This window comes from Betaproteobacteria bacterium, from assembly GCA_016194905.1.
Classification (GTDB): Bacteria; Pseudomonadota; Gammaproteobacteria; order Burkholderiales; family JACQAP01; genus JACQAP01.
Genome location: JACQAP010000019.1, coordinates 346,028 through 435,290, shown reverse-complemented (window position 1 = coordinate 435,290; position 89,263 = coordinate 346,028). Strand labels below are relative to the sequence as shown.

Below are 89,263 nucleotides of genomic sequence, written 5' to 3'. Positions count from 1 at the left end.
AGTATTTTCTAATCGTAAGATGAGGCTGAAACTGTCGAGGTCAGGCGGCGGATTTGGATCGACGGTTTATGGACTGGAACAGTAGTTTTCGAGCCTGCTGGACTTGTTTTGCGGCTTCATTATCGCTCATGGTGTTGGCTTGGTGTTCGAGCGCCGGGGAAGTGATGCCGGGTTTGAGGTAAGTCTGGTAATCCGGGATGGATTTCAGTCGCTCCCAGGGCATCATGATCTGGTCGCGCGGATAGGTTTTTCGGATCTTTCCCTTGGCGTCGATTTTGTCCACTGCGAAGTAACAAGGGCGGTGGAAATTGAGGTAGGAATTGAGTGTTTCGGTATAGAAGCGATTGATGGCCGTCGCATGTTTTTGCGGGATGTGGCTGTATCCCATGAGCTTGCGGATGACGGCGCCGTTCTTGCATTCGGCTAGCGCGTTATCGTTGGTTTGGCGCGGGCGCGACTTGGTGAATTCGACGCGCAGTTTCTCCAGAAGTTTGGCGATTTCGTGGTTGACGTACTCGGATCCTGAGCCCGAGTGGAAGCCGCGAATGTCGAACGGGAAGCCGTCGAGCAGCAGTGCGATCACGGGCAGCAGATAGGCTTCGCTAATGCGTTCCACCGAGGCCACCAGTTCCCACTGGGTGACGATATCGACGGCGTTGATAGGGTAGACACCCTTCATCCCGTCCTGATCGCCCTGGTGCACGGTATCAATGCGAATATAGCCGGGCAATCCCTGCGGGGCCGGCATTTTACGAATGCCAATGGCCACCGGCGATGGTCGGGTGCGTTGCCAGGCCACGCGCTGCTTTCGATAGAGCTCGGCTCTGCGCAGGTTGTAGAGATGCGAGACCGAGATCTGAGACAACTGGGCAAAGCGGTGATCGCCGAAATGCTCAAAGGCCCGGATCAACAACACCTTGGTCGCCGGGCCCGAGAGCGTATCGTGCAGGCTGTCGGTCTGCGCCAGTAACACCACGTCCGCGGGGCCATATTGGCGGGCAAAGCTGGTGCGGCTGGCCCGATCCAACGGCTTGAGAGACTGGGTGTCGCGATATTGCGCGATCAGTCTGGATAGATGCTGTCGCGAATACCCCGTCAAGCGCCGCATGTACGCAAACAGAATCCCGCGCTGACCCTTGGCTAACCTGAAATAGCGCAATCGCCTGATCACGGATGTAACAAAGGCGCGAAGAGTGGATTCATCGGTAGGAATCGAGAAGGCGACGTCGGCGGTACCTTGCGATTTGCTCGATCGTCTCGAGCCTTGATTCGTTCATATCGATCACCATCGGTAGATGATCGATCCAAAATCCTTATTTCAGCCTCCTATGCCGTTGGAAATACGGACCCCGTTTCAGCCTCCTATGCCATTGGAAGAGGCTCTGCCTTGACAATGCGGGGGGTCGTCAGTAATCTTCCGCACCCTGTTGCAGGGGTGCGGAAAGTCTCGCAAGGAACGAACATTCAAGCTTCCGGTGATATAGCTCAGTTGGTTAGAGCACAGCACTCATAATGCTGGGGTCGGTGGTTCAAGTCCACCTATCACCACCACGCAAACGCGGGCAGAAGAGAAGAGGGATTTGCGGCAATGCAAACCCTCTTTTTTGTCGGCGCGATACAATGCGTGCAACCACTTTCCAGCATTCGTTCGGCCCGACGTCGTCAAGCCGCCGGCGTATTCCGGAGTGACGTCCATGAGAAAAATTCAGTTCGCCTGCTTCGCCGCCATTCTTGTCCTGGCTGGTGCAACTCAGGCCCTTGCCGAACGCACTTTCCCGGAACAGGCGAAGCGTGGCGACCTGAAAGCTTACGAATACCCGTCGATGAAAATCGGAGACAATGTTTACAGGCTGTCACCGGGCAGCCGCATCTTCAACCAGCAGAATCTGATCATCATGCCGGCATCGCTGCAGGTACAGACAGCGCCGGTCATGTACATTCTCGACACGAGCGGCGACCTTTCCAGAATATGGTTGCTGACCGGCGAAGAAGCCGCAAGGCTCCCGTTGTCCAGATAATCGCGCTGCATGAAAAAGCTCTACATTCGCACCTACGGCTGCCAAATGAACGAGTACGACTCGGACAAGATGGCTGACGTGCTGAATGCGTCCGAAGCATTCGAAAAGACCGACGACCCAGCCGAGGCCGATGTCATCCTGTTCAATACCTGCTCGGTGCGCGAAAACGCACAGGAGCGCGTGTTTCACGCGCTTGGTCGCCTGCGTCCGTTGAAGCGGGCGCGGCCGGATCTCATCATCGGCGTCGGCGGCTGCGTAGCCAGCCAGGAGGGAGCGGTCATCGTCGACCGCGCACCTTACGTCGATGTGGTGTTCGGTCCGCAGACCCTGCACCGCTTGCCGCAGTTGATCGAAGCGCGGCGGCGCAGCGGCCGGTCGCAGGTCGATATCTCCTTTCCCGAAATCGAGAAGTTCGATGCCCTGCCTCCGGCGAAAGTCGAAGGCTGCACCGCCTTCGTCTCGATCATGGAAGGATGCAGCAAATATTGCAGTTTTTGCGTCGTGCCCTACACCAGGGGCGAGGAAGTCTCCCGGCCATTCGACGATGTGCTCACGGAAATCGCGGGCCTCGCGGACCAGGGCGTGAAGGAAATCACGCTGTTGGGTCAGAACGTGAACGCCTATCGTGGCACGATGAGCGACGGCGAGACCGCGGATTTCGCACTGCTGCTGGAGTATCTCGCGGAGATGCCCGGCATCGAGCGGCTGCGGTATACGACGTCGCACCCGCGGGAGTTCACCCAGCGCCTGATCGACTCGTACCGGCGCCTGCCGCAACTGGTCGATCATGTCCATCTTCCCGTGCAATCGGGGTCCGACCGGATACTGTCGGCGATGAAGCGCGGCTACACCTCGCTGGAATACAAGTCCATCATCCGGCGACTGCGCGCAGCACGGCCGGGCGTATCGATTGCAACGGATTTCATCGTCGGTTTCCCGGGAGAGACGGAACAGGACTTCGAGCAAACCATGAAACTGGTCGAAGATGTCGGCTTCGACGACAGCTATAGTTTCATGTACAGCCCGCGCCCTGGCACACCGGCGGCGGACTTCGCCGAGCAGGTGCCGCTGGTAACCAAGCAGGCGCGGCTGGCGCGGTTGCAGGCGGCGCTCGGCGCGAGCGCGAAGGCCATTAGCGAGCGCATGGTCGGCAGCGTCGAACGCATTCTGATCGAAGGGGCTTCGCGCAAGAATCCCCGGGAACTGGCCGGCCGCACCAGCAACAATCGTGTCGTGAACTTCTCCGGATCCAGCCGTCTGATCGGCAATCTGATCGACGTGCACATTACTGCCGCGTTGGCGCATACGTTGCGTGGCGAAGCGCGGCTGACAGAATCCGTTTGAATCCCCTGGAACTTTCTTTTACTCCGGTCGACAACCAGCGCCTCGCCAATTTGTGCGGCGCCTTGGACGAAAACCTCAAGCAGATAGAGAGCGCATTGGACGTATCGATTGCGCGACGGGGCGAACATTTCAGTATTTCCGGCGCGCCGGATCCGGCACAGCTGGCGGCTGAAGCATTGCAGCGCTTCTATCAACAAGCCGGCCGCAACGTGAGCCTGGAGGAAATCCAGCTCGGATTGATTGAAATCTCCGGCGCCGCCGCCCGGGCTTCTGGCAACGACGCACTGGTGCTGCAAACACGGCGTCGCGATCTGCATGGCCGCACACCGCGACAGGTGCAGTACATCCGGCAGATCCGGGAACACGACATTACCTTCGGCATCGGCCCGGCGGGCACCGGCAAGACTTACCTCGCCGTCGCCTGTGCCGTCGATGCTTTCGAACGCGACGCGGTGAAACGCATCGTGCTCGTGCGTCCGGCAGTCGAAGCCGGTGAGCGGCTCGGGTTTCTGCCGGGGGATCTGGCGCAGAAAGTCGACCCTTACCTGCGACCGCTCTACGACGCGCTCTACGACCTGATGGGCTTCGAGAAAGTCGGCAAACTGTTCGAGCGCGGCGCGATCGAAATTGCGCCTCTGGCGTTCATGCGCGGCCGCACGCTGAACCATTCCTTCGTCATTCTCGACGAGGCGCAGAACACCACGCCCGAACAGATGAAGATGTTTCTTACGCGCATAGGCTTCGGCAGCCGGGCAGTCGTGACCGGCGACGTGACCCAGATCGATCTGGCGAAAAGCCAGAAAAGCGGCCTGGTGGAAGCCGCCATGATCCTCGGAGAGGTACGCGGCATCGCCTTCACCCAGTTTCTTGCCGACGATGTAGTCCGTCACCCGCTGGTCCAGCGCATCGTCCAGGCCTATGAACAGCACCAAATCCGTCAGGCAGATTGATCCGATTGTCGCGCGCAGACCGCAAACTCGTGAGCAAGCCGCCGCCCGTACTCACCCTTTCGGTTCAGTATGGAATTGCGAACGACCGCCTGCCGTCGCGGCAGCGGTTAAGGTCCTGGGCGAAAGCGGCCTTGCTGACCGGCGCGGAAATCACGCTCAGGCTGGTCGGCGGCAGGGAAGGCCGGGCCCTTAATCGCGATTTTCGCGGCAAGGATTATGCAACCAACGTTTTGACGTTCGCCTACCCCGACATCGAGCCGCTGTCCGGCGACATCGTTCTGTGCGCACCGGTGATCGCGAAAGAGGCGCGCGCGCAGCACAAGCCGATCGAAGCCCACTACGCGCATCTGGTCGTGCACGGCATGCTGCATCTGCAGGGATACGACCACGAAAACAACGACGATGCCAGGGTGATGGAAACGCGGGAGGCAGAAATTGTCGCAAAGCTCGGGTATGCTGATCCCTACAAGACTTGAGTGAGCGGTGAATAGCGAACAGCGAACGGTGAAAACCTGGCGGCGTTGCGATTTCGCGGTTCACTGTTAACTGTTCATCGTTTACGCCCTTTTAATTCATGGAAGACGAACCGCATAAACCATCACTGCTCGAACGGCTGGGCGCGCTGCTGATGCGCGAGCCGGAAGATCGCGAGCAACTGATCGAGTTACTGCAGCGTTCCTACGAACGCAATCTGCTGGATGCCGACGCGCTGGCAATGATCGAAGGCGTCATGCAGGTTTCCGAGATGCAGGCGCGCGACATCATGATTCCGCGCGCGCAGATGGATGTGATCGACATCGGCAACACGCCGGAAAAATTCATTCCGTGGGTCATCGAAACCGGCCATTCGCGTTTCCCCGTCATCGGCGAAAACAAGGATGACGTCATCGGCATTCTGCTCGCCAAGGATTTGCTGAGCTATTACGCGGGCGAAGAATTCAATGTGCGGGACAGGCTGCGGCCGGCGGTGTTCATCCCCGAGTCGAAGCGTCTGAACGTCCTGCTCAAGGATTTCCGCAGCAACCACAACCACATTGCGATCGTGGTGGACGAATATGGCGGCGTCGCCGGCCTGGTCACGATCGAGGACGTGCTCGAGCAGATCGTCGGCGAAATCGAGGACGAATTCGACTTCGACGAGACCGAGGCGAATATCATCCTCGACCGCAACGGCCAGTTCCGCGTCAAGGCACAAACGGAGATCGACGACTTCAACAGGACCTTCGGCACCGATTTCAGCGACGAGGATTTCGATACCGTCGGCGGGCTGGTGCTTTCCCACCTCGGCAGGCTGCCCAAGCGCGGCGAACAGTTCCGCATCGGCGACCTGAACATCAAAGTCGTGCGCGCCGACAGCCGCAGGTTGCACGCGCTGCTGGTCGAGAAAGTCAGGACGGAGAGTGCGGCCTGAGTTTTTCGCAGCCATCCGTCCGGGCCGTCTGTTGACTTTCCTTCGCCTTTTCCTCGCGCCCTTCGCGCTCGGCGCGACGGCCGTACTCGGCTTCGCGCCCTTTCAGTTCTACTGCATCCCTCCCGTCACGCTGGCGGCGCTGCTGTTGATCTCGCTGCGATGCCATACGTTCAGAGCGGCTGCAGCGGTCGGCTTCGCTTTCGGCGCGGGACTGTTTCTCGCGGGCGTGAGCTGGGTTTACGTAAGCCTGCATGTTTACGGCGGCATGGCGATGCCCGTCGCGGCATTTTTCACCCTGCTGTTCTGTCTTATCCTGGCATGTTATCCGGCGCTGGTCTGCGCAATCCTGCTGCGCCCGCGCGCGAACACGCCGGTCAGGTTGATGCTGCTGTTTCCCGCGCTGTGGGCCGCTGCGGAATGGGTGCGCAGCTGGATGTTTTCCGGCTTTCCGTGGCTCGCCATCGGCTACTCGCAGGTTCCCTCGAGCCCGCTCGCGGGCTATGCGCCCTTGCTGGGCGTCTACGGCGTATCCCTGATCACCGCGGCGGTTGCCGGTGCCGCAGCCAGCGCCATCGATGGCTTCTTCCGTCGTCGCTCTGCGTCAGAACCGGGCAAGCAGTCTTCCGGTTTTATTGCGGGCATTTGCGTTGCCGGCATATTCGTAATCGCGGGCGGCGCTCTGAAGACCCATCAATGGACACAACCCGTGCCAGGCGAGCCGACCAGCGTGACTCTGCTGCAGGGAGATATTCCACAGGAATTGAAATGGCGGCCCGAGCGCGCACTGACCACGCTGGAAACCTATCTGGAACTTGCGCGCTCCGCACCCGGCAAACTGATCGTGTTGCCTGAAACCGCGCTGCCGATGCTCAATGTCGACATTCCGCCCGACTATTTGAAGGCGCTCGCCGACCGGGCCGTCCGGAACAGCGGAGACATGTTGTACGGCGTTCCGGAACTCGACCCGTCCGGAAACTATTACAACAGCGTCATGAGCATCGGGACAGGACCGGCGCAGACCTACCGCAAGCACCACCTGGTTCCGTTCGGCGACTATTTTCCGCTGCGGCCGGTCCTCGGCTGGATCATGAATCTGCTGCACATCCCGATGTCGGATTTTTCGCCCGGGGCGCAAGTGCAGAAACCGATGCAGGTGGCCGGGCAGAAAGTCGCGGTAAACATCTGCTACGAAGACGCGTTCGGTGAGGAAATCATCCGTCAGTTGCCGGAAGCCACGATGCTGGCGAACTTCACCAACGACGCCTGGTGGGGCGATACGATAGCGTCGCGGCAGCACCTGCAGATCGCGCAGATGCGGGCGCTGGAAACCGGCCGTCCGATGCTGCGCGCGACCAACACCGGCGTAACGGCGATCATCGATCCTCGTGGGCGGATTGTCGCCTCCGCTCCCGAATTCACCACGACGACGGTCAGTGGCGAAGTGCGTGGCTATCAGGGCAGCACGCCTTACATCGTATTCGGCAATGCCGGGTTCCTCTTGCTGGCGCTGGCAATGCTCCTGATCCCGCCGATCGCCGCCCGGGTTGTGCGCGCCCGCTGAGCGGGCGCCGTCCTCGTCCGGTCACTGCATGTAGGCGAAGCCCTGCTTCTGCAGGTCGATGATTTCCGCATCCGCCATCGGCACCATGGTGACGAAACCGTGAATGTCCGGCGGCTCGAAACCGCGGCGGCGCGCGGCCACCTTGCACATGCGGATGTCGATGATGCCGCCTACTGTAAGACTTTGCGCGCGCAGCATCAGATCCTTGTACTTCGCGTAATTCCGGGTCGCAAAAAAACCGATCTCGTCCCCGTGCAGCACGATGACGATCTTGCTGTCGAAGGGATCGGCATCGTTCAGCGCGGAAAGATAGCTGGCCCGATCCAGCACGTTTTCGAGTTGCGCGACGGTCTTGACCGACACGTCGTACACCACTTTCTGCTTGCTGTAGATTTTCTCCACGGTCTTCGCCTGTCCCCATGGCGCGGAGGAATCCCCGGACGCGGCGACAGCGGGTAACCACAGGGCGAACACCAGTGCGAGCAGTCGGAACATCATTGCTTCATCCTCGTTAAAGCAGGCGGTTTTGAGTACAATTCAGACTTTCCTTCGGGACGCTCAAGTCCTGAATTTTTTGCAGAATTCATTGATGTTGAACTTCCAGGAAGTGATTCTAACGCTGCAGCGCTATTGGGGTGATCGCGGCTGCGCGATTCTGCAACCCTACGACATGGAAGTCGGCGCGGGGACCTCGCACACCGCGACGTTTCTGCGGGCCATCGGACCGGAACCGTGGCGCGCCGCCTACGTGCAACCGTCACGCCGTCCGAAGGACGGACGCTACGGCGAAAATCCGAACCGCATGCAGCACTACTATCAGTTCCAGGTCGTGCTGAAACCCTCGCCGCCCGACATCATCGACCTTTATCTGGATTCGCTGCGCGCACTCGGTATCGACCCCCAAGTGCACGATATCCGCTTCGTCGAGGACGACTGGGAGAATCCGACGCTGGGTGCGTGGGGCCTCGGCTGGGAAGTCTGGCTCGATGGCATGGAAGTCACGCAGTTCACCTACTTCCAGCAAGTCGGCGGGCTCGACTGCAAGCCGATCACCGGCGAGATCACCTATGGCATCGAGCGCCTGGCTATGTATCTGCAAGGCGTGGAAAACGTGTTCGACCTGGTCTGGACACCGGGACTGACCTACCGCGACGTCTATCACCAGAACGAAGTCGAGCAGTCGACTTACAACTTCGAGCAGTCGAATACGGTCGTACTGTTCCAGCATTTCAACGACTACGAGGCGGAAGCCAAACGGCTGATGGCGGCGCAGCTCGCGCTGCCCGCTTACGAAATGGTGTTGAAGGCCGCCCACACGTTCAATTTGCTGGATGCTCGCGGCGCAATTTCGGTCACCGAGCGTGCGGCATACATCGGCCGCATCCGCAATCTTGCGCGCAGCGTCTCCCAGGCCTATTTCGATTCGCGGCTGCGCAACGGCTTCCCGATGAGCAAGTCCGAGCAACTGCAGAAGCTCGGCGTCGACGTCACGGCGATGAAGGCGGCTCTGGCTGAGAAAGAAAAAGCGGCGGCCGCATGAGCGCCAACCTTCTGGTCGAATTGTTCACCGAAGAACTGCCGCCGAAAGCGCTGAAGCGCCTGGGCGACGCTTTTGCAGGAGGCATAGTCGAGGGTCTGAAGAGCAGCGGACTCTTGGACGCCACTTCCAAGTCGAAAGCTTTCGCCACGCCGCGCCGCCTGGCGGTTTACATCTCATCCGTCCTGCCCAAGGGATACGACTGCCCTGTCGAACAAAAACTCATGCCGGTCGCCATTTCGCGCAAGGAGGACGGAAGCTGGAGCGATGCGTTGCGCAAGAAGCTGGCGGGCATGGGCCGTGAAAAACTCGCCGATGTGCCACTCAATTCCAAAGTCGGCACGGATTCGCTGGCGATCAAGCCGGACGGCAAGGCCTACAGCGTCTATCTGCGCACCGTGGCTGTGGGGCAATCGCTCGAGCAGGCATTGTCCAAATCGATCGAGGACACGATCGCGAAGCTGCCGATCCTCAAAGTGATGAGCTATCAGCTTGCCGACGGCGCAACGACGGTGAAGTTCGTCCGTCCGGCCCACGGACTGGTCGCAATGCATGGCGACAAGGTGCTCGCCGTAGCGACGCTCGGCCTCGAAGCCGGATGTGTTACACATGGCCATCGCTTCCAGGGCATGAAGGATATTTCGCTCGTCCGCGCGGATGAATACGAAGCCAGGCTCGAGAACGAAGGTCGGGTCATTGCCGATTTCGACAAACGCAGGACCGAAGTTGCCAGGCAACTCTTCGAAAAAGCCGAAGCGCTCAAGTCTTCCCTCGGCCCCGATGCCGATTACAAGCCGCTGCTCGACGAGGTCACCGCCCTGGTCGAATACCCCTCGGTATATATCGGCGAGTTCGAAGAAGAATTTCTCGGCGTTCCGCAGGAATGCCTGATCCTCACGATGCGCCAGAACCAGAAGTATTTCCCTCTGTTCGATGCGAACGGCAAGCTGACCAACAACTTCCTCATCGTCTCCAACATGCGGCTCGCCAACTCGAAGAACATTGTCGAGGGCAATCAGCGTGTGGTCAGGCCGCGGCTCGCGGACGCGCGTTTTTTCTTCGAGACTGACAAGAAAACGAAGCTGGTAGATCGGGTGGCGGGACTCGCTTCTGTCGTGTACCACAGGGAAATTGGAAGTCAGCTTAATCGTGTTAACAGTTTGCGCATGATAGCCAGGGCCATTGCGCAAGATATCGGATCAGACCCAGAACTCGCCGACCGCGCCGCACATCTTGCGAAAGCAGATCTTCTTACGAATATGGTCGGCGAATTTCCGGAACTCCAAGGCATCATGGGTCGTTACTATGCGCTCGCGGACGGCGAGGACGCGCGCGTCGCCACTGCAATAGAAGATCACTACAAACCGCGCTTCGCTGGAGATGAACTGCCGCGCAATGATGTCGGGTTGGTGATCGCATTGGCGGACAAATTAGACACTCTGATCGGGCTGTTCGGAATCGGTCAGTTGCCAACCGGAGATAAGGATCCGTTCGCACTGCGCCGACATGCGCTTGGCGTGATTCGCATTGTCATCGAGAAGGATCTTCGTGTTGGACTGAATGGGTTGATCGAGCATGCCGTGACTGCGTACAGCGCGAGTCAGTTGGCAAAGTTCCGTGATGCTGAACGCGAACAGAGAATATCCAGGGTAGAGGTTACGCAGGCATTCCCACTGCGCTTCATTGCCCCGGAGACCTTTCGGCCATCTGAAGACGCAATTTCGAAACTGGCGGACTTTGTTTACGAGCGACTCAAGAGCCTGCTTCGTGACCAAGGCTTTACCCCTCAAGAGATTGACGCGGTCGTATCGCTTCGCCCTGACTTACTTGCGGACGTACCCAAACACCTGGCGGCTGTCCGCGCTTTCGCCGGCCTGCCGGAAGCAGAGAGCCTTGCCGCAGCAAACAAGCGCGTGGCCAATATCCTCAAGCAAGCCGAGGCCAAAGGGGAGACGTTCCGTCAATCTCCGGTCGCCGGGAAGGAAAAGGCCGAGCACGACCTCTTCGACGCGCTAAAGCACGCTTCCGGTCAGGCAATGCCGCTGCTGCAGAAAGGTGACTACACCGGATACCTGAAAACATTTGCAGTTCTGAAAGCTCCGGTAGATGCTTTCTTCGATTCCGTGATGGTCATGGTGGACGACAGCGCCGTGCGCCAGAATCGCCTCGCGCTGCTAGCCGATCTGCGCCGGGAAATGAATCGCATCGCGGACATCTCCAAGCTCGCCGCATGATAAGGCGTGAACAGTGATCAGTGAATGGGGAACGGTACAATCATGACAAAGACTGTATCGGTTTTTCCGTTCTCTGTTCACCGTTTACCGTTCACTTGTCCATGAAACTCGTCATCCTCGATCGCGACGGCGTCATCAACCAGGACAGCGATCAGTTCATCAAGAACACCACCGAGTGGAAGCCGATCCCGGGAAGCCTGGAGGCGATTGCGAAGCTCAACCATGCCGGCTACCGTGTCGTTGTCGCGTCCAACCAGTCCGGCATCGGGCGCGGGCTGCTCGACATGGGCGCGCTGAACGCGATCAACGACAAGATGTACCGCGTCCTCGCTCAAGTGGGCGGACGCATCGATGCCTTGTTTTACTGTCCGCACGCGGCGGATGCGAATTGCGATTGCCGCAAACCGAAGCCGGGCATGTTCATCGACATCGCCCAGCGATTCCACGTCGATCTCGCGGGCGTGCCCAGCGTCGGCGATTCGCTGCGCGATCTGCAGGCCGCCGCCACGGCTGGAGCCCAACCGATGCTGGTGCTGACCGGCAAGGGCGCCAAGACCAAGGCCGCCGGCGGGCTGCCTGAAGGCACGCCGGTTTTCGCCGATCTTGCCGAGGCGGTACGCCACGTCGTTGCATGAACGTGGTTGCGGCATTCCTGCGCTCGGTCGTTTACGAAATCCTCCGCTTCGTGATCACGGTGATCTTCGCCGTCATCTCGCTGCTCACTTTCCCCTTCAGGCCGATCACGCGCTATCGCATCATCACGGCGTGGTCGCACCTCGTCATCGGCCTGGCACGGGTAATTTGCGGCGTGCGCTATTGCGTGATCGGGCGCGATAACCTGCCTCAGGGCCCATGCATCGTCCTGTCCAAGCATCAGTCGGCCTGGGAAACGCTGGCGTATCAAATAATACTGGCGCCGCAGGTCTGGGTTCTCAAGCGCGAGTTGTTGCGCGTGCCCTTCTTCGGCTGGGGACTGGCGATGATGAGCCCGATCGCGATCGACCGCGGTTCCGCCTCCCGCGCACTCAAGCAAACGCTGGAGCAGGGCAAGAGCCGGTTGTCCGACGGATGGTGGATCGTCATATTTCCGGAAGGCACGCGCATCGCCTCCGGAAAGCGCGGCCGCTACCATCTTGGCGGCGCGTGGCTGGCCTGCAAGACCGACACGCCGGTCTTGCCGATCGCGCATAATGCGGGAACCGTCTGGGGCAGAAATGCCTTCATAAAATATCCCGGGACCATCACCGTGAGCATCGGCCCGGTGATTCATCCGGCGGGAATGACCCCGGACGCTCTCAACCGGAAAGCTGAAGACTGGATAGAAAACGAAGTCGCCCGCCTCGGGAACGCTCGCTCATAAGCGACCTGTTTCCGGTCACCGCGGTCTCCGAGCCGAAAAGCATCCGGCTGCGCGACCGCGACGTCGCCTACCGCCTGAAGCGCAGCCAACAGCGTCGGACCATCGTACTCACCGTGGACGAATATGGACTCACGGTCAGCGCACCCTGGCGAAGTTCCGAACGACGCATCGTCGGTGTCATCCGCGACGCCGAGGAATGGGTGCTGAAGAAGCTGGATGTCTGGAGTGCATTGCCGGCTCGCTTCCAGTCCTGGATACAAGGCGACAAGGTCAGGTATCTTGGCCGCGACCTGAGTCTGCATCTGACGGCAGATAGAATCGCAACGCTGGCGACTTTGGGGGATGGAGATCGCCTGCATATCGCGCTGGCCGATCCGGCCCACAAGGATTCGGTCAAGGACGCCGTGGTCAAGTGGTACCGCCACCATGCGCAATCGAATTTCTCCGGCCGTATCGGCGAATTTTCACCCAAGCTCGACGTGCCCGCACCCCGCCTCTTCCTTTCCAGTGCCCGGACCCGCTGGGGCAGCTGCAACGCAAAGCGCGAAGTCCGGCTGAACTGGCGGCTGATCCAGGCTGCGCAGTCGACGATCGACTATGTCGTCGTGCACGAGCTGGCCCATCTGATCGAGATGAATCACTCGCGGCGATTCTGGAAACTGGTCGCGTCGGTGTGTCCGCACTATCGCGAGGCCTGCGCCGAACTCAACCGCATGGGTCTTTACTACATGGATATCTGAGCGGCCTGCCGCGTAGTCAACGCGACGGACCCCTATGCTAGACTCAGGTCTCTGCCGGAACACCCCATGCGCCGTCTCTGTATTCTGATCGCCCTCGCCTTCCTCGTATCCGCTTGCGGCCAGAAAGGCCTGCTCTACCTGCCCAAAGACGACGACAAGCCGAAGAAGCACGAACCGAGAAAAACCGAAGAAGGGACCATCGAGAAGTGAGCGTCTTTTCCCTCCGCAACGGCGAGCTCTTCGTCGAAAGCGTCGCGCTGTCGCGGATCGGCGCTCAATTCGGCACGCCTTGCTTTGTCTATTCACGCGCGGCGCTTGAGCAGGCTTTCCGCCGTTATGACCAGGCTTTCGGAACACGTCCGCATCTGATCTGCTATGCGATGAAAGCCAATTCGAATCTCGCCATCCTGGATCTGTTCGCGCGATTGGGCAGCGGTTTCGACATCGTGTCGGGCGGCGAACTGGCGCGGGTGATCGCAGCCGGCGGCGATCCGGCGAAGACCGTCTTCTCCGGCGTGGGCAAGACCCGCGACGACATGCGCCAGGCGCTCGCCGCAGGGGTCATGTGCTTCAACGTCGAATCGGAAAGCGAATTGGAGAGGTTGAACGAGGTTGCGGGGGAGATGAACAAGAGGGCGCCGGTGAGCATCCGCGTCAACCCGGATGTCGACGCCAAAACGCATCCCTATATCTCGACGGGGCTGAAGGAGAACAAATTCGGTGTCGCCTTCGGCGAGGCGCTGCGAATCTATCGCAAGGCCCATGCGCTGGGTAGTTTGAAAGTCGTTGGCATCGACTGCCACATCGGATCGCAACTGACCGAACTGGCGCCTTTCATCGATGCCTTCATGAAGGTGCTGGAACTGGTGGATACGCTGGCGGCCGAGGGCATCGAGTTGAAACACTTGGATCTCGGCGGCGGCCTGGGCATTCGCTACCGCGACGAGATACCTCCGCCGCCCGATTCGTACGTAAAGGCGCTGCTCGATTGCGTCGGCGAACGCCGGCAGGAAATCCTGCTCGAACCCGGCCGCTCGCTGGTCGGCAATGCCGGCTTGCTGCTCACGCGCGTCGAATATCTCAAGCACGGCGATGTACGCAACTTTGCCGTGGTCGATGCCGCAATGAACGACTTGATTCGCCCGGCGCTGTACGACGCCTACCACGAAGTTCGCCAGGTCGTGCCGTCGACCGCCGGCTCCAGACGCTACGAGATTGTCGGGCCGGTATGCGAAACCGGGGATTTCCTGGCGCGCGACCGCGAACTCGCGGTACGTGAAGGCGATCTGCTCGCAGTCATGTCGGCGGGCGCCTACGCGATGAGCATGAGTTCCAACTACAACAGCCGTCCGCGAGCCGCCGAGGTCATGGTGGATGGCGGCAATGTGCATCTGATCCGTGAACGCGAGCATATCGAGCAATTGTTCGCCGGAGAACACCCGCTGTCCTGAGCGTTATGCGAAATACGACTGCCGGTCATCCATTCCGGCTGCCGGATCGTTTAACTACTTGACGTTGGCGGGCGTGATGCTCCGCACCTGGCAATAGTTGCCGGAACTATCGGGCGAGCGCGGCCTCTATCTTTTGCCGCCTCCATAACTTTTTAGACGCTGCGGTTACGGATGTTAAACTTCATGCAGCCGCCTGTTTGCGGCCAGGAATAACATGATCGTTTTCGATCTCGCGTGCGACAACAACCATCCGTTCGAAGGGTGGTTCGGTACGGCGGACGACTTCGCCCTGCAGGCGAAAGCCGGCGATATCGCATGCCCGGTCTGCGGCTCAGTGGAAGTCACGCGCCAACTGTCGGCACCCCATGTCAATACGCGTTCCGGCAGCAAGCCGGCCGACGAATCGCAAATGGTATCCGTTGCGAACGCTGCCCAGGAACTCAGGAAAAAATTCATCGAACATGTGCTGAGCAACACCGAGGATGTCGGCCACCGCTTCCCCGAGGAAGCGCGCAAAATTTTCTACAAGGAAACGCCGGAGCGGGCGATTCGCGGCACGGCCTCCAGTCAGGAAGTCGGCGAACTGAAGGAAGAAGGCATCGACGTAATGGCCATCCCCGGCACGCCGGCTTTACCGGAAAAGCTTCACTGAATCCTTGAGTCACCGGCGGGCGTGATATAACGCGCCATGCCCGCCCGCGTCCTGCCTTTCCTCGTTCTCGGCTTCGGGGTCGTCGTCGTCTCGTTCGCCGCTATCCTGATTCGTTTCGCCCACGCAGAGGGCGCCCCCTCTCTTGCCATTGCCGCGGTTCGATTGACGGTTGCCGCACTTGTACTGGCGCCATTCGCGTGGTTGCGCGCCGGCGGGGAAATGCGTCGGTTACGCCGGCGTGAACTGGGCCTGTGCATGCTTTCCGGCGCCCTGCTGGCCGTGCACTTCTGGACGTGGATCACCTCCCTCGAACACACTTCGGTCGCCAGCAGCACAGCGCTGGTTACGACCAATCCGCTGTGGGTCGCGCTGGCATCGGCGATCCTTTTGCGCGAACGCCCGGGCGGCGCGGCGGTAGCAGGCATCCTGCTCACGCTTGCCGGAAGTGTGCTTGTCTTTGCCGCTGACGCCAGCTGCGCCCCAAGCCTCGACTCGGAGCCGATGCTCGGCAATGTCCTGGCACTCGCAGGCGCGATGTCGGCATCCGGCTATCTGCTGGTGGGACGGGCCTTGCGTGCTCGTGTATCGCTGACTGCGTATATCTGGCTCGCATACTCGACCGCCGCGTTACTGCTGCTGGCCGCAGCAATGGCGACCGGCGTATCGCTCATGTCCCTGCCCGCGGCGGCATGGGTATTCATGGTTGCGCTTGCGCTCGGCCCCCAATTGATCGGACACACCACCTTCAACTGGGCATTGCGACGGCTCACTGCAACTTTTGTCGCGATTGCGATACTAGGTGAACCAGTCGGCGCTGCGATCCTCGCGTGGCTCTTCTTCGACGAAGGGTTCACCCCGCTCCAGTTGATCGGTTTCGTGCTGTTGCTAGCTGGCATCTTCGTGGCTGCCCGTGATGAGAAATCCCGTGAGGCCCAGAACTGAAAGCTTCGCCGCAGGAATTAAATTCTCACCACGACAGCTTCAGCTCCAAGTGTTCCCTTGAGTGTTTTACCTTAAGACACGAAGGAAGGCGAAATAGAAAATCGAGATGCCAGAGTAAATTTACGCAGTCGAAAGTGCGGTTGTCAGGTTTCGACTGGAAAGGCAGTGTCCGAAAGGCAGATTCCGACCCTCATGCGACGTTCGCACGTTTCCATAGCAGACGCTCACAACCACAAAACCGGACGTTCTATCTCGTGCCGCACGCAAGCTCTCAACGAAGTGATCCCGAACGCCGGAATCGATAAAACCTAATGCAAAATACAGCCTCTGTTCGTGGCACTGCCACCTCGGCAGCGAAGTTTATCGAGCCGCATCAGGCCACGGCTTGGGGCACGTGTGCACTGAAGAAGTCCATGAACGCTCGAACCGAAGGCAGCAGGCCCCGGCGGGACGGCAGCAACATGCTCACCGTCGCAATGCCAGCATGCCATTCAGGCAAAACGCGAATAAGCACGCCGCTTTGGACTTCCTTGCGCGCGACATATCCAGGTAGCGCCACGATGCCTTGTCCCTGACAGGCAGCGACTTTGAGCGTGACCATGTCGTCGCTCAGTAGCCGCGGGGAGTAAGTCACGCTAGTCGTTCGATGCGGCTGCTTCTCGCTGGCAAGCGTCCAGACGTGTGATTCCTCACTATGTCGTACGCCGATTCCCTCGTGTTGAGACAGCTGCTCGGGCGTGGTGGGGGTACCTTTGCGTGCCAGGTAGCTGGGAGATGCGAAGAGGCGCCAGGGGATATCGACGAGATGGCGCTGAATCAAGGTGGAAGCGGGCAGCGGAGTCGAATGCGCCCGTAGGCACACATCAAACCCCTCCTGCACGGGATCGACGAATCGATTGGTCGCATGCTGAACAATGCGAACCTGGGGATGAAGCGTCATGAACTGCACGATCACATCGGCAAGGGCCAGTTGCGCCAGTGCGACCGGACAACTGAAGCGGATAGTCCCGCTTGGCTCGGCGGTACGCCGCCGGACAACGTCCTGCGCCGTCTCCGCCTCGATCAGCGTAGCAACCGCATGCCTGTAGAACTCCGCACCGATGTCGGTCACGGCAAAGCTGCGCGTTGTGCGCTGAATCAGGCGCGCCCCTAAGGCAGCCTCGAGGGCGAAGATATGGCGACTGACGCTTGATTTCGGTAAGTCGAGAGCACGTGCGGCAGCGCTGATGCCCTTCTTCTCTACCGCTTGGACGAAATAGTAGAGATCGTCCAAATCCAGCAGCCGCTTCTTTCGGGGGGCCGGCATCGTTCCGCCTTTTGGGACAATCAGTTCCATTTTGCCTAATTGTGCGGGCAATGTCCCAAGAATAACCTACTCCCACGGTCCTCCACATGAACCAGATCTTTAGTCACACGCGCCAGGGAGAGAGAGCGATGAATCGCCGTGAATTTCTCAATCAATCCAGTATGGCCATCGCCCTTGCGACCTTTGCCACGACTACTGTCGGGGCGGCTGCGGCGAGCCCCGAATCTATCCAATCGAAAGGAGCCCCGGACATGAGCCAACCAACCCCACGCCGCCCCGAGCGGCTGACACGTGACAATGCTGTACTACTCTTGGTCGATCACCAGATCGGCTTGTATACCGGCGTGCGCGACATCGACACCCTAAGCCTCAAACACAACATCGTCGGCCTGACCCGATCGATGCTCGCGCTCAAGGTGCCGGTGATCGTTACCACTACGACCGAGAAAATGTGGGGACCGCTCATCCCCGAGCTCACAGAAGCATTGCGAGGTATCAAGCCTATCGAGCGCACTACAGTCAACGCCTGGGATGACAAGCGCGTGGTCGATGCGGTTAAGGCGACGGGCCGCAAGAAACTGGTGGTGACCGGTATCTCCACAGACGTTTGTCTCGCCTTTCCGGCGATGGCGGCATTGGCCGACGGCTTCGAGAGCTATGCCGTGATCGACGCCTCGGGGGGCTTCACGCGCACACAGGTAGACATGGGAGTCCTGCGCATGCAGCAAGCGGGCGTCGTTCCAGTCGGTTACTCCAATGTTGCCGTTGAAATATTGGCTGACAACGCGGCACCCGAGGCCGAGGCAGTCTATACCGCGCTCGACATCCCATTCGGCAGCTTGGTATTCGGTCTGAGGCAATATTACTCACGTACCTGAGTCATGGCTGGAGGGCCGCTATGCAGCCGCCCCCGCGCCTGCGTCCGCTTCGGAGCGATCTAGGGATCGGCGCTCTGCGCCCGCAGTTGGCCGGATTCAGCCGCTGATATTTGCCTGGCTTTTCTTCGCGTCTTCGCGCCTTAAGGTAAAACACTCAAGGGAACACTTGGAGCTGAAGCTATCGTAGTGATGACTCCGGTTTGGCCATTCGCTTCAGCCCCGGCGCATGCCGGCTGCGATCTGCACAGGCGCGGTACCGCCGCTTCACATCTTCAGCCAGGCCGCGATGGGTAACCTGCCCGGCGTGCACCTGCAAGCCGTTCGCCAGCCCCGCGTTTTCAGACAGCGCTTCGAGTCAGTGATCGGCAACTGTAGCGGCCGGGAGGTGCGCCTGCAATCACGCCGCTTGGGAGCGTGCCGCGGTAGAAGGAGGGGACGCCGAACGCTGCTGCTTCAGCAGGTACAGCAACCGGATGATGAACAGCGCGGCGAGCAGCACCGCGAAGGTGAACGGCTCGGTGATATCTTTTTTTACCAGCCACCAGAAATGCGCCACGCCCAGTGCCGACAGGACGTAGGCCAATCGATGCAACCATTGCCAGCGCTTCGCGCCGAGGCGTTTCACCATTGCGTTGGTCGACGTAATCGCCAACGGTATGAGCAGCACGAACGCGGAAAATCCCAGCATGATGAACGGCCGCTTGCCGATGTCCTTGACGATATCCTTCCAGACGAAGAACTGGTCCAGCCAGATGTAGGTGGTGAAGTGCAGGCTGGCGTAGAAGAATGCGAACAACCCGAGCATGCGCCGCAGGCGCAGAAGCCACGGCAGCCCGGAGAGTCTTCTTAGCGGCGTCACGCACAGGGTGATCAGGATAAAGGCCAGGGTCCACCAACCGGTGGAGTGGGTGATGAATTCGACCGGATTGACGCCCAGCCGATTGCGAAATCCCTGCCAGACCAGATGCGCAAGCGGAATCAGGCAGGCCAGGAACACTGCCGCCTTGATCCACTTGATTTGTTCCGGTTTAGGTTGCATTGATTACTGAAAATCTTTCACCGCGGAGGACGCAGAGGACGCGGAGGAATGGCAAGAGCAAAAAGCATTCGAATGTTAAAACCTAGTATCGGTGGTAATTTCGGCACCGGGCCCGCTCTTAACTCCCCTGTTTCCTCGTTTTTGTTTTCCTCCGCGTCCTCTGCGTTCTCTGCGGTGAATGCTTGAGTTCTAGAAATTCTTCTTCAGGTCCATGCCGGCGTAAAGTTGCGCGACCTGGTCACCGTAACCGTTGAACATCAGCGTCTCGCGTTTCTTGTCGAACAGCGAATCGACCACGGAAAGTTTTTCTATCCTGCGCTCCTTCGCCTGACTCCAGCGCGGATGGTCGACATTCGGGTTGACGTTGGAATAGAAGCCGTACTCGTTCGGCCCGGCCAATTCCCAGGAAGTCTTGGGCTGCTGCTCGGTGAAACGGATCTGCACGATCGACTTTGCACTCTTGAATCCGTATTTCCAAGGCACCACCACACGCACCGGCGCACCGTTCTGATTCGGCAACGCTTCGCCGTAAAGACCCAGCGTCAGCAACGTCAACGGGTGCGTGGCTTCGTCCATGCGCAAGCCCTCCACGTAAGGCCACTTGAGCACGCGCACGTTCTGTCCCGGCATTTGCGCGGGGTCGAGCAGCGTGACGAATTCGACGAACTTCGCATTGCCGGTCGGCTCGACGCGCTTGATCAGTTCCGAAAGCGGAAAACCGACCCAGGGAATCACCATCGACCAGCCTTCCACGCAACGCATGCGATAAACGCGTTCTTCCAGGGGCGCGAGCTTGAGCAATTCATCGATGTCGTAGGTCTTCGGCTTCCTGATCTCGCCCTCAACCTTGACCTGCCAGGGCCGGGTCTTGAGTTTGCCGGCGTGTGCGGCAGGATCGTCCTTGTCGGTGCCGAACTCGTAGAAATTGTTGTAATTGGTGATGGCCTCGAGCGGCGTCACCGTTTCGTTCACGCTGTAGGCACTCTTCTTCACGCCCGGAAGTTTGGTCCCCGCGTGCGCTTTGCCGGGCATGAACATGCCGGCGCCGTAGAGGCCGCCGGCCATGCCCAGTCCGGCGGCTGCCCGCATGAATTCGCGCCGGTTGAGAAACAGGTCGCGGTCGGTTATTTCGGAAGACTTGATGCCGGATGAACGTCGAATCAGCATGATCGAACTCCTCGGTAACGGTGCTTGAGTCGTACTCGCCCTCTAAGCCTTACATCAACTATGGACCTTACATTAAGACTGCGGCGTTCCTGAACTGTTTTGAGGCTGCGTGCGTACATACGAGCGCCCGCCGTAAATGGATGTGTCAGATGAGGAAAACGGTGGCGAGGCCGAGAAAGATGAAGAACCCCATGCTGTCCGTGGTGAAGGTCAGCAATACGCTGGAACCGATCGCCGGATCCCGGCCCATTTTCTGCATGACCAGGGGAACGATCATGCCCACCAGCGCGCCGACCAGTAGATTGAGCAGCATCGCGCTCGTCATCACCAGGCCGAGCGGCACGCTGCGATAAAGCAAGTAGGCGAATATTCCCGCCACGCCGCCCCACACCACGCCATTGAGCAGGCTGATTGCCAACTCCTTGCCAATCAATCGACGCGCGTTCTCCGGTGTCACTTGCCCCAGCGCGAGCGAGCGGATGATCAGCGTCGTGGTCTGGTTACCCGAGTTTCCCGCGATACCGGCGACGATGGGCATCAAGGTGGCGAGCGCCACCAGCCTCTCGATCGTTCCTTCGAACGCCCCGATGACCCTCGAGGCGAAGAACGCGGTGCCGAGATTGACCGCGAGCCACAACCAGCGGTTCTTCGCGCTCTTCCACACCGAAGCGAAGATGTCTTCTTCCTCGAGCAGGCCGGCGTGGCTGAGTTGCTCCGCTTCGTTGCGCTGGCGAATGAAGTCGACGACCACGTCCACCGTGACGCGTCCGACGAGCCGGTTGCCCTGGTCGACCACCGGAGCGGATACCAGATCGTAACGCTCGAACGATTGCGCCGCCTGCTGCGCCTTGTCGTCCGGCGACAGGGTGATGAACTCGGTATTCATCACGGCGCCGACCAGCACTTCCGGATCCGTCACGATCAACGTGTTGACCGGCAGGACACCCTTGATGAGGTCGTCGCGATCCACCACAAACACCTGGTCGGTGTGATCGGGCAGTTCATCCATGCGCCGCAAATAGCGCAAGACGACCTCCATGGTGACGTCGTCGCGCACCGAAACCATGTCGAAGTCCATCAACGCGCCGACTGCATCCTCCGGGTAGGACATGGCGGCGCGCAACTGCTCGCGCTCCTCGACGGACAGCGAATGCAGCACGTCGTCGACCACGTCTTGCGGCAGGTCGGGAACCAGGTCGGCGATTTCATCGGTGTCGAGCTGTTCCGCGGCCGCGACCAGCTCATGCGCATCCATGTTCTCGATGAGCGTCTCGCGTACTGAATCCGAGACTTCGAGCAGGATTTCTCCGTCGCGCTCGGCCTTGACCAGATCCCAGACGACCAGGCGCTCTTCGAGCGGCAGTGCTTCAAGAATGTAGGCGACGTCGGCCGGGTGGAGCTTGTCGAGTCTCTTCTGCAGCTCGGCAAGGTTCTGTTTGTGGACAAGCGATTCCACCAGTTCGTGGCGCGGCATGTCCTGCTTGTGAACCATGCCTTCCACGATCCGGTGCTTTTGCAGCAAGGTCCTCACCTGCTCGAGGGCCTCCTGCACGCTTTGCGTTCGCTTCTTTTTCGTCGCGGCCTTGGCCATTGCTCCGTACCGATCAAAGACCGCCAAAGGATACTGCATCTTTGCAACCGCGCGATGAGGCGACGGCAGAAATCAAAGCGGGGCTTGGATGCCAAGCCCCGCTTCAAGCGCGCTACCCGCCGCGCGCTGTTTGATACTGCATCTTACGGCTTGGTCTGCGTGCGGGTCGCCTCCCAGGAAATGAACTGCAGGCCCTTGTCGCGCTTGGCCCAGATGCTGTGGAAACGGATTTCAACCGCCACATCCTGGCCTTTGACGGTCACATCGAAATTACCCAGCCCGGAGATGATCGCCACGCAGCCATAAGTGCGCACGGTGACGTCGCTGCGCTGCATGTTGCGGTATTTGACCGTGCCGGATTTCATGGAGTCGATGTACGTGGCCTTGTTGTCCACGATCGCCGACGAATGAATGTATACCAGATCGTCGCCGTAGAGCTTTTGCATCGCGCCGAAGTCATCGCCCATCTGCGCCGCATAACGCGCGTCTTCCGACGCCAGCGCCTCTTCGGCCGTGACCGGACCGCCGCAGTCCCCCGCCCTTGCCGGACTTGCGGCAGCCAACCCCAGAATTGCCAAACCAAGAAGCAGACCAGACAGCTGTTTCATGATTCCTCCCTTTTATTTATGATTTCGTTCTTCGAAAATACCGGCACCCGGGCGCCGATCCGCACTTAAACGCCAATCCCTGGCGACGGTGCACACCGGAATTCGGCATCCGGACAAAACCCGGGGTTCGTGCTACTGCGGCGTGAGCACGGCAAGCGGCTTGGCGCCGCAAACCACTTTTTTGCCCGCCAGACGTGCCGGATAGACCGATAGTTTGCCGGCCTTCCAGCCGTAGCCGTAGCGCTTTTTGTCGTCAACGCTCTTGTTGTCATTAGCACCCTTGGCCGCGCCTTCGCTCTGCAGATAATCGCAATGGGCACCCGGGTCGTTCAGCGACAACTCGTAATTGAACTTCTGCTCCGGCCAGGTCGCCTCGCCGGATTCGTTGAAGATCCAGGTCCTGCCTTTCTCGTCGCGATAATTTCCGGCAATCACGAGGCGGTTGAGCTGAGGACTCAGTTCGCCGGCGACCGGGACATAGTCCGCCCATTTGCCCTTCATGAAGTCCGGCTCCGCCACGCGCAGTCGTTCTATTTTTCCCTGCGCGTTTTTGGCGGCCTCGAATCGAATGTATTTCACCTCGTTGCTCGACATCGGCTTGTCGTCGGCGCCGACCACCAGACGATAGGCGCCGGGTTTGCCGTCTGGCTCGACATCGAGCACCGCTTGCAGAGAAGCCTTGTTGAAATCGGTCACCACGATCGGGTAGGCGCGGCCTTCACGCCGGATTGCGATGAGCACCGGCGGCGCCTTCTTTGCTGCCGCATGCGGGCTTTTCAGTGCCGCGAGTACGCTCATGTAGGCTTCATTGATCCAGATGCCTTCGACATCCTTCAGAAACACCCGATCCTTGCGCACGGGAGGCGTCTGCCCGGGCGGTGTCTGTGCAACTGAGGAAATGGCCAGGGCTGTGAGAAGGATTATGGCAACGAAGCGTAACGGCAAAGTGGATCTGGAGCGCATGGTTGGTTTCCCGAAAATCATGACTTGTTCTGTGCGACGGCCGGCCGCCGTTTCCAGAAGCCGGTGGCCTGCTCGAAAGCATGGGCGATCTGAAGCACGCCGAAATCATCCCGATGGCGCCCGACGATCTGCAAGCCGACCGGAAGTCCGGCGCGGCTGAATCCGCAGGGTACGGAAAGCGCTGGCGCGCCGGTAACGGTGATGTAGTAGCAGGAGCGCATCCAGTCGATATAAGTGTCGAGCTCGACGTCGTTGATCCTGGTCACGTAGGGCACGTCGACATCGAACGGCAGCACCTGCACCACCGGCGCAACCAAAAAATCGTATTTTTCCATGAACCCGCGCATACGGTGGAACAATTGCGTGCGCTTGACTTCCGCCGCTCCGACTTGCGGACCGGTCAGGCGTGCGCCTTCCTCGATGTTCCAGATCACCGTGTCCTTCATCAACTGGCGTTTGGTTTTCAGAAGATGGCCGAAAGACAGTTCGAAATTCCAGGTGCGCATGACGCTGAAGATTTCATCTGCGTCGCGCAGATCCGGCGTCGCGTCCTCGACGATGCAACCGAGGCTGGTGAAGATCTCGCGCTGGGATCCCATGACCGCCGTCACTTCCGGCTCGACCGGCAGTCCGCCGAGATCGGCACTCCAGGCAATGCGCGCTCCCTCGAAATCCCGCTCCAGCGGACGGGAGAACATCGACCCGGGATCCTGCAGCGAGATGGGCGCACGCGCGTCAGGTCCTGCGATGGCGGACAGCATCAGGGCAACGTCCTGCACCGTGCGCGCCATCGGTCCTACTACAGCCATGTGGAACCAGCCGGAAATGCTCGGCCAGTTCGGGACGCGGCCGGCGGAAGGCCGCAAGCCGACGACATTGCAGAAGCTGGCCGGATTGCGCAGGCTGCCGCCCATGTCCGAGCCGTCGGCGATCGGCAGCAGGCCGCAGGCCAGCGCCGCCGCCGCACCGCCGCTGCTGCCGCCGCAGGTCCTGGCCAGATCGTAAGGATTGCGCGTCGCGCCGAACACCGGATTGAAGGTCTGCGAGCCGGCGCCGAATTCCGGCGTATTGGTTTTTCCGATCGTGATCGCGCCGGCTTTTCTCAGTCGCTCGACGATGATTGCATCGGCATCCGGCACGAAATCCTTGAAAATCGGCGAGCCGAACGTAGTACGTATGCCTTTGGTCGCAACCAGGTCCTTGTGCGCCACCGGCAATCCCGCCAGCGGGCCGGGATCGTCCCCGCGCGCCAGCGATGCGTCTACCGCGCGTGCACCTTCGCGCCCCAGTTCAGGCAGGAAGGTCACGACCGCATTGACCGCCGGATTGACGCGCTCGATCTGCGCGAGGTGCGCGTCCATCACCTCGACGGCAGATAGTTTACGTGCGCGGATGCGGCTTACCAGCTCGCGGGCCGGCAGAAAGCAGATCTCTTCGGGATTCATCGGGATCGATTCGGAAAGGCGCCCATGGTAGCCGAATCGCGCCTGCCGGAAACGTCGTTGTTCAGCGCACGGGTTGCATCAGTGCATCGCGTTCCGCCGCCCATGGCGCGGAGGCGTCGAATTCCACTTGCACGCCATTGACCTTCACGCCGGCGCGCGCCAATACCGCTTCGTAGTCAGGAAAGCCTTCGGCTTCGAACTGGGCGCGCACCAGATCACTGAACACCGTCGTGCCGGTCACTTCGTCGAGCCGGACGATGATTTCCTGCGCGTTCCAGCGCCGCTCCTCGGACGCACAGCAACGCGCCAGTTGCTCCAGTGCCGTGTCAAGCGATTGCCGCCCGCCGGTCCCGCTGCGCAATTGCAGATCGGCGGCGAGCATCAGCGCAGCGCCTGCCCAGTACACCCGCAGATAGATTCCGTTGGAGCCGATGCGCTCGTTAGCCCGGGCAAGACTCAAATCCGATGCCGTGCGCGCACCACGCTGAAACCCCGCCTGCATTCGCTGCCAGGCCTCTTCCACGCTGATCGCCCCGCCGCGCGCCATCAACACATTCTGCAGATAAGTCGGCACGCCCTCGAACAGCCAGGCATCGCGCGACACGACATAAGGCAGGAAAAGATGCGCCATTTCGTGGGTCAGGCTCCAGTCGCGATCGAATTCCCCGGGCGGGCGCGCGGCGTTGATGAACAGGTGCACCGCAGGTCCGCCGCCGCGCGATACGTAAGCCCAGGGAACCGGACCGCGGCCGCGCGGTGTGGGCGCGACCACCACTTGAAGCGATGCGACCGGGAAACGGCCGTACAGCATGGCAACGTGACGTGCCGTATTTCCGATCCACGTTTCCAACTGAGCCTGCTGCGCTGTCGTTGGGGCATCGAGGAGGGCAAGATGCAGGACCGCGCCGGGCACCTGAACATCGCGCTGGACAAAATGCCCGAAGGCCACCACACCCGACCAGTTGGTCGGTGTCGCCCCGACAAGGAATACCGGCCGCCCGTCGCTTCCCGTCTTGCGTTGCCAGGGCGTGGAAACTTCCACGCCGGACGGCAATCGAAAGCTCAGTTCGACGGCTGCTTCCGGCTCCTGCGGGCGCCACAACCAGTCGCCGATCGAGGTGAGCATATCGCGACCGACCCGGCGGGTTTCCGGCCCGCCGGTCTGCACCCGGCTCTGCGCCGGTTGCAGCTTCACCTGATATTCCACGCAGGTGTCTTCGCGCACGGCGCCGAGAATCACCCTGTCGCCTACCGGTTCGAGGAGCCGCTCGCCGAGCCGCATCGACTCGAGATAGAACCTCGCGCCATCGGAGTCCGCGACCAGCGCATCCGGCGCTGTTCCGCCGAAACAGGCGCGCACCGCGAGCTGGTCGAGCGACTCGTTCACGCGGACTTCGTAGCGATGCCGCGACGCTGCCTGTGCCGCCGCGCAAATCAGCATCAAGGACGCTGTCGCGATCACGCCGGCGCGGGTTCGCGACGAGAAGATGGACACAAGTCGCGTCACTGAGCAGCCGTCTGGAGACCGATGCCACGTGCCATCAGCGTCGCCATCAGGGGAATAAGGGCGAACAGGATGAGTTCGATGAGGATATGGCGGCGGACCCTCAGCACCTGGTAATCCGCAGCCACGTTCGCGGCGCCGGAATTCAGGCTGCGTACCCAGCGCAGATATTGCAGCGTCGGCGGAATGGAGATCAGACCGACGGCGAGGAACAGCGCAAGTTTGATGTAGAAGACCGGATTGTGGAGATAGAACGCCGTGCCCTTGCCGAACCAGACGACGCGAGCCGCTCCGCTGCCCAGTGCCAGCAGCGCTACGCCCATGTACAGCAGATCGAGGCGCGCGAGCATACGGATGCGGCTGCCGGTCATGCCGGGCATGCAGACCCTATACTCGACGACCAGCACCACCGCGATCGAGATCATCGCAACGTAATGCAGGTAGGCGATCAACGCGCTGGTCATGGCCATTCAATCCCCCCAGGGATCTCGCTGATGACCAGCGCACCGGTTTCCATGATCGCATCGCGCAAACGCCTTTCCCTGTCCTCGGTCGAGAGTTCGATGCCGCCTGCACCGATCGTGACACCCAGCGCCCGGTAAGTCTGCAAGAGGTCGGGGAAGTTCCTCGACGCCACATGCTGATCGTAGATCTCGCTGAAAACGCCGGTGCCGGTCACCTCGTCGAGCTTGTCGAATAGCTCGCGCGCGCTCCAGGCTCGATCCGTCGCCCCGCAACAGTCATTCAATGCCGCCAGCGCCGTATCAAGGGACTGTTTGCCCGCCGTAAGCTGCCGCAAACGCACGTCAGCTATCAGCAGCATTGCGGCGCCTTCCCAGTACACGCGCATGTAAGTACCGTCGCGATACATGCTCTCGGTCGCCTGCGCGAGCGTCAGTCCGGGCGCGCTTTGCATGCCGCGTACGAAGCCCGCGTGCAGGCGTTGCCATGCCTCTGCGGCAGTCATTCGACCGCCGCGCGCACGCAGTACGTTCTGGTAGTAGGTCGCCACTCCTTCCGACAACCAGATGTCGTCGGCGTTGACGTACGGCAACAGAAGATGCGAAAGCTCATGCACGGCGGTCCAGTCTTCGAAGAACTCCTTGATAGGCCGCCGCTGGTTGATGAAGAAATGCGCGGCGGGACTGCCACCGCGTACCACATAGGCCCACGGCGTCGGCTCGTTGCCGCGCGCCCCGGGCGCGACCAGAATCTGCGCCTGGGATTGCGGAAAGCGGCCATAGAGGTCCGCCACCATTTGCGCGGAGTCCTGGATCCAGGCCTGCATCTGTTCGACGTCCGCCGCCGGCGTTCCGTCCAGCACCGTAAGCCGCAGTCTTGCACCGCCGACGCGGATTTCCCTTTCCCTGAATCGGCCGAACGCCACCGACGCCGGCCAGTCGTAGGGACTGCGTCCGGTCCGGAATACAGCGCGCTCGCCGTTTACCGAAACCGGCCTCCATGGCGCGGATACGGAAATGCCTTCGGGCAGAACAAACGTGATTTCGATGTCTTCGTCCGCCTCGAACGTTTCCGGCCGCCATAGCCAGATGCCGACCGAAGTCAGCAGATCTTTGCCGACGTGATGGATCTTGTCGCCGGTGCGGTCATGCTGCCTGATCGGTTGGGAAACATTCACCCGATAGAGAACACAACCATTTTCCGGTACGGATTTCAGGCTCACCGAGCCGCTGGGCTCGATGGATTTGCGGCTGTTTTCCACGCGAATGTCGATCAGCGCAAGCGTGGCGTCCAGCGACTCGGCGGACAGGGTGGATGGCGCAACACCGTCGAAACAGGCGCGAACGCTCAGGGTCGAAAGTTCAGGGTCGATGGCAACGGTGTACTTGTGCAGGCGCTCAGCCGCCGCCGTGCCTGCGGCCAGCGACAGCGCGACACCTGCCAGCCCGGCAATCCGATGCAATATCGTAAAAGCTGATCGCTGCATTTTTGCCTGCGTTCGCAAGAATTCCACGATGCCATGTTACCCCGGGATTTTGCCCCGGTGGCCGACGCGGGGGGAGATCGCCCCGGTGACTGCTCACGCCGCGAGTTTGGCGTCGGGTTCGTACGAGAGATTGGGCGCCAGCCAGCGTTCGATTTCCTGCAGGCTCACGCCTTTGCGTCGGGCATAGTCCTCGACCTGGTCGCGATCGATTTTCGCCACGGCGAAGTACTGCGACTCGGGGTGAGAGAAGTAAAAGCCGCTCACCGCCGCCGTCGGCAGCATCGCGAATGATTCCGTCAGCGTGATGCCGGCCTCGGCCGGTGCATTCAGCAACGAGAACAGCAAGCCTTTCTCGGTATGTTCCGGGCAGGCGGGATACCCGGGCGCGGGGCGGATGCCGCGATATTTTTCGTCGATGAGTTCCTCGACGCTCAACACCTCGTCGCGCACATAGCCCCAGAACTCCCGGCGCACGCGCTGGTGCATGAGTTCGGCGAAGGCTTCCGCCAGCCGATCGGCCAGCGCCTTGAGCATGATCGCGTTGTAGTCGTCGTGCTTGCGTTCGTAAGCCGCGACGCGCTCGTCGATGCCGATGCCGGCTGTCACCGCAAAGGCACCGACATAGTCGCGCACGCCGGAATCCTTTGGCGCCACTAGATCGGCGAGACACTGGTTCGGCTTGTCCTGTGGCTTGACCATCTGCTGCCTCAGGAAATGGAAAGTCGCGGCGCGTTCCCGGCGCGATTCGTCCGCGTAGACTTCGACGTCGTCGCCGACGCTGTTGGCGGGGAACAGCCCGATCACCGCCGCGGCGCCCAGCCATTTCTCTTCGATGATCCGCGCCAATATGTTCTGCGCATCGTCGAACAGGTTGCGCGCCGCCTCGCCGACGACCTTGTCCTGCAGGATCGCGGGGTAACGTCCGGCGAGCTCCCAGGTCTGGAAGAACGGCGTCCAGTCGATGACTTTCGCGATTTCCGCCAGCGGATAATCGCGGAAGACCTTGACCCCGGTGAGAACCGGCACCGGTGGCACATAGTTCTTCCAATCGGTTTTCAGGCCATGGCGGCGCGCTTCCGCTATCGGGTAATGCGGGCCCTGGCCTTTCTTGCCCTTGTGCTGGCTGCGCGTTTTTTCCGCCTCGTCCTTTATTTTGCGCATGTAGTCGTCGCGCAATTCTCGCGACAGCAGGCTGGTACACACGCCGACGCTGCGTGACGCATCCGGCACCCACACCGTCGGGCCGGAGTAGTGCGGTTCGATTTTCACGGCGGTATGCACGCGCGAAGTCGTCGCGCCGCCGATCAGCAAAGGGACATGAAATCCCTGGCGTTCCATTTCCTTGGCTACGTGCGCCATCTCCTCGAGTGAAGGCGTGATCAGGCCGGACAGGCCGATGATGTCGGCGTTCTCCTCCAGCGCGGTCCTGAGGATTTTCTCCGCGGGAACCATGACGCCGAGATTCACCACGTCGAAATTGTTGCACTGGAGCACGACCGAGACAATGTTTTTGCCGATGTCGTGAACGTCGCCCTTCACCGTGGCGATGACGATCTTGCCTTTGCTCTGACCGACGGTGCCGGAGCGCGCCTTCTCTGCCTCGATGAACGGAATCAGGTGCGCGACCGCCTCTTTCATGACCCGGGCGGATTTCACGACTTGCGGCAGAAACATCTTGCCGGCGCCGAACAGGTCGCCGACGATATTCATGCCTTCCATCAACGGGCCTTCGATGACCTGAATCGGATACGGAAACTGCAGGCGCGCCTGCTCGGTGTCCTCGACGATGTACGTATTGATTCCCCTCACCAGCGCGTGGGCGATGCGCTGGCCCACGCTGCCTTCCCGCCAGGACAGGTCTTCGACCGCGACCCTGGCCTCGCCCTTGTAGCTCTCCGCAAACTCGACCATGCGCTCGGTCGCATCCGGCCGGCGGTTGAACAGCACGTCCTCGACCCGCTCGAGCAGGTCCTGCGGAATTTCCTCGTAGACGCCGAGCTGGCCGGCATTGACGATGCCCATCGTCATGCCCGCCTTGACGGCGTGAAACAGGAAGGCGGTATGAATCGCTTCGCGGATCGGATCATTACCACGGAACGAGAACGAGATGTTCGAGACCCCGCCGCTGATCTTGGCGTGGGGAAGCGACTTGCGGATGGCACGCGTCGCTTCGATGTAGTCGATCGCGTAGTTGTTGTGTTCCTCGATGCCCGTCGCTACCGCGAAGATGTTCGGGTCGAAGATGATGTCTTCCGCTGGGAAGCCAACTTCCTTGACCAACAGGTGATAGGCGCGGGTGCAGATTTCGATGCGGCGAGCGAGCGTATCGGCCTGACCTCTCTCGTCGAATGCCATGACCACCGCCGCGGCGCCATGGCGGCGCACCAGCCGCGCCTGGCGCAGGAACTCGGCTTCGCCTTCCTTCATGCTGATCGAGTTCACCACGCACTTGCCTTGCACGCATTTTAGCCCGGCTTCGATCACCTCCCACTTCGAAGAATCGATCATCACCGGTACGCGCGAGATGTCCGGCTCCGAGCCGATGAGATTGAGGAAGGTCGTCATCGCCTTCTTCGAATCCAGCATCGCCTCGTCCATGTTGACATCGATGATCTGGGCGCCGCTCTCGACCTGACTGCGCGCCACCGCAAGCGCTTCGGTGTAGTTGCCGGCGAGAATCAGGCGCGCAAAAGCCTTGGAGCCGGTGACGTTGGTGCGCTCGCCGACGTTCACGAACAGCGAGTCGTCGCCGATGTTGAGCGGCTCCAGTCCGGAAAGCCGCAGATTTTTTTCGACTATGGGAACCTGGCGTGGCGCTATGCCTTTCAACGCTTCGACCACCGCCTTGATATGCGCGGGCGTGGTGCCGCAGCAGCCACCGGCGATATTCAGGAAGCCGGCTTCGGCGAATTCCTTCAGGAACGATGCGGTGTACTCCGGCGTCTCGTCGTATTCGCCGAACGCGTTCGGCAGGCCGGCGTTCGGGTGCAGGCTGGTTTTTACGTCGGTGACTTTCGACAGTTCCTCGATGTAGGGACGCAGGTCCTTGGCGCCGAGCGCGCAATTCAGTCCGACCGAAAAGGGTCGGGCATGCGAGATCGAATTCCAGAAAGCCTCGGTGGTCTGGCCGGAGAGCGTGCGGCCGCTGGCATCGGTAATCGTGCCGGATACCATGACCGGTACGTACAGGCCATGGCGCCCGAGATAGTCGTCAATGGCAAACAGCGCCGCCTTGCAATTCAGCGTGTCGAATACGGTTTCGACCATGAGCAAATCGGCGCCGCCATCCACCAGCCCACGCACGCACTCGATGTAGCAGGCCACCAGTTCGTCAAAAGACACGTTGCGGAAGCCAGGGTCATTGACGTCCGGGGAAATCGACGCGGTGCGGCTGGTGGGACCCAGCACGCCGGCGACGAATCGCGGCTGGGATGGAGTCCTGCTGGAGAACTCGTCCGTCGCGGAGCGCGCAAGGCGGGCGCCGGCGCTGTTGAGCTCGTACACCAGCTCCGTCATGCCGTAGTCGGCCATCGACACCGCATTCGAGTTGAAAGTATTGGTCTCGATGATGTCGGCGCCGGCGTCCAGATAGGCGGCGTGGATGCCGCGGATGATTTGCGGCTGTGTGAGCGTCAGCAGGTCGTTGTTGCCCTTCTGGTCGCAACCATGAGCGTGGAAACGCTCGCCGTGGTAGTGGCCGGTGTCAAGTCCATGTTCCTGGATCATGGTGCCCATTGCGCCGTCGAGAACAAGGATGCGCTCGCCGAGCAGGCTGTGCAGCAATTGAGTGCGTTGATTGGTCATGCGATAGTCAAAAATAAAAAACCCGTCCGCTTGAGCGGGACGGGTCTGTCACGCTTTAGCGGCATTTATTAAGCGCCCGCAAGCTGAGTGTCAAATCGGCGCAATCAGAAGGTAGCCCGAAGGGCTCGCCGTGTCAATGCGCGGTCTTGCGTCACCGCGGACTCCCGAGTCGAATCAAATCCGCTCGTAGCGCCGGTACTGAACGGCTTCCGCGACGTGCGTCGTGGAAATACCGGAGGCGCCGGTCAGATCCGCAATGGTGCGCGCGACCTTGAGAATGCGGTGGTAGGCACGCGCCGATAACCCAAGCGCGCTGATCGCCTTGCGCGCGAGCTGATCCGCATCCGCCTCGGCAATGCAGTGTTCCCCGATTTCCTTGACCGAAAGGTGAGCATTCGGTTTTCCCTGGCGTGCGAGCTGGCCGGAGCGTGCTGCCGTCACGCGCTCGCGTATGGCGGCGCTCGACTCGCCGGACTGGCGCGAGCCGAGATCCTTTTCGGGTACGGCCGGAACCTCTATGTGCAGGTCGATACGATCGAGCAGCGGGCCGGAGATGCGATTGCGATAGCGCGTGATCTGGTCCGGCGTGCAATGGCATTTGCCGGAATAATGGCCGAGGAAACCGCAGGGGCATGGATTCATCGCCGCCAGCAACTGGAAGCGCGCAGGAAACTCGGCCTGTCGCGCGGCGCGCGAGACGCTGATCTTTCCCGACTCCAGCGGTTCGCGCAGGACTTCCAGCACATCACGATTGAATTCCGGCAATTCGTCAAGGAACAGCACGCCGTGCATCGCCATCGAGATCTCGCCTGGACGCGGATTGCTGCCACCGCCCACCAGCGCGACCGCCGACGCAGTGTGGTGCGGCGAACGATAGGGGCGGCGCTTCCAGTGACGCACGTCGAAACCCGAACTGCCCAGCGACTGCATTGCGGCGGATGCAAGCGCTTCTTCCTCGGTCATTGGCGGCAGGATGCCGGCAAAGCGTTCCGCGAGCATGGTCTTGCCGGTGCCCGGCGGTCCCACCATCAGCATGCTGTGGCCACCCGCCGCGGCAACTTCGAGCGCACGCTTGGCCTGTAGCTGACCTTTCACTTCGGCGAGATCCGCCACTTCACGTTCCGCCGGCAGCGGCGCCTGCGCAGAAGCGGCAAGCGCCTCGCGCCCGGCAAGATGCGCGCAAACCTTTAACAGCGTCGCCGCCGGATACACGCGTGCGTCTCTTACCAGCGCCGCTTCCACGGCACTGTCGACCGGCAATACAAAGGCGCGGCCCGAGCGATGCGCGTTGTAAGTCATGGCCAGCGCACCGCGGATGGGCCGTAGTTCCCCGGTCAACGCAAGCTCGCCGGCGAATTCATACTCGACAAGTTTATCGCCTGGAATCTGCCCGGACGCCGCGAGTATTCCCAGGGCGATCGGCAGGTCGAAACGTCCGCTTTCCTTGGGCAAATCGGCGGGAGCCAGGTTCACCGTGATGCGGCGTGCCGGAAATTCGAAACGGCAATTCAGCAGCGCGGAGCGCACGCGATCCTTGCTTTCCTTCACTTCCGCCTCGGGCAACCCCACGATCGTAAAACTGGGCAAGCCATTCGCGAGGTGGACCTCCACCGTAACCGGGGGCGCTTCCATGCCGGCAAGCGCCCGGCTATATAGAACGGCGAGAGACACAGACCTTTATATCAGCAGTTAGCGCTTCGTCCCATCCGCAAGCAATTTCTCCATCTCGGCAACCCTGGCCTCCATTTGCTGCAACTTTTCACGGGTGCGGCCAAGCATTTCCTGCTGAATGTCGAATTCCTCGCGGGTCACCAGATCGAGCCGGGAAAAGGCACGCGACAAAAGCGCTCGCAGATTCTTTTCGACGTCCTTCGCGGGCGAGGCGGCGATGAGTTCGCTGATCTTGCGGTTCAATTCGTCCAGAAATCGGGTTTCCAAGCGCACCCCTCCTTGCGGGGAGTGTAGCAAAACACGGTTTGCATGCCTCTTCGCACCGCTTGGGTGCAAAAGGTCAGATTGGCGCATTTGTTTGGTGCAGCACCGCACGGACCTTTACCGAGAAGGGTCACAACTCATTAATTTAAAATATTTTTCCGTTTGGCATGCTAAATGCTGACGCCTCTCACCGCTGTTTTGAGCCAATTTATTTCTCGTTTCAATCATCACAAAAGGAAGATCGCCATGCTTGAGAAAAAGCTTCTTGTTACCGCCGTAGTCGGCGCATTCGCGCTGCCGAGTATCGTGTTGGCCGCAGATCCACCCAAGCCCGCCGCACCAACGCTGGATCAGGTATTAGATGCTTCCGGAATTTCGCTTGGTGGTTACATCGATACCGGTTATTCCCACCTTTCAGGTACCGGTCTGTTTACAAGTGGCGTCGCCGACCGGGTGTTCGACACCCAGCCGAACTCTTTTAACTTGCACCAAGCAGCCATCACCGTCGCCAAGCAGCCCAAGGAAGGCTTCGGCGGCGTAGTGAATCTCACCACGGGAGAGGATGCTCAGGTAATTCATGCTTTCGACGGCGGAAGCTCCAGCAACTTCGACGTTACGCAAGCCTATGCCCAGTATGCCAAGGGCCCAGTGACCGTCATCGCAGGCAAGTACGTTACGCTCGCGGGCGCGGAAGTGATCTCTAGTCCGAACGACGTCAACTATTCTCGTTCGATCCTGTTCGGTTACGCCATCCCCTTCACGCACACCGGTTTGCGCGCGACTTACGCTGTGAGCGACATGTTGAGCGTGATCGGTGGCATCAACAACGGCTGGGATGACCTCAAGGACACCAACAAGCAAAAGACTCTGGAGCTGGGGTTGACACTTGCGCCCACTAAGTCCCTCTCATTCGCGGCAGCCGACTACGTGGGTACCGAGCAGGTAGCCGGTCCTCTCGACACGATGCAGGGTAAGCGCAACATTCTCGACCTAGTCGGCACGTGGACCGCAACCGACAAGCTCAGCGTCACTCTGAACTACGACTATGGCTCCCAGGAAAATGCCGTAGGTGGCACAGGCAAGGCCAAGTGGACGGGACTCGCCGCTTACGCGAACTATCAGTTCACCGACACCTGGCGCCTCTCGGTACGCGGCGAGTACTTTAACGACAAAGACGGCTATCGCACCGGCGTCGTGCAGAAGTGGAAGGAAGGTACTATCACCTTGGCATACCTGCCAACCAAGAGCATGGAAATCCGAGGCGAGTTACGCGGCGACAAGTCCGATCAGTCGTCGTTTTTGCTGTCGGACGGATCGACGAGCAAGAGCCAGTCGTCCTACGGGCTTGAAGCCATCTACAAGTTCTAACCGCCTCGGGGAAAGTTACCCAACTCAGGGAGCATATACATGAAATTAGTTACCGCAGTCATCAAGCCGTTCAAGCTTGACGAGGTGCGTGAGGCCTTGTCCGCCATCGGCGTGCAGGGGATCACAGTGACCGAAGTCAAGGGCTTCGGCCGGCAGAAGGGCCATACCGAGCTTTACCGCGGCGCCGAATACGTCGTGGACTTCCTGCCCAAGGTGAAGATCGAAGCTGCGATCAAGACCGAGTTGCTGGATCAGGTGATCGAGGCCATCGAAAAATCCGCCAACACCGGGAAAATCGGCGACGGCAAGATCTTCGTGTTCGACCTCGAACAGGTTGTCCGCATTCGCACCGGCGAGACCGGCGCGGACGCGCTATAGGGAGAATGTCATGCTTAGAAAAATTCTGATGCTTCTGGCTCTGTGCGGAGTGCTGGGGTTTTCCGCGTCGGACTTCGCCGACGAGGCCAAGCCGGCTGACGCGGCCGCAACTGCGCCAGCGGCGGCGGCGCCGGCAGCGCCACCCGCACCCACCGAGCCATTTCTGGTTACCAACGACAAGATCAATTCCGGCGATACGGCGTGGATGCTCACCTCCACCGCTCTGGTACTGCTGATGACTATTCCAGGTTTGGCGCTGTTCTATGGTGGAATGGTACGCAAGAAGAACGTGTTGGCAACATTGATGCAGAGTTTTGCGATCACCTGCCTGGTAACCGTACTGTGGTGGCTGATCGGATACAGTCTTGCCTTTACGCCTGGTGACACCGCCTATCTTGGTGGTTTCGGTCGCGCCTTCATGAATGGGGTCGTTTATCTGAAGGACGCGGGGAAAACCTCGGTCTCGCATCTCGGCCTGACGGTACCCGAGACGGTATACGCGATGTTCCAGCTTACGTTCGCGATCATCACTCCGGCGTTAATTGCCGGCGCTTTCGCCGAACGCATGAAATTTTCGGCGATGCTTTGGTTCATGGGCATCTGGTCGATTGTGGTCTATGCCCCGATCGCGCACTGGGTGTGGGAACCGAGCGGCTGGCTTGCTGCCAAGGGCGTGCTCGATTTCGCCGGCGGCACGGTGGTGCACATAAACGCGGGTATTGCGGGTCTGGCTTGCGCGCTCGCCCTCGGCAAGCGCGTTGGTTACGGCAAGGAAGCAATGGCGCCGCACAACCTCACGCTCACGCTCATTGGTGCATCGCTGCTGTGGGTGGGCTGGTTCGGCTTTAACGCGGGTTCCGCAGTGGCATCCGATGGCCGTGCCGGCATGGCGATGGCGGTAACGCAGATTGCAACAGCCGTAGCGGCGCTCTCCTGGATGTTCTCCGAGTGGTTGGTCAAGGGCAAACCGAGTGTGCTCGGAATCGCCTCCGGAGCGGTGGCAGGACTGGTCGCAATTACCCCGGCATCCGGTTTCGTCGGGCCTAATGCGTCTGTGATCATCGGCGTGGCCGCAGGTGTCATCTGCTTCTATGCTTCCTCATACGTGAAGAAATGGCTCGGCTACGACGACTCGCTCGACGCGTTTGGCGTGCACTGCGTCGGCGGTATCGTCGGCGCTTTGCTGACCGGAGCTTTGGTCAGCAAAGACATCAGTGGCTCCGATGGCAGCGTGCTGATCCAGTTGTGGGGAGTAGGCACGACCCTGATCTACGGTTTCATCGTCTCCTTCATCATCCTCAAGATTATCGATATGACGATCGGGCTGCGTGTGCCGGAAGATCAGGAACGCGAAGGTCTGGACATCACCCTGCATGGCGAAAAAGTCGAATGACAATTGTTACGTCACGTTTCGGGATCTTTATCGGTCCTAGAGCACTTAATCTCCTCCGGTAAGTTCGCTTACCATTCTTCGGGCGCCTTCGGGCGCCCGTTTTTTTGGCAAATCGAACCGTGCTGGCGGGGTGCGCCAGCCGGGAAGATCAGCGATCCTGCAGCGAACGACGCCAGGCCGACAACTGCGTCGGCTGCCAGCCGATATGACGGTAGAAATCCAGCGCGGGTGTGTTCGCGCCGTCTGCCAACAGTTGCGCCCGGGTCGCGCCATGCCGTTGCGCCCAATCGAGCAATTCCCTCAGCAGAAGCCGTGCGAGGCCATGGCCGCGCAACGCCTGCTGCACGATAACGTCCTCGATCCAAGCCGAAGGCGCACCCTCCGCCGTCGAAATGACAAGTTGTGCGCTTGCCATGCCGACCACCCTGCCGTCATTCGAACGCGCGACCAGCAAAACGGCCCGGTCGTCTGGTTGTGCCAGCAGCAACTCGAGTCCGCGGCGTTGTCTTGCGCGATCGGCGGAAAAATCGCTCTCGATCGCGAACAGCGCAGCAAGCAACTCGATCAATGCCGGAACATCACCTTTGCGTGCGCGCTCGATGCGTATTGATTGAACATCTGACACGGCTCGCGCCTCCCGAAAACGAACGCAGAGATTCGACTATTCGTCGCCCCGGCTGCTGTAGATGATGGTGGACAGGAAGTGGATCGGCAGTTCGATCAGCTGTTCAGGTCCGTGCGGAATGTCGCCGCGAAAGGTAAGTGAATCGCCTGGTTCGAGCACGTATGTCTGCCGTCCGTGGCGGTATTCGATCTTGCCTTTCAGCATGTAGATGAACTCGGTACCGGGATGCTCGAAGGTCGGAAAGACTTCCGATGCATCGTCCATGGTAATCAGGAAAGGTTCGAAGGCCTTCCTGGGCCCCTGATCGTAGGCCAGCAAATGATAGGTATGTCCGCGCCTGGTTCCGCGGCGCACCACTTCCATGCCGGCGCCGTTCTTCACCAACTGGGCGCCGCCGGAAGGCATGTTGTAGTGGCGAAACAAGTGGGCCAGCGATACGCCGAGCGCCTGCGCGATCTTCGACAGCGTTTCCAGGCTGGTGGAGACCTGCCCGTTCTCGATCTTGGACACCATGCCGCGCGAGATACCGGCCTGCGCCGCGACTTCCGCGATCGTCAGATTGTCTTTCAACCTCAGTTCGCGAATGACATTGCCGATAAAACGATCAAGCGATTTACCGTTGGCGGCGACGGCACCCGGCCGTTGCTCGGTCTGGAATTGTTCCTTAGGCTCTCCCATCTTCAGAATGCCTTAAATGCCCGTGGTTCCGGGAATCCAGTTGGTGCCGGCCAGCGGCACTTGCGCCATTGCGGCCGCCTCCACAGTCAACGCCACCAGATCTTCGCGTTCGAGATGATGCACGTTCTGTTTGCCGCAGGCGCGTGCGATGGTCGTCAATTCCATGTTCAGCGTCTTGAGATAGTTGCGCACGCGCCTGGCGCCGACCGCCGGCTCCAGCCGCTGTTCGAGCACGGCGTCCTGCGTCGTGACCCCGACCGGGCATCGGCCGGTATGACAGTGATGACAGAATCCGGGCGCGGTTCCCAATTTTTCGTAATCGCCAGCGGCTGAATGATGCGCGCCGTTTTGCACATAGGTGTCGCTGTTGCAACCGAGCGCAAGCAGAATCCCCTGTCCAATCGACACCGCATCCGCGCCCATCGCCAGCGCCTTGGCGACGTCCGCCCCCGTGCGAATGCCGCCGGAGACGACGAGCTGCACCTTGTCCTTCATGTTCAGGTCTTCCAGCGCATCCACCGCCTGGCGCACGGCCGCGAGCGTCGGGATGCCGACATTCTCGATGAACACTGTCTGGGTCGCCGCCGTACCGCCCTGCATGCCGTCCACCACGATCACGTCTGCGCCGGCATGCACCGCGAGCTTCACGTCGTGGAAAGTCCGGGTTGCGCCTACTTTCACGTAGATCGGCTTTTCCCAATCGGTGATTTCGCGCAGTTCCTGGATCTTGATAGTCAGGTCGTCCGGACCGGTCCAGTCGGGGTGCCGGCAAGCGGAGCGTTGATCGACTCCCTCGGGAAGCACGCGCATTTTCGCCACGCGCGGATTGACCTTCTGACCGAGCAGCATGCCGCCGCCGCCGGGTTTGGCGCCCTGGCCGATCACGACTTCAATCGCATTCGCGCGACGCACATCGTCCGGCTTGAAGCCATAGCGGGAAGGCAGGCATTGATAAATCAGCGTCTTCGAAGAGCGGCGTTCCTCCTCCGTCATGCCACCGTCGCCCGTGGTGGTCGAAGTGCCCATTTCACTGGCTGCGCGACCAAGCGCCTCCTTTACGTTGGCGGAGAGCGAACCGAAACTCATGCCAGCGATGGTGATCGGGATGGCGAGTTCCACCGGTTTGCTCGCGAAGCGCGTGCCCAGCACGGTTTTGGTCACACATTTCTCGCGATAGCCTTCCAGCGGATAGCGTGACAGCGACGCGCCGAGGAATACCAGGTCATCGAAATGCGGGACATGGCGCTTCGCACCCATGCCGCGGATTTCGTAAAGACCGGTCGCCGATGCGTGATGAACGTAATCGATGATCTTGCGCTCGAAGCCCGCGCTTTCCTCGAGTTGCATGCGTCTGTGCGATGCGACTGGCTTGTTCATGTATGGCCCCTTCGGGAGGGACTAGGGGCTAGGGGTTAGGGGCTGGTTTCGAGCGCGTTTCGCGCTGGTTTACCTAGTCCCTAGCCCTTAATCCCTAGCCCCTGATTTTCAATACTCCTGGTTCGCATCGGCATTCCAGTGATACAGCTCGCGCTTGGACGCGACGCGCCTGAACTGCTTCGGATCGTGCTTCAGCCCGGCTCTTGTCAGCAAATCCGCCAGCGCTTCGTAGTCCGCCCGGCTCATCGGTTGTTCGTGGGCGTCGGCGCCGAAGGACTTCACTTTGCCGCGCACGTAGATCACCGCTTCATAGAGTGAATCGCCGAGCGCATCGCCGGCGTCGCCGCACACGACCAGCCTGCCGGCCTGGGCCATGAAGGCGGAAAAATCGCCGACCGACCCGCCGACCACGATGTCGATGCCTTTCATCGAAATGCCACAACGCAGCGACGCATCACCGTCGATTACCAGCAATCCGCCGTGCGCCGCCGCACCTGCCGATACGGACGCAAATCCTTTTACGTACACGACACCGGAAGTCATGCCTTCGGCGAGCCCGGGTCCGGCATTGCCGCGGATCAGAACCGTGGCGAGTTGGTTCATCCCCGCCGCGTAGTAGCCGGCGTGTCCATCGACTTCGACTTCCACCGGCGCATTCACGCCGGCGGCAATGTTGTGGGCGCCATCCGGATTGAGCACGCGCACTTTTTTTGTCGCACCGAGTCCATGGTGAAGAAACCGGTTGAGCTCGCGCAGCGGCTGCTTCGCGAGATCGAAGGTGACGACGTCCGCCGCGATGTGCGGTGCCTGTGCTACGCCCGCCATACGTAGATCTCCTCGGGAACAGGTTCGAAAATCGTGGCGTTCTTCACGTCCGGCAGCTTTGCCAGCGACCGGAACTCCGAAGAGATCGCCACGTAGTCGTCGGTCTCCGCCACCACCGCCGGCTTGCAGGCGAAGGCATCGCGCACCAGTGCCAGCTCGTCTCCGGTTCCCATCAGGAAGGTGTAAAAGCCATCCAGTTCCTCGAAGCCCTTGCGGATGGCGGTTTCGAGATCGTCGCCCTCGCGCATGCGCCATTCGAAATAGCGGCAAGCGGCCTCGGTATCGTTGTCGGTATCGAAAGCGATGCCGAGCGGCTCGAGCCGGCGCCGGATCTGATGGGGATTCGACAGCGATCCGTTGTGCACCAGGCAGAAATCCTCGCCGGCCGTGAACGGATGCGCACGGTCCGGCGTGACCGCCGATTCGGTCGCCATGCGCGTGTGCGCGACCAGATGAGACCCGGCGAGCTTCTCGAACTGATAGCGCGCGGCAACATCTGCGGGACTTCCCACGTCCTTGTAGATGTCCATCAGGCGGCCGGCCGCGAGCAGATGCAGTTGGGGAAATGCCTGCTTGACCCAGGGCCGCACTTCGTCCGCCGGCTCGCTGCAGGTGAGCACGGCATGATTGCCCTTGATCGCAATCGCAGCCCCGCTACCGAATTTGCTGATGAACAAGGTTTCGAATCCTGCCCAATCGTATTCCCAATCCGGCGCGTAGAGACTGTACTTGCGCTGGGCGCTTGGCAGCTCTCCGGTGAATATGGCCAGCCCTGCCGAATCCGGTCCGCGCTCGGTCATGCCGATCAGCATCGGCATCGCCAACTGGCCGAGCTGCTCGCGTAGCTCCGGTTTCTTCAGCAGTAATCCTACGATTCCACACATAGCCGTTCTCCAAAAAAACTCTCACCGCAGAAGCTCATCAGAAAAACTCCGCGTAGCGCTCGCGCTCCCAATCGGAAACGTGGCGCGAGTATTCGACCCATTCCATGCGCTTCAGCGTGAGGAATTCCTGGGAGAGGTCCTCGCCGAGGGCGGCTCGCAATACTTTGTCCTTCTCGAATTCGTCCAGCGCTTCCTTCAGGCTTTGCGGCAACAGGCCGATTCCCGCGCGCTTGAGCTTCTCCGGCGACCACTCATAAAGGTTCTCGTTGATCGGCTTGCCGGGATCGAGCTCACGGTCGACGCCATCCATACCCGCCGCAAGGATCGCTGCGCTGGCGAGATAGGGATTGGCGGACCCATCGGGCAGGCGAAGTTCCAACCTGCCGTAAGGCACGCGCACGCATGCGGTACGGTTGTTATTGCCGTAGGTGATATAGGCCGGTGCCCAGGTCGCACCCGACAGCGCGCGCCCCACCACCAGACGCTTGTACGAGTTGATGGTCGGCGCAACGATCGCGGTCAGCGCTTTCGCATGCGCCAGCACGCCGCCCATGAAGTGGTATGCCATCTTTGACAGGCCCAGGCCGTTCTTGTCCTTGTCGTCATGGAATAGGTTCTTGACCTTGCCGTTACCGATCGAGATGTGAAAATGCGCCCCCGTCCCGGTGCGGTCGGAGAACGGCTTCGGCATGAACGTCGCGATCATGCCCATCGATCGGGCGATTTCCGAGGCGGCCATCTTCACCAGCACTAGGCGGTCGGCGGAACTCAGCGCATCGCCGTAGGTGAAATTCACCTCGAACTGGCCGTTGGCGTCTTCGTGATCGATCTGATAGACATCGACGCCGACGGCTCGCAATGCATCTACCATCGCTTCGAGAAAAGGCACGGAGCGTGCGAGGCCTTTATAGTCGTAGCAGGGTTTTTCCAGCAGGTCGGTGTCGTCCGCCGGAGCGAGACTACCGTCGCCGGCGCGTTTGAGCAGCATGAACTCCGGTTCTATGCCGGTGTACATCGTGAGGCCGCGCTTTGCGAGCGCATCGAGCTGGCGCTTCAACACGACGCGCGAACAATATTGATAAGGCGCGCCGTTGACGTGGCCGTAACAGGCCATGCGTGCAAAACCCGGCATCCAGGGAATCACCGACAGCGTGGATGGATCGCCCACGGCCATGTAATCCGGACCGTGCGGCCCCATGCCGAATCCCCATAGCGCGAACCCGGCGAAGCCGGCACCCTCGTTCAGCATCATGTCGAGGTGTTCGACCGGAACGGCTTTGGCCTTGGCAGCGCCGTGAATGTCGACGAATTGCGCAAGGATGTATTTGACCTTGTTGTCCTTCAGGTACTTTCTTGCCGATTGGGGTGACATTGCGCTCGATGCTCCCTTTGATGAGTCGGTTGAAGCCACCTTGCCCGCCTACCCGGGCAAGCTATCCACGCCGATGACGCCACCACCCAGCTCCCCGGCGATTTCTGAAAACGTTTCCCAGAAATAAGGGGCAAAGGTGGGATCGCACCAGAGGCGGTAACACGGCACTTGTTTGTAGTTGATGGGGATTGCGAGAACGGCGACACCGATCATCTGGGTCATCACCGCGATCCGATCCTCCGGGCCGAATTCCTCGAAATTCACATTGCATGTCTGGACCAGCAATTCGTTTACGCGCATGCCCGCGAGCGCGAAGCCCGCATCCTGACGGATCACCGGATAGACACCGGGGGCCCCGGTTCCAAGCGCAGCCCGGATTGCGCCGACCGTATCCGCGGCAGCGCCATCCTCGAGAAAGAATTCGCTCCTCCCCAGCCTTGCAATCACGCCGGCGCCGGACAGCGAAGCCCAGCCATTCACCTTCGCAGGCAGCGCGATGTTCTGACTTTCCAGCCACTGCTCCGCTGCCGGTCCTTTGAGCCCGAACCTGGGCAGGAAACTCAAGTCGGCCAACGCCACTGCGTTCAGCTTCGCCGCATCATCGCCAGTAATGCGGGGCGCGATTCTCATGCCGCGCCGCTCTTCCCACGGCGGCTGCAACGCGGCAAATTGCGCGTGCACCGGACTGGCTCGATTCGCATTCATGCTGCCGCCGACTTCTGCAGGGCGCCCGACGGATCGTAGAAAGGCGTCGGCACTACCCGCGCCTGCACCATGCGTCCGGCGTCGGCGCGAATGAAAAATCGCGTGCCTTCAGCGGCCATGTTCGGCGCAACGAATGCCAGGCCGACATGCCGGCCGAGAGCTGGACTCAAGGCGATGCTGGTCACGCGGCCGGCGATCTGTCCGTCGCGGATCACCAGGTGACATTCCTTGGGAGCAACGCTCTCATCGTCGGAATCAAGCACGAACCCGACCAGCCGCGCCTTGGATTTTTTCCCCCCGATGATTTTCAGGCTGCGCTGCCCAATGAAATAGGGTTTGTCCATCTTGACCGCCCAGCTCATCGCAGCCTCGATCGGCGTCGTCAGGCCGTCGGTATCTTGGCCGATAATGATGTGCGATTTCTCCAGCCGCAGCAGTCGTTGTGCCTCCACACCGAATGGCCGGATACCGTGTGCGTTGCCGGTCTGCATCAGTGCGTCCCACAGGAAGCAAGCGCCATCTGCGGGCACATGAATCTCGTAACCCAGTTCGCCAACGAAGCCCACGCGCATCACGCGCGCTGGCATTCCGGCCACTTCGCCTTCGCGCACTGCAAGATAGGGAAACGCCTCGGCGGAAAGGTCGAGCTTTGTGCTTGCGGCGAGCACGTCCCGCGAGCGCGGACCGGCAAGATTGACGGCGGCATAGCTTCCAGTCGCATTGACGATGCCGACCCGCATCTTCCATAGCGTATTCAGCCGTGTCATCTCCCGATATACGTTGGCCGAGCCCGTTGTCGTCGTGGTGAAATAAAAGCGTTCTTCACCAAGCCGCGCGACCACGCCGTCGTCGACAATCACACCAGCCTCGTCGAGCATCAGCGCGTAGCGCGTCATGCCGGCCTTCATGTTGGTAAAACGTCCCGTGTAGAGGCGCTCCAGGAAGGCACCCGCATCCGGACCGGAGATTTCCATCTTGCCGAGCGTGCCCACGTCGATGATTCCCACCCGGCTGCGTACCGCCGACGCTTCCTCGCGCACGGTCGTGAGCTTGGATCCTCCGCCGGTCGCGTAATACTCGGGACGCAGCCAGACACCGGCCTGCATGAAAACCGCCCCGGCTGACTCGTGCCTGGAATGCAGTGGCGTCAGCCGGTATGGATGAAAGCCGCGACCGGCCAGGTGCGACATCGGCACCGGATGGAAGAACGGCCGCGCTGTGGTACTGCCGACCTCGCCGGGCGTCTTGCACAGCAACTTCGCCAGGATCCGGATCGCATTCATGTTCGAATGCTTGCCCTGGCTCGGACCCATGCCGACAGTGGTATAGCGTTTGAGCAACTCGATGTTATCGAATCCTTCCTGCGCCGCGTTGACGAAGTCCTTGAACTGCAGGTCCTCGTCGAAATCGACGAAATTTTTCGCGCGCGGGTGGTCGAAAATTGGATAAGGATGATTCGGGGAGACTGTGGCACGCGCAACGGCGGCCACGGCCGCAGTCGTGAATCCGAGATGACTGGCTGCTTCCATGCCGGCGCGTGCACCATCGTGCAGGCGATCCTCGAGCGCGTAGATCCCATTTACCCGACCCGCTGCGAATACGCCGGGCGGCAATGTCTCCGCAACAAATTGTTGAATCGCGTCATCGAAGCGCATCTTTGCGCCGGCCTGATAGAGCAGCGCTGCGGCCGGGGCATAGCCGACACTCACCAATACACCGTCGCATCCGATGATTTCCTGTCTGGCAGCGTCGAGCTCGCCGTTGGCGAGCAATGGACAGATCACAGCGGCGCCGACGCGTCCGCCTTTTGTTCTCAATTCATGGAGTCCGTGCCCGCTGTAGATTCGCACGCCGGCCTGCGCCAACTTTGCAGCGGCGGTCGAGAGGCCTGCGTTGCTTCGCAGGTCCACCACGGCATCGACGCTGATATCGTTGGCCCGCAGATCGAGCGCAGCCTCATAGCCGTCGTCGTTGGCCGTCAGCACGACTGCGGATTGCATCGGCTTCACCGCATAACGATAGATCAGGCGCTGCGCCGCCGAAGCCAGCATCACGCCGGGGAGATCGTTGCTGTGAAATACGGCGGGTTGCTCGAACACGCCGCTGGCGACGATCACGGCGCGAGCACGCATCTTGGTCATGCGCTGGTCCTCGATCAGCGGTAGCCAGTGATCTGCGTAATAACCGGCAGCGAGCGTGCCAGGCCGCACGGTAATATCGGGATGTCGGTTGACGCGTTCACCGAGGTCACGCAACAGAGCCAACACCCGATCGCTGCCGCCGCGCTGGTAAGTCAGGCTGCCGCCGATGCGCCGATTCTCGTCGACGACGCACACCTTTGCACCGGCGTCCGCGCAAGCCAAGGCGGCGGATAGACCGGATGGACCGGCTCCGATCACCAGCACATCGCAGAAATCGTAGCGCTTCGGCGTGCGCAGGCGCTGCACCGAGAAGTCCAGTTCACCCAGCCCGGTGATGCGGCGGAAAATGCGTTCCCAGAACGGAAACAGCGATGTCGGCGAGTGGAAGGCCTTGTAATAAAAGCCGACCGGAAACAGGGCCGACAACCGGTCGAGAATGCGTGCGCGATCGTATTTGACGCCACCAAAGGTATTGACTGCCGTAAGCCGCATGCCCTCGCGCAGCGGCGCGACGTCACCGCGCAAATTCGGCCGTCCGCCGTCCTGAAACAACGCATTGACGTCATGATTCGCCATCGACAACACGCCCCGCAGGCGGTGGTATTTGAAACTGCGGCCCAGCGCGCTCACGCCGGCAGCGCACAATGCGCTGCTGACCGTGTCGCCGGCGAATCCCTGGAAACGCTCGGCTTCAAACTCGAAGTCGAGTGGAGTCGAACGGTCTATCCACTCGCCGGCTATCTTCGGCAGCCGTGCACTCATGCCGGCTCCTCGCCGTACAGATAAGTACGCTGCACCTCATCGGTCGCGGTGTTTCGCTCGGCGACGAACCAGATGCCGCTCGCCAGATGCAGCCACCATTCTTTCTTGATGCCGGGCGCGCCGTTGCGGTTGAACACGTAGTCCGTCCACTCGGCGTCCGAACACGCGTCCGGGTCCGGCATCGGCCGAATTTCGCCGGCATACTGGAATTCCGCGACCGGTCGCAGACCGTTGATCGGGCAGCGCAGCAGTTTCATTTCTCAGAAACCCAAATCTTCAACGCTCTTGAATTCAGTGTCCAACTGACGCCGCCCCTTTCTCTCCGGTCAGTTCATATTCCGCGAAGCGGGAAAGCCGGAATCCTTCGATCAATTCGTGATCGCGATCGTTGGCCACGGTGTAAGCCATGGTCTTCCCGGACACCGGCGTAGCCTTGAAGCCCCAGGTTCCCCAGCCCGAATCGAGATAAAAACCTTCGACCGGCGTCTTGCCCATGATCGGAGCGAAGTCCGGCGTCATGTCGGCCATTCCCGCCCACTGGCGATTGATGTTCGCGTGCGAGAGAAAAGGGAACAGGTCCAGCATGTGGCCGGCGAGTCCCTCGACGAAATCGAGCGTCGAGCGGGTGGAGTGCAGCTCATAGGGATCGAGCGACGCGCCCATCACCAGCTCGCCGCGAGCGGATTGACTGACGTAGACGTGCAAGCTGCCGGAAACGAGGATTGGATCCAGCCATGGCTTCATCGGCTCGGACACCATGGCCTGCAGCGGATGGATATAGATAGGCGTGCGGATGCCGACCATGTCGGTGATTCTCGGCGTGGAACCCGCGACCGCGCACAGCACCTTGGCCGTGGCGATGTCGCCACGGCTGGTTCGCACACCCGTTACGCGGCCACCCTCGATGTTGATGCCCAGCACTTCGGTTTTCTGATGAATTTCGACGCCGCGCCCGTCGGCGCCGCGGCCATAACCCCAGGCCACCGCGTCGTGACGCGCGATCGCACCCGGAGCGTGATAGAGCGCACCCAGGATCGGCGCGTGCCCGCCGCATGAAAGGTCCATCTGCGGACAAGCTTTTTCGATTTCCTTGCGCCCCACCAGCTCGCTGTCGACCCCGAGGTGCTTGTTGACCTCCGCACGCCAGCGCATGGTGCGCAAAGCCGAATCGGTATGGGCCAGCGTGAAGTGGCCACGCGTCGAGTAGAAAAGATTCAGGTCGAAATCGGTTGCAAGGTCCTTCCACAGTTGCACCGACGCGTCATAGAAGGCCACGCCCTCCGGGGTCAAATAATTGGAGCGCACGATGGTGGTGTTGCGGCCGGTGTTGCCACCGCCGATATAACCCTTCTCCAGCACCGCTACATTGCTGATCCCGTGGTCTCTTGCAAGATAGTAAGCGGCCGCTAACCCATGTCCGCCGGCGCCGATGATCACCACGTCGTAGCTCGTCCGCAACCTGTCCGGGGTGCGAAACATGCGCGGTTCCGGGTAACGGGCATTCAGAGCAAAGCGAAGCAGCCGGAAGGGCATGAAGCACGCACAGTTCGGATCGGAGCCTGAATGTTGACGAGACGGGATAATTTCGTCAATACCAACAGGAATCTTTTTTTCTTATTGGGAAACTGGTGATCCCGAAGATAGGGAAGGTGCCAGAGGCGCCTCTGCTACAATCCGGCGCTCCCAACCTATTGACGCGCATGAAAATAGCCTTCATCCTCGATCCGCTCGACAGCATCAAGACCTATAAAGATTCCTCGTACGCGATGATGCGTGAGGCTGCGTTGCGCGGTCACGCACTGGCGGTGCTGCAGCAGGAGGATCTGGTGTTGCGCGACGGCAAAGCGCTCGGCTATGCACGAGATCTCGCGCTGATGTCGGACGAAAAACAGTGGTATCGGGTCAGCGAACGCAGAGCCGTGGGCCTGGAAACTTTCGACGCGGTGATGATGCGCAAGGATCCACCGTTCGACATGGAGTATATCTACAGCACCTACCTGCTGGAGCTGGCGCAGCGGCAGGGCGCTCGCGTGATAAACAATCCTCGAGCCGTGCGCGACCACAACGAAAAGCTGGCCATCGCCAGATTTCCGAAATTCACCGTGCCCGCTTTGGTCACGCGCGAAGAAACGTTGATCCGCGACTTCCTTGCCGAATACGGCGACATCATCGTCAAGCCGCTGGACGGAATGGGCGGCACTTCGGTGTTCCGTTTACATCGTCAGGACCACAACATCGGTGTGGTGATAGAAACCGTGACGCATTATGGACGGCGCACGGTCATGGCGCAGAAATTCATCCCGGAGATCACCAAGGGCGACAAGCGCGTGCTGATCATCGACGGCGAGCCGGTTCCCTACTCGTTGGCGCGCATTCCGAAACAGGGTGAAACCCGCGGTAACCTCGCGGCGGGCGGGACGGGCGTGGCGCAACCCCTGTCGGATCGTGACTTTGAGATTGCGCGCGCGCTGGGACCGGAACTCAAGGCGGCGGGCCTGCTGCTCGTCGGGCTGGATGTGATCGGCGACTACCTGACGGAAGTCAACGTCACCAGTCCCACCTGCATGCGCGAAATCGCCGACCAGACCGGATTCAATGCCGCGGGGATGATGATCGATGCATTGGAAAAGATAACGAAGCGCAAGGGCTGAAGAACGCGGCAACGCCTTCCTTCTGTAGCTCCCCTGAGCATAAAAGGCTGTCGCAAAGGTAAAATCCCCGGATTGTCCCCGGTTGACGCCACAGGCATTCATGGTCGGAATTCTCATCATCGCTCACGGTACTCTCGGTGAAAGTCTGATTCACAGTGCGAGTCACGTGATGGGCGGCCGGCCCGCGCAACTGGTGCAGATCGGCGTGAGCATGCATGACGACCCGCAGATACTGCTGCCACAGGCGATCAAATTACTTCGCGGCCTGGATCAGGGCGGCGGTGTCCTGGTGCTATCCGACGTATACGGCGCCACTCCGAGCAATATCGCCTGCAGGCTGCTCATCCCCGGAAAAATCGAGGGCGTGGCAGGCGTGAACCTGCCCATGCTGGTGCGCGCACTGACTTATCGCAACGAGCCGCTGAAAACCGTCGTGGCCAAAGCCACCTCCGGCGGCATCGAAGGCGTCATGCAAATGCCCATTCCGCAGGTGAGAAATGCAGCAACGGGAAATTGAGATCGTAAACAAGCTCGGACTGCACGCCCGCGCGTCCGCCAAGCTCACGCAGTTGGCGGGCCAGTTCACGGCCGAAGTCTGGATATCCAGGGACGGCCGCAAGGTCAACGCCAAGAGCATCATGGGTGTGATGATGCTGGCCGCGGCGAAAGGTTCGGTCGTGGCAATCGAGATCGACGGTCCGGACGAAGCCCAGGCCATGACGGCGCTGGTGGGACTGATCAACGACAAATTCGGGGAAGGGGAATGAGTTTCACCATTCACGGCATCGGCGTGTCGGGCGGCATCGCGATCGGCCATGCGCAGCTGGTATCGCATGCGCAGATCGAGGTCGCACACTACGACATTTCCAGGTCGCGCGTCGCCGAGGAAAAGGCGCGCTTCGACGCCGCCGTCGTCACGGCGCGCGCGGAACTTGCCAGCCTTGGCGAGCACATACCCTCGGGCGCGCCGGCCGAGTTCGAAGCCTTCCTCAACGTGCATTTGATGATTCTCGACGATCCGACACTGTCGGAGATGCCAAAGCAGCTGATCGAATCCCTGCAGTGCAACGCCGAGTGGGCGCTCAAGCTGCAGATGGATGCGCTGATCGATCAGTTCGAGAGCATAGAGGACGGCTATCTCAGGGACCGCAAGACCGACGTCATCCAGGTTGTCGAGCGCATCCTGAAGGTCTTGATGGGACGCCCCGGCCAGGTGCTGGCGCGCAGCGCGCCGGAGGAAAACAGCATTCTCGTCGCACACGACCTGTCCCCCGCCGATGTCATCCAGTTCAAGAGCCATCAGTTCGCAAGCTTCATCACCGATCTCGGCGGCGCCACTTCGCACACCGCGATCATTGCCCGCAGCTTGAACATCCCTTCGGTGGTGGCACTGCATCACGCGCGCACGCTGATCCGCGAGAACGAAGTCCTGATCATCGACGGCAACAATGGCGTGGTCATCGTCAATCCGGACAAGACGGTGCTCGCCGAATACAAGCTGCGCCAGGAGCAGTGGGAACTCGAGCGCCTCAAGCTCAAGCGACTCAAGAAAACCAAGACGACCACGCTCGATGGCACGTCCGTCGAACTGCACGCCAACATCGAGCTGCCCGACGATGTCGCCGACGCGAGGGATAATGGCGCCGATGGCGTCGGCCTGTTCCGCACGGAATTCCTCTACCTGAACCGGGGCGACCTGCCGAGCGAGGACGAGCAGTTCGAAGCCTATCGGCGCGTCGTGCAGGACATGGACGGACGGCCGGTCACCATTCGCACTTTCGATCTCGGTGCCGACAAACATGTCGACGCCACCGAGCGCGTTGCGCCCAACCCAGCGCTGGGACTGCGCGCGATCCGGTTGTGCCTGGTCGAGCCGCAGATGTTTCATCGCCAGTTGCGCGCAATCCTGAAAACATCGCACTATGGCAAGGTGCGCATCCTGATCCCGATGCTGTCCTCGGCGAACGAACTCAACCAGACGCTGCATCACATCGACGAAGCCAAGCGCAGCCTCGACGAGGACGGGATTGACTACGATAAAAAGATCCCGGTCGGCGGCATGATCGAGATTCCGGCCGCCGCGTTGTCGCTTTCCACGTTCACCCGCAGGCTCGACTTCCTGTCGATCGGCACCAACGATCTGATCCAGTACATGCTCGCGATCGACCGCGCCGACGATACCGTGGCGCATCTGTACGATCCGCTGCACCCGGCGGTACTCAATCTGGTGGCGCACATCATCCGCAGCGCCAACCGCGCTGATGTGCCGGTCGCCGTGTGCGGTGAAATGGCCGGCGACGTGCGGCTCACGCGCGTGCTGCTCGGTTTCGGACTGAGGCAATTCTCGATGCATCCCGCGCATCTGTTGTCGGTAAAGCAGCAGGTGCTGAAATCCGACCTGCAGGAAGTCATCGTCTTTACCCAGAAGATGCTGAGGAGCGACGACCCCGAGAAGCTCCAGCAACTGCTGGCGCGGATGAACAACTGAGCACCTGCCGATGCTGCAGAATCCGTCTTAGCTCACCGCGATGCGCATCGACTCGGAACAACTTCCCCAACATCTGTCACGCGGACTGAAGAATCTCTACGTCGTTTATGGCGAAGAGTTGCTGCTCGCCCTGGAAGCTGCCGACCGCATACGCGCAAAGGCCCTGGAGCAGGGCTTCGACGAGCGCCGCGTGCTGATCGCCGAGTCCGGATTCGACTGGGGCGAGCTCGCCATGGTGAGCAACAGCATGTCGCTGTTTGCCCCGAAACGCCTGCTTGACCTGCGTATTCCGTCCGGCAAGCCGGGCAAGGACGGCAGCGAAGCGTTGCAGCAACTGGCCGGCTCCCTGCCTGGAGAGACCGTGACATTGATCACGCTGCCCGGCGTGGATCGCCAGTCGCAAACGTCCAAATGGTTCGAGGCGCTGGACGGCGCCGGGGTTGCGGTCCACACCGCGGCAATCAAGCGCGACCATCTCGGACAATGGCTGGCGGGCCGTCTGGCACAACAGGGGCAGCAGGCCGACTCGCAGACCATCGAGTTCCTGATCGACCGGGTCGAGGGCAATCTGATGGCGGCACATCAGGAGGTGCAGAAGCTGGCATTGCTGTTTCCTGCCGGATCGCTGCCGTTCGATGAAGTGAAGAACGCGGTGGTCGACGTCGCACGTTTCAACGTGTTCGAGATCGGCGCGACGCTGCTGAAGGCCGATCGCGTGCACTTCGTGCGCCTGCTCGACGGCCTGCAAGCCGAGGGCGCAGCCGCGCCGCTGGTGCTGTGGGCAATCGCCGAGGAAGCGCGCGCCATGGCCCGGGTGAAAGCGGCGATGGCCGGTGGCCGGCCGCTTGCGCAAGCCCTGCGCGACGCCCGGGTGTGGGGACCGCGACAGGATCTGATGCCGGCGGCGTTGCGCCGCCTCGCGCAGACCCGACTGATCGCGGCGCTGCGCCGCGCCGCCGAGATAGACCGCATGATCAAGGGACTGGCGAGTGGCGATGTATGGGACGCGCTGCTGCACCTGGGACTGGAGCTGACGACACCCGCGCCGCAAGGCCGCGAGACGGCGAATAAGGGTAAAATCGGCGCCAGTATCCGGGGATAGGAACATGGACATTCAGTCCTACATGCATTCGATCGGCAGAGCGGCGCGCACCGCATCGCGGGCCATGGCGAAAGCCGAGACCGGCGCGAAGAACGACGCGTTGATGACGATGGCGCAGGCCGTCGAGCGCGACATCGCGCGCTTGCTCGATGCCAACCGCAAGGATGTCGAAGCGGCGCGAGCGAAAGGCCTGGAGGCGGTGATGGTGGATCGCCTGACGCTGACGCCGAAGAGCGTGTCGGCGATGGCGGAAGGTCTGCGCCAGATCGCACAGTTGTCCGACCCGGTGGGCGAGATCAGTGGCATGAGCTACCGGCCCAGCGGGATCCAGGTCGGCAGAATGCGCGTGCCGCTGGGCGTGATCGGCATCATCTATGAAGCGCGTCCGAATGTGACGGCGGACGCCGCGGGGTTGTGCCTGAAGTCCGGCAATGCGGCGATACTGAGGGGCGGCTCCGAAGCGATTCACTCCAACCAGGCGGTCGGCGCCTGCGTGCATGAAGGCCTCAAGGCGGCGGGATTGCCCGAAACCGCCGTGCAAGTGATCGAGACCACCGATCGTGCGGCCGTCGGCGAACTGATCACGATGAAGGACTACGTCGACATCATCGTGCCGCGCGGCGGCAAGGGACTCATCGAGCGCATTTCCAGCGAGTCGCGTATCCCGGTGCTCAAGCACCTCGATGGCGTCTGCCACGTCTACATCGATGACAAGGCGGACCTGGACAAGGCGATCCGCATCGCCGACAACGCCAAGACCCAGCGCTACGGCACCTGCAACACCATGGAGACGCTGCTGGTGCACAAGGACATCGCTGCACGGGTGCTGCCGCAGCTGGCAAAGATCTACCTGGACAAGGGCGTCGAGTTGCGCGGCGACGACGCGGCAAGAGCCATTGCAGCACGAATGAACCCGGCCGCGCAGATGAGCCCCGCTACCGAAGAGGACTGGTACACGGAATATCTGGCGCCCATCCTCTCGATACGGATCGTCGACGGCGTCGACCACGCCATCGATCACATCACGGTTTACGGATCGCAGCACACCGATGCGATCGTCACCGAGGATATCACGCGCGCGCGCCGCTTCCTGCGTGAAGTGGATTCGGCTTCGGTCATGGTCAATGCGTCGACGCGTTTCGCCGACGGCTTCGAATTCGGTCTCGGCGCCGAGATCGGCATCTCCACGGACAAGCTGCACGCTCGCGGCCCGGTTGGCCTCGAAGGCCTGACGTCGCTCAAGTTCATCGTCCTCGGCGACGGCCAAATCCGCCAATAGGCGTTCCCCCGGCGCGCGCGCCAGCACGCACCCATAAGAACAAGAGGAGTCTCATGAGCAATCTGATCGAGGTCAAAGTCCCCGACATCGGCGATTTCAAGAACATTCCCGTGATCGAGATACTGGTCAAACCCGGCGACAAGGTCGAAAAGGAAGATTCGCTGATCACGCTGGAATCGGACAAGGCGACGATGGAAGTGCCGTCACCGGTAGCCGGCGTCGTCAGGGAGTTGAGGATCAAACCCGGCGACAAGTTGTCCGAAGGCAGCCTGATCCTCACGCTCGAAAGCGCTGCGTCCATCGCACCGGCGCAGAAAGCACAAATGCCGGCGCAAAAACCGGAAGCGCCGAAATCCTCACCCCCGCCTGCAGCCGCTGTACCCGCCAGGGCGCCTGCGGCTACATCCTCGACGCCAGTCATCAAGGGTGACATCCACGCCGAAGTCGTCGTTTTGGGCTCGGGACCCGGCGGTTATACGGCCGCATTTCGCGCCGCTGACCTCGGCAAGCAGACCGTACTGATCGAACGCTATCCGGTATTGGGCGGCGTGTGCCTCAACGTCGGCTGCATTCCGTCGAAGGCCTTGTTGCATGCGGCACGCGTCGTTGCTGAGGCCGAGGAAATGAGCCACTTCGGCCTGTCGTTCGGCAAGCCGAAAATAGAACTCGACAAGTTGCGCGAATGGAAAAGCGGCGTGGTAGAGAAATCGATTCGCGGACTTGCGGGATTGGCCAAGCAACGCAAGGTCACCGTGGTGCAAGGCGTCGGCACGTTTACGTCACCGCACATGATCGAGGTAAAGTCGCCAGATGGCGTCAAAAAAATTTCGTTCGATCACGCCATCATCGCCGCGGGTTCGCAATCGGCAAAGATTCCCGGATTGCCCTACGACGATCCGCGATTGATGAACTCCACGGCCGCGCTCGAGCTCAAGGACATTCCGAAGCGGTTGCTGGTGATCGGCGGCGGCATCATCGGCCTGGAGATGGCCTGTGTATTCGATGGACTCGGCGCGAAGGTCACTGTGGTGGAAATGCTCGACGGCCTGATTCCCGGCGCCGATCGTGACCTGATACGGCCGTTGCAGAAGCGCATCGAGAAGCGCTACGAAGGCATTTATCTCAAGACCAAGGTAACCAAACTCGAACCACAGAAGGACGGTCTGAAAGCGACGTTCGAAGGAGAGAATGCGCCGGCGCCCCAGATTTACGACCGCGTGCTGCTGGCGGTCGGCCGGCGTCCGAATGGTAAGGCCATCGCCGCGGAAGGCGCCGGCGTGAGCGTCAACGATCGCGGGTTCATTGCAGTGGACAAACAACTGCGCACCAACGTGCCGCATATCTTTGCAATCGGCGACATCGTCGGCGACCCGATGCTGGCGCACAAGGCCAGCTACGAAGGCAAGATCGCGGCGGAAGTCATCGCCGGGCATAAAGCCGCAGTCGACGCACGCACCATTCCGTCCGTGGCCTATACCGACCCCGAGATCTCATGGATGGGCCTGACCGAAACGCAGGCCAAGGCGCAAGGCGTCGAAATCGAGAAGGCGAGCTTCCCCTGGGCTGCGAGCGGCCGCGCGCGCGCAATGGCGCGTGACGAGGGCCTGACCAAACTGATCCTCGACAAGAAAACGCGCCGGCTGCTGGGCGCCGGCATCGTCGGCCCGAACGCCGGTGAACTGATTGCGGAAACGGTTCTCGCCCTGGAAATGGGAGCGGACGCGGAGGACATGGCGCTCACCATCCATTCGCATCCGACCTTGTCGGAGACGGTCATGTTCGCTGCCGAAATCGCCGAAGGCAGCATCACCGACCTGTACATGCCGAAGAAATAGCCATGGTGCTGGCCACGCCCGACCGGTTTACCGCACTGGTCACGCCACCGGCCGACAGGACCGGGCCGGCGTTGTGGTTTGCGTTCCAGGGTGCGCAGATCCTGGTCCGGCGCGACACGCAAAGTGCCAGTGTTCCAAGCGCGCGCGATATGCGCGAACTCGGCGTATCGCCCAAGCGCAGCCAGTACCTCGGCATCCTCGGCGAACAGCATTGTTTCGCCTGCGAGCTCGAAGAAGGCAGCACGCCACCGGAGGGCATGCAATGGTCGGGGTTGCGCGCGTTGTTCGGTTCCATCGACGACTCGCTGTTCGCGTTGGCGGGCCGCGCATTCCAGATCGTGGACTGGGACCGTTCCCATCAGTTCTGTGGACGTTGCGGCACGCCCACGCAGATCAAGAACCACGAGCGGGCGCGCGAATGCCCGAGTTGCGGCCAGGTCCACTATCCCCGCATCGCGCCGGCCATCATGGCGCTGGTGAGGCGCGGGCGCGAATTTCTGCTGGCGCGTTCGCCGCATTTCGCACCCGGCATGTATAGCGCGCTCGCCGGATTCGTCGAACCGGGAGAGACGCTGGAGCAGACGCTGGTACGCGAGGTGCGCGAAGAAGTCGGCATCGAAGTCGCCAACGTGCGCTACTTCGCCAGCCAGCCGTGGCCGTTTCCGCACTCCCTGATGATCGCGTTCAACGCCGATTACGCGGGCGGTGAAATCACGCCGGAACCTGGTGAAATCGAGGCGGCGGACTGGTTCACGCTCGACCGGTTGCCGCAGGCATTGCCTGGCAAGATCAGCATATCGCGCCGCCTCATCGATGCCGCACTGGCGGATCTTGGCGCATCGCACTGACACAATGGATAAACCTGGGAGGCCATCATGCTGAGGATCTGGGGGCGCATCAATTCCGTCAATGTGCAAAAGGCCTTGTGGTGCTGCGAGGAAATGAATCTCCCGTACGAGCGCGTCGACGCCGGCGGCAGCTTCGGCGTGGTGAATACGCAGCAGTATCGCAATCTCAATCCCAACGGCCTGGTGCCGACGATCGAGGAAGACGGCTTCGTGCTGTGGGAGTCGAACGCGATCGTGCGTTACCTCAGCGCCAAGCACAGCGCCGGCAAGCTCTGGCCCGAGGATCTCAATATCCGCGCCGAGGCCGACAAGTGGATGGACTGGCAGAACACGACGTTCTGGCCGAACTTTCGTCCGCTGTTCTGGGATCTGGTGCGCACACCACCCGATCAGCGTGACACAGCCGCCATGGAAGACTCCCGCCTGAAAACCGCCGAGGGGCTCGCCTACCTGGATGCACACCTGAAGAACCGCAGCTACATCGTCGGCGAAACCTTGACCATGGGCGACATTCCCATGGGGTGCGGGATCTGGCGCTGGATGGGATTGCCCATCGAACGCACGGAATTGCCCAACTTGCAGCGCTGGTTCGACAACCTGAGCAGCCGCCCGGCCTACAAGAAACTGGTGATGTTGCCGCTGACCTGATCAGTCGCGGACGTTCTGCGAAGCCACCGAGGGCGTCTATCTAGACGCGTGACTTTTCGTCTCGCGCGGCGCTGAGGATGCGGCGCATCGCCTTGCCCATCTGTTCGGCATCCTGCTCGCTGATGTGATCCTCGAAGTATTTCTTGATGGCGGCCGAGTAGACCGGCCACATCTTTTTTCGCATCGCCTTGCCTTCCGCAGTCAGCACGGCGAAGGCGCCGCGTCGATCTTCCTCCGCCCGCTCGCGCGCAACCAGCCCGACGGCTTCCAACCGATCGACCAGCCGCGTGAGATTGCTGCGCGAGATCACCGTCATCTCCGCCAGCTCATGCATGCGCAAACGATGGCCGGCCGCGCGCTCCAGCCCCCACAGCACGTCGTACCAGCCGAACGGGGGCATGCCGGCGGCGCTGAACTGCTGCTCTATTTTCTCGACCAGCACGGCGTGGGCGGTGAGGAACAGCGCCCACGCCGAGCCTTTGCTGCTTTCAAGAGATTTGCCCATGCCGCCATTTTATTTGCACCTGCAATCATGGGCAATGCCGTCGCAGTATCCGCCACGAACGCCTTCGGTAGAATGCTGTTTACTGCGCAGCCAATCTGCATCGCCGACCCCGACTTCCTGCCTGATATCGAGAAAATGAATGTAACAAGACGAAAGCTCTGTGCCATGTTGTCCGCCCTGCCCTTGTGCGGATCCGTCGCCCACGCGCAGTCGCGCCACGTGTCGCTGGGTCATGTCGACCTTTCCTTCTACGAAGTCACCGCCAGCGTGATCCAGATCGTGCTCGAACGCCTCGGCTACAACGTCGGCGTGCAGAAGGGCAGCCACGCCGAGATCTATCCCCTGCTCGGCAAGGGCGAAGTGGAACTGTTCGTCGCCGCATGGCTGCCGAACGCGCACGCCCCGTACTGGGAGCAGTACAAGGACAGCCTGGAGAAAGTGGCCATGTTGTTCGACGATGCGCGGCTGTTCTGGTCGGTGCCGGACTACGTGCCCGCGTCCGAAGTCAGCAGCGTCGCTGATTTGCGCAAGCCCGGGGTGGCGGCAAGGATGCAGAAGGAGATTCGCGGCACGCGCCCGGATTCGGGCCTGATGATCGGTTCGAAGAAAATCATGCAAGAGTACCGCCTGGAAGAGGCCGGCTATCAACTCGCGCCCGGCAAGCCGGTGGACTGGATTGCCAATTTCGAAGACAACATCGCCGCGCAGCGCTGGTTCGTCATGCCGCTCTGGCAGCCGCAGTATCTCAATCGCGTCGCCAAGATGCGCATACTGGAAGAACCGAAGCAGCTGCTGGGCGGACCCGACAAGGTCTATCTCGTCGCCCATAAGGATTTTCGCGCCCGGGCCGACAAGCGCACCTGGAACGCGCTGCAGCGCATTTCGCTGTCGATCAAGTCCGTGACGGAACTGGACTACCTGGTGAACGTAAAGAAACTTACGCCGCAATATGCCGCGCGTAACTGGATGGCGGCTCACCCGGATACCTTCAATTACTGGCTGCAGCCCGATCCTGAAGAATGATCCATTCCGCGGCCGTTGTCGCCTCTGTTTCCATCCCCCCATTCATTGAATGGTGCTGCATGCACTGCAGCATAAGCGCGCTCGGCTACAACCGCTTGGCCGGTTCAATTGACACGAATTTTCGGCAGGAGTAGCGTCGTCCTGCCAAGGTCAGTATCAACCTCTTCAAGATTTGTGGTGGTCAGTGCAGGCGCCCGAGGATTTTCAGGTTACGTCAGCCGGACGCCTGGAATATCAACAACCATAAAGGGGGAGAACAGCAATGGAGTTCAATATCCTGCAGCACTTCAAGGGCCTTGAGGAGCTACCCAAGGACCCGTTCAACGGTAACGAAGTCGGCACCTCATTGTTCCTTACCGGGGGCATGGGTCCGAAGATCTCCCAGAAGATGGACGGCTACGCCAAGAAGGCGGGCGTATCGCGACGCAATTTCATCACGTCTTCCCTGGGTTTCTCGGCGGCGATGCTCGCTGCCAACGAAGTCACGGGAATGAAGTTCTTCGAAGTCGGCGAGGCCGAAGCTGCCGATGTCGGCGCCAAGAGCGAAGCCATCCAGGTCGCGCGCGCCAGCACCGACTTCATCGTCGACGTTCACACGCACGTCTGTACCCGCCCGGGCCACTATCAACTCGGCGTCAACACCACCGAGCGCGGCATGTGGTTCGTGCAGTTGCTCGACGACCTCGGCAAGGCCTTCGGCCTGCCCAACGGCACGCGCGACATGAACGTGGAGAACTACGGCAAGCTGATCCTGCAGGAAAGCGACACCACGGTCGGCATCTTCAACCCATTCGGCTTCCGCGAGCATTACGGCGGGCAGGACATGATCCCGATGGAGTACCAGGTCGGGGTGCGCAACAACTGGCCGAAGTCCACCCTGATGCTGGCCGGCGGGCTGACGCCGAAACAGGGCCTGAGCGTGACGCTGGATCGTCTGACGCAGTACGTCGAGCAGTACAAGATCTCGGGCCTGAAGCTCTACACCTTCGACGCGACCGCCAAGAAGGGCTGGTGGTTCGACGACGAGAAGCTCGCGTACCCGATCTGGGAGAAGTGCCGCAAGCTGGGCATCAAGAACGTCGGCTGCCACAAGGGCATCCCGTTCGGCCAGTTTTACGCACGCTATGCGCACGCGGAGGACTTCGACGCCGTGGCGGATGACTTCCTCGATCTGAACTTCATCGCCTATCACTCGGCCTGGCCATATCACAATGAACTGGCCGCGCTGAAGACCTTCAAGCCGCAGCGCAAGAACCTGTACTGCGAAGTCGGCTCGACGTTCGCCGCCACCGTGACCAGCCGGCCGCTGGAATGTGCGCATGTCCTCGGCACCCTGTTGCGCGATCTCGGTCCGGACTACGTGCTGTGGGGAACCGACTCACTGTTGTGGGGCAATCCGCAATGGCAGATCGAGGCGTTCCGCAAATTCCAGATCCCCGACCAACTGGTCGAGGGCCACGGTTATCCGAAGATCACCGACGAAATCCGTCGCAAAGTCTTCGGCGAGAATGCAGCTCGCATCTGGAACATCAATAAGCAGGCGGCGATGCAGGCGAAAGTCGAGATCCTGGCAAACAAGACCAAGCTGGCCTGATTTCCGGATCTGTCGTCGATGGGGCCGATTCCATCCGGGATCGGCCCCTTTCAGTTTAGGTAAAAGGGCGGGAGAACAAAGTGCCAACCTATGAGTACGCCTGCGACCCCTGTCGCATCATCTACCAGACCCGCCATGGTATTAACGATCCGCGTCCCGAGCGATGCCCCAACTGCGATGGTGCGCTGCGCAAGGTGTTGTCGGCACCCAGCTTGAACCTCCGCGGTCACTCCAGTCCAACCGCAGCGAAGTATGCCAACCTGTCGGTCAGCGACGAGATCGCGAAGGAAAAGGATCTGCAGAGGATCTATCAGACGGTTTGGCTTCCGCCCGAGGTCAAGCACAGCCCGTGGGACCACGATCACTGACGGTGCCCGTTGCGAGGCACGGCCGTACAACTTCAGCCCCGCGCGAGTGCACCGTGCTTTTTGAACCTTCCCCAACTCGTCGATCCGGAATGCCGCCGATCAACGCATCAAGTCTGGCCGTGTCGGCCAGTCTCGCCTGCATCGCATTGCTGGCGAGCGGCAATACCGATTTCCTCGAACCCGCTGCGCTTTCCGCAGGAAGTTTTACCACAGCCGAATCGGGTGCGAACGCCTTTTCGATACCTGTCGCCATGCTCGACAAAGAGCAGGCCGAGCAGTTCATCAAGGGCAAAGAGCAATTCAATGAGGCCTGGGTTCTCGCGCCGAATCCCGGGGGGGTCTGGGGTCTGGGTCCTACGTTCAACGAAGATCGCTGCGCGCACTGCCATGAGAACAATGGACGTGCCAGAGCGCCGGAGAACGGGGAGGAAGCCGTCCGCGGAATGCTGGTGCGCCTGAGCATTCCAGGGGAGACCAGGGAAGGAGGACCGAATCCGCATCCCGCCTACGGGGATCAGCTGCAAAACCGGGGCATCCCGGGTCGCGTCCCCGCCGAAGGCCAGGCGGTCATTACCTATCAGGCGCGCGAAGTGAGCTTGGCGGATGGAGAAAAGATGGTCTTGCGTGTCCCGAAGATTCAGTTCATGGCACTTCAATTCGGCGAGCTCGGCAAGGACATCATGATTTCACCGCGCATTGCGCCGGCCATGGTCGGGCTCGGATTACTGGAAGCCGTACCCGAGGAAACAATACTTGCCATCGCCGGAAAACAGGAAAAGCTCGGCGGGGGCGGCAGACCTAACTACGTATGGGACTACGAAAACGGCAAGACCGTGCTCGGCCGCTTCGGCTGGAAAGCAAATCAACCCAACCTGCGTCAGCAAACGGCGTCCGCGTTTCTCGGCGACATCGGCGCGACGTCCCAATTCTTTCCGGAGGAGAACTGTCCGAGCGTGCAGGTTCAGTGCCTGGACGTGCCGTCGGCAAGCAAATGTGGCGGCCAGGGCGGATGTACCGGAAATTACCGGCCCGAGGTCGTCCCGAGCCGTCTCAACAACATTACCTTTTACCTTCAGGCGCTGGCAGTGCCCGCCCGGCGAAACGTGGACGATGCCGAGGTGAAGCGGGGCGAAGGCCTCTTTGCAGAAGCCAATTGCGGCGCCTGCCACATGCCCCAGCTCCAAACCGGCAGCAAAGCCGCAATGGCGGCTGCAGCGAATCTGGTGATTCATCCGTACACCGATTTGTTGTTGCACGACATGGGCGAAGAGTTGGCCGATGGCCGGCCGGATTTCCGGGCCAGCGGTCGCGAATGGCGCACCCCGCCGCTGTGGGGCATCGGCCTGATTCGGACAGTAAGCGGACATGACAACCTGCTGCACGATGGCCGGGCCCGCGACGTGATCGAAGCAATCATGTGGCACGGCGGCGAAGCGGACAAGTCGCGCGAATCGTTCAGGAACATGCCGAAGGCAGATCGCGCAGCGCTGGTGAAGTTCCTGGAATCGCTGTAGCGACCCGGCCACCCATTCGCGACGGCGTGACAGCGCGCCACCACCCGGATACTGGACCCGTCAGATGACGCCTGTCGCGCGCAGTCCGTCGATCTCGGCACCGGTGTAACCGGCCTCCCGGAGGATCTCGTCGGTATGCTCACCCGCCTTGGGCGCCACGCGCTCGGCGGTGAACTCGTACTCGCTCATCTTCAGCGGCGGGGCAAACTGCAGCGTTCCGCCGTCGCGCATCACCATCCCGCGCGCAAGGATCTGCGGATCCTGGAAACTCTCTTCCAGCGTCAACACCGGACTCACGCAGCAATCCTCGCCGGCGAATTTTTCAATCCAGAAGGCCTGCGGCTTTGAGGCGAAGATCGCGCTGGTTTGTTCCTTGCCCCACTGCGCATCCCTGGCACCAGCTTCGGCGCGGATTTCCCAGTGACAAGCCTTGAGGTCCGGCCGCTGCAGCACGTCACACACGCGCTCCCAGAATTTACGCTCGATCGCGCCCACCGCCATATGGCGACCGTCGGCTGTGCGATAGACCGAATAGCACGGCTCGCGCCCTGAGAGGAAATCCGCGCCGCGCGGATGCGTCTTTCCGGTCGACGCAACCGCGGCCAGCGCCTGCAGATTGTGTGCGAGCACGCCTTCGGTCATGGCGACATCGACGTAACGGCCCTTGCCGCTGCGCTGCGCATCGAGCAGCGCGGCGAGAATGCCCATCGCCGGCACCACCGCGCCGCCGAGAATGTCGGCAATCTGGATGTTGGGGATCACCGGATCGCCCTGCTCGCTGCCGACCTGGTCGATGAATCCGGCGTAACTGCAATAGTTGACGTCGTGCCCGGCGCGATCGCGGTACGGTCCGGTCTGACCATAACCGGAAATTGCGCAATAGACGATGCGTGGATTGATCTGGCAACAGGCGGCATAACCCACACCCAGACGGTCGACGACACCGGGACGGAAGCCTTCGACCACGGCATCGGCGTCGCGCACCAGCCTCAGGAATACTTCCACACCCTCGTGTTTTTTCAGATCGAGCCGCAGTGCACGCTTGTTGCGGTTGATCGCGGCGAACACCGGCGCGGTTTTCCCCGGCTCGGCGCCGAGTGTGCGCGCGTAGTCGCCCGCCACCGTATCTTCGATCTTGATTACATCGGCGCCCAGGTCCGCGAGATGCAGCGTGCAAACCGGCCCGGGCAGAAGCCGGGTCAGATCGAGAACGCGAATGCCGGACAGCGGTTTGGGGCGCATCGGTCCTCAGCCGGGCGTCGTTTTTTTTGGGCGGGTATAAAACTCCGGAAAACGCTTCGCGACCACCGGGCTGTCCGACGCCCAGGCATGGCAGGAATCCAGCAGGCCCGGACGCTTACGGTTGCCCTGCTCGCGCTCGCGTCGCGAACGCAGCGGATAGATCGTCTGGAACGCGGTCGTCGCCATCGGACCGAGCAGCTCCAGCAGGTGAGTGCAGCCCTTGGTACCGCCCAGCAGTTCGCGCGTCTTCTGCGTCCAGCCGGCCTTGATCGCCAGTCCTTTCAGCGCCTGGAAGTTCGGCGTGATATCGCCGCACATGTTGTACGGCCCCCAAACCGTGCGGGCTTCCACGTCGACGACATTCAGTTCGTCATCCACGGTGAGCCGCAGCCACATCTCGTGCAGCGGTTGTCCGGCCGGCGTCGGGCCGCGATCGAGGTCCTTGAGATCGTAGCTCTTGGTATCGACCAGGTGTCCTTCGATATCCCAGAGGCCGTCGTCGCGGCGGTAGCCGATACATTCGACCTGGCGATGATGCATGAGCTTGCGTGGAGCGGGTGCGGTCAATCCGGTATTCAACGTGAAGTCCCAGTGCGTCGGCGCTCTTCGAGACTGTCGAGTACCGCAAGTTTTTCGGCTGCGGAAAGGTCGAGCCAGCCCGCGATTTCGTCCAGGGTGCGCATGCAGCCGCGACACAGCCCGCTGTACGGATTCATCTGGCAGACGTTTACGCAGGGAGAAGGTACATCCTTGAATGCAGTGTTCACGCGGCGGCCTTGTCGCGTTTCGCCGCCAACGCGCGGCCGGCGCGGGACACCGTCGGCCGGCCGAGGTGACCACAAATGAACTGTGCTGCGTCGAGCAATAGATTCATGTCAATGCCGGTTTCGATGCCGAGCCCGTTGAGCATATAGAGCACGTCTTCGGTGGCGACGTTGCCGGTCGCGCCCTTCGCGTAGGGGCAACCGCCGAGCCCGGCAACCGAACTGTCGAATGTGGCCACGCCCGACTCCATCACGGCCAGGATGTTGGCGAGGGCCTGGCCGTAAGTATCGTGGAAATGGCCGGCCAGCATCCCTACGGGAATCTTCTTCGTTAGTGTTTCCATCAGGCGCAGGGCACGCGCAGGCGTGCCGGTGCCGATGGTGTCGCCGAGAGAAATCTCGTAACAGCCCATGTCGAAGAGCTGCTGCGCAACGTCGGCCACCGCCTCCGGTTTTACCTCGCCTTCGTAGGGACAGCCGAGCACGACCGAGATGTAACCGCGCACGCGAAGGCCGGTACTGAGCGCCGCCTTGCATACCTCCGCCTGACGCTGCATGGATTCCGCGATCGTGCAGTTCGTGTTGCGTTTTGAAAAAGCCTCGGTGGCCGCAGCGAACCCTGCCACTTCGGCGGCACCGGCGGCAATCGCCGCCTCCAGTCCTTTCATGTTCGGCACCAGCACCGGATAGGCCACCCCCGGCTTGCGCCGGATACGTGCCATGACGTCGGCGGAGTCGGCCATCTGCGGCACCCATTTCGGCGATACGAAGCTGCCGGCCTCGACCGATTGCAATCCGGCGTCCGACAGCCGATCGACCAGCTCGACTTTGACTTCGGTCGGCACCGAGCCCGGTTCGTTCTGCAGACCGTCGCGCGGGCTGACGTCGACAATCTTTACGCGTGCTGGATATTTCATGCTTTGACGGCTTCCTCCGGTTCGAACTCGAGCAGTTGCGCACCTTCGGCCACCTGCTCTCCTTTGGAAAAGTATATCTGCCCGACCGTGCCGCGCTTCGGCGCGCTGATCGTGTGTTCCATTTTCATGGCTTCGATAATCATGAGCGCCTGTCCTTTGGCCACAATCTCGCCGCTGTCGACGAGCACCTGGATCACGCTGCCCGGCAGGGGCGAAACCAGCCGGCCCGAGGGATCTTCCTCTTCAATGGTGACAGGCTTGTCGAACTCCAGCCGGTAACTACCGCCGCCGGCGAATACCGTCAGCTCACCGGCGCGGCGCGCGACCGTGGCGCGGCTGCGCTTGCCATCGAGTGCCACGCCGATCGTACCGTCGCCGGCGTGGCTCGCCGACGCCGTCATGCTCCCGCCATCAGGCAACTCCAACAGATAGCCTCCGCCGCGATAGTGCGCCACGATCTGTTTGCGCTTTCCCGCATCCAGAAATACGAAAACGTGGTGATTGTCTTCGTTCAGGCGCCAGCCGTGACGCAAATGCCACGGCGAATAAGGATCGCCCGAACGGGCCGCGGCCGACGCGGCTTCGCGATCCATGCGCAAGGACTCGCTTAATGCCGCGATTGCCAGGATCGCATCGGGCACAGGCGCCGGCTCGGGGAAAAGCGCCACCCGATTCCGCTCTATCAGGCCGGTGTCGAGCGATCCCGGATTGCTATCGGCATCGGCGAAAGCAGGATGTGCGGTGACCTTGGACAGGAAGGAAAGGTTGGTGACAATGCCCGCCACCTGGTACTCGCCCAGCGCGGCACGCAACCGCCTCAGCGCGGATGCACGATCCCGGTCCCAGGCAATCAGCTTGGCGATCATAGGATCATAGTGCACGCCGACTTCATCGCCTGCCTGCACGCCGCTGTCGATGCGCACGTGCGCATTCGGCTGCGGCTGGCGCAGATGCTCGACGCAGCCGGCGGCCGGAAGAAAGCCACGCGCCGGATCTTCGGCATAGATGCGCGCCTCGATCGCGTGACCGCTGATCGAGAGTTGTTCCTGGGCCAGCGGCAACGCCTCGCCTGAGGCGACACGCAACTGCCATTCGACTAGATCGAGGCCGGTGATCATCTCGGTGACCGGATGCTCGACCTGCAGCCGGGTGTTCATTTCCATGAAATAGAAGCGGCCGCCCTGCTCGGCGATGAATTCCACGGTTCCCGCGCCGACATAGCCCACCGCTTTCGCCGCCGCGACCGCAGCGTCGCCCATTTGCTTGCGGCGTTCTTCGTTCATGCCCGGCGCCGGCGCTTCCTCGAGAATCTTCTGGTGGCGACGTTGCACGGAACAGTCTCGTTCGAACAAGTGCAGGCAGGCACCGTGCATGTCGGCAAACACCTGCATCTCGATATGCCGCGGACGCGCGAGATATTTTTCGATCAGCACCCGGTCATCGCCGAAAGACGAGGCAGCCTCCCGCTTCGCCGAAGCCAGCGCCTCGGCGAACTCGGCTGCCTGATTCACCACGCGCATGCCTTTGCCGCCACCGCCGGCGGAGGCCTTGATCAGCACCGGATAGCCGATGCGCCCGGCTTCTTTTGCGAGCGTTGCGGGCTCCTGCGCGTCGCCGTGATAGCCGGACACCAGCGGCACGCCGGCCTTCTCCATCAACGCCTTCGCGGCCGATTTCGAACCCATCGCTTCGATTGCGGTGGGCGGCGGCCCGATGAACACGACACCGGCCTGCTGGCAGGCGCGCGCAAAGTCCGCATTCTCGGACAAGAAGCCATAGCCCGGATGAATCGCCTGGGCGCCGCTTTTCTTCGCGACATCGAGTATGCGGTCGCCGCGCAGATAGGATTCGCGCGGGTGCGCAGGGCCGATCAGCCAGGCTTCATCGCAACTGGCGACATGCAAGGCCCGCGTGTCAGCCTCGGAATACACTGCCACCGTGCGGATGCCGAGCCGCTTGGCGGTGCGCGCGACACGGCAGGCAATCTCGCCTCTGTTGGCTATGAGTATCTTCTCAAACATCTGAAGTTCCAGAGCGAACCACGGAGAACACGGAGAAAGTCCAGGCCCCAGATCCTGCATTTGAACAACCGGGGAAGATTGCTTTGCCGACGGCCCCCGATTCGGTATTTCCTCCATGCCCTTAAGGCGCAGCACTTACGGCCGAAGCTGCCGTGTCCTAAAAGGGTACTCCACGCTTCGCGAGGGTATCCGTGGTGAAAGGTTTTCATTTCCAGTTCGGTTTGCGTTTCTCGAAGAAGGCGGCAAGGCCTTCCTGCCCTTCGCTCTCGACGCGTATGGCGGCTATGCGCCGCGCGGTTTCGGCCGACAGTGCATCGTCCATGGGTCGCCGACCCACATCCGCGATCAGTTTTTTGGCGGCAGCCAGTGCCTGCGGCCCGCCTTTGAGCAGTTGTCCGGCAATTTTCGCTACGGCTTCGTCGAGTGCGCCGCTGTCGACGACATCGTGCACGAGGCCGATACGCCTGGCTTCCACGGCGTCGAATCGCTCCGCAGTCAGGAAATAGCGTCGCGCCTCGCGCTCGCCGATCGCCGCGATGACATACGGACTGATGACCGACGGAATCAAGCCGAGACGGACTTCCGAGAGCGAGAAAACTGCTTCCGTGCCGGCGATCGCGATATCGCAGCAGGCTACCAGGCCGACGCCGCCGCCGAATGCTGCGCCCTGCACTCTCGCAACCGTCGGCTTTTTCACGCCATCGAGCGTACGCATCAGGCCCGCGAGCGCCATGGCGTCCCGAAGATTCTCCTCCTCGGAGTACTTCGCCATGCGCCGCATCCAGTTGAGGTCAGCTCCAGCGGAAAAGCTCTTGCCGTTGGCCGCGAGCACGATGACCCGGGCTTCCGGCAACTGGTCGAGACGGCGCAGTTCTGCGGTCAGCGCGGCGACGAGAGCATCGTCGAAGGCGTTATGCACATCGGGACGATTCATGCGTATCGTCGCAACGCCATCCCTGATATCGGTTTGCAACATTCCTTGATTCATCCCATAAAAAACATTTCACCACGGATACCCTCGCGAAGCGTGGAGTACCCTTTTAGGACACGGAGGAAAAACAAAACGACGAAAAGCCGATCGGCGTTAAAAGGAAGGTGCCTGTTCGCAACCTGCGCCGCCAACTTTTGCCGCGAGGGATCATCATCAGTGAATACAGTGTAACCCGTGCATTTTTTTGCTCTTGCCTCTCCTCCGTGTCCTCCGTGGTTCATCGCAGTTTTTAGGTTCATGGGTCTTCGGTCTCGTCAGTCCGGCGCAAAACGCTTGGCCACTTCTTCGAGCATGACTTCGGTGGCACCGCCGCCGATCGCCAGCACGCGCGCGTCGCGCGCCTGCCGCTCGATGGCCGATTCGCGCATGTAGCCCATGCCGCCGTGGAATTGCTGGCAGGTGTAAACCACCTCGTTCGCCAGTTCCCCGGTCAGTGCCTTCAGCATCGAGACTTCACGTACGCATTCGCGCTCCTGCGCAGCGAGCCAGCCGCAGTGATAGAGAAACTGCCGCGCTGCGTGGGTCTTTGCTTCGAGCATGGCCAGGCGCTGGCGTATGACCTGTTTGTCGAACAACACGCTGCCGAAGGCCTTACGGCTCTTCACATATTCGATCGTCAGCCGCAGCGACGTCAAAGCATTGCCGACCGCCATTGCCGCGGCCGCAATGCGCTCCCGCTGAAAATTCTTCATCACCGCATAGAATCCCGCGTTCTCTTCGCCCAGCAGATTCTCCTCGGGCACGCGGCAGTCTTCGAAGACCAACTCCGCGGTGTCAGAACACAGCCAGCCGGTCTTGTTGAGCGCTCGGCCAACGCGAAAGCCGGAGGTGCCTTTCTCGACGATGAACATGGAAATGCCGCGGGAACCCTTTGCGTCCGGGCCGGTGCGCGCCGCAACGAAATACAGATCGGCGTGCACGCCGTTGGTGATGAACATCTTGGCGCCGTTCAATACCCAGTCAGTCCCATCGCGCCGGGCACGGGTGCGAATGCCGGCAACGTCGGATCCGGCATCCGGTTCGGTCACCGCAACCGCGGTAATCCGTTCGCCGCGAATGATCGCAGGCAGATACTTTTCCAGTTGCGCCCGGGACCCGGCGTTCACCAGATGCGGCGAGGCCATGTCTGAGTGCACCAGTGCCGTGACGATGAATCCGCCGAAAGTACTGCGCGACAGTGCTTCGGCGAACACCAGCGAGGTCAGCGCATCGGCTTCCGAACCGCCGTATTCGGCGGGGTAAGTAATGCCGAAAAAACCCAGCTCGCCCATCTTGCGCAAGACTTCGCGCGGGACATAGCCCTGTTCTTCCCATGTCGTGCCATGCGGTTCGACTTCCTTGGCGATGAAGCGCGCAACCTGCTCGCGCAGCGCGACATGCTCTTCGGTGAGATAGATCGATTCCATGTTCCGTTATGCGGCGCGTGCGTCCACAATCTACATCCGGAACACGCCGAAGCTGGTCTTTTCGATCGGCGCGTTGAGCGCCGCCGACAGGCCGAGACCGAGCACCATGCGGGTATCGGCCGGATCGATCACGCCATCGTCCCACAATCTGGCGCTGGCGTAGTAAGGATGGCCCTGGAGTTCGTACTGCGCGCGGATCGGCGCCTTGAAAGCCTCTTCGTCTTGGCTGCTCCAGGTCTTGCCGGCTTTTTCGAGGCCGTCGCGCCTGACCTGCGCAAGCACGCTCGCGGCCTGCTCGCCGCCCATCACCGAGATACGCGCGTTCGGCCACATCCACAGAAAGCGCGGCGAATAGGCGCGGCCGCACATGCCGTAGTTGCCCGCGCCGAAACTGCCGCCGATGATGACGGTGAACTTCGGCACGCGCGCGCAGGAAACGGCGGTTACCAGCTTGGCGCCGTCCTTGGCGATGCCGCCGGCCTCGACCTTCCTCCCGACCATGAAGCCGGTGATGTTCTGCAGGAACACCAGCGGGATGCCGCGCTGCGCGCACAGTTCGATGAAGTGCGCGCCTTTCAACGCGGATTCCGAGTACAGGATGCCGTTGTTGGCGACGATGCCGACCGGATAACCGCATAGGTGCGCGAAACCGCATACCAGCGTGGTGCCGTAGAGCGGCTTGAATTCGTCGAGTTCGCTGCCATCGACGACGCGCGCGATGACTTCGCGAACGTCGAAGGACTTGCGCGTGTCGGCGGGGACGATGCCGTGCAGTTCCGCCACGTCGTACAGCGGCTCGCGCGGTTGACGCAGGTCGAGCCGGACTTCCTTCCTGCGATTCAGATGGGAAACGATACGCCGCGTAAGCTCCAGCGCATGGGGATCGTCGTTCGCATAGTGATCGGCCACCCCCGACACGCGCGCATGCACGTCCGCACCTCCCAGCTCTTCCGCACTGACGATTTCGCCGGTGGCCGCTTTCACCAGCGGCGGACCGGCGAGGAAGATCGTGCCTTGGTTCCTGACGATGATCGACTCGTCGGCCATCGCCGGTACGTAGGCGCCGCCGGCGGTGCACGATCCCATCACGCAGGCGATCTGCGGGATGCCGAGTGCGGACATGTTGGCCTGGTTGTAGAAGATGCGGCCGAAATGATCACGGTCGGGAAAGACTTCGTCCCAGGTCGGCAGATTCGCGCCGCCGGAATCGACCAGATAGATGCATGGCAAATGGTTCTGCTGCGCAATCTCCTGCGCGCGCAGGTGCTTCTTCACGGTCATCGGGAAATACGTACCGCCCTTCACCGTCGCATCATTCGCAACCACGACGCACTCGCGCCCGGACACCCGTCCCACTCCGGTAACGATTCCCGCGGCCGGCACCTGGTTGTCGTACATGTTCCAGGCCGCCAGTTGCGACAATTCCAGGAAAGGTGAACCAACGTCCAGCAACCGGCGAACGCGTTCGCGCGGCAGCAGTTTGCCGCGGCCGACGTGTTTTTCGCGGGCGGCTTCGCCACCGCCCTTGCCGACGAGGCCGATCTTTTCGCGCAGATCGGACACCAGGGCCGACATCGCCTCCCGTCCGGCCTTGAATTCCGGTGAGCGCGGATTGAGTTTGGTCTGGATCGCGGTCATCGTGGATCAAGGTCGCTTTGGAAGGGGATGGCCCGGCAGGAGTTGATACGGATGTTTCCAGCGCGGCTCGGAGCGGATGCGTTGAAGCCAATCGCGGACGTTCGGATACTGATTCCAGTCCACACCGAGTTCGTCTTCGAAGAAGAGATAGGCGCAGCCGGAAATATCCGCGATCGAGAGCCGGTCTCCGACAAGGTAGCGCCGGCCGGACAGATGGGCCTCCAGGATCTTCCAGCTCGCTTCAGCGCGTTTGCGGAACTCCTCGACGACCACCGGATTCGGGTTCGGCATGAGTACGCGCAGGAAACGGTAAGTCGCCGTGTAACTGGTGAGCTTGTGGTTGTCCCAGAACAGCCAGCGCAGGATCTCGCGGCGCTCGTTGTTATCGTTCCAGCCGTATTTTCCGAACTGCTCGATCAGATAGTCGAGGATGACGCCGGACTGGGTCAGGTGTTGCCCCTTGTGCTCCAACACGGGAACTTCACCCATGACGTTGATCTGGCGGTATGCAGGCGTTCTGGTTTCGCCGTTGAAGAAATCGACGAAACGCGGAGTCCAGTCCGCCCCGACCAGTTCGAGGTACAGCGCCGGCTTGTAGGAATTCCCCGATTGCGCGAAACCGTAAAGCAGATACTCGGTCATCACCTCACCAGCCCCCGTTCTGCAGCCAGCGATCGACGTGTTCGAGACGATCGAAGCCCCAGAACGGTTCACCGTCAACGACGATGTAAGGCGAGCCGAACACGCCGCGCTGAATGGCGGCCTCGGTTTCGACCTTGAGTTTTTCCTTCATCACCGGATCGGCGATAACGTCGAGAACCTTCTGCCGGTCGAGACCGACGGACGCGGCGACCTCGGCCGTCGTTTCCGGACTGGAGATGTCGCGGTCGTCGACCATGTAGGCGCGATACAACGCAAGCGTGACCTCTTCCTGCCTAGCTGCGCCCTGCGATTCAAGCGAATAGATGACCCTGGCCGGCGACTGACCCGCGATCGGAAACTTGCTTGGCAGTTTGAACGGGACTTTGAACAGCCGCGCCGAGCGTTCCATGTCGCGGCGGCTGTAGTCGCCCTTCAGCGGCGCACTGGGCAGCGGCACGCCGCCGGTCACTTTGAACACCACGCCGAGCAGGATCGGTTTCCATTCGACGCTGCGGCCGTGTTTCGCCGCGAGGGCGGAGATCTTCGTCGCGGCCATGTAGCCGTAGGGCGAAGCGAAGTCGTAGTAGAACTGGACCGGATTGGCCATATCTCTTATCTATCCTCTGATCTGCCACTTACCGAAATCGAAACCGCAAATCTCAACACGAAGACACAAAGATCACGAAGAAAAGCTAAAACCTCATATTGTTTCTATTTACCTTACTTCGTGTACCCCTCGAGGGGTATTGTGAAGAATCCTTCGTGCCTTCGTGGTAAGCCCTTCGTTCTGTTTTCGTCTGTGTCCCTAAGATCTCGGTGGGAAAGTCGTATTGTTCAATTTCGCAACCGCCGGCACCAGCGATGCCACCAGATGCTCCGGTCCGCCGAAACCCAGATTCACGGCCTGGGTCAGCGTCTGCAGCGTGGCCGCCGCCATCGCGCCGGCGACGCCGAATTCCATTGCCATCTGGTTGTAGTAGCGCACGTCCTTGAGCGCGTTGGCGAGACCGAACTTCATGCCGCCGAAATCGCCTTCCACCGCCTTGCCCGCCAACATCTGGAAGATCCCGGAATTGGCCGCGCCGCTGGAAACCAGCGCGAAATACTTCTTCGGATCCACGCCGAGCTTGGCACAGGCGCTCAGCGCTTCGGCTATCAGCACCATCTGGCCGATCGCAGCGCAATTGTTGATCAGTTTGATCTTGTGGCCGGCGCCGACTTCACCGACGTGGAAAATGTTCTCGCAGAACGCCTTCAGCACCGGCTCGATTTCCCCGAAAGTCGCATCGTCCGCGCCGACCATGGTGTTCAGCCGGCCTTGTTCCGCTTCCACCGGGGTACGGGCCAGCGGCGCATCCGCGAAGCGCACGCTTTTCGCTTTGAGGTCCGCCGCGATCTTCAGCGTTGAACCGGGCTGGCTGGTCGAGGTGTCCACAACGATCTGGCCGGAAGCGGCAATGTCGAGAATGCCGCCCTTCCGATAAATCAGATCTTCCACCTGCGGCGATCCGGTCACGCACAGGAAGACGATCTCACTGACTTTGACCAGTTCCGCAACGTCCTTCGCTTCCTTCGCGCCGCGCTTGATCAAGTCCTCGACCGGCGCGCGATTCTTGTGGCCGAGCACGGTCATCGGGAAACCTTTCTCCACCAGGTTCTTCGCCATGCCGTGGCCCATCAGGCCGACGCCGATGAAGCCTATTTTTTTATTCGCCATTCCATCTCCTCTCCTGCTCAGATCAACACCCAACACGGAGGCACAGAGGGCACGGAGAACACAGAGAACTAAAAAGCAATGACGGAAAGAGATGACCGCAACTCACCCCTGGAGTCAAAGCTTCATTTCCCTTCCGTTTTTCTCTGTGTTCTCTAGCTTTTCTCTGTGCCTTAAGGTGAAACACTTACGGCTGAAGCCGCTGTGTTGGGTTTAAATTAGTTCAACAGCCATGGCAGTGGCTTCCCCGCCGCCTATGCACAGGCTCGCGACGCCGCGTTTCAAACCATTCTTCCTAAGCGCGCCGATCAGCGTGACCAGGATGCGCGCGCCGGACGCACCGATCGGGTGTCCCAGTGCGCAGGCCCCGCCGTGGATGTTCACTTTCTCGTGCGCCAGCTTGTGCTCCCGCATCGCGGCCATGGTCACCACCGCGAATGCTTCGTTGATCTCGTAGAGATCCACTTTGCGCGCCGTCCAGCCGGTCTTGTCGAACAGTTTCTGGATCGCGCCCACCGGCGCGGTCGTGAACAAACCCGGTTCCTGCGCGTGCGTCGAATGACCGACGACGGTCGCGAGCGGCTTCAAGCCCAGCTTGTCGGACGTCGAGCGCCGCATCATGACCATCGCCGCGGCACCGTCCGAGATCGAACTGGAATTCGCCGCAGTGACGGTGCCATCCTTGCGAAACGCGGGTTTGAGCAACGGAATCTTGTCGAAGTTGGCCTTGAACGGCTGTTCGTCGTGCTCGATGAAACGCTCGTCCTTGCCGGCCTTGATGGCCATCGGTACGGTTTCCCAGGCGAACGAACCGTCCTTGTTCGCTTTCTGCGCGCGCTCCAGCGAGGTAATCGCAAAACGGTCCTGCTCCTCGCGCGTGAAAGCGAACTTCGTCGCGCAGTCCTCGGCGAAGGTCCCCATCAGCCGTCCCTTGTCGTAGGCGTCCTCCAGTCCGTCGAGAAACATATGGTCGATCACCTGCTGGTGGCCCATCCGGTAGCCGGTGCGCGCCTTCGGCAACAGGTAAGGCGCGTTGCTCATGCTCTCCATGCCGCCTGCCACCATGATGTCGTTCGTGCCGGCGGCCAGCAGGTCATTGGCGAACATCGCGGCCTTCATACCTGATCCGCACATCTTGTTGACGGTCGTGCAGCCCGCGGACAGCGGCAGTCCGGCCCCGAGCGAGGCCTGGCGCGCCGGCGCCTGCCCTTGGCCCGCCGGCAGCACGCAGCCCATGATGACTTCCTGCACTTGCTCCGGCTTCATGCCGGCGCGCTCCAGCGCGGCACGGATGGCTGCGGCACCCAGTTGCTGCGCTGCGAAGTCCTTCAGTTCGCCCTGCATCGCGCCCATGGGGGTGCGCGCGACAGAAACGATGACGATCGGGTCGGTTGCCATGACATTAGTCTCCTTGTTGCAAATTGGCGCCGGGGCCGAAGCGGCGCCGGAAGCGCAACGTCTCGGGATAGGGAAACACATCTTCGACATGCCCCGCCGCGATCCGGCGCTGCGTGGCCGTCCAGAAATCGGCATCGAGCAGTTCCCGATGACGTTCAAGAAATACTTCGCGTACACGGGAATCGCCCAGCAGGAAAGCCGCGAATTCCTCCGGGAAGATGTCGTCGGCTCCGACCGGGTACCAGGGTTCGGCGGCGAACTCGTCCTCCGGCGTGCGCGGCTGCGGCATGCGGCGAAAGTTGCAGTCCGTCATGTAGGCGATTTCGTCGTAGTCGTAGAACACGACGCGGCCAAAGCGCGTTACACCGAAATTCTTGAACAGCATGTCGCCCGGGAAAATATTCGCCGCAGCGAGTTGCCGGATCGCATCGCCGTATTCGCGGACCGCATGTACCAGCTTGTCATCGCCGGCGTCGTCCAGGTACATGTTCAGCGGGATCATGCGGCGCTCGATATACAGATGTTTCACGATCAGCGTGTCTCCTTCTTCTTCGATCACCGAGGGTGCCAGGCGCCGCAATTCCTCCAGCAACTCCGCAGCGAAGCGTTCCTTCGGGAACGCCACATCCGCATACTCGAGCGTGTCGGCCATGCGCCCGACGCGGTCGTGATACTTGACCAGCAGATACTTGTCCTTGACCTGCTGGCGCGTGGTGTCCTTCGGCGGCGAGATGACATCCTTGATGACCTTGAACACGTACGGATAGGACGGCAACGTGAACACCAGCATGACCAGCCCGCGTATGCCCGGCGCGGCTACGAACCTGTCGCCGGAATGTTTCAGGTGATGCAGGAAATCGCGGTAGAAGAGCGTCTTGCCGTGCTTCTGCAGGCCGAGCACCGTGTAGATCTCTGCGGCCGGCTTGTTCGGCAGCAGGCTCTTCAAAAATTCCACATAACCCGACGGCACTTCCATATCCACCATGAAATAGGCGCGGCTGAATCCGAACAGGATGGCCAAGTACTCGCCGTCGAGCAGGATGGTATCGAGATAAATGCTGCCGTCGCCATTGCGCAGGATCGCGATCGCGAACGGGATTTCGCGATTGCCGTTGACGATCTTTCCTATCACGTATGCACCCTTGTTGCGGAAGAATGGCGACGAGAGCACCTGGATCTGGTGATTGGCTTCCAGCACGATCGGTCGCCCGAGGTGCGCACGCACGGCGCGCAGCAGCCAGCGGGTATCGCGGTTCAGATTCCGGAATGGGTTGCGCAAACCGAAGTCGCGCAGGACTCGCGCAATAGTTGCGCGCAGGCCGTCCCTGGATGGGTAGTAGCTTCGATACGTGGGCGGATCGGAATCGATGTGCTCGGTCGACAGCGCTGGACGCACGAACAGGAAATCGTTGTGATAGTAATTGCGATGCAGAATGCGGCAGGTCACCGAATTAAAGAAGCTTTCGGCCAGTTCCGGCTGCTTGTGATTGGTCAGCAACCCGGTGTAATGAAGTTTCACCTGCTGCCAGATCGCATCCGGGAGCTGATCGGTGTTGAAGCGCCGCTGCAGGTATTCGACCGTTTCCGTGATGCGGCGATCGTAGAACTGGATGCGCTCGCGCGAGATGCGCTGGATTTCCGTCCATTGTCCCGCCTCGAACAGGGATTTCGCATAGCGGCTGGTTTCGCGAAACAGGCGGTAGTGGCGGTTGAAGCCGTCAAGCGTGCCCTGCGCGATGAGAAACGCGAGATCCTGTTGTGTCTGATTCGTGACAGCGGTCATGCGCGAGGCGTTATCGGGTTTCGTTGAAAAGCTCGCGGCCGATCAGCATGCGCCGGATTTCCGAAGTTCCCGCGCCGATTTCGTAGAGCTTCGCGTCGCGCCAGAGCCGACCGGTGGCGTATTCGTTGATGTAGCCGTTGCCGCCAAGTGCCTGGATCGCTTCGCCCGCCATCCAGGTCGCTTTTTCCGCTGCGTACAAAATGGCGCCCGCCGAATCCTTGCGGGTTGTGCGGCCGCGATCGCAGGCTCTCGCCACGGCATAGACATACGCTTTGCAGGCATTCATCGTCGTATACATGTCGGCGACTTTGCCTTGCATGAGCTGGAACTCGCCGATCGATTGGCCGAACTGCACGCGCTGGTGCAGGTAGGGCATGACGACATCCATGCACGCCTGCATGATGCCGACTGGTCCGCCGGCTAGCACGGTGCGCTCGTAGTCCAGGCCGCTCATCAGCACCTGCACGCCGCGGTTGACTTCGCCCAGCACGTTTTCCGCCGGCACTTCGCAATCGCGGAATACCAGTTCGCAGGTATTCGAACCGCGCATGCCGAGCTTGTCGAGTTTCTGCGCGGTGGAGAAGCCCTTGAAGGATTTCTCGATCAGGAAAGCGGTGATGCCCTTCGGCCCGGCGGCGACATCGGTCTTCGCGTAAACCACCAGTACGTCGGCGTCCGGTCCGTTCGTGATCCACATCTTGTTACCATTGAGAACGTAAAGGTCGCCCCGCTTGTCCGCGCGCAGCTTCATGCTGACCACGTCGGAACCGGAGTTCGGCTCGCTCATCGCCAGCGCGCCGACGTGCTCGCCGGAAATCAGCCGGGGAAGATAGTGGCGCTTCTGCGCTTCGGTTCCGTTGCGGCCGATCTGGTTCACGCACAGGTTGGAGTGCGCGCCGTAGGACAATCCGACCGAGGCCGAGGCACGCGAAACCTCTTCCATCGCCACCACATGCGCAAGATAGCCCAGGCTGGTGCCGCCGTACTCTTCTCCAACGGTGATGCCGAGCAAGCCCAGGTCCCCCAGCTTGCGCCACAAGTCCATCGGGAATTCGTTGCGCTGGTCTGTATCCGCGGCACGCGGCGCGATCTCGTGGGCCGCGAAGTTCTGCACGGTGTCGCGCAGCATTTCGATGTCCTGCCCGAGATCGAAATCGAGAGTGGGGAAGGAAGCCATCGCTAGTTTCTCCGGACTGTTCATAGATCTGGCCTTCCGCGCATGGTCATCAGGGTCTGCAGCAGCGTGGCGCAAAGCGTTTCGCGTCCGCCTTTCATCACAAAAGCGTCGACTTGCGAAACCACCAGTGTGCGCCCCGACTTCAACACACGTCCGTGCGCGATCAGCAGGTCGCCATCGCCGGGCGCAAGCAGATTCATCTTGTACTCGACCGTCAGCACGCTGGCATCCTCGGGCATAAGCGTGAAGCCCGCATAGCCGCCTGCCGAGTCTGCGATGGTACCGATGATGCCGCCGTGAAAATAGCCATGCTGCTGGGTTAACTCGGGTTTGAACGGGAGCTGGATTTCGCATTCGCCCGGCGCCAGCCGCGTCAGCTTCGCGCCGAGCAGTGTCATGACCTGCTGACGGTCGAAGCTCGATTGAACGCGCTCCGCATACGCAGGATTTCTGGGCTCGAAGCCGGGCATGCGACCTCCGTTGAAGGCCGACTTTAATTGACGTTTACGTCAACGTCAATTTGTTATTGCTTTTGACAGGCAAAGTATTGCCGGTCAGTTAGTTAGTAGCGGTCAATGCAGCACAGGCCGAGCAGTTCACACACTTGCCAAACAGCCCGATTTGTTGCGCAACAAATAATGAAAATCAACTATTTGCATGTCCTTTCCGAGCAATCTTCACCTTCCGCGGCGAGGTTTTGTCGTTGCCATCCAGGAATTTGCGGCACTGCTCTTCGAACGCAGCAATTTCACCCAGCACGACTTCTATGTCTTCGCGTTGCTGTTCCAGAATGCTGCGGCGTTTCCGCAGCACCTGCTGGAGACGCTCGACCTGTGCGTGCTCGTCTTTCGCCGCGTCGTACATGTCGATCAGTTCACGGATTTCGGACAGCGACAATCCCAGCCGTTTTCCGCGCAACGTGAGTTTCAGGCGCACCTTGTCGCGATTGCCGTAGACCCGGTTGCGGCCTGCGCGCGTGGGGGCGATCAGTCCGTGGTCTTCGTAGAAACGGATCGCGCGAGTGGTCAGGCCGAATTCGCGTGCGAGTTCCGTAATAGTGTAAGTAGCGTCGGCCATACGTGCGGCAGTTTACGTAAGCGTCAAGTAGAATCCAACTATAGCGCGGCCCATCCTTTCACTGGTATCAGTTCATGCAGACATCCGTTCTCCCGGCGGCCGTCGACGTTGCCAACTCGATGAGTTTCCCTTTCGCACAACCGCCAACTGCCGGCAGCGTTTGCGAGGTTGCACCCGGACTCTACTGGCTACGCATGCCGCTGCCGTTCGCGCTGAATCACATCAATCTCTGGCTGTTGCGCGACGCCGAAGGGTGGACCGCGGTGGACTGCGGTATCGGCCTGGACGATACGCGGGCTCATTGGGAGACGATCTTCGCCAAAGTCCTCGGCGGTGCGGCGATGACGCGCGTACTGGTGACGCATTTCCATCCCGACCATTTCGGCAACGCCGGCTGGCTTACGCAGCGCTTCGCGGCGCCGCTGTGGATGACCGAGACGGAATACCTGACTGCCCATGCGCAATACGAGACGCTGGCCGGGTTCGGGTCGGATGCGACCGCGGCCCTGTTTTCGGAACACGGTCTCGATGCGGAACGCGTGTCGGGCATCTCCAGGCGAGGCAATTCGTACCGCAAGGTCGTGGGAGAACCGCCAAGCCGCTTCGTGCGCATGCTGGACGGCGACGAAATCGAGATAGGCGGCAACGCATGGCGCGTAATCATCGGTTACGGCCATGCTCCCGAGCACGCCGCGCTCTACTGCAAGTCGCTCGGCGTGCTGATATCGGGCGACATGCTCTTGCCGAAGATCAGCACCAACATCAGTGTCTGGCCGACCAAGCCGGAGAGCGATCCTCTCAGGCTGTTCCTGCGCTCGATCGATCGCTTCACCGAACTTCCCGCCGATACGCTGGTGCTTCCGTCGCACGGCCTTCCCTTCCGCGGCGCGCATCACCGCGTGCAAATGCTGCATGACCATCATCGCGACCGTTTGGCGGAGGTGCTCGAGTCCTGTTCACAACCTCGTTCCGCGGCGGACCTGCTGCCGGTGCTGTTCCGGCGCACGCTCGACACGCATCAGACCTTTTTCGCCATGGGCGAGTCGATCGCACACCTGAATTACCTCTGGCTTCAGGGAAAGCTTTCGCGATCGCGCGATGCCGATGGCGTTTACCGCTTCCTCAGGCAGGTCAGATGAAAGTCGCGGGGGTTCCGTACCGCAGCGTCTGGCGCGAAGCAGAGCGCGTCGCAATTGTCGACCAGACGCGCTTGCCCTTCGAATTCCATACGCTGCGGCTTTCCGACTGCGATGAAATCGCGCATGCGATCCGTTCGATGCAGGTGCGTGGCGCTCCGCTGATCGGGACGACCGCCGCTTATGGCATCGCGCTGGCGATGTCTGCCGACGCTTCCGACGCCAACTTGCAGCTTGCTGCGGAGCTGCTCGGCAACGCGCGCCCGACTGCGGTGAACCTGCGCTGGGCGATCGAGCGCATGACCCGACGGATGCAAACGATCATGTCGCCGGCTCGCGCCGATGCGGCCTGGATGGAAGCGGAGAAAATTGCAGACGAAGACGTAGCGTGCAATCTGTCCATCGGCCGCTATGGACTGGAATTACTCCGTGGCGTTGCAAACCGGAAGGGCAGTGTAAATGTGCTGACGCATTGCAATGCCGGCTGGCTGGCGACGGTGGATGTCGGCACGGCGCTCGCTCCGATTTATATCGCGCACGACGAAGGCATTCCGGTTCATGTCTGGGTTGACGAAACCCGGCCGCGCAACCAGGGGTTGCTGACCGCGTGGGAACTTTCCCAGCATGGCGTGCCGAATACGCTGATCGCCGACAACGCCGGCGGACACCTGATGCAGCACGGGCAGGTGGATCTCGTGATCGTCGGTGCCGATCGCGTCACGGCAGCGGGAGACGTCTGCAACAAGATCGGCACCTACCTTAAGGCGCTTGCCGCTAAAGATTGCGCTGTTCCGTTCTATGCCGCCGTTCCCTCACCGACCATCGACTGGGACATCCATGACGCTTTGCGGGAAATCCCGATCGAGGAGCGCAGCAGCGCAGAAGTGACGACGATGCAGGCGATGGACTCCGACAATCGGATCGCGCACGCGCGGATCGCGCCGGATGGGACGCATACGGCCAATCCGGCCTTCGATGTCACGCCCGCGCGGCTGGTCACGGCGATCATCACTGACCGTGGTATCGCACCGGCGAGCTGGGAAGGCCTTCATGACCTGTATCACAGGAAGGTCGCCTGAACATGACCGAACTGCACCTGAGAAAGCAGATCATCGCTACTGCACTTCGGATGAACTCTCTCGGCATCAATCGCGGCAAGTCGGGCAATGTCAGCGCGCGCTGGAAAGATGGCTTTCTGGTAACGCCTTCCGAATTACCCTACGAGGAAACGAAGCCGACCGATATCGTCTTCATCGACGGGAAGGCTAAGGCAAAAGGGAAACGCGCGCCTTCTTCCGAATGGCGTTTCCACTTCGATATCTATCGGCACAAGAGTGACGTCAACGCAGTGGTTCACACGCACTCGAGCTTCGCGACGACGCTGGCCTGTCTCGGGATGGCCGTTCCGGCTTTCCACTACATGGTGGCTGTGGCCGGCGGCAACAGCATACGCTGCGCGCCTTACGCAACCTTCGGCACGCAAACGCTTTCCGACAATGCGCTCGGGGCACTGGGGGGCCGCAAGGCGTGCCTGCTGGCGAACCACGGCATGATTGCAACCGGCGAGAGCCTCCAGGGCGCGCTGGCGCTGGCCGTCGAGGTCGAAGCGTTGTGCGAGCAATACTGGCGCGCGCTGCAGATCGGCAAGCCCGATCTCCTGTCCGATGACGAGATGGCCGTCGTCGTGGAAAAGTTCAAGACTTACAACACGCAAGCGCGCTAAATCGTCATCGGGCTTGCACTGTTTCGAACTTCGCCCTAGCTTAGCCACATGGCCGAAGAAAAACCCGCCCAGCCCGCATCCACCGATCCGACCGACATCGCGAGAATCTTCGCGGAAATTGCGCTGCGCAGCAAACATCTGGTCGAAACCCGCCTCGCCGAACAGGCCAGGCATGCCGGTGAGGAGCCGACCGATGAACTCGGTGTCGGCAAGGCCTTCTCCGAACTCGCGGGCAAGCTGATGAGCGATCCGTTCAAGCTGGCGGAGATGTCGCTGCGCATGTGGCAGGACTATTTCTCGCTCTGGCAGAACACCGTGCTCAAGGCCTCGGGCGGCGAAGCGCCAGCAGTGGCGGAACCCGGCAAGTCAGACAACCGTTTCACGAGCGCGTTGTGGCAGAACAACCTGGTGTTCGATTACATCAAGCAGTCGTATCTGATCGCCGCGCAGAATATCCAGAAATCGGTGTCTGAAGTCGAAGGGCTCGATCCCCAGACGGCGCGCAAGGTGAAGTTCTTCACCCGGCAGTACATCGACGCGCTCGCGCCGACCAATTTCGTGTTGACCAATCCGGAGGTGCTTAAAACCACGATCGAGACCGGCGGCAAGAATCTGCTTGACGGCCTCAATCATCTGCTGCAGGACATCGATCGCGGCGACGGCAAGCTGGCCATCAGTATGACCGACCCCAAAGCGTTCAAGATGGGCGAGGACGTCGCCAGCACGCCCGGCAAGGTGGTATTCCAGAATGACCTGATGCAGCTGATCCAGTACCAGCCGACCACGAGCGAGGTCTACAAGACTCCGCTGCTGATTGTGCCGCCCTGGATCAACAAGTATTACATCCTCGACCTGCGGGAGAAGAATTCCTTCATCCGCTTCGCGCTGGACCAGGGCATCACGGTATTCGTGATTTCCTGGGTGAACCCGGACGAAAAGCACGCGAACAAGACCTTCGACGATTACCTGCTGGAGGGTCCGCGCGCCGCGCTGGATGCGATAGAAAAAGCGACCGGCGAACACGAGATCAACATGATCGGCTATTGCCTGGGCGGCACGCTCACCGCGTCCCTGCTGGCGTGGATGGCAGCAAAAGGTGAACGCCGGGTGAAAAGCGTTACCTTTTTCACCACGCTGATCGATTTCTCGGAACCCGGCGAACTGGGCGTGTTCGTCGACGAGGAAGCGGTCGACAACCTCGAGAAGAAAATGGCGGAGCGAGGCTACCTGGAGGGCTCCGACATGGCGTCGACCTTCAACATGTTGCGCGCCAACGATCTGATCTGGTCCTTCGTGGTAAACAACTACCTGTTGGGAAAGGAACCGTTTCCGTTCGACCTGCTGTACTGGAATTCGGATGCGACCCGCATGCCGGCAAAGATGCATACTTTCTATTTGCGCAACATGTACATCGGGAACAAATTGCGCGAACCCTGCGGCATTACGCTGGCCGGTGAACCGATAGACCTGTCGAGAATCGATGTCCCGGCCTATTTCATCTCCACGATCGAAGACCACATTGCGCCGTGGAAGACAACTTACCTCGGCGCCCAGTTGTTGAACGGCCCGGTGCGGTTTACGCTCGGCGGCTCCGGCCATATCGCCGGCGTCGTCAACCCGCCGTCGGCAAACAAATACTGGTACTGGACCAACGACAGGCTACGCGATACCGCGGACGAATGGCTGTCCACCGCCGAGAAGCATCCCGGATCCTGGTGGACCGACTGGAGCGCATGGATCGCCGCCTTCGGCGGCGAGAAGGTGACGGCGCGCATCCCCGGCGCCGGACTGAAGCTCATTGAAGACGCGCCGGGCAGTTACGCCAGCCTGCGTCTCGATGCGCCTCCGCCGTCGAAGGAGGCCAAGAAAGCGAAGCCGCGCAGACCTGCAGGCAAGAAGGAACAGCCAGGCGCCGGCCTATGACAGCTTTTCGGACACGAAATCGATGAAGCGCCGCAGCTTCAGCGGCATGTGCTTTCTCGAGGGGTAGTAAAGATAGAAGCCCGGATAGCGCGGGCAGTAGGGTTCGAGCACTTTGCGCAGCCGTTTGTCCCTCAGATACTCCGCCACCGCGCTTTCGTAGGTGTATAGCAGGCCAACGCCTTCGAGCGCAGCCTGCGTCGCCATGACCGCGTCGTTGATCGTGAGATTGCCTTTCGTCTCGAATTCGACGTCGCGTCCTTTGTCGACGAATTCCCAGCGGTAGATTGCGCCGCTGGTGACATAGCGGAAACGAATGCAGTTGTGTTGCTTGAGATCCTCGAGCGTCTTCGGCGGCTTCAAGCGCCGGAAATACTCCGGCGACCCGACTACGACGACCTGGACTTCGCCGCCGACAGGCACGGCCACCATGTCCTTCTGCACCGATTCGCCAAGGCGGATGCCGGCATCGAATCCGTCGCCGACGATATCGGCGAAGCCTTCGTCCAGCGACAGCTCGACCTGGATTTCCGGGTAGCTGGTGAGAAACGCCGGCAGCACCTTGCGGAAAAGCATCACGTAAGCCAGCCGTGAAAGATTGATGCGCAGCAGGCCCGCCGGGCGCTCACGGTAGCGGTTCAGCAGGTCGGTGGCCTCGAGAAGATCCGTGACCGCCCGCGCCATGTTCAACCGTTACCTCGACGCCGGCGGAAACTTCATCGATACCGCCGACCTCTACACCGGCGGCACCAGCGAGCAATGGCTCGGCGAGTTCATCGCGGAGCGCAAGGCCAGGGACCAGGTCGTGCTGGCGAGCAAGTTCAGCTACAACGCGCAACCCGGCAATCCGAATGCCGGCGGCAACGGCCGCAAGAACATCCTGCGTGCGGTGGAGGGTTCGCTACGCCGGCTCAAGACCGACTACATCGACCTCTATCTGCTGCATACCTGGGACCAGGTCACGCCTGCCGAAGAAGTCATGCGCACGTTCGACGATCTGGTCAGCCAGGGCAAGGTGCGCCACGTCGGCTTAAGCGACGTGCCGGCCTGGTATGCATCGCGCGCGCAAACCGTCGCCGAGTTTCGAGGCTATGAGCCGGCGAGCGCACTGCAACTGGAATATTCGCTGGTCGAACGCAACCTGGAATTCGAATACACCCGGCTGGCTGCCGACAACGGCATGGGCATCATGGTGTGGAGCCCGCTGGGCAGCGGTCTGCTGAGCGGCAAATACCGGCCGGGCAAAGATGCTTCGACGCTTGCCCACGGAAGACTGAAGACCATGCAGGGCACCAGCAATCCCGCCTTTGCGAAATTCACCGAACAGAACTGGCGCATCGTGGCCGAACTGGAAGCCGTTGCGAAGGCTGTCGGCCGGCCGATGGCTCAGGTCGCGATCAACTGGGTCGCAAACCGGCCGGCGGTGGCGTCGGTCATCCTCGGCGCAACGAAACTCGCGCAGCTCGACGATACCCTGCAGGCGCTCGATTTCTCCTTGCCGGCCGAGCTCGTCGCGCGGCTCGATGCCGTCAGCGCACCGCAGGTGCGGTTCCCGTACACCTTCTTCAGCAACGAGATCCAGGCGATGCTGCACGGTGGCGCCACCGTGGGCGACAAACCGTCGGGTTATCGTCCGAATGTGCAGGTTGCTGGCACCGGTGCGGGCGTAAGCGCGAGCAAGTAGATTCCATCGCAAACAAAAAAGCCGCAGGGCTGGCACCCTGCGGCTTTATTTGTGCTGCCTGGAACTCAGTTGCGCTCGCGGTCGTTGTGCTTTTCGCGATGGATGCGTCTGCTCTGGCGGTTCTCCGCGGACTGGACGCGCCGTTGCTCGCCGACACCCACATGGCCGTCTGCGGCGGCGCTTGCCTCCTTGCGATCGACGCGTGCCTGTCCGCGCTCGAGGTTTGCGGCCTCGCGGTTGGTCAACGATCCGTTCTTGACGCCGTTTTCAATGCGCTGCTCCTGATTGGCGTTGCGCTGCACGTCGGCTTGCATGCGCTGTGACGACGCGGAATTCGGATTACCGGTCTGGGCGTCGTGCTTCTCGCGATAAATATCCTTGCTCGCCTGATTTTCAGCGCGTTCGATGCGGCGCTTTTCCGCATTGGTCATTTTGCCGTCCCTCAGCGCATTCGATTCCATCTTGTCGATGTGCGATTCTTCGCGCTCGAGCTTGCCGGCTTCCTTCGTCGTCAGTTCGCCGGATTTCAGGCCTTGCTCGATGCGGTTCTGCTGGTTCACGTCGCGCTGCACAACATCGGCGGTGTTCTGCGCATGGGCGGCGGCCGCGATCGTGCACGCGGCAAGTGCGGCGGCGATTGCAGTTAGTCGAATTCGCATTGATTTCTCCTCGCTATCAAAATAGGTCGCGGTAATGGGTCGAGCGCTTTTGCGCCGGCCGGAATTGCAAGTCCAACAACGGAACGCGGGTCGGGCGGTTGACAGGCGTCGCAAGCATCGTTGCCTGTCGTTACGCCACGCCAGCGCGCTCGGGTCCGCCCGGCCATCGGACCTGTTGCCGCGTTTTGGATTCTGTATACAATAATCGGAATTGAGATTTCGAGTCGATCCATGGCGTCCATCAGTCCCATCCGGCTTGTTCCCGACCTGACCGATCAGGTGTACCAGCGCCTGCTCAATGCCATTTGCGATGGCGACCTTGCCCCGGGGGCGCGGCTTACGCAGGAGGATCTGGCCGCCACGCTTCATGTTTCCCGACAGCCTGTCCTGCAGGCATTGCGCATGCTCAAGAAGGACGGCTTCGTGATCGATACCGGCCGCCGCGGGCTGATGGTATTGCCGCTTGGCGCACAGACCCTTTCGCACATATATGAGGTGCGGTCGGCTCTCGACGGACTGGCGGCGCGGCAGGCCGCGCTGTCGAAAAGCCGGATCGACCTGGGCGTGATTGCCGAAGGACGCAAGGCGATCAAGGGTTCACGCATCGGCGCAATGATCGATGCCGACATGCGCTTTCACAATCTGATCTACAGCGCGTCCCGCAATCCGCTGATCGCGCAAAGTGCCAGCCATCACTGGCGGCACATCCGCCGCGCCATGGGTGTGGTGTTGCAGCAGGCGGGGGTGCGCGACACGGTCTGGGATGAACATGAGGCGATCCTCAAGGCCATCAACCGCGGCGATGCGGATCGAGCCGAACGGCTCGCTCGCCGGCACGGCGAGGAAGCCGGACAGCATCTTGTGCAGGAGCTCGGCCGGCACGTGCGCGAAGCGTCCTGATTCGGAACTTGCACAAAAGACCCACTCACATATTTAAAGACCCAGGGAGGAGTCGGATGAAACTCAGCAAAGAGCAAAGCGAACAATTCGACCGCGACGGGTATCTGTTTTTCCCGAGTCTGTTCACGCCCGAAGAGGTCAAAGTTCTGCTGAATGAAGTTCCCGCGCTTTACGCCCAGCGCCGTGCGGAGAACATTCGCGAGAAAGGCAGCGATGCGGTGCGCACCAACTTTGCCGCACACATGTACAACCGCCAGTTCGCGAAACTCGCCCGTCATCCGCGCATGGTCGAGCCGATCCGGCAAATTATCGGTGAGGCGGTGTACATGCATCAGTTCAAGGTCAACGGCAAGATGGCCTTCGACGGCGACGTCTGGCAGTGGCATCAGGACTACGGCACCTGGAAGAACGACGATCAGATGCCCGAGCCGCGGGCGATGAACGTGGCAATCTTCCTCGGCGAAGTGAACGAGTTCAACGGCCCGCTGATGTTCATTCCCGGCAGCCACAAGCTCGGCGTACTCGACGCGCAACACGATACGTCGACCACCAGCTATCCGTTGTGGACCATCAATCACGACACCATCCGCAAGCTGGTCGAACGCGGCGGCATCGTCGCCCCGAAGGGCCCGGCGGGGTCGATGATCCTGTTCCACTCCTGCCTGGTGCATGCATCGAACTGCAACCTGTCGCCGTGGGATCGCATCAACGTCTATCTGAGCCTGTGCGCGGTTTCCAACCACATCCGGCGTTTCAAGCGCCCCGAATACATCGCTCACCGCGACTTCACGCCGATCGAGTGCCTGCCCGATGATTGCCTGGTGAAGGACTACGATGTGTCGCTGCCGTGGAAAGACGGCACGCCCGAAGAAGCGCTCAAACCGCTCGCGGCCGCGTAATCGGAGAACGGAATGAATCTATACGCCAAACTTCGCGAGCGCGAAGCCCAGGGCAAGCCGTTGCGCGTCGGTCTGGTCGGCGCCGGAAAATTCGGCGCCATGTATCTGGCGCAAGTGCCCAAGACACCCGGCCTGCACCTTGCCGGCATCGCGGATCTGTCGCCGGCAAACGCGAAAACCAACCTGCAGCGGGTCGGCTGGAATCCGGAGCGCTATGCCGCTGCATCGCTGGACGCTGCGTTTTCCTCCGGACTCACGCATGTGGGCGACGACTGGCTGGCGCTCATTGCGCATCCGCTGATCGACATCGTCGTCGAAGCCACGGGCAATCCGATCGCCGCGGTCGAACACGCGCTGACCGCATTCAAGCATGGCAAGCATGTAGTGATGGTTACCGTGGAAGCGGACGCGATGTGCGGACCGCTGCTGGCGCGACGCGCCACGGAAGCGGGCGTGGTCTACAGCCTGGCCTATGGCGACCAGCCTGCGCTGATTTGCGATCTCGTCGACTGGGCGCGCGCAGCCGGCTTCAACGTGGTTGCCGCGGGCCGTGGTCACAAGTGGTTGCCGCACTTCGTGCAGTCGACGCCGGAAACGGTGTGGGGCTACTACGGGCTGACGACGGAGCAGGCAAGGATCGGCGGGCTGAATCCGAAAATGTTCAATTCTTTCCTCGATGGTTCGAAGCCGGCCATCGAGAGCACCGCCGTGTGCAATGCGACCGGGCTCACGCCCGCGCCTTACGGCTTGCTTTTTCCGCCCGCGAGCGTCGATGATATTCCCAACGTGATGCGCCCGAAATCCGAAGGCGGACATCTGCA

General features: G+C 61.0%; 83 protein-coding genes, 1 tRNA gene and 1 pseudogene (1 of these 85 only partly in view). 41 read left to right on the top strand and 44 right to left on the bottom strand.

The features are described 5' to 3' along the window. Positions 1-40 precede the first annotated feature (40 nt). Positions 41-1,289, bottom strand: a pseudogene (locus HY067_13455) (integrase). Between the two features lie 185 nt (positions 1,290-1,474). Between HY067_13455 and HY067_13450 the strand changes: the two are divergent. The 7 genes from HY067_13450 to lnt all read left to right on the top strand — a co-directional run bounded on the left by HY067_13450 (position 1,475) and on the right by lnt (position 7,284). Further along, positions 1,475-1,551: transfer RNA gene (locus HY067_13450), tRNA-Met, on the top strand. 143 nt (positions 1,552-1,694) lie between these two features. Continuing rightward, positions 1,695-2,018 carry a hypothetical protein gene (locus tag HY067_13445; protein ID MBI3528961.1) on the top strand — a complete coding sequence of 108 codons (324 nt, stop codon included), beginning with the start codon at positions 1,695-1,697 and terminating at the stop codon, positions 2,016-2,018. 9 nt (positions 2,019-2,027) lie between these two features. After that, positions 2,028-3,362, top strand: a complete 1,335-nt coding sequence (miaB, locus tag HY067_13440) for a tRNA (N6-isopentenyl adenosine(37)-C2)-methylthiotransferase MiaB (GenBank protein MBI3528960.1) — start codon at positions 2,028-2,030, stop codon at positions 3,360-3,362. Next, positions 3,353-4,312 (top strand): PhoH family protein, encoded by a 960-nt coding sequence (locus tag HY067_13435; GenBank protein ID MBI3528959.1) that lies wholly within the window; start codon positions 3,353-3,355, stop codon positions 4,310-4,312. Before miaB ends, HY067_13435 begins: the two co-directional genes overlap by 10 nt. Positions 4,313-4,341: 29 nt before the next feature. Then, complete coding sequence (gene ybeY, locus HY067_13430; protein MBI3528958.1) at positions 4,342-4,788, top strand: rRNA maturation RNase YbeY; 447 nt, start codon at positions 4,342-4,344, stop codon at positions 4,786-4,788. A gap of 98 nt (positions 4,789-4,886) precedes the next feature. Further along, positions 4,887-5,723 carry a CBS domain-containing protein gene (locus HY067_13425; GenBank protein ID MBI3528957.1) on the top strand — a complete coding sequence of 279 codons (837 nt, stop codon included), beginning with the start codon at positions 4,887-4,889 and terminating at the stop codon, positions 5,721-5,723. A 28-nt stretch (positions 5,724-5,751) separates the two neighbouring features. Continuing rightward, the gene (lnt, locus tag HY067_13420) at positions 5,752-7,284 is read left to right on the top strand and encodes an apolipoprotein N-acyltransferase (protein ID MBI3528956.1); all 1,533 of its coding nucleotides are present in this window, start codon (positions 5,752-5,754) and stop codon (positions 7,282-7,284) included. Positions 7,285-7,305: 21 nt separating this feature from the next. Here the strand turns inward: lnt and HY067_13415 are convergent, their stop codons facing one another. Then, positions 7,306-7,782 carry a DsrE family protein gene (locus tag HY067_13415; protein ID MBI3528955.1) on the bottom strand — a complete coding sequence of 159 codons (477 nt, stop codon included), beginning with the start codon at positions 7,780-7,782 and terminating at the stop codon, positions 7,306-7,308. A gap of 91 nt (positions 7,783-7,873) precedes the next feature. Between HY067_13415 and glyQ the strand changes: the two genes are divergently transcribed. From glyQ to HY067_13370, 9 genes are all read left to right on the top strand, one after another. Beyond that, a complete protein-coding gene (gene glyQ, locus HY067_13410; GenBank protein MBI3528954.1) occupies positions 7,874-8,824 on the top strand; it encodes a glycine--tRNA ligase subunit alpha in 951 nt (316 codons plus the stop codon). Next, positions 8,821-11,055 (top strand): glycine--tRNA ligase subunit beta, encoded by a 2,235-nt coding sequence (locus HY067_13405; protein MBI3528953.1) that lies wholly within the window; start codon positions 8,821-8,823, stop codon positions 11,053-11,055. The genes glyQ and HY067_13405 overlap by 4 nt, the downstream gene beginning before the upstream one ends. Positions 11,056-11,156: 101 nt before the next feature. Then, positions 11,157-11,690, top strand: a complete 534-nt coding sequence (gene gmhB, locus HY067_13400; protein ID MBI3528952.1) for a D-glycero-beta-D-manno-heptose 1,7-bisphosphate 7-phosphatase — start codon at positions 11,157-11,159, stop codon at positions 11,688-11,690. Further along, the gene (locus HY067_13395; GenBank protein ID MBI3528951.1) at positions 11,687-12,415 is read left to right on the top strand and encodes a 1-acyl-sn-glycerol-3-phosphate acyltransferase; all 729 of its coding nucleotides are present in this window, start codon (positions 11,687-11,689) and stop codon (positions 12,413-12,415) included. Before gmhB ends, HY067_13395 begins: the two co-directional genes overlap by 4 nt. A 113-nt stretch (positions 12,416-12,528) precedes the next feature. Further along, complete coding sequence (locus tag HY067_13390; GenBank protein MBI3528950.1) at positions 12,529-13,155, top strand: M48 family metallopeptidase; 627 nt, start codon at positions 12,529-12,531, stop codon at positions 13,153-13,155. Positions 13,156-13,221: 66 nt separating this feature from the next. Then, complete coding sequence (locus tag HY067_13385; GenBank protein MBI3528949.1) at positions 13,222-13,365, top strand: lipoprotein; 144 nt, start codon at positions 13,222-13,224, stop codon at positions 13,363-13,365. Next, positions 13,362-14,606 (top strand): diaminopimelate decarboxylase, encoded by a 1,245-nt coding sequence (gene lysA, locus HY067_13380; GenBank protein ID MBI3528948.1) that lies wholly within the window; start codon positions 13,362-13,364, stop codon positions 14,604-14,606. The genes HY067_13385 and lysA overlap by 4 nt, the downstream gene beginning before the upstream one ends. Before the next feature lie 214 nt (positions 14,607-14,820). Next, on the top strand, positions 14,821-15,258 hold the full coding sequence (locus tag HY067_13375; protein ID MBI3528947.1) for a DUF1178 family protein: 438 nt from the start codon (positions 14,821-14,823) through the stop codon (positions 15,256-15,258). 36 nt (positions 15,259-15,294) lie between these two features. Further along, positions 15,295-16,200 (top strand): DMT family transporter, encoded by a 906-nt coding sequence (locus tag HY067_13370; GenBank protein MBI3528946.1) that lies wholly within the window; start codon positions 15,295-15,297, stop codon positions 16,198-16,200. Between the two features lie 373 nt (positions 16,201-16,573). Here HY067_13370 and HY067_13365 read toward each other — a convergent pair whose 3' ends face one another. Continuing rightward, positions 16,574-17,536: a LysR family transcriptional regulator gene (locus HY067_13365; GenBank protein ID MBI3528945.1), complete on the bottom strand. Its 963-nt coding sequence runs from the start codon at positions 17,534-17,536 to the stop codon at positions 16,574-16,576. Positions 17,537-17,757: 221 nt separating this feature from the next. Here HY067_13365 and HY067_13360 point away from each other — a divergent pair, with 221 nt between their 5' ends. Next, the gene (locus HY067_13360) at positions 17,758-18,384 is read left to right on the top strand and encodes an isochorismatase family protein (GenBank protein ID MBI3528944.1); all 627 of its coding nucleotides are present in this window, start codon (positions 17,758-17,760) and stop codon (positions 18,382-18,384) included. 397 nt (positions 18,385-18,781) lie between these two features. Here HY067_13360 and HY067_13355 read toward each other — a convergent pair whose 3' ends face one another. The 12 genes from HY067_13355 to HY067_13300 all read right to left on the bottom strand — a co-directional run bounded on the left by HY067_13355 (position 18,782) and on the right by HY067_13300 (position 34,478). Then, positions 18,782-19,423 (bottom strand): sulfoxide reductase heme-binding subunit YedZ, encoded by a 642-nt coding sequence (locus HY067_13355; protein MBI3528943.1) that lies wholly within the window; start codon positions 19,421-19,423, stop codon positions 18,782-18,784. A 189-nt stretch (positions 19,424-19,612) separates the two neighbouring features. Next, positions 19,613-20,584: a protein-methionine-sulfoxide reductase catalytic subunit MsrP gene (gene msrP, locus HY067_13350; protein MBI3528942.1), complete on the bottom strand. Its 972-nt coding sequence runs from the start codon at positions 20,582-20,584 to the stop codon at positions 19,613-19,615. A 151-nt stretch (positions 20,585-20,735) separates the two neighbouring features. Continuing rightward, a complete protein-coding gene (gene mgtE, locus HY067_13345; protein MBI3528941.1) occupies positions 20,736-22,181 on the bottom strand; it encodes a magnesium transporter in 1,446 nt (481 codons plus the stop codon). A gap of 143 nt (positions 22,182-22,324) precedes the next feature. Continuing rightward, the gene (locus HY067_13340; protein MBI3528940.1) at positions 22,325-22,789 is read right to left on the bottom strand and encodes a nuclear transport factor 2 family protein; all 465 of its coding nucleotides are present in this window, start codon (positions 22,787-22,789) and stop codon (positions 22,325-22,327) included. Positions 22,790-22,921: 132 nt separating this feature from the next. Next, complete coding sequence (locus HY067_13335) at positions 22,922-23,752, bottom strand: hypothetical protein (GenBank protein ID MBI3528939.1); 831 nt, start codon at positions 23,750-23,752, stop codon at positions 22,922-22,924. A gap of 17 nt (positions 23,753-23,769) precedes the next feature. Then, complete coding sequence (locus HY067_13330) at positions 23,770-25,197, bottom strand: amidase (GenBank protein ID MBI3528938.1); 1,428 nt, start codon at positions 25,195-25,197, stop codon at positions 23,770-23,772. A 61-nt stretch (positions 25,198-25,258) separates the two neighbouring features. Next, positions 25,259-26,692, bottom strand: a complete 1,434-nt coding sequence (locus tag HY067_13325) for a hypothetical protein (GenBank protein ID MBI3528937.1) — start codon at positions 26,690-26,692, stop codon at positions 25,259-25,261. Between the two features lie 8 nt (positions 26,693-26,700). Further along, positions 26,701-27,171, bottom strand: coding sequence for a DUF2214 family protein (locus tag HY067_13320; GenBank protein ID MBI3528936.1), 471 nt, complete (start codon positions 27,169-27,171; stop codon positions 26,701-26,703). After that, complete coding sequence (locus HY067_13315) at positions 27,162-28,649, bottom strand: hypothetical protein (protein MBI3528935.1); 1,488 nt, start codon at positions 28,647-28,649, stop codon at positions 27,162-27,164. Before HY067_13315 ends, HY067_13320 begins: the two co-directional genes overlap by 10 nt. A 93-nt stretch (positions 28,650-28,742) precedes the next feature. Next, entirely contained in the window at positions 28,743-32,453 is a 3,711-nt protein-coding gene (gene metH / locus HY067_13310) for a methionine synthase (GenBank protein ID MBI3528934.1), read from the bottom strand. 174 nt (positions 32,454-32,627) lie between these two features. Then, entirely contained in the window at positions 32,628-34,124 is a 1,497-nt protein-coding gene (locus tag HY067_13305) for a YifB family Mg chelatase-like AAA ATPase (protein ID MBI3528933.1), read from the bottom strand. An 18-nt stretch (positions 34,125-34,142) separates the two neighbouring features. Then, a complete protein-coding gene (locus HY067_13300) occupies positions 34,143-34,478 on the bottom strand; it encodes an accessory factor UbiK family protein (GenBank protein MBI3528932.1) in 336 nt (111 codons plus the stop codon). An 84-nt stretch (positions 34,479-34,562) separates the two neighbouring features. On the opposite strand from HY067_13300, the gene HY067_13295 reads away from it, so the two are divergent. From HY067_13295 to HY067_13285, 3 genes are read left to right on the top strand one after another with little or no spacing between them, the layout of a single operon-like run. After that, entirely contained in the window at positions 34,563-35,756 is a 1,194-nt protein-coding gene (locus HY067_13295; protein ID MBI3528931.1) for a porin, read from the top strand. Between the two features lie 39 nt (positions 35,757-35,795). Then, complete coding sequence (gene glnK / locus HY067_13290) at positions 35,796-36,134, top strand: P-II family nitrogen regulator (protein MBI3528930.1); 339 nt, start codon at positions 35,796-35,798, stop codon at positions 36,132-36,134. Between the two features lie 10 nt (positions 36,135-36,144). Beyond that, on the top strand, positions 36,145-37,527 hold the full coding sequence (locus tag HY067_13285; GenBank protein ID MBI3528929.1) for an ammonium transporter: 1,383 nt from the start codon (positions 36,145-36,147) through the stop codon (positions 37,525-37,527). Between the two features lie 148 nt (positions 37,528-37,675). Here HY067_13285 and HY067_13280 read toward each other — a convergent pair whose 3' ends face one another. The 10 genes from HY067_13280 to HY067_13235 form a co-directional block, all read right to left on the bottom strand. Continuing rightward, on the bottom strand, positions 37,676-38,152 hold the full coding sequence (locus HY067_13280; protein ID MBI3528928.1) for a GNAT family N-acetyltransferase: 477 nt from the start codon (positions 38,150-38,152) through the stop codon (positions 37,676-37,678). Between the two features lie 36 nt (positions 38,153-38,188). Then, entirely contained in the window at positions 38,189-38,830 is a 642-nt protein-coding gene (locus tag HY067_13275) for a helix-turn-helix transcriptional regulator (GenBank protein ID MBI3528927.1), read from the bottom strand. Positions 38,831-38,842: 12 nt separating this feature from the next. Continuing rightward, the gene (locus tag HY067_13270) at positions 38,843-40,207 is read right to left on the bottom strand and encodes an FMN-binding glutamate synthase family protein (protein ID MBI3528926.1); all 1,365 of its coding nucleotides are present in this window, start codon (positions 40,205-40,207) and stop codon (positions 38,843-38,845) included. Between the two features lie 108 nt (positions 40,208-40,315). After that, the gene (locus HY067_13265) at positions 40,316-41,032 is read right to left on the bottom strand and encodes a protein glxC (protein ID MBI3528925.1); all 717 of its coding nucleotides are present in this window, start codon (positions 41,030-41,032) and stop codon (positions 40,316-40,318) included. Continuing rightward, positions 41,020-41,916 carry a class II glutamine amidotransferase gene (locus HY067_13260; GenBank protein ID MBI3528924.1) on the bottom strand — a complete coding sequence of 299 codons (897 nt, stop codon included), beginning with the start codon at positions 41,914-41,916 and terminating at the stop codon, positions 41,020-41,022. The genes HY067_13265 and HY067_13260 overlap by 13 nt, the downstream gene beginning before the upstream one ends. A 37-nt stretch (positions 41,917-41,953) precedes the next feature. After that, positions 41,954-43,288 carry a type III glutamate--ammonia ligase gene (gene glnT, locus HY067_13255; GenBank protein MBI3528923.1) on the bottom strand — a complete coding sequence of 445 codons (1,335 nt, stop codon included), beginning with the start codon at positions 43,286-43,288 and terminating at the stop codon, positions 41,954-41,956. A gap of 48 nt (positions 43,289-43,336) precedes the next feature. Beyond that, positions 43,337-43,993, bottom strand: coding sequence for a methylglutamate dehydrogenase (locus HY067_13250; protein MBI3528922.1), 657 nt, complete (start codon positions 43,991-43,993; stop codon positions 43,337-43,339). After that, positions 43,990-46,896 (bottom strand): (2Fe-2S)-binding protein, encoded by a 2,907-nt coding sequence (locus HY067_13245; GenBank protein ID MBI3528921.1) that lies wholly within the window; start codon positions 46,894-46,896, stop codon positions 43,990-43,992. The genes HY067_13250 and HY067_13245 overlap by 4 nt, the downstream gene beginning before the upstream one ends. After that, positions 46,893-47,153, bottom strand: a complete 261-nt coding sequence (locus tag HY067_13240) for a sarcosine oxidase subunit delta (protein MBI3528920.1) — start codon at positions 47,151-47,153, stop codon at positions 46,893-46,895. Before HY067_13240 ends, HY067_13245 begins: the two co-directional genes overlap by 4 nt. A gap of 34 nt (positions 47,154-47,187) precedes the next feature. Continuing rightward, positions 47,188-48,429 carry an FAD-dependent oxidoreductase gene (locus HY067_13235; GenBank protein MBI3528919.1) on the bottom strand — a complete coding sequence of 414 codons (1,242 nt, stop codon included), beginning with the start codon at positions 48,427-48,429 and terminating at the stop codon, positions 47,188-47,190. Positions 48,430-48,596: 167 nt separating this feature from the next. Here HY067_13235 and gshB point away from each other — a divergent pair, with 167 nt between their 5' ends. The 9 genes from gshB (at position 48,597) to HY067_13190 (ending at position 57,747) form a co-directional block, all read left to right on the top strand. Next, on the top strand, positions 48,597-49,547 hold the full coding sequence (gene gshB / locus HY067_13230) for a glutathione synthase (protein ID MBI3528918.1): 951 nt from the start codon (positions 48,597-48,599) through the stop codon (positions 49,545-49,547). A gap of 100 nt (positions 49,548-49,647) precedes the next feature. Beyond that, positions 49,648-50,064, top strand: coding sequence for a PTS fructose transporter subunit IIA (locus tag HY067_13225; protein ID MBI3528917.1), 417 nt, complete (start codon positions 49,648-49,650; stop codon positions 50,062-50,064). Beyond that, a complete protein-coding gene (locus HY067_13220; GenBank protein ID MBI3528916.1) occupies positions 50,045-50,314 on the top strand; it encodes an HPr family phosphocarrier protein in 270 nt (89 codons plus the stop codon). Before HY067_13225 ends, HY067_13220 begins: the two co-directional genes overlap by 20 nt. Then, positions 50,311-52,035, top strand: coding sequence for a phosphoenolpyruvate--protein phosphotransferase (gene ptsP, locus HY067_13215; protein ID MBI3528915.1), 1,725 nt, complete (start codon positions 50,311-50,313; stop codon positions 52,033-52,035). The genes HY067_13220 and ptsP overlap by 4 nt, the downstream gene beginning before the upstream one ends. Positions 52,036-52,075: 40 nt before the next feature. Then, positions 52,076-53,137, top strand: coding sequence for a DNA polymerase III subunit delta (locus HY067_13210; protein MBI3528914.1), 1,062 nt, complete (start codon positions 52,076-52,078; stop codon positions 53,135-53,137). 4 nt (positions 53,138-53,141) lie between these two features. Continuing rightward, positions 53,142-54,416 (top strand): glutamate-5-semialdehyde dehydrogenase, encoded by a 1,275-nt coding sequence (locus tag HY067_13205; protein MBI3528913.1) that lies wholly within the window; start codon positions 53,142-53,144, stop codon positions 54,414-54,416. Positions 54,417-54,469: 53 nt separating this feature from the next. Next, positions 54,470-56,251, top strand: a complete 1,782-nt coding sequence (lpdA, locus tag HY067_13200) for a dihydrolipoyl dehydrogenase (GenBank protein MBI3528912.1) — start codon at positions 54,470-54,472, stop codon at positions 56,249-56,251. Positions 56,252-56,253: 2 nt separating this feature from the next. Beyond that, on the top strand, positions 56,254-57,099 hold the full coding sequence (nudC, locus tag HY067_13195; protein ID MBI3528911.1) for an NAD(+) diphosphatase: 846 nt from the start codon (positions 56,254-56,256) through the stop codon (positions 57,097-57,099). 27 nt (positions 57,100-57,126) lie between these two features. Continuing rightward, positions 57,127-57,747 carry a glutathione S-transferase gene (locus tag HY067_13190; protein ID MBI3528910.1) on the top strand — a complete coding sequence of 207 codons (621 nt, stop codon included), beginning with the start codon at positions 57,127-57,129 and terminating at the stop codon, positions 57,745-57,747. A gap of 40 nt (positions 57,748-57,787) precedes the next feature. Here the strand turns inward: HY067_13190 and HY067_13185 are convergent, their stop codons facing one another. After that, the gene (locus HY067_13185; protein MBI3528909.1) at positions 57,788-58,252 is read right to left on the bottom strand and encodes a winged helix-turn-helix transcriptional regulator; all 465 of its coding nucleotides are present in this window, start codon (positions 58,250-58,252) and stop codon (positions 57,788-57,790) included. Between the two features lie 27 nt (positions 58,253-58,279). Between HY067_13185 and HY067_13180 the strand changes: the two genes are divergently transcribed. From HY067_13180 to HY067_13165, 4 genes are all read left to right on the top strand, one after another. Next, the gene (locus HY067_13180; protein MBI3528908.1) at positions 58,280-59,275 is read left to right on the top strand and encodes a glycine/betaine ABC transporter; all 996 of its coding nucleotides are present in this window, start codon (positions 58,280-58,282) and stop codon (positions 59,273-59,275) included. A 262-nt stretch (positions 59,276-59,537) separates the two neighbouring features. Continuing rightward, a complete protein-coding gene (locus HY067_13175) occupies positions 59,538-60,869 on the top strand; it encodes an amidohydrolase (protein MBI3528907.1) in 1,332 nt (443 codons plus the stop codon). 80 nt (positions 60,870-60,949) lie between these two features. Then, a complete protein-coding gene (locus HY067_13170; protein MBI3528906.1) occupies positions 60,950-61,237 on the top strand; it encodes a hypothetical protein in 288 nt (95 codons plus the stop codon). Positions 61,238-61,326: 89 nt separating this feature from the next. Then, a complete protein-coding gene (locus HY067_13165; protein ID MBI3528905.1) occupies positions 61,327-62,751 on the top strand; it encodes a c-type cytochrome in 1,425 nt (474 codons plus the stop codon). Between the two features lie 60 nt (positions 62,752-62,811). Here HY067_13165 and HY067_13160 read toward each other — a convergent pair whose 3' ends face one another. From HY067_13160 to HY067_13085, 16 genes are all read right to left on the bottom strand, one after another. Further along, positions 62,812-63,993 carry a CoA transferase gene (locus tag HY067_13160; protein MBI3528904.1) on the bottom strand — a complete coding sequence of 394 codons (1,182 nt, stop codon included), beginning with the start codon at positions 63,991-63,993 and terminating at the stop codon, positions 62,812-62,814. 6 nt (positions 63,994-63,999) lie between these two features. Next, positions 64,000-64,533, bottom strand: coding sequence for a DUF2889 domain-containing protein (locus tag HY067_13155; GenBank protein ID MBI3528903.1), 534 nt, complete (start codon positions 64,531-64,533; stop codon positions 64,000-64,002). A gap of 35 nt (positions 64,534-64,568) precedes the next feature. Next, a complete protein-coding gene (locus tag HY067_13150; GenBank protein MBI3528902.1) occupies positions 64,569-64,760 on the bottom strand; it encodes a DUF1289 domain-containing protein in 192 nt (63 codons plus the stop codon). Next, positions 64,757-65,674 carry a hydroxymethylglutaryl-CoA lyase gene (locus HY067_13145; GenBank protein MBI3528901.1) on the bottom strand — a complete coding sequence of 306 codons (918 nt, stop codon included), beginning with the start codon at positions 65,672-65,674 and terminating at the stop codon, positions 64,757-64,759. The genes HY067_13150 and HY067_13145 overlap by 4 nt, the downstream gene beginning before the upstream one ends. Further along, positions 65,671-67,695 carry an acetyl/propionyl/methylcrotonyl-CoA carboxylase subunit alpha gene (locus HY067_13140; GenBank protein MBI3528900.1) on the bottom strand — a complete coding sequence of 675 codons (2,025 nt, stop codon included), beginning with the start codon at positions 67,693-67,695 and terminating at the stop codon, positions 65,671-65,673. Before HY067_13140 ends, HY067_13145 begins: the two co-directional genes overlap by 4 nt. A 205-nt stretch (positions 67,696-67,900) precedes the next feature. Then, positions 67,901-68,683, bottom strand: coding sequence for an enoyl-CoA hydratase/isomerase family protein (locus HY067_13135; GenBank protein ID MBI3528899.1), 783 nt, complete (start codon positions 68,681-68,683; stop codon positions 67,901-67,903). A 257-nt stretch (positions 68,684-68,940) separates the two neighbouring features. Next, entirely contained in the window at positions 68,941-70,092 is a 1,152-nt protein-coding gene (locus tag HY067_13130) for an acyl-CoA dehydrogenase family protein (GenBank protein ID MBI3528898.1), read from the bottom strand. Positions 70,093-70,122: 30 nt separating this feature from the next. After that, positions 70,123-71,730 (bottom strand): methylcrotonoyl-CoA carboxylase, encoded by a 1,608-nt coding sequence (locus HY067_13125; GenBank protein MBI3528897.1) that lies wholly within the window; start codon positions 71,728-71,730, stop codon positions 70,123-70,125. Between the two features lie 6 nt (positions 71,731-71,736). Continuing rightward, positions 71,737-72,372, bottom strand: coding sequence for a glutathione S-transferase family protein (locus tag HY067_13120; GenBank protein ID MBI3528896.1), 636 nt, complete (start codon positions 72,370-72,372; stop codon positions 71,737-71,739). Positions 72,373-72,376: 4 nt separating this feature from the next. Next, positions 72,377-72,979, bottom strand: a complete 603-nt coding sequence (locus HY067_13115) for a 2-hydroxychromene-2-carboxylate isomerase (protein MBI3528895.1) — start codon at positions 72,977-72,979, stop codon at positions 72,377-72,379. 198 nt (positions 72,980-73,177) lie between these two features. Further along, positions 73,178-74,089 (bottom strand): NAD(P)-dependent oxidoreductase, encoded by a 912-nt coding sequence (locus tag HY067_13110; protein MBI3528894.1) that lies wholly within the window; start codon positions 74,087-74,089, stop codon positions 73,178-73,180. Positions 74,090-74,299: 210 nt separating this feature from the next. Beyond that, positions 74,300-75,484, bottom strand: a complete 1,185-nt coding sequence (locus tag HY067_13105) for an acetyl-CoA C-acetyltransferase (GenBank protein ID MBI3528893.1) — start codon at positions 75,482-75,484, stop codon at positions 74,300-74,302. 4 nt (positions 75,485-75,488) lie between these two features. Then, positions 75,489-77,267, bottom strand: a complete 1,779-nt coding sequence (aceK, locus tag HY067_13100; GenBank protein ID MBI3528892.1) for a bifunctional isocitrate dehydrogenase kinase/phosphatase — start codon at positions 77,265-77,267, stop codon at positions 75,489-75,491. 10 nt (positions 77,268-77,277) lie between these two features. Continuing rightward, positions 77,278-78,444 (bottom strand): isovaleryl-CoA dehydrogenase, encoded by a 1,167-nt coding sequence (locus HY067_13095; GenBank protein ID MBI3528891.1) that lies wholly within the window; start codon positions 78,442-78,444, stop codon positions 77,278-77,280. A gap of 20 nt (positions 78,445-78,464) precedes the next feature. Continuing rightward, on the bottom strand, positions 78,465-78,914 hold the full coding sequence (locus HY067_13090; protein MBI3528890.1) for a PaaI family thioesterase: 450 nt from the start codon (positions 78,912-78,914) through the stop codon (positions 78,465-78,467). Positions 78,915-79,089: 175 nt separating this feature from the next. Continuing rightward, complete coding sequence (locus HY067_13085) at positions 79,090-79,521, bottom strand: MerR family DNA-binding transcriptional regulator (protein ID MBI3528889.1); 432 nt, start codon at positions 79,519-79,521, stop codon at positions 79,090-79,092. A 74-nt stretch (positions 79,522-79,595) separates the two neighbouring features. Here HY067_13085 and HY067_13080 point away from each other — a divergent pair, with 74 nt between their 5' ends. Genes HY067_13080 through phaC form a run of 4 tightly spaced genes read left to right on the top strand, consistent with a single transcriptional unit; the run spans position 79,596 to position 84,303 of the window. After that, on the top strand, positions 79,596-80,660 hold the full coding sequence (locus HY067_13080) for an MBL fold metallo-hydrolase (GenBank protein MBI3528888.1): 1,065 nt from the start codon (positions 79,596-79,598) through the stop codon (positions 80,658-80,660). Then, a complete protein-coding gene (gene mtnA, locus HY067_13075) occupies positions 80,657-81,736 on the top strand; it encodes an S-methyl-5-thioribose-1-phosphate isomerase (protein ID MBI3528887.1) in 1,080 nt (359 codons plus the stop codon). The genes HY067_13080 and mtnA overlap by 4 nt, the downstream gene beginning before the upstream one ends. Before the next feature lie 2 nt (positions 81,737-81,738). Beyond that, complete coding sequence (locus tag HY067_13070) at positions 81,739-82,380, top strand: class II aldolase/adducin family protein (protein ID MBI3528886.1); 642 nt, start codon at positions 81,739-81,741, stop codon at positions 82,378-82,380. A gap of 48 nt (positions 82,381-82,428) precedes the next feature. Then, entirely contained in the window at positions 82,429-84,303 is a 1,875-nt protein-coding gene (phaC, locus tag HY067_13065) for a class I poly(R)-hydroxyalkanoic acid synthase (protein ID MBI3528885.1), read from the top strand. Here the strand turns inward: phaC and HY067_13060 are convergent. Then, entirely contained in the window at positions 84,298-84,984 is a 687-nt protein-coding gene (locus HY067_13060) for a LysR family transcriptional regulator (protein ID MBI3528884.1), read from the bottom strand. The two genes, phaC and HY067_13060, sit on opposite strands and share 6 nt — an antisense overlap. Here HY067_13060 and HY067_13055 point away from each other — a divergent pair. Then, positions 84,983-85,984: an aldo/keto reductase gene (locus tag HY067_13055; GenBank protein ID MBI3528883.1), complete on the top strand. Its 1,002-nt coding sequence runs from the start codon at positions 84,983-84,985 to the stop codon at positions 85,982-85,984. The two genes, HY067_13060 and HY067_13055, sit on opposite strands and share 2 nt — an antisense overlap. 65 nt (positions 85,985-86,049) lie before the next feature. On the opposite strand, the gene HY067_13050 is transcribed toward HY067_13055, so the two are convergent. Further along, on the bottom strand, positions 86,050-86,643 hold the full coding sequence (locus tag HY067_13050) for a hypothetical protein (GenBank protein MBI3528882.1): 594 nt from the start codon (positions 86,641-86,643) through the stop codon (positions 86,050-86,052). A 231-nt stretch (positions 86,644-86,874) separates the two neighbouring features. Here HY067_13050 and HY067_13045 point away from each other — a divergent pair, with 231 nt between their 5' ends. The 3 genes in view from HY067_13045 to HY067_13035 are tightly spaced (at most 56 nt apart) and all read left to right on the top strand, a layout consistent with a single transcriptional unit that may run on beyond the window. Then, on the top strand, positions 86,875-87,543 hold the full coding sequence (locus HY067_13045; protein MBI3528881.1) for a GntR family transcriptional regulator: 669 nt from the start codon (positions 86,875-86,877) through the stop codon (positions 87,541-87,543). Positions 87,544-87,599: 56 nt separating this feature from the next. Continuing rightward, a complete protein-coding gene (locus HY067_13040) occupies positions 87,600-88,442 on the top strand; it encodes a phytanoyl-CoA dioxygenase family protein (protein MBI3528880.1) in 843 nt (280 codons plus the stop codon). 12 nt (positions 88,443-88,454) lie between these two features. Then, a protein-coding gene (locus HY067_13035) for a Gfo/Idh/MocA family oxidoreductase (protein ID MBI3528879.1) crosses the window boundary here: on the top strand, positions 88,455-89,263 show its 5' portion. It continues 556 nt past the right edge of the window; only the first 809 of its 1,365 coding nucleotides appear in the window; it begins with the start codon at positions 88,455-88,457; its stop codon lies beyond the right edge, outside the window.

Bases quoted from the DNA above. Each gene is read 5' to 3' on its own strand.
- HY067_13445 (MBI3528961.1), top strand. From the start codon at position 1,695: ATGAGAAAAATTCAGTTCGCCTGCTTCGCCGCCATTCTTGTCCTGGCT.
- miaB (MBI3528960.1), top strand. From the start codon at position 2,028: ATGAAAAAGCTCTACATTCGCACCTACGGCTGCCAAATGAACGAGTAC.
- HY067_13425 (MBI3528957.1), top strand. From the start codon at position 4,887: ATGGAAGACGAACCGCATAAACCATCACTGCTCGAACGGCTGGGCGCG.
- HY067_13415 (MBI3528955.1), bottom strand. From the start codon at position 7,782: ATGATGTTCCGACTGCTCGCACTGGTGTTCGCCCTGTGGTTACCCGCT.
- glyQ (MBI3528954.1), top strand. From the start codon at position 7,874: ATGTTGAACTTCCAGGAAGTGATTCTAACGCTGCAGCGCTATTGGGGT.
- HY067_13405 (MBI3528953.1), top strand. From the start codon at position 8,821: ATGAGCGCCAACCTTCTGGTCGAATTGTTCACCGAAGAACTGCCGCCG.
- gmhB (MBI3528952.1), top strand. From the start codon at position 11,157: ATGAAACTCGTCATCCTCGATCGCGACGGCGTCATCAACCAGGACAGC.
- HY067_13395 (MBI3528951.1), top strand. From the start codon at position 11,687: ATGAACGTGGTTGCGGCATTCCTGCGCTCGGTCGTTTACGAAATCCTC.
- HY067_13385 (MBI3528949.1), top strand. From the start codon at position 13,222: ATGCGCCGTCTCTGTATTCTGATCGCCCTCGCCTTCCTCGTATCCGCT.
- HY067_13375 (MBI3528947.1), top strand. From the start codon at position 14,821: ATGATCGTTTTCGATCTCGCGTGCGACAACAACCATCCGTTCGAAGGG.
- HY067_13370 (MBI3528946.1), top strand. From the start codon at position 15,295: ATGCCCGCCCGCGTCCTGCCTTTCCTCGTTCTCGGCTTCGGGGTCGTC.
- HY067_13365 (MBI3528945.1), bottom strand. From the start codon at position 17,536: ATGGAACTGATTGTCCCAAAAGGCGGAACGATGCCGGCCCCCCGAAAG.
- HY067_13360 (MBI3528944.1), top strand. From the start codon at position 17,758: ATGAGCCAACCAACCCCACGCCGCCCCGAGCGGCTGACACGTGACAAT.
- HY067_13355 (MBI3528943.1), bottom strand. From the start codon at position 19,423: ATGCAACCTAAACCGGAACAAATCAAGTGGATCAAGGCGGCAGTGTTC.
- mgtE (MBI3528941.1), bottom strand. From the start codon at position 22,181: ATGGCCAAGGCCGCGACGAAAAAGAAGCGAACGCAAAGCGTGCAGGAG.
- HY067_13340 (MBI3528940.1), bottom strand. From the start codon at position 22,789: ATGAAACAGCTGTCTGGTCTGCTTCTTGGTTTGGCAATTCTGGGGTTG.
- HY067_13335 (MBI3528939.1), bottom strand. From the start codon at position 23,752: ATGCGCTCCAGATCCACTTTGCCGTTACGCTTCGTTGCCATAATCCTT.
- HY067_13330 (MBI3528938.1), bottom strand. From the start codon at position 25,197: ATGAATCCCGAAGAGATCTGCTTTCTGCCGGCCCGCGAGCTGGTAAGC.
- HY067_13320 (MBI3528936.1), bottom strand. From the start codon at position 27,171: ATGGCCATGACCAGCGCGTTGATCGCCTACCTGCATTACGTTGCGATG.
- HY067_13315 (MBI3528935.1), bottom strand. From the start codon at position 28,649: ATGCAGCGATCAGCTTTTACGATATTGCATCGGATTGCCGGGCTGGCA.
- metH (MBI3528934.1), bottom strand. From the start codon at position 32,453: ATGACCAATCAACGCACTCAATTGCTGCACAGCCTGCTCGGCGAGCGC.
- HY067_13300 (MBI3528932.1), bottom strand. From the start codon at position 34,478: ATGCGCCAATCTGACCTTTTGCACCCAAGCGGTGCGAAGAGGCATGCA.
- HY067_13295 (MBI3528931.1), top strand. From the start codon at position 34,563: ATGCTGACGCCTCTCACCGCTGTTTTGAGCCAATTTATTTCTCGTTTC.
- glnK (MBI3528930.1), top strand. From the start codon at position 35,796: ATGAAATTAGTTACCGCAGTCATCAAGCCGTTCAAGCTTGACGAGGTG.
- HY067_13285 (MBI3528929.1), top strand. From the start codon at position 36,145: ATGCTTAGAAAAATTCTGATGCTTCTGGCTCTGTGCGGAGTGCTGGGG.
- HY067_13275 (MBI3528927.1), bottom strand. From the start codon at position 38,830: ATGGGAGAGCCTAAGGAACAATTCCAGACCGAGCAACGGCCGGGTGCC.
- HY067_13270 (MBI3528926.1), bottom strand. From the start codon at position 40,207: ATGAACAAGCCAGTCGCATCGCACAGACGCATGCAACTCGAGGAAAGC.
- HY067_13265 (MBI3528925.1), bottom strand. From the start codon at position 41,032: ATGGCGGGCGTAGCACAGGCACCGCACATCGCGGCGGACGTCGTCACC.
- HY067_13260 (MBI3528924.1), bottom strand. From the start codon at position 41,916: ATGTGTGGAATCGTAGGATTACTGCTGAAGAAACCGGAGCTACGCGAG.
- glnT (MBI3528923.1), bottom strand. From the start codon at position 43,288: ATGTCACCCCAATCGGCAAGAAAGTACCTGAAGGACAACAAGGTCAAA.
- HY067_13250 (MBI3528922.1), bottom strand. From the start codon at position 43,993: ATGAATGCGAATCGAGCCAGTCCGGTGCACGCGCAATTTGCCGCGTTG.
- HY067_13245 (MBI3528921.1), bottom strand. From the start codon at position 46,896: ATGAGTGCACGGCTGCCGAAGATAGCCGGCGAGTGGATAGACCGTTCG.
- HY067_13240 (MBI3528920.1), bottom strand. From the start codon at position 47,153: ATGAAACTGCTGCGCTGCCCGATCAACGGTCTGCGACCGGTCGCGGAA.
- HY067_13235 (MBI3528919.1), bottom strand. From the start codon at position 48,429: ATGCCCTTCCGGCTGCTTCGCTTTGCTCTGAATGCCCGTTACCCGGAA.
- gshB (MBI3528918.1), top strand. From the start codon at position 48,597: ATGAAAATAGCCTTCATCCTCGATCCGCTCGACAGCATCAAGACCTAT.
- HY067_13225 (MBI3528917.1), top strand. From the start codon at position 49,648: ATGGTCGGAATTCTCATCATCGCTCACGGTACTCTCGGTGAAAGTCTG.
- HY067_13220 (MBI3528916.1), top strand. From the start codon at position 50,045: ATGCAGCAACGGGAAATTGAGATCGTAAACAAGCTCGGACTGCACGCC.
- ptsP (MBI3528915.1), top strand. From the start codon at position 50,311: ATGAGTTTCACCATTCACGGCATCGGCGTGTCGGGCGGCATCGCGATC.
- HY067_13210 (MBI3528914.1), top strand. From the start codon at position 52,076: ATGCGCATCGACTCGGAACAACTTCCCCAACATCTGTCACGCGGACTG.
- HY067_13205 (MBI3528913.1), top strand. From the start codon at position 53,142: ATGGACATTCAGTCCTACATGCATTCGATCGGCAGAGCGGCGCGCACC.
- lpdA (MBI3528912.1), top strand. From the start codon at position 54,470: ATGAGCAATCTGATCGAGGTCAAAGTCCCCGACATCGGCGATTTCAAG.
- nudC (MBI3528911.1), top strand. From the start codon at position 56,254: ATGGTGCTGGCCACGCCCGACCGGTTTACCGCACTGGTCACGCCACCG.
- HY067_13190 (MBI3528910.1), top strand. From the start codon at position 57,127: ATGCTGAGGATCTGGGGGCGCATCAATTCCGTCAATGTGCAAAAGGCC.
- HY067_13185 (MBI3528909.1), bottom strand. From the start codon at position 58,252: ATGGGCAAATCTCTTGAAAGCAGCAAAGGCTCGGCGTGGGCGCTGTTC.
- HY067_13180 (MBI3528908.1), top strand. From the start codon at position 58,280: ATGGGCAATGCCGTCGCAGTATCCGCCACGAACGCCTTCGGTAGAATG.
- HY067_13175 (MBI3528907.1), top strand. From the start codon at position 59,538: ATGGAGTTCAATATCCTGCAGCACTTCAAGGGCCTTGAGGAGCTACCC.
- HY067_13165 (MBI3528905.1), top strand. From the start codon at position 61,327: ATGCCGCCGATCAACGCATCAAGTCTGGCCGTGTCGGCCAGTCTCGCC.
- HY067_13160 (MBI3528904.1), bottom strand. From the start codon at position 63,993: ATGCGCCCCAAACCGCTGTCCGGCATTCGCGTTCTCGATCTGACCCGG.
- HY067_13155 (MBI3528903.1), bottom strand. From the start codon at position 64,533: ATGCATCATCGCCAGGTCGAATGTATCGGCTACCGCCGCGACGACGGC.
- HY067_13145 (MBI3528901.1), bottom strand. From the start codon at position 65,674: ATGAAATATCCAGCACGCGTAAAGATTGTCGACGTCAGCCCGCGCGAC.
- HY067_13140 (MBI3528900.1), bottom strand. From the start codon at position 67,695: ATGTTTGAGAAGATACTCATAGCCAACAGAGGCGAGATTGCCTGCCGT.
- HY067_13135 (MBI3528899.1), bottom strand. From the start codon at position 68,683: ATGAATCAAGGAATGTTGCAAACCGATATCAGGGATGGCGTTGCGACG.
- HY067_13130 (MBI3528898.1), bottom strand. From the start codon at position 70,092: ATGGAATCGATCTATCTCACCGAAGAGCATGTCGCGCTGCGCGAGCAG.
- HY067_13125 (MBI3528897.1), bottom strand. From the start codon at position 71,730: ATGACCGCGATCCAGACCAAACTCAATCCGCGCTCACCGGAATTCAAG.
- HY067_13120 (MBI3528896.1), bottom strand. From the start codon at position 72,372: ATGACCGAGTATCTGCTTTACGGTTTCGCGCAATCGGGGAATTCCTAC.
- HY067_13115 (MBI3528895.1), bottom strand. From the start codon at position 72,979: ATGGCCAATCCGGTCCAGTTCTACTACGACTTCGCTTCGCCCTACGGC.
- HY067_13110 (MBI3528894.1), bottom strand. From the start codon at position 74,089: ATGGCGAATAAAAAAATAGGCTTCATCGGCGTCGGCCTGATGGGCCAC.
- HY067_13105 (MBI3528893.1), bottom strand. From the start codon at position 75,484: ATGGCAACCGACCCGATCGTCATCGTTTCTGTCGCGCGCACCCCCATG.
- aceK (MBI3528892.1), bottom strand. From the start codon at position 77,267: ATGACCGCTGTCACGAATCAGACACAACAGGATCTCGCGTTTCTCATC.
- HY067_13095 (MBI3528891.1), bottom strand. From the start codon at position 78,444: ATGGCTTCCTTCCCCACTCTCGATTTCGATCTCGGGCAGGACATCGAA.
- HY067_13090 (MBI3528890.1), bottom strand. From the start codon at position 78,914: ATGCCCGGCTTCGAGCCCAGAAATCCTGCGTATGCGGAGCGCGTTCAA.
- HY067_13085 (MBI3528889.1), bottom strand. From the start codon at position 79,521: ATGGCCGACGCTACTTACACTATTACGGAACTCGCACGCGAATTCGGC.
- HY067_13080 (MBI3528888.1), top strand. From the start codon at position 79,596: ATGCAGACATCCGTTCTCCCGGCGGCCGTCGACGTTGCCAACTCGATG.
- mtnA (MBI3528887.1), top strand. From the start codon at position 80,657: ATGAAAGTCGCGGGGGTTCCGTACCGCAGCGTCTGGCGCGAAGCAGAG.
- HY067_13070 (MBI3528886.1), top strand. From the start codon at position 81,739: ATGACCGAACTGCACCTGAGAAAGCAGATCATCGCTACTGCACTTCGG.
- phaC (MBI3528885.1), top strand. From the start codon at position 82,429: ATGGCCGAAGAAAAACCCGCCCAGCCCGCATCCACCGATCCGACCGAC.
- HY067_13055 (MBI3528883.1), top strand. From the start codon at position 84,983: ATGTTCAACCGTTACCTCGACGCCGGCGGAAACTTCATCGATACCGCC.
- HY067_13060 (MBI3528884.1), bottom strand. From the start codon at position 84,984: ATGGCGCGGGCGGTCACGGATCTTCTCGAGGCCACCGACCTGCTGAAC.
- HY067_13050 (MBI3528882.1), bottom strand. From the start codon at position 86,643: ATGCGAATTCGACTAACTGCAATCGCCGCCGCACTTGCCGCGTGCACG.
- HY067_13045 (MBI3528881.1), top strand. From the start codon at position 86,875: ATGGCGTCCATCAGTCCCATCCGGCTTGTTCCCGACCTGACCGATCAG.
- HY067_13040 (MBI3528880.1), top strand. From the start codon at position 87,600: ATGAAACTCAGCAAAGAGCAAAGCGAACAATTCGACCGCGACGGGTAT.